The organism is Xanthomonas prunicola, from assembly GCF_002846205.1.
Lineage (GTDB): Bacteria > Pseudomonadota > Gammaproteobacteria > Xanthomonadales > Xanthomonadaceae > Xanthomonas > Xanthomonas prunicola.
On sequence record NZ_PHKV01000006.1, the window covers coordinates 57,672 to 161,146 of the forward strand.

At 64.2% G+C, this 103,475-nt stretch carries 89 protein-coding genes, 1 other RNA gene and 3 pseudogenes (1 of these 93 only partly in view); 44 read left to right on the plus strand and 49 right to left on the minus strand.

Going from position 1 to position 103,475, the window contains the following annotated elements; genetic code table 11:
* Nucleotides 1-1,004, plus strand: partial view of an ROK family protein gene (locus XpruCFBP8353_RS17125; protein WP_101364280.1) — the 3' portion only. 154 nt of this gene lie to the left of the window's left edge; 1,004 of the gene's 1,158 nt are visible here — the last part of the coding sequence; the start codon falls outside the window, past its left edge; the stop codon is at nt 1,002-1,004.
* Between the two features lie 135 nt (nt 1,005-1,139).
* Nucleotides 1,140-3,332, plus strand: a complete 2,193-nt coding sequence (gene avrBs2, locus XpruCFBP8353_RS17130; RefSeq protein ID WP_101364351.1) for a type III secretion system effector avirulence protein AvrBs2 — start codon at nt 1,140-1,142, stop codon at nt 3,330-3,332.
* 327 nt (nt 3,333-3,659) lie between these two features.
* Here avrBs2 and XpruCFBP8353_RS17135 read toward each other — a convergent pair whose 3' ends face one another.
* Together XpruCFBP8353_RS17135 and XpruCFBP8353_RS17140 are read right to left on the minus strand one after the other, a co-directional pair.
* Nucleotides 3,660-5,177, minus strand: a complete 1,518-nt coding sequence (locus tag XpruCFBP8353_RS17135) for a ribonuclease H-like domain-containing protein (protein WP_101364281.1) — start codon at nt 5,175-5,177, stop codon at nt 3,660-3,662.
* Nucleotides 5,174-7,669, minus strand: a complete 2,496-nt coding sequence (locus XpruCFBP8353_RS17140) for a DEAD/DEAH box helicase (RefSeq protein ID WP_162301097.1) — start codon at nt 7,667-7,669, stop codon at nt 5,174-5,176. The genes XpruCFBP8353_RS17135 and XpruCFBP8353_RS17140 overlap by 4 nt, the downstream gene beginning before the upstream one ends.
* 176 nt (nt 7,670-7,845) lie before the next feature.
* Between XpruCFBP8353_RS17140 and trhA the strand changes: the two genes are divergently transcribed.
* The 4 genes from trhA to XpruCFBP8353_RS17160 all read left to right on the plus strand — a co-directional run bounded on the left by trhA (nt 7,846) and on the right by XpruCFBP8353_RS17160 (nt 9,255).
* Entirely contained in the window at nt 7,846-8,508 is a 663-nt protein-coding gene (trhA, locus tag XpruCFBP8353_RS17145; protein WP_101364282.1) for a PAQR family membrane homeostasis protein TrhA, read from the plus strand.
* Nucleotides 8,509-8,574: 66 nt separating this feature from the next.
* Nucleotides 8,575-8,832: a type II toxin-antitoxin system Phd/YefM family antitoxin gene (locus XpruCFBP8353_RS17150; protein ID WP_101364283.1), complete on the plus strand. Its 258-nt coding sequence runs from the start codon at nt 8,575-8,577 to the stop codon at nt 8,830-8,832.
* Nucleotides 8,820-9,113 carry a type II toxin-antitoxin system RelE/ParE family toxin gene (locus XpruCFBP8353_RS17155; RefSeq protein ID WP_101364284.1) on the plus strand — a complete coding sequence of 98 codons (294 nt, stop codon included), beginning with the start codon at nt 8,820-8,822 and terminating at the stop codon, nt 9,111-9,113. Before XpruCFBP8353_RS17150 ends, XpruCFBP8353_RS17155 begins: the two co-directional genes overlap by 13 nt.
* 65 nt (nt 9,114-9,178) lie before the next feature.
* A non-coding RNA gene (locus XpruCFBP8353_RS17160) (sX9 sRNA) lies at nt 9,179-9,255 on the plus strand.
* A 42-nt stretch (nt 9,256-9,297) separates the two neighbouring features.
* Here XpruCFBP8353_RS17160 and XpruCFBP8353_RS17165 read toward each other — a convergent pair.
* Nucleotides 9,298-10,197: an SDR family NAD(P)-dependent oxidoreductase gene (locus XpruCFBP8353_RS17165; protein WP_101364285.1), complete on the minus strand. Its 900-nt coding sequence runs from the start codon at nt 10,195-10,197 to the stop codon at nt 9,298-9,300.
* A 59-nt stretch (nt 10,198-10,256) separates the two neighbouring features.
* Nucleotides 10,257-10,994 (minus strand): SDR family oxidoreductase, encoded by a 738-nt coding sequence (locus XpruCFBP8353_RS17170; protein WP_101364286.1) that lies wholly within the window; start codon nt 10,992-10,994, stop codon nt 10,257-10,259.
* Between the two features lie 125 nt (nt 10,995-11,119).
* On the opposite strand from XpruCFBP8353_RS17170, the gene XpruCFBP8353_RS17175 reads away from it, so the two are divergent.
* Nucleotides 11,120-12,031 (plus strand): LysR family transcriptional regulator, encoded by a 912-nt coding sequence (locus tag XpruCFBP8353_RS17175; RefSeq protein WP_101364287.1) that lies wholly within the window; start codon nt 11,120-11,122, stop codon nt 12,029-12,031.
* A 44-nt stretch (nt 12,032-12,075) separates the two neighbouring features.
* Here XpruCFBP8353_RS17175 and XpruCFBP8353_RS17180 read toward each other — a convergent pair whose 3' ends face one another.
* From XpruCFBP8353_RS17180 to XpruCFBP8353_RS17200, 5 genes are all read right to left on the minus strand, one after another.
* Entirely contained in the window at nt 12,076-13,473 is a 1,398-nt protein-coding gene (locus tag XpruCFBP8353_RS17180; RefSeq protein WP_101364288.1) for an alginate export family protein, read from the minus strand.
* A 5-nt stretch (nt 13,474-13,478) separates the two neighbouring features.
* Nucleotides 13,479-14,357, minus strand: coding sequence for a glyoxalase (locus XpruCFBP8353_RS17185; RefSeq protein ID WP_101364289.1), 879 nt, complete (start codon nt 14,355-14,357; stop codon nt 13,479-13,481).
* A gap of 203 nt (nt 14,358-14,560) precedes the next feature.
* Nucleotides 14,561-14,860, minus strand: coding sequence for a XapX domain-containing protein (locus tag XpruCFBP8353_RS17190; protein WP_101364353.1), 300 nt, complete (start codon nt 14,858-14,860; stop codon nt 14,561-14,563).
* Between the two features lie 497 nt (nt 14,861-15,357).
* Nucleotides 15,358-15,867, minus strand: a complete 510-nt coding sequence (locus XpruCFBP8353_RS17195) for a hypothetical protein (RefSeq protein WP_244298176.1) — start codon at nt 15,865-15,867, stop codon at nt 15,358-15,360.
* A 346-nt stretch (nt 15,868-16,213) separates the two neighbouring features.
* Complete coding sequence (locus tag XpruCFBP8353_RS17200; RefSeq protein WP_101364355.1) at nt 16,214-17,293, minus strand: ATP-grasp fold amidoligase family protein; 1,080 nt, start codon at nt 17,291-17,293, stop codon at nt 16,214-16,216.
* 372 nt (nt 17,294-17,665) lie between these two features.
* Between XpruCFBP8353_RS17200 and XpruCFBP8353_RS17205 the strand changes: the two are divergent.
* Both XpruCFBP8353_RS17205 and XpruCFBP8353_RS17210 read left to right on the plus strand, forming a co-directional pair.
* Nucleotides 17,666-18,317 (plus strand): annotated as a pseudogene (locus XpruCFBP8353_RS17205) (glutathione S-transferase family protein).
* 130 nt (nt 18,318-18,447) lie between these two features.
* On the plus strand, nt 18,448-19,167 hold the full coding sequence (locus tag XpruCFBP8353_RS17210) for a hypothetical protein (RefSeq protein ID WP_243391151.1): 720 nt from the start codon (nt 18,448-18,450) through the stop codon (nt 19,165-19,167).
* 75 nt (nt 19,168-19,242) lie between these two features.
* Here XpruCFBP8353_RS17210 and XpruCFBP8353_RS17215 read toward each other — a convergent pair whose 3' ends face one another.
* From XpruCFBP8353_RS17215 to XpruCFBP8353_RS24665, 3 genes are all read right to left on the minus strand, one after another.
* On the minus strand, nt 19,243-19,839 hold the full coding sequence (locus tag XpruCFBP8353_RS17215) for an NAD(P)H-dependent oxidoreductase (RefSeq protein WP_101364290.1): 597 nt from the start codon (nt 19,837-19,839) through the stop codon (nt 19,243-19,245).
* A gap of 116 nt (nt 19,840-19,955) precedes the next feature.
* The gene (locus XpruCFBP8353_RS24660) at nt 19,956-20,123 is read right to left on the minus strand and encodes a hypothetical protein (protein WP_407071316.1); all 168 of its coding nucleotides are present in this window, start codon (nt 20,121-20,123) and stop codon (nt 19,956-19,958) included.
* Between the two features lie 91 nt (nt 20,124-20,214).
* The gene (locus tag XpruCFBP8353_RS24665; protein WP_407071317.1) at nt 20,215-20,352 is read right to left on the minus strand and encodes a hypothetical protein; all 138 of its coding nucleotides are present in this window, start codon (nt 20,350-20,352) and stop codon (nt 20,215-20,217) included.
* Between the two features lie 328 nt (nt 20,353-20,680).
* On the opposite strand from XpruCFBP8353_RS24665, the gene XpruCFBP8353_RS17225 reads away from it, so the two are divergent.
* The gene (locus XpruCFBP8353_RS17225; RefSeq protein ID WP_101364291.1) at nt 20,681-21,307 is read left to right on the plus strand and encodes a dihydrofolate reductase family protein; all 627 of its coding nucleotides are present in this window, start codon (nt 20,681-20,683) and stop codon (nt 21,305-21,307) included.
* A gap of 61 nt (nt 21,308-21,368) precedes the next feature.
* On the opposite strand, the gene XpruCFBP8353_RS23855 is transcribed toward XpruCFBP8353_RS17225, so the two are convergent.
* The 5 genes and pseudogenes from XpruCFBP8353_RS23855 to XpruCFBP8353_RS17245 all read right to left on the minus strand — a co-directional run bounded on the left by XpruCFBP8353_RS23855 (nt 21,369) and on the right by XpruCFBP8353_RS17245 (nt 24,755).
* On the minus strand, nt 21,369-21,878 hold the full coding sequence (locus tag XpruCFBP8353_RS23855) for a formylglycine-generating enzyme family protein (RefSeq protein WP_341475818.1): 510 nt from the start codon (nt 21,876-21,878) through the stop codon (nt 21,369-21,371).
* Nucleotides 21,787-22,038 (minus strand): annotated as a pseudogene (locus tag XpruCFBP8353_RS24375) (SUMF1/EgtB/PvdO family nonheme iron enzyme); the annotation flags it as partial. The pseudogene XpruCFBP8353_RS24375 and the gene XpruCFBP8353_RS23855, both read right to left, overlap by 92 nt.
* Nucleotides 22,013-22,192, minus strand: coding sequence for a hypothetical protein (locus tag XpruCFBP8353_RS23860; protein ID WP_162301098.1), 180 nt, complete (start codon nt 22,190-22,192; stop codon nt 22,013-22,015). The gene XpruCFBP8353_RS23860 and the pseudogene XpruCFBP8353_RS24375, both read right to left, overlap by 26 nt.
* Nucleotides 22,193-22,912: 720 nt before the next feature.
* On the minus strand, nt 22,913-23,101 hold the full coding sequence (locus XpruCFBP8353_RS17240; protein WP_101364293.1) for a CsbD family protein: 189 nt from the start codon (nt 23,099-23,101) through the stop codon (nt 22,913-22,915).
* A gap of 133 nt (nt 23,102-23,234) precedes the next feature.
* Nucleotides 23,235-24,755, minus strand: coding sequence for a helix-turn-helix transcriptional regulator (locus tag XpruCFBP8353_RS17245; protein WP_101364294.1), 1,521 nt, complete (start codon nt 24,753-24,755; stop codon nt 23,235-23,237).
* Nucleotides 24,756-24,917: 162 nt separating this feature from the next.
* Between XpruCFBP8353_RS17245 and XpruCFBP8353_RS17250 the strand changes: the two genes are divergently transcribed.
* Together XpruCFBP8353_RS17250 and XpruCFBP8353_RS17255 are read left to right on the plus strand one after the other, a co-directional pair.
* Nucleotides 24,918-25,883: a hypothetical protein gene (locus XpruCFBP8353_RS17250; protein WP_101364295.1), complete on the plus strand. Its 966-nt coding sequence runs from the start codon at nt 24,918-24,920 to the stop codon at nt 25,881-25,883.
* A gap of 335 nt (nt 25,884-26,218) precedes the next feature.
* Complete coding sequence (locus XpruCFBP8353_RS17255) at nt 26,219-28,513, plus strand: PAS domain-containing protein (RefSeq protein WP_101364296.1); 2,295 nt, start codon at nt 26,219-26,221, stop codon at nt 28,511-28,513.
* Nucleotides 28,514-29,066: 553 nt separating this feature from the next.
* On the opposite strand, the gene XpruCFBP8353_RS17265 is transcribed toward XpruCFBP8353_RS17255, so the two are convergent.
* Nucleotides 29,067-30,236, minus strand: a complete 1,170-nt coding sequence (locus tag XpruCFBP8353_RS17265; RefSeq protein WP_101364298.1) for an HDOD domain-containing protein — start codon at nt 30,234-30,236, stop codon at nt 29,067-29,069.
* A gap of 299 nt (nt 30,237-30,535) precedes the next feature.
* Here XpruCFBP8353_RS17265 and XpruCFBP8353_RS17270 point away from each other — a divergent pair, with 299 nt between their 5' ends.
* Nucleotides 30,536-30,976: an SRPBCC family protein gene (locus XpruCFBP8353_RS17270; protein ID WP_101364299.1), complete on the plus strand. Its 441-nt coding sequence runs from the start codon at nt 30,536-30,538 to the stop codon at nt 30,974-30,976.
* A gap of 301 nt (nt 30,977-31,277) precedes the next feature.
* On the opposite strand, the gene XpruCFBP8353_RS17275 is transcribed toward XpruCFBP8353_RS17270, so the two are convergent.
* The 3 genes from XpruCFBP8353_RS17275 to XpruCFBP8353_RS17285 form a co-directional block, all read right to left on the minus strand.
* On the minus strand, nt 31,278-31,589 hold the full coding sequence (locus XpruCFBP8353_RS17275; RefSeq protein WP_101364300.1) for a protealysin inhibitor emfourin: 312 nt from the start codon (nt 31,587-31,589) through the stop codon (nt 31,278-31,280).
* Nucleotides 31,586-32,620, minus strand: a complete 1,035-nt coding sequence (locus XpruCFBP8353_RS17280) for a M4 family metallopeptidase (RefSeq protein ID WP_101364301.1) — start codon at nt 32,618-32,620, stop codon at nt 31,586-31,588. The genes XpruCFBP8353_RS17275 and XpruCFBP8353_RS17280 overlap by 4 nt, the downstream gene beginning before the upstream one ends.
* 109 nt (nt 32,621-32,729) lie before the next feature.
* On the minus strand, nt 32,730-33,386 hold the full coding sequence (locus XpruCFBP8353_RS17285; RefSeq protein WP_101364357.1) for an SDR family oxidoreductase: 657 nt from the start codon (nt 33,384-33,386) through the stop codon (nt 32,730-32,732).
* 232 nt (nt 33,387-33,618) lie between these two features.
* Between XpruCFBP8353_RS17285 and XpruCFBP8353_RS17290 the strand changes: the two genes are divergently transcribed.
* The 6 genes from XpruCFBP8353_RS17290 (at nt 33,619) to proP (ending at nt 41,195) form a co-directional block, all read left to right on the plus strand.
* On the plus strand, nt 33,619-34,089 hold the full coding sequence (locus XpruCFBP8353_RS17290) for an NUDIX domain-containing protein (RefSeq protein WP_101364302.1): 471 nt from the start codon (nt 33,619-33,621) through the stop codon (nt 34,087-34,089).
* Between the two features lie 283 nt (nt 34,090-34,372).
* The gene (locus XpruCFBP8353_RS17295; protein ID WP_101364358.1) at nt 34,373-38,095 is read left to right on the plus strand and encodes a M48 family metallopeptidase; all 3,723 of its coding nucleotides are present in this window, start codon (nt 34,373-34,375) and stop codon (nt 38,093-38,095) included.
* Nucleotides 38,096-38,191: 96 nt separating this feature from the next.
* A complete protein-coding gene (locus tag XpruCFBP8353_RS24480; protein ID WP_279327772.1) occupies nt 38,192-38,314 on the plus strand; it encodes a hypothetical protein in 123 nt (40 codons plus the stop codon).
* Nucleotides 38,315-38,416: 102 nt separating this feature from the next.
* Nucleotides 38,417-38,815, plus strand: a complete 399-nt coding sequence (locus XpruCFBP8353_RS17305) for a host attachment family protein (RefSeq protein ID WP_101364303.1) — start codon at nt 38,417-38,419, stop codon at nt 38,813-38,815.
* 20 nt (nt 38,816-38,835) lie between these two features.
* Nucleotides 38,836-39,165 carry a thioredoxin family protein gene (locus XpruCFBP8353_RS17310; RefSeq protein ID WP_101364304.1) on the plus strand — a complete coding sequence of 110 codons (330 nt, stop codon included), beginning with the start codon at nt 38,836-38,838 and terminating at the stop codon, nt 39,163-39,165.
* 539 nt (nt 39,166-39,704) lie between these two features.
* Entirely contained in the window at nt 39,705-41,195 is a 1,491-nt protein-coding gene (gene proP, locus XpruCFBP8353_RS17315) for a glycine betaine/L-proline transporter ProP (protein ID WP_101364305.1), read from the plus strand.
* Between the two features lie 342 nt (nt 41,196-41,537).
* On the opposite strand, the pseudogene XpruCFBP8353_RS17320 reads toward proP, so the two are convergent.
* Nucleotides 41,538-42,005, minus strand: a pseudogene (locus tag XpruCFBP8353_RS17320) (SRPBCC family protein); the annotation flags it as partial.
* Between the two features lie 169 nt (nt 42,006-42,174).
* On the opposite strand from XpruCFBP8353_RS17320, the gene XpruCFBP8353_RS17325 reads away from it, so the two are divergent.
* Nucleotides 42,175-42,969 carry an EcsC family protein gene (locus tag XpruCFBP8353_RS17325; RefSeq protein ID WP_101364306.1) on the plus strand — a complete coding sequence of 265 codons (795 nt, stop codon included), beginning with the start codon at nt 42,175-42,177 and terminating at the stop codon, nt 42,967-42,969.
* Nucleotides 42,970-43,161: 192 nt separating this feature from the next.
* Nucleotides 43,162-43,797, plus strand: a complete 636-nt coding sequence (locus XpruCFBP8353_RS17330) for a DUF938 domain-containing protein (protein ID WP_101364359.1) — start codon at nt 43,162-43,164, stop codon at nt 43,795-43,797.
* A gap of 151 nt (nt 43,798-43,948) precedes the next feature.
* Here the strand turns inward: XpruCFBP8353_RS17330 and XpruCFBP8353_RS17335 are convergent, their stop codons facing one another.
* The 10 genes from XpruCFBP8353_RS17335 to XpruCFBP8353_RS17380 form a co-directional block, all read right to left on the minus strand.
* Nucleotides 43,949-44,350 (minus strand): hypothetical protein, encoded by a 402-nt coding sequence (locus XpruCFBP8353_RS17335; protein WP_243391153.1) that lies wholly within the window; start codon nt 44,348-44,350, stop codon nt 43,949-43,951.
* A gap of 127 nt (nt 44,351-44,477) precedes the next feature.
* Nucleotides 44,478-46,262 (minus strand): hypothetical protein, encoded by a 1,785-nt coding sequence (locus tag XpruCFBP8353_RS17340; RefSeq protein WP_101364307.1) that lies wholly within the window; start codon nt 46,260-46,262, stop codon nt 44,478-44,480.
* 157 nt (nt 46,263-46,419) lie between these two features.
* Nucleotides 46,420-48,693, minus strand: a complete 2,274-nt coding sequence (locus XpruCFBP8353_RS17345; RefSeq protein WP_162301099.1) for a DUF4175 domain-containing protein — start codon at nt 48,691-48,693, stop codon at nt 46,420-46,422.
* Nucleotides 48,690-49,889 (minus strand): BatA domain-containing protein, encoded by a 1,200-nt coding sequence (locus XpruCFBP8353_RS17350; protein WP_101364361.1) that lies wholly within the window; start codon nt 49,887-49,889, stop codon nt 48,690-48,692. The genes XpruCFBP8353_RS17345 and XpruCFBP8353_RS17350 overlap by 4 nt, the downstream gene beginning before the upstream one ends.
* Nucleotides 49,890-49,932: 43 nt before the next feature.
* Complete coding sequence (locus XpruCFBP8353_RS17355; protein WP_101364363.1) at nt 49,933-50,829, minus strand: DUF58 domain-containing protein; 897 nt, start codon at nt 50,827-50,829, stop codon at nt 49,933-49,935.
* Between the two features lie 13 nt (nt 50,830-50,842).
* Nucleotides 50,843-51,835, minus strand: coding sequence for an AAA family ATPase (locus XpruCFBP8353_RS17360; protein WP_101364308.1), 993 nt, complete (start codon nt 51,833-51,835; stop codon nt 50,843-50,845).
* Between the two features lie 115 nt (nt 51,836-51,950).
* Nucleotides 51,951-52,769, minus strand: a complete 819-nt coding sequence (locus XpruCFBP8353_RS17365; RefSeq protein WP_101364309.1) for a DUF4159 domain-containing protein — start codon at nt 52,767-52,769, stop codon at nt 51,951-51,953.
* On the minus strand, nt 52,766-54,100 hold the full coding sequence (locus XpruCFBP8353_RS17370; RefSeq protein ID WP_101364310.1) for a TldD/PmbA family protein: 1,335 nt from the start codon (nt 54,098-54,100) through the stop codon (nt 52,766-52,768). The genes XpruCFBP8353_RS17365 and XpruCFBP8353_RS17370 overlap by 4 nt, the downstream gene beginning before the upstream one ends.
* 14 nt (nt 54,101-54,114) lie before the next feature.
* A complete protein-coding gene (locus XpruCFBP8353_RS17375; RefSeq protein WP_162301100.1) occupies nt 54,115-55,749 on the minus strand; it encodes a TldD/PmbA family protein in 1,635 nt (544 codons plus the stop codon).
* Nucleotides 55,750-56,174: 425 nt separating this feature from the next.
* Nucleotides 56,175-57,803, minus strand: a complete 1,629-nt coding sequence (locus XpruCFBP8353_RS17380) for a TldD/PmbA family protein (RefSeq protein ID WP_162301101.1) — start codon at nt 57,801-57,803, stop codon at nt 56,175-56,177.
* A 397-nt stretch (nt 57,804-58,200) separates the two neighbouring features.
* Here XpruCFBP8353_RS17380 and XpruCFBP8353_RS17385 point away from each other — a divergent pair, with 397 nt between their 5' ends.
* Nucleotides 58,201-59,523, plus strand: coding sequence for a right-handed parallel beta-helix repeat-containing protein (locus XpruCFBP8353_RS17385; protein WP_101364312.1), 1,323 nt, complete (start codon nt 58,201-58,203; stop codon nt 59,521-59,523).
* A gap of 164 nt (nt 59,524-59,687) precedes the next feature.
* Here the strand turns inward: XpruCFBP8353_RS17385 and XpruCFBP8353_RS17390 are convergent, their stop codons facing one another.
* The 7 genes from XpruCFBP8353_RS17390 to XpruCFBP8353_RS17420 form a co-directional block, all read right to left on the minus strand.
* A complete protein-coding gene (locus XpruCFBP8353_RS17390) occupies nt 59,688-60,077 on the minus strand; it encodes a hypothetical protein (RefSeq protein ID WP_101364313.1) in 390 nt (129 codons plus the stop codon).
* A 70-nt stretch (nt 60,078-60,147) separates the two neighbouring features.
* Nucleotides 60,148-60,402 (minus strand): DUF2164 domain-containing protein, encoded by a 255-nt coding sequence (locus XpruCFBP8353_RS17395; RefSeq protein ID WP_101364314.1) that lies wholly within the window; start codon nt 60,400-60,402, stop codon nt 60,148-60,150.
* Nucleotides 60,403-60,516: 114 nt separating this feature from the next.
* The gene (locus tag XpruCFBP8353_RS17400) at nt 60,517-60,744 is read right to left on the minus strand and encodes a hypothetical protein (protein ID WP_133125665.1); all 228 of its coding nucleotides are present in this window, start codon (nt 60,742-60,744) and stop codon (nt 60,517-60,519) included.
* 149 nt (nt 60,745-60,893) lie between these two features.
* Nucleotides 60,894-61,418, minus strand: coding sequence for a hypothetical protein (locus XpruCFBP8353_RS24380; protein ID WP_243391154.1), 525 nt, complete (start codon nt 61,416-61,418; stop codon nt 60,894-60,896).
* Nucleotides 61,419-61,542: 124 nt separating this feature from the next.
* Nucleotides 61,543-62,010: a LuxR family transcriptional regulator gene (locus XpruCFBP8353_RS17410; RefSeq protein ID WP_101364366.1), complete on the minus strand. Its 468-nt coding sequence runs from the start codon at nt 62,008-62,010 to the stop codon at nt 61,543-61,545.
* A gap of 323 nt (nt 62,011-62,333) precedes the next feature.
* Nucleotides 62,334-63,344 carry a class 1 fructose-bisphosphatase gene (locus tag XpruCFBP8353_RS17415; RefSeq protein WP_101364316.1) on the minus strand — a complete coding sequence of 337 codons (1,011 nt, stop codon included), beginning with the start codon at nt 63,342-63,344 and terminating at the stop codon, nt 62,334-62,336.
* A 521-nt stretch (nt 63,345-63,865) separates the two neighbouring features.
* A complete protein-coding gene (locus XpruCFBP8353_RS17420; RefSeq protein ID WP_101364317.1) occupies nt 63,866-65,068 on the minus strand; it encodes an amino acid aminotransferase in 1,203 nt (400 codons plus the stop codon).
* A gap of 155 nt (nt 65,069-65,223) precedes the next feature.
* Here XpruCFBP8353_RS17420 and XpruCFBP8353_RS17425 point away from each other — a divergent pair, with 155 nt between their 5' ends.
* From XpruCFBP8353_RS17425 to XpruCFBP8353_RS17440, 4 genes are all read left to right on the plus strand, one after another.
* Nucleotides 65,224-67,368 (plus strand): TonB-dependent receptor family protein, encoded by a 2,145-nt coding sequence (locus XpruCFBP8353_RS17425; RefSeq protein ID WP_162301102.1) that lies wholly within the window; start codon nt 65,224-65,226, stop codon nt 67,366-67,368.
* A 435-nt stretch (nt 67,369-67,803) separates the two neighbouring features.
* Nucleotides 67,804-69,333, plus strand: coding sequence for an aldehyde dehydrogenase (gene adh, locus XpruCFBP8353_RS17430; protein ID WP_101364367.1), 1,530 nt, complete (start codon nt 67,804-67,806; stop codon nt 69,331-69,333).
* 168 nt (nt 69,334-69,501) lie between these two features.
* Nucleotides 69,502-70,530 (plus strand): alcohol dehydrogenase AdhP, encoded by a 1,029-nt coding sequence (gene adhP / locus XpruCFBP8353_RS17435; protein WP_101364319.1) that lies wholly within the window; start codon nt 69,502-69,504, stop codon nt 70,528-70,530.
* 20 nt (nt 70,531-70,550) lie between these two features.
* Entirely contained in the window at nt 70,551-70,946 is a 396-nt protein-coding gene (locus XpruCFBP8353_RS17440) for a DUF779 domain-containing protein (RefSeq protein WP_101364320.1), read from the plus strand.
* A gap of 93 nt (nt 70,947-71,039) precedes the next feature.
* Here XpruCFBP8353_RS17440 and XpruCFBP8353_RS17445 read toward each other — a convergent pair whose 3' ends face one another.
* Nucleotides 71,040-71,219, minus strand: a complete 180-nt coding sequence (locus XpruCFBP8353_RS17445) for a hypothetical protein (RefSeq protein WP_101364321.1) — start codon at nt 71,217-71,219, stop codon at nt 71,040-71,042.
* 151 nt (nt 71,220-71,370) lie between these two features.
* Here XpruCFBP8353_RS17445 and XpruCFBP8353_RS17450 point away from each other — a divergent pair, with 151 nt between their 5' ends.
* Together XpruCFBP8353_RS17450 and ku are read left to right on the plus strand one after the other, a co-directional pair.
* Nucleotides 71,371-71,769, plus strand: a complete 399-nt coding sequence (locus tag XpruCFBP8353_RS17450; RefSeq protein WP_101364322.1) for a hypothetical protein — start codon at nt 71,371-71,373, stop codon at nt 71,767-71,769.
* The gene (gene ku, locus XpruCFBP8353_RS17455; protein ID WP_101364323.1) at nt 71,769-72,728 is read left to right on the plus strand and encodes a non-homologous end joining protein Ku; all 960 of its coding nucleotides are present in this window, start codon (nt 71,769-71,771) and stop codon (nt 72,726-72,728) included. The genes XpruCFBP8353_RS17450 and ku overlap by 1 nt, the downstream gene beginning before the upstream one ends.
* Before the next feature lie 17 nt (nt 72,729-72,745).
* Here the strand turns inward: ku and lldD are convergent, their stop codons facing one another.
* Together lldD and XpruCFBP8353_RS17465 are read right to left on the minus strand one after the other, a co-directional pair.
* Entirely contained in the window at nt 72,746-73,912 is a 1,167-nt protein-coding gene (gene lldD, locus XpruCFBP8353_RS17460) for an FMN-dependent L-lactate dehydrogenase LldD (RefSeq protein ID WP_101364324.1), read from the minus strand.
* Nucleotides 73,913-74,058: 146 nt separating this feature from the next.
* On the minus strand, nt 74,059-74,625 hold the full coding sequence (locus tag XpruCFBP8353_RS17465) for a methyltransferase family protein (protein ID WP_101364325.1): 567 nt from the start codon (nt 74,623-74,625) through the stop codon (nt 74,059-74,061).
* Nucleotides 74,626-74,685: 60 nt separating this feature from the next.
* Here XpruCFBP8353_RS17465 and XpruCFBP8353_RS17470 point away from each other — a divergent pair, with 60 nt between their 5' ends.
* The 4 genes from XpruCFBP8353_RS17470 to XpruCFBP8353_RS17485 all read left to right on the plus strand — a co-directional run bounded on the left by XpruCFBP8353_RS17470 (nt 74,686) and on the right by XpruCFBP8353_RS17485 (nt 78,062).
* Nucleotides 74,686-75,885, plus strand: coding sequence for a sensor histidine kinase (locus XpruCFBP8353_RS17470; RefSeq protein WP_101364326.1), 1,200 nt, complete (start codon nt 74,686-74,688; stop codon nt 75,883-75,885).
* Nucleotides 75,882-76,514, plus strand: a complete 633-nt coding sequence (locus tag XpruCFBP8353_RS17475) for a response regulator transcription factor (protein ID WP_101364327.1) — start codon at nt 75,882-75,884, stop codon at nt 76,512-76,514. Before XpruCFBP8353_RS17470 ends, XpruCFBP8353_RS17475 begins: the two co-directional genes overlap by 4 nt.
* 321 nt (nt 76,515-76,835) lie before the next feature.
* Nucleotides 76,836-77,228, plus strand: coding sequence for a hypothetical protein (locus tag XpruCFBP8353_RS17480; protein WP_101364328.1), 393 nt, complete (start codon nt 76,836-76,838; stop codon nt 77,226-77,228).
* Nucleotides 77,229-77,513: 285 nt separating this feature from the next.
* Nucleotides 77,514-78,062 (plus strand): hypothetical protein, encoded by a 549-nt coding sequence (locus XpruCFBP8353_RS17485; protein ID WP_101364368.1) that lies wholly within the window; start codon nt 77,514-77,516, stop codon nt 78,060-78,062.
* Nucleotides 78,063-78,233: 171 nt separating this feature from the next.
* On the opposite strand, the gene XpruCFBP8353_RS17490 is transcribed toward XpruCFBP8353_RS17485, so the two are convergent.
* The gene (locus tag XpruCFBP8353_RS17490) at nt 78,234-78,632 is read right to left on the minus strand and encodes a hypothetical protein (RefSeq protein ID WP_101364329.1); all 399 of its coding nucleotides are present in this window, start codon (nt 78,630-78,632) and stop codon (nt 78,234-78,236) included.
* Nucleotides 78,629-81,976 (minus strand): nSTAND1 domain-containing NTPase, encoded by a 3,348-nt coding sequence (locus XpruCFBP8353_RS17495; RefSeq protein WP_101364330.1) that lies wholly within the window; start codon nt 81,974-81,976, stop codon nt 78,629-78,631. The genes XpruCFBP8353_RS17490 and XpruCFBP8353_RS17495 overlap by 4 nt, the downstream gene beginning before the upstream one ends.
* Nucleotides 81,977-82,257: 281 nt before the next feature.
* Between XpruCFBP8353_RS17495 and fabV the strand changes: the two genes are divergently transcribed.
* Together fabV and XpruCFBP8353_RS17505 are read left to right on the plus strand one after the other, a co-directional pair.
* Nucleotides 82,258-83,466: an enoyl-ACP reductase FabV gene (fabV, locus tag XpruCFBP8353_RS17500; RefSeq protein ID WP_101364331.1), complete on the plus strand. Its 1,209-nt coding sequence runs from the start codon at nt 82,258-82,260 to the stop codon at nt 83,464-83,466.
* A gap of 154 nt (nt 83,467-83,620) precedes the next feature.
* Nucleotides 83,621-83,908, plus strand: a complete 288-nt coding sequence (locus XpruCFBP8353_RS17505; RefSeq protein WP_101364332.1) for a hypothetical protein — start codon at nt 83,621-83,623, stop codon at nt 83,906-83,908.
* Between the two features lie 186 nt (nt 83,909-84,094).
* Here the strand turns inward: XpruCFBP8353_RS17505 and XpruCFBP8353_RS17510 are convergent, their stop codons facing one another.
* Entirely contained in the window at nt 84,095-85,117 is a 1,023-nt protein-coding gene (locus XpruCFBP8353_RS17510; RefSeq protein WP_101364333.1) for a sugar kinase, read from the minus strand.
* A gap of 286 nt (nt 85,118-85,403) precedes the next feature.
* On the opposite strand from XpruCFBP8353_RS17510, the gene XpruCFBP8353_RS17515 reads away from it, so the two are divergent.
* From XpruCFBP8353_RS17515 to XpruCFBP8353_RS17540, 9 genes are all read left to right on the plus strand, one after another.
* Nucleotides 85,404-88,184, plus strand: a complete 2,781-nt coding sequence (locus tag XpruCFBP8353_RS17515; RefSeq protein ID WP_101364334.1) for a TonB-dependent receptor — start codon at nt 85,404-85,406, stop codon at nt 88,182-88,184.
* Between the two features lie 360 nt (nt 88,185-88,544).
* Nucleotides 88,545-92,390: a LamG-like jellyroll fold domain-containing protein gene (locus XpruCFBP8353_RS17520; RefSeq protein ID WP_101364369.1), complete on the plus strand. Its 3,846-nt coding sequence runs from the start codon at nt 88,545-88,547 to the stop codon at nt 92,388-92,390.
* A 187-nt stretch (nt 92,391-92,577) separates the two neighbouring features.
* The gene (locus XpruCFBP8353_RS17525; protein WP_162301103.1) at nt 92,578-92,787 is read left to right on the plus strand and encodes a hypothetical protein; all 210 of its coding nucleotides are present in this window, start codon (nt 92,578-92,580) and stop codon (nt 92,785-92,787) included.
* 60 nt (nt 92,788-92,847) lie between these two features.
* Nucleotides 92,848-92,997, plus strand: coding sequence for a hypothetical protein (locus XpruCFBP8353_RS23995; protein WP_165786177.1), 150 nt, complete (start codon nt 92,848-92,850; stop codon nt 92,995-92,997).
* Between the two features lie 256 nt (nt 92,998-93,253).
* Nucleotides 93,254-94,273, plus strand: a complete 1,020-nt coding sequence (locus XpruCFBP8353_RS23485) for a hypothetical protein (protein ID WP_133125666.1) — start codon at nt 93,254-93,256, stop codon at nt 94,271-94,273.
* Between the two features lie 150 nt (nt 94,274-94,423).
* Nucleotides 94,424-95,509 carry a nucleoid-associated protein gene (locus XpruCFBP8353_RS17530; RefSeq protein ID WP_101364336.1) on the plus strand — a complete coding sequence of 362 codons (1,086 nt, stop codon included), beginning with the start codon at nt 94,424-94,426 and terminating at the stop codon, nt 95,507-95,509.
* Nucleotides 95,454-96,785 (plus strand): hypothetical protein, encoded by a 1,332-nt coding sequence (locus tag XpruCFBP8353_RS23490; protein ID WP_211287864.1) that lies wholly within the window; start codon nt 95,454-95,456, stop codon nt 96,783-96,785. The genes XpruCFBP8353_RS17530 and XpruCFBP8353_RS23490 overlap by 56 nt, the downstream gene beginning before the upstream one ends.
* Nucleotides 96,786-97,384: 599 nt before the next feature.
* On the plus strand, nt 97,385-97,738 hold the full coding sequence (locus XpruCFBP8353_RS17535; RefSeq protein ID WP_101364337.1) for a SymE family type I addiction module toxin: 354 nt from the start codon (nt 97,385-97,387) through the stop codon (nt 97,736-97,738).
* Nucleotides 97,739-97,848: 110 nt separating this feature from the next.
* A complete protein-coding gene (locus XpruCFBP8353_RS17540; RefSeq protein ID WP_101364338.1) occupies nt 97,849-98,085 on the plus strand; it encodes a hypothetical protein in 237 nt (78 codons plus the stop codon).
* 61 nt (nt 98,086-98,146) lie between these two features.
* On the opposite strand, the gene XpruCFBP8353_RS17545 is transcribed toward XpruCFBP8353_RS17540, so the two are convergent.
* From XpruCFBP8353_RS17545 to XpruCFBP8353_RS17570, 4 genes are all read right to left on the minus strand, one after another.
* On the minus strand, nt 98,147-99,124 hold the full coding sequence (locus XpruCFBP8353_RS17545) for a lytic enzyme (protein WP_101364339.1): 978 nt from the start codon (nt 99,122-99,124) through the stop codon (nt 98,147-98,149).
* Between the two features lie 3 nt (nt 99,125-99,127).
* Complete coding sequence (locus XpruCFBP8353_RS17550) at nt 99,128-99,775, minus strand: hypothetical protein (RefSeq protein WP_243391155.1); 648 nt, start codon at nt 99,773-99,775, stop codon at nt 99,128-99,130.
* Nucleotides 99,776-100,483: 708 nt separating this feature from the next.
* The gene (locus XpruCFBP8353_RS17565) at nt 100,484-101,935 is read right to left on the minus strand and encodes an XVIPCD domain-containing protein (protein WP_101364340.1); all 1,452 of its coding nucleotides are present in this window, start codon (nt 101,933-101,935) and stop codon (nt 100,484-100,486) included.
* Nucleotides 101,932-102,621 (minus strand): hypothetical protein, encoded by a 690-nt coding sequence (locus XpruCFBP8353_RS17570; RefSeq protein ID WP_101364341.1) that lies wholly within the window; start codon nt 102,619-102,621, stop codon nt 101,932-101,934. Before XpruCFBP8353_RS17570 ends, XpruCFBP8353_RS17565 begins: the two co-directional genes overlap by 4 nt.
* Before the next feature lie 518 nt (nt 102,622-103,139).
* Between XpruCFBP8353_RS17570 and XpruCFBP8353_RS17580 the strand changes: the two genes are divergently transcribed.
* On the plus strand, nt 103,140-103,475 hold a 336-nt coding region (locus tag XpruCFBP8353_RS17580), incomplete at its 3' end, for a SymE family type I addiction module toxin (RefSeq protein WP_101364371.1).

Sequence of the window (103,475 nt, forward strand, 5' to 3'; positions counted from 1 at the left end):
GCGTGCCCGGCATCAAGGGCATCGTCGACCCGCTGGTGGCGCACGGCTTGCTACAGCTGCGGCCCTCGTTGCGGCGTGGTCGCGGCCAACCGAGCGCGCAAGTGAGTCTGGTGCCGGGTTATGCATACAGCGTGGGGGTGTCGTTGATGGTCGATGGGTTTGCGGTGGTGCTGATCGACTTCGCCGGCCAGGTCCGTGGCATGCGCCAGCTCACGGCCTTCCCGTTGACGCTGGCGGTGGTGCGTGCACAACTGCCGGCCTTGGTGGAGGCTCTGCTAGGGGCGGCCGGCGTGGATCGGCAGCATGTGTTCGGCGTCGGCCTGAGCATGACCGGCCCGCGCATCGGCGATGGCACCCGGGTCAATCCGCCGTTGTCGCTTGCAGCGGAATGGATGCAGGTGGAGCTGGATCGGTTTGTCGCCGATTGCCTGCAGCTACCGGTGTGGATGGACAACGACGCCCATTGCGCCGCCCTGGCCGAGGCCGTGTACGGCATTGGCCGCCAATCGCCGGACCTGGTCTATCTGTCGATCTCCGACGGCTTTGCTGCCGGCGTGATTGCTGCCGGCAACGTGCGCCGCGGCGCGCACGGCAATGTGGGCGAACTGGGGCGCATCTCGGCCATCACCGGCATGGCGCGGCCAACGCTGGAAAGCCTGCGCCAGGCGCTGGCGGCTGATGGCCACGCGCTGCCGGACCTGCATACCATGCTGCAGCACTACGATGCGGGGTGGCCGCAGATCGACGCGTGGCTGGATGCAGTGGAGCCGACCGTGACGCTTGCGGTGGCGGCGATCATTGCGTTGATCGATCCGCGCGTGATCGTCTTCGGGGCGCGCCTGCCAACCGATCTTGCGCAACGGCTGATCGCCCGCATCGCCTTTGAACCTGCGCCTCGGCGTGGCGTTGCATTGCCGTATCCGACGCTGCAGGTCGGGCAGGTGACGGCTCATGCCACCGTGCTGGGCGCGGCCATGCTGCCGTTCAAGGAAACGCTGTTCTAGCGTGCGTCATGCGCGGCGATGTGCGCGCCAAGTGCTGTGCAACGCATCCAGACAAAGCATGCGCTGGACACCCGCACAACGCAGGCATCGTTTCGCATCCCGGCGGTACTTTTCGCCAAATTTGCGAATTGTCATATGCCACGCGGTTTACTGGCCGCCCGCCGCGTTTTCGAGGTCATCATGCGTATCGGTCCTCTGCAACCTTCTGTCGCGCACACTGCTGTGCCGGCACTACCGACGCACACCAGTGCGAACAGCCCGACGCAGGTGCCGCACATGCCGGGCGACACCCCGCCACTGCGAGAAAGGCCGCGTCGCCGCGTCGGCAGTGCACCTCCGCTCGTGCCGCTGAACGACAGCGCGATGACAGGCAAGCCGGCCTTGGTGGCGCTCGACAGCGAATTCTCCGAGCAGCGTCTGGCCGAAGTGCAGGCGCGTCAGATCACCGTGCAGACACTGCAAGGCAAGCTTGCCACGCATCTTGCGCAGGCCGGCACGGCGCTCAAATCCGACAGCATTGCGGCACGCTTCGCCGCCGGGACACTGGAGCCGGTGTATCTGGATACCGCCGCATTCACTGCCATGTCGCGCGGGCTGCCCGCACGCGCACGTGCGGCCGCAGGCCCCGTGCTGATCGATGCGCAACAAGGGCGCATCATCTTCAACCTGCAACGCGCGTTTGCGCCTGGCGACACCTTCAGCGACGCGGCGCTTGCCGCACTCGGCAAGCAGCTGGATCTTGCCGGCCACGGGCTCGCGACGCCGAACTGGCTGCAGCCTGCCGCACGTACGCCGACGCGGCGTAAACCCTTGGCGGTTCCGCAGTATCGGGGCCACCAGATCCCCGCCCAGGAAGGTGGCGCCGGGTTCTACAAGCCAGACGATCATCGTCTGCTTGAAGGCAAGACCAAGGAAATGCAGGAGCACCTCAAGACCATCGTGCACGCGAACTATCTGAGTGCCGACAGCACCAAGGCGATCGGCAAAGACGTCATGGTGCACCGTGGGTTGTACGACTTTCACCATGGCATTCCGGAAAATTCGCTTTCTGCGATCGATAACGCGTATGCGAAGGGCTACCGTACCGTGGAGCTGGATGTCGAGGTGAGCGCCGACGGCGTACCGATGCTGCTCCACGACTTCACGGTGGGGCGAACGCTGGATCAGCCCGATAATCGCCTGGTCGCCGACATGCCGTACGCCGAACTACGCGATCAACCCATCGTGATTCGTAATCCCGTGGACGGTAATTTCGTCAAGACCGATCAACGTCTGGCCAGCATCGATCAGGTGCTGCGCCATGTGAGCGGGACCAAACCTGGCATGTCGGTCGTGCTGGACTGCAAGGAGAACACGCCCGAAGACGTCGCCTTGATGCTGTTGAGTCAACCGCAGGTTCTTCCGTTCACGGCAATCAAGGTGTATTCGAGCGCCTACAAGGGCGGATTCGATCAACTGTTTGCCAATCTCTGCAAGCGTCTGCAGATCAACCCGCTGCATTCCAGCGACGAACCGCGGCGGCGCAAGCTCAGAAACGATCTCAGCAAGGTCAAGGTTGTGCCGATCCTGGACCAGTCCCACATCGAGAACCCGCAGATGCGCGCTGCCTTCCCCGGCGGCGACAGCGTCAGCGGCTTGGCCGATACCGCGACCGGCTGGATGCAAAGCTGGAACGGCATGCATCCGGTGATCGCAGAGGCCATGGTTGCTCACCCGGACAGCAACGCCGGCAAGGCCATGCAGGAAGCCCGCGCACGTCTGCGGCAGCCGGGCTCCGGCTACGAGGAGGCCGCGTTCAGTGCTGCCTACCGTTTCGAAGACTTTTCGGTGGCGAAGTCTGATGGAGGGCGGCAATACTTCACGTGGGGGATGTTCGGCGAGATCAATCCGGTGACCGAAGACGGATTCGAGCCGAAACGCGGCACCGCCGGGACATTTCGGGACCAGGGCGAGAGCGTGCTCACCGATGAGCCGAACGAAGAAGTGCTGGCATTGCGCGAAGACCGCACGTTGCCACGCGGACACACCGGCGTGGAGTTGAATGCTCCGCCCGGAACGACCATCGACACAAAGCGCGATGCGGCGATTGCAAACTTGCGTCGCCAGGAGTTCGCCGCGAGGAAGCGGACGCTGGACAAGCAGAGCGTCGATGCAGTGCGCGAGGGTGCGCGCCTGGATCGCGGTGCCGCTGCGCAGCTGACGCCGGAAGCACGCGCGGCCATCGACACGCGTGCGGAATCGCTCGGCATGCTCACCGAGCGCTATCGCGGTGCGCCCGTGAGTCATTACCTCAACGAGCATGACAAGGATGCCAAGCCGGAGGAATGATGGCGGCGCAATGATGCGTTGCTGGCACGTGCGGTCCCGTCGCTGGCTTCGCCCGGGCGGCAGACCGGATACAAAAGGCAGCCGTGGCGGCGGAGAAGGGTGCGTCACCGACAGCTGCAAGTGCGACGCTTTCTCTTGGGCGCCCGTCCAGCAACAACCGCGACATCCGCGCCGACGCGCATTGCAATGCCGATGCGCGGGAGCCGGTGGTCCAGTGGGTTGCCATCGCTTGGCAGTCCCGGCGTTGCGGTGTGCTTGGTCGTGCGCAACGACTGTGGCGTTCGTCGCGCCGCCCACTGCCCGCCTGCACCTTTGCGTCCTGTCGCGCTACGGCGCTTCTAGCAGTGGAATCACCTCCCGCTCCTGCGCGTCCGCCGCCACCAGCCGTTGCATCAGCAGCGACAAGGTCACCACGTCCTGGTGATTGTGCTCGGCCACGCGGCGCAGGTTGCGCGCGCTGCCGCCGCGCAGGTAACTCAACCAGGCGGCCGGGGCCTCGGAGCCGGGCAGGTCGTCTTCGCGCACCACGCGCAGCAGCTGCCGCTCGATGGTGGACAGCTTGCAGTTCTCCCAGGTGCCGCGATAGCGGCGGCGGGTGGGGAACAGCAGATCCACATGGTCCAGCGCGGAAATCGGGTCGCCGCGTCGGGCCAGGCGGTAGCGCGTCTTCAGCAGCGGCGCGTCGTAGCAGCGGCCGTTGTAGCTGGACAGGACGGTGCGCGGTGTCAGCCAGGTGCGGAACAGATCGAGCATCGCGCTTTCGGCCGCCATCGTCGACATCATCAATTGACGCACGCGCAGGCCGCTGCCTTGCACGGCATCGACACACCAATCGGCCACGCCGATCATGAAGGCGCGGGTACCGGTACCGCCGGCCAGGCCCGTGGTTTCGGTGTCGAAGAACAGCAGGTCCAGCGGGTCGACCGCATCCTCGCGCTTGGCGAAGGCCAGCGAGAGCGCCTGGGAGGGAATCGCTTGCGGAAGGAACGCTTCGATCAGATGCAGGCCGGGTGCGATCTCTTTGCCAGGGAGATGACGGTCGGTGGATGGCGCACGGACCGGCGTATGCGCCAACACCGCGCGCTCGCGCAGGCCGATCATCCTGCGCAGGCCGGCGATGTCGGTACCTCGCGGCGATGCCGGGTTGGACGTTGGCACAGCAGGTGTCGCGCGCACAGCCACCGCGCGCGCTGGCGCATCGGCCGCCGCACCTGCCGGCTTGTGGCGCACATCGTGGTCCACCCAGGCAAACGCCGAGCTATCGCGCGCAGGCGCTGCGGCAACCGGCGCCTGCAAGGCGCGGCGCGTCATGGCCGGTGTGGTGTGCGGGGTACGCAGCGCACTGACAGCATCTGCGCTGCCGGGCTGCGCGCTTCGCGCAACAGCCTCGCGCGGCAACGTGTGCGACGCAGACCCAGCGGGACCCGGTGCAGACTGGCGTTGCGCACGCGTCGGCATCATCGCATCGTCCTTGCGTGTCGTGGGCGTCAGCCCGCCCACCTGACGGCGTAGCAGGCGCAAACGTTCTGCGCTCACTCCAGGGTCGCTGCCAGGCACCGGTGCTGTCGGCGCACGTGCCGGTTGCGCCGTTGCAGGCATGTCACCTGTGGCACGCCGGTGCGCATCGCCTGCCGCATCAACTACACCGCCCGGACCAACTGCATCACCAGCGGTTTGCCTGACCACTGCCGCGTGCAGCTGGTGCGCATCGGCCTGTGCATTTACTGCAGCTAACCCATTCGCATCATCCACTGCACCGTCATGCGCACCCGTTGCCGGCGCACGCACATCCGCATGCCCGGCCTGCCGACGCAGTAACCGCAGCCGGTCCGCACTTACACTCATGCAAGCACGTCCAGCGCCAGGTCGTCGTCCACCTGCGTGGCATGCCGCAACGGCGCATCCGCATCGAACAATAGCGCCAGCACGGTCAACGCCAGCGACTTGGGCGACTCGCCCTTGCCTTCCTCATGCGCGGCCAGTACGGGGCCGACGCAGGCCGGGCAGCCAGCCATGCAGTCGCACCGCCGCACCAGCTCGTCCGCGCGCTGCAGCAGCTCGGCCTGCCGCAGCCACAGCGGCTCGCTCAAGCCCACGCCGCCGGGGAAGTTGTCGTACAGATACACCGTGGGCACGAAGGCCTGCTGCAGTTCCACCGCGTCGTGCTCGCCTTCTTCCACGCCGCGCAGTTGCCCACGCCCGGTCTGGTCGGCCACCGCAAACCAGGCGCCGTCGCCATTGCCTACCGCCTTCTGCAGGTCGCGCGCATCGGCCATCACCGCCACCGTGGCCACCACGTGCAGCGCGTAGGCGGCGCCTAAAAATCCATCCAGCGCATCCTGCTTGGACGCGAACGCCTTGCCCAGGGTGGCCTGCGGCAGCTGCCACCACACCGCGGTGGTGTGCAGCTCCTGGTCGGGCAGATTGACCGGGCCGTAGCCGATGTTTTCATGCGTGTAGTAGCGGATCTTCTTGTAGCCGGACACGCGCCGCACCACATGCACTTCGCCATGATGCGAGTCGCCACGGCCGGCCACGCCGCCATCGAAGCGGTCCAGCACCTTCAACTTGGTGTAGTCGATGCTGTCGGTGTAGTAGTCCACATGCGTGCGCGTCACGTAGGCCTTGCGGCCTTCCCAATCCAGCCGCTCCACCTGGTACGGCGTGCTCTGCACCATGTGGATGGCGCCCTCGTACAAGGTGAGCGCAGCGGCCGAGTAATCCACTTCGGCGATGATCTGCTGCTTGCCGTCGCTCTTGTCCACCACCACGAAGTTGCCATCGGCCACCGAGCGCAGGCTCACCGCATTGGCCGGGTAGCTGTCGGCGATCCATTCCCAGCGGTCGCCTTCCTGATGGATCACTTCGCCTTCGGCCAGCGCTTCCAGAAACACCAGCGGGTCGATCGGCCCGAACGGCTCGTCGGCGATGAACGGCAATTCGAACGCGGCGCAGCGGATGTGATCGAACAAAATCAGCGGTTGGTCCGGCGCGGTGCGCGCATGTTCGGGCGAGGCATCGGCGAAGAAGTCCGGGTGCCGCACCACGTATTGGTCCAAGGGTTGCGAGCTGGCCACCAGCACGCCCAGCGCCGGTTGCTGGCGACGCCCGGCGCGGCCGAAGCGTTGCCAAGTAGCGGCCACGCTACCTGGGTAGCCGTTGAGGATCACCACGTCCAGCGCGCCGATATCCACACCCAGTTCCAGCGCCGAGGTGGAAATGATGCCGTCGATCGTGCCCGCACGCATCGCACGCTCTACCTCACGCCGCTCGGTAGGAAGGTAGCCGCCGCGGTACGCGCGAATGCGTGGCGGCTTGCGCGGGTCGTGGTCGAAGATATCCTTCAGATACTTGGTCAGCACTTCCACCATCAGGCGCGTCTGCGCGAACACCAGCGTCTTCAAGCCGCTCTTGATCGCGATGCGCGCAATGCGGTTGCTTTGCGAACGCGCCGACGCACGCAGGCCCAGATCGGCATTGACCACCGGCGGGTTCCACAACAGCACGTGCTTGTCGCCGGTGGGTGCGCCGGATTCGGTGATCGCATGCACCTGTTCTTCGATCAAGGCCTGCGCGTGCGCGTGCGGATTGCCGATGGTGGCCGAGCACAGAATGAACTGCGGAGTGGCGCCATAGAACGCGCAGATGCGCTTGAGCCGGCGCAGCACATTGGTGACGTGGCTGCCGAACACACCGCGGTAGGTATGGATCTCGTCGATCACCACATAACGCAGGTTCTCGAAGAACTGCGCCCACTTGGTGTGATGCGGCAGGATCGCCTGGTGCAGCATGTCCGGGTTGCTCACCACGATATCGCCATGCAGGCGGATCGCCTGCCGCGCATCGCCGGGCGTGTCGCCGTCGAAGGTGAAGGCTTTCACGCCCAGCTCGCCGGCGCGGTTCAACTCCAGCAACTCGGCCACCTGATCCTGCGCCAGCGCCTTGGTCGGAAACAGGTACAGCGCCTTGGCGCCGCTGGTCATCGCCGCACTTACCACCGGCAGCGTGTAGCACAGCGATTTGCCCGACGCGGTGGGCGTCACGATCGCCACATGCTCGCCGCGCTGGGTGGCCGCCCAGGCATCGGCCTGATGGCTGTAGAGCTGGCTGATGCCGCGCGCCTGCAGCGCATCGGCCAGTGCGCTGGGCACATCCTCGGGAATCGGTGCGTAGCGGCCCTCGCGCCCGGGAATGGTGAAGCTGCCGGTGATGCGGTCGTGGTAGCGCCGTTCCAGGCGCTCGGTGAGCAGCGCGCCATCGCGGCTGGGCCGACCGTCGGTGGTGGCTAGCGCGCGTTCGGCGGTTTCGGTGCGGGGAGCGAGGACAAACGGAGGCATACGGCAAGGCTCCCAAAGAGGGAGATCAAACGAAAAGGATGTCTCAGGGTATGAGACCGGCGCCGCCGCGCCCAGCCTGCCTCACTGAGCGGATTCAGCAAGCCAGGTATCCTGTGGCCCCCACAGCGTCACGGCTGCCCTGCACGCTGTGGGATCCCCCACATCGAAGAACCGCCGTGCCCGTGTCCGCCAACGTCACTGCTCCGCATTACAAGTCTGTCTCCGCTCGCCGCGCCGATATTGCGGTGCATGCCGCCGGTCTGTTCCTGGCCATCGTTGGCGGCGCCTGGATGGTGTGGCGCGCGCACGCCAGCCAGACCATGCTGCTGGCCACCTGCATCTATGCGCTGGGGCTGCTGGTGATGTTCGCCTGTTCGGCGGCTTACAACTTCGCTCCGCCGCAGCGCCAACCGATGCTGCGCAAGTTCGACCACGCCGGCATTTTCGTCATGATCGCCGGCTCGTACACGCCGTTTTTCCTGGTTGCGCTCGATGGCACCTGGCGGTGGGTGATGATCCTCAGCGTCTGGTGCGTGGCCTTGTTCGGCGTGTTCGCCAAGTTGTGCCTACCTGGCATCGCCAAGGGCTTCTGGGTGGCGATCTACTTACTGCTGGGCTGGGCGGGCATCGTGGTGATCAACCAGATGGTCGCCGGGCTGGACAGCGCGGTGCTCTGGCTCATCGCCGCCGGCGGCGCGTTCTACACCGTGGGCGTGGCGTTCTATGTACGCAAATCGCTCATCTACAACCGCGCCATCTGGCACGCCCATGTCCTGGGCGGCGCGCTATCGCATTGGTGTGCCATCTGGCTGTGCCTGCGGCCGTTGGGCGAGGGGTGAGGGCGCAGCTTGGCGTCCTCGGGCCGGCCGCTTTCCTCGCCCTGAGTGATACTTTAATGTCACTCCATGCGCACCGAACGTGTCACCACGCTCAAGCGTCAGGCGACCGAACTTCTTGCAGCTGCAGAGCGCGACAAGGAGCCAATCCTGATCACACAGCACGGTTTACCCAGTGTCTATCTGGTGGATGTTGCCAGCGATGAGCGCATGCAGCAGCGCATGGCGCTCCTCGAAGGAATCGCCCGTGGAGAAATGGCAGTAGCGGAAGGCCGTACGCTGAGCCATGAACAGGCACAGCACCGCATGGCGCGATGGCTGAAATAATCTGGTCGGTGCCGGTATTGGCTGATGTGGACGCGATTGCCGACTACATCGCAATTGACAACGCGCCCGCCGCAGCGGCACCGGTGAAACGGGTGTTCGCGCACGTTGAGCAATTGATTGAACATCCGGACAGCGGAAGCCGGCCACAGGAACTCAAGCGCTCGCGCTATCGCCAGATTGTCGAACCACCTTGCCGCGTGTTCTACCGCGTGGATGGGCAGCGCATCGTGGTGGTGCACGGAATGCGGTGGGAGCGCGCGCTTCGCAAGAACCGTCTTTGACGCTAAGAGCGGCAACAAAACCATTGCACAGCCGCCAGGCGGGCGCGGCCGGTGCTCGGTGCGGCATGCACCACGCCGACACTCCGATTGTGAGTGCGCCGTCCCCATCCAGTTGACGACTGTTCGCCACGTCGTGTTATCCGCTCTCTAGCCGGCAGGCACTCCAAGTACCTGCCGCGTTCCATCATTGCACCACGCGCGGTGCCAACAGGTCGTCCAATCCCACGCGCTGCAGCATCTCTGAGCGCAGGCGGTCGAGCACGGCAAAGCCCACGTCGGCGCCATCGCCGGTCGGGTCGATATGCACCCGGAACGGCCGCTTGCCGAATGGTGTGTCCACCACCTGCACGATCGCCTGCGCCACCTCGGCCACGTCGGCGTCTTCGGGCACCAGGCGCGCAAACGCCTGCTGCACCTGGTCGCCAAACCCCGCATACGGGCCGGCCTCGTATGCAGCGGCGCGCGGGGCATCGTCCGGCGTGCCGGCATGCGCAAAGTGGTTGGTGCCCTTGGTGAAGGCGCCGGGCACGATGATCGAAGTTTCGACACCCCAGCGCGCCAACTCGCGTGCGTACTGCACCGCCAGTGCATCCATCGCCGCCTTGGCTGCGAAGTAGGGCGCCAGATAGGGCGGTGTGCCACCTGCCGAGCTGCTGCTGGACACCCACACCAGCAGGCCCTGCTGCTGCGCGCGCAACTGCGGCAACGCCGCGCGGTTGACCCGCTGCGTGCCCAGCACGTTGATGTCGTAGACCTGCGCCAGCTGCTCGGCGGTGAACGCTTCGGCCGGGCCGAACACCATGTGCCCGGCGTTGTGCACCACCACGTCCAGCCCACCGGCCTTCGCCACGATGGATGCCACCGCCGCGTCGGCCGAGGCCTGCGATTGCACGTCCAGCTCGACGGCGTGCAAGGCCAGTTGCCGCTTGCTTGCCAAGGCAGCCATCTCCTGCGCCACACCGGCATTGCGGCCGGCGGCATCGCGCATGGAGGCGTAGACGGTGTGGCCGGCGGCCGCCAGCGCTTCGGCGGTCAATCGGCCGAAGCCGCTGGACGCGCCAGTGACCAAGATGCGTTTGCTCATGTCATTGCTCCTCCAGGGGGAAAACCAGCAGCGTGCGCAACGCTGCGCGCCACAGCGGGTCAGACCATGCCGCCGTTGGCGCGCAGCACTTGGCCATTGATCCAGCCGCCATCGGGGCCGACCAGGAACGCCACCGCCGCCGCGATGTCTTCCGGGCAGCCAAGACGTTCCAGCGGGTTGGCCTTGGACAAGCGTTCGATCAGCTCCGGCGACTTGCCGTCCAGGAACAGCGCCGTGCCGGTCGGGCCAGGGGCTACCGCGTTGACAGTGATGGCACGTCCGCGCAGTTCTTTGGACAGGATCGCCGTCAGCGTTTCCACCGCCGCCTTGGTGGCCGCATACACACCATAGGTTTCCAGCTTCAAGCCGACCACGCTTGTGGACAGGTTGACGATGCGACCCCCATCGCGCAGCCGTCGTGCGGCCTGGCGCAGCGTGTTGAAGGTGCCTTTCAGATTGATGGCGATGTGCTTGTCGAACAAGGCATCGTCGCTGTCGGCCAACGTGGCCAGCTGCATGATGCCGGCGTTGTTGACCAGCACATCCACGCCGCCGAAAGCGGTCTCTGCTGCTGCATACAATCGCTCGACGGCGGCTGGGTCGCTGACATCGGCTTGCACGCTGATCGCGCGGCCACCGGCCGCCTCGATGGTGCGTACCAACTGATCGGCCTCATCCGCATGGCCGGCGTAATTGAGTACGACGGCAAAGCCATCGCCGGCCAATCGCTGCGCGATGGCAGCGCCAATACCGCGCGAAGCTCCGGTCACCAATGCAACTTTGTGCTGCTGAGTCATGCAGGTTCTTCCGTTATGCCGCGGGCTGCGGCGTTGCGGAAACTATCCAATGCAATGACACGGCGATAATCACACTAAACTGCACAGCACTGTTTCCAACGCCCGAACAGTGGGCAAGGAGTGCCATGGATCGGTTCGCTGCCATGCAGTTGTTCGTACGGATCGTGGAGCGGCGCAGCTTCACTGCCGCTGCCAACGATATGGAAATTCCGCGCTCAACCGCCACCAAGGTCATCGCCGAGATGGAAGCGCGTCTGGGTGTGCGCCTGTTACAGCGCACCACGCGCGTGGTACGGCCCACGCTCGATGGCGAGCTCTTCCATCAACGCTGCATGCGCATCCTCGATGACGTGGACGATGCCGAAGGCAGCTTCCGCGGTGTGGTGCCCAAGGGGCTGCTGCGGGTGGAAGTGCAGGGCACGCTGGCGCGGCACTTTTTGCTGCCGGGGTTGCCGGCGTTCTTTGCGCAGTACCCACAGATTCAACTGGTGATGAGCGAGAGCGACCGCTGGGTGGATCTGGTGGAAGAAGGCATCGACTGCGTGCTGCGCTATGGCCCGCTGCGCGACAGCGAACTGGTCGCGCGCCGTGTGGCCATGCTCGAACGCCTCACCTGCGCCACGCCGGAGTATTTGCAGCGCTTCGGCATGCCAGTGCAGCTGGATGCCCTGCACGAACACCGCATGGTGGGTTTACGGTCGATCACCACCGGCGTGGTCACACCACTGGAATTTCAGACCGCGCAAGGACTGCGCACATTCACACCGCCCAGCCTGCTCAGCGTCACCGGCACCGAGAGCTATCTGGCCGGGATCCGGCTCGGCCTGGGCATCGCGCAGGTGCCGCGCTTCCACGTGGCGCAGGACCTGCAGCAAGGCACGCTGGTGGAAATCCTGCGCGACACCCCACCGCCGTCCAACCCGGTGTCGTTGCTGTATTCCCGTGCCCGCCAACTGTCGCCACGGCTGCGCGTGTTTCTGGACTGGGCCGCTGGCGAATTTGCCAAGCACGCAGGCGTTGCCCAGCCAACGGGGTAATCCCGCCTTCGTACGTTGCGTTGCGCAACCATGGCGACGGCGAACTACCACATGAACTTCATTTCGCAGCCGACGTAATGGCTGTCGTGACCGCCGGCCGCGCGCACGCTTTCGCCGGGCTGGTACTGCACCACTTCCAACGCGGTCTGCAGATGCGTGGTGAGCTTCCAGTCGCCACGCAGCTGTAGGTAACGGCCGGTCCAGCGCGTGCCGGTGCCCGCCGTTCCGGCCAGCGGAATGTCCGGTTGCATGTACACCGCATCGGCGGTGCGCTGGCGCCACAACAACCCTACGGCCGCGGTGACGCTGAGCATTGCGGTCGGTTGCACGGTGAGCACCGGTTTGACCAGCAGCAGGTTGGCGTAGCCGGTGTAGCCGGCCAGGTTGATGTACGCCCCGTTCGGAAACAGCGGGTTGAAGGTCTCCACGCGACCGTCGCCGGGGTGACGGTCGCCGGATGCGGTATCCACCTGCAGGCCCAGGCGGGGCGTCAATGCGCTGGTCTGCCAGGTATAGCCGGTCTTGATGCCCATGGCCCAGGCACGCGCACGGCTGCTGCCGACGCGTCCACGCTGCCCCATGGCCTCCACGTCCCAATCCATCTGCCGCTGCGCACCGGCAAAGCGCGCATCCAGGATGTGGCGACGTTCATCGCCGGATGCATCCAGAAAACCGGCAGCATCCTGCCGGTAACGCGCGTAATACAGCGATAGCTCGTTGGTGCCCAATACATGGCGCTCGATGCGCACGGTGTCGAAACGAAGATGGCGGTTGGACACATCGTCGAAGTTGCGCGCGTTGGCGTACTGCACCGGCTGACTGACGAAGGCGATCACGCGCCACGGGCCGGTTTCGTAGTCGACCCACGCCGCATCGAACGCCTGACGCACGTTGGGCCCATCGCGCAGCGAGACAAAGCGCTGCAGGTCGAACGCAAATTCCTGCCGGCCCACGCGCCACTTCAATACCCCGTTGCTTACTGGCGCGGTGTAGGCGACGAACGCCATGCGCAGATCGACGCGATTGGCATCGGCCGGCCCCTGCTGGCGTTTGTCGAACGCACGCGCGTCTTCCAGTTGGGTGAACAGTTGCCAGTGCTCGCCAACGCGCAGATCAACATGCGCCTGCAGGCGCTGCAGCAGATACCTGTCGCGCTCACGGCCAATCCCCAGCGCAGGCGCATGATTGCTTTCAAAGCGCTCGCGCAGGTTGATGCCGAACGATGCGTACGCTGCGTCGCCGAGCGCCACAAACTTGAAGCGATCCAACGGCTGTGTGCGCAGCGCAGGATCGACCAGGGGCGACCAGTCTTCCTGCCAGCGATTGGATGCCATCTTCGGGCGCACTGCTGCAGCCTCGCCAGCCGGCGCCGGCGGTTGCGCGCATGCTGCGGTGTGCGCGGACAACAGCGCGATCAGCGGCAACGCCAGGCGTGCTGTCATATCGATCAGAGCGGGGTATCGGCATGCAGCTCGGCGATATAGCCGCCGGGGAACGCCACCATCGCCGAGCGGCGGTGCGCACCGGCCACCACAGGCACCAGCACGTTCGCCCCCGAGGCAGTCGCCTGCGCAAGCGTCGTTTCCAGATCCTGCACCGCGTAGCCGGTGAGCTCGCGGCCGTAGGGGTAAGGCAGGTGGCCATCGGTCACCAGCACGTGCACATCGCCGAAGCCGGAGCGGATGAGGATGCTGCGATAGGTATCGCCCGGCCGGCCGATCAGCGCAGCGTCGGCCTTGCGATCATCGTCCACCACCGTGCCGTGCGAGAACGCCAGCCAGGCAGTGGTAAAGGCATCGGCACGGTCGCGCGACACGTACACGCGATTTTCCGGAATGGTGGCCAGCGGCGCGTAATGCGGTGGGGTGTCGTGCCAATACAGCTGCATTTTCACGCCGCCCGGCCAGGCAATCACTGCATCGCGGCCGATCGGATCCTTGAACGGTTCCACCAGCACCTCTGCTCCGGCAGCGCGCGCTGCCTTGATGGCCTGGTCCATGTCGGTCACCAGATAGCCGGTGCGTTCCAACCCAAACGGGTAGGGGATCGGTGTCCGGAAGCCGAACAACGACACCGTGCCGGCTTTGGTCTGCACCAGCTGCGAGCTGGTGCTGCTCGGCGTCGGCGTCACGGTGGCAATCACCCGACGGGTGCTTTGCCCTTCGAAGGTGGCCGCAAAGCTGCGCGCGAACGCGCCGACATCGCCGGGTGCGACGTACACATGGGTGGTGTCGTATTGCGGCCCGACCGACACAGGCGGCGGCGCCTGCACGCATGCCGGCAGCAACAGGGCAGCAGGCAGGATCAGCGAGAGCATCAGGCGCATGGAACGTTCCTTGGAGAGTGGAGTGCGTAGTGGCGCAGCCGCGCGCATGCGGCGATGTCGCGACAACGTGCTGGTGCTGCTGTGGCAGTCGGTCACACCGATGCGCTTCAGCGTTGGGAATGGAGGCCTGGGCCGCGCTGGCGCGTCAGCGTGCGCGTCGCACCGCTGATCGCATTCGCAACATCGGCACGCACGCAGAGCGATCAGCCGTCGTGCCGCGCATCCTGCGTTGGCGCAGTGCCGTTTTTTGCCCGCGGCGGTGGGCGCTGTGCCTTGGGCAGATGGCCAAACATATGCGGCCTGACCTGCTGCTGGATCCACGACGTTTCCGCCTGGCTGCGTGTCAGCAGCTGACGTGCCAGCGGCGGCAGCTGTTCGCCGACCAGGATGCCGAGAAGGCCGACCAACGCAATGATCGGCGGCGCCGGTGAGCGCACGTTGAGCAAGCTGTAGATCATGCCGACCAGCAGGCCGGCGGCGAGCGAGAGCAAATAGGGCTTCATGGCGGGCTCCTGGCGTCCCTGCACGACACGCCAGCGGCGGCGCGATGCAGGCGTGCGCCACGCAGCAGAAGCGGCGCAGACAGCCGGGCACGGCCGCATGGCCGGGAAGGGACACAACCGGCCGGTGCGATGCGTTGCATGGAGTAGTCGGACCATGTCATCGACGTGATCTCTCAAAAGACGGGGAGCACCGGGCCATGGCGTGGTGCGATGGCTGCGGTGTCTTCCATGCTGGACGCGTTGTCGCCAATCCAGAACACCGGGACGGGTCACCCGCCGATGACCCGAACGGGGGAGCCGGGCAGGCGTGCTGGCGATGCGTCAGCTGCAGCCGCCATCGCACCACAGCGCCATGACCTGGCGCAGCACGGGTGCAACCTGCCATCGCCGGCCACAGCCGCGCTGCCCTGCCGAGGCATGGGCATGTTCCCTTGCAACGCCCCGCCGACTTGCTCGCAGGCGCTACAACGTCCCCGCAACGCAGGCAGCGCCCGGGCTCATAGCTTGCGCTTGAACACTGCCTCGAACGCGGCATCCGGTTCGATACGGTCAGAAATCACGATCACCGAATGCAGTGTGCCCTTGGCCTGCACGCTGTATTCGAACCCGGCCTGCTTACCGTTGCGGCTGAAAACCTCGATCTCGCTGTATTCGCCGAGGTCGCCTTCATAGCTTTCGCGCGTGAAGCCATTGTTCTTCGCAAATGTGCCGGCCGCCGAGCGTGTGCCTTCCCACACGGCATCTTCGTAGGTCACCGGCTGCAGCAGGCTCACCAACTGCGTCGCGCACGGGGTAGTGCTGGTCACGCCATAGCCATCCACCTCGCCCATCAACGGGATCTTGCTGACGTTGCGCTTGGGTGTGGCGGTCACGGTGCAGCCTAGCTGTTGCAGATCGGCCAACGTGAAGTGCTCGGCCTCCGGGCGCGGTGCGCTGGGGGTGTTGCGGTTGCAGCCGGGCAACATGCTCAGCAGTACGAGCGGCAAAAGGGTACGTAAAACATCCATCGACACTGACGACGTCCTTGCAAACGGTGAAATGGTTCGCCAGCAGCGCATGCACGACGTGCGCTGGCAAAAAGCGGCCGTGGAGTATCCACTGCTTTGCTGCGTGCGACCAGACGCGCCATGGCCGATGGATGTGCAAGGGCGATGCAAATTGCGCGTGCTCAACGCCCATCCCGCAATCACGCATCTGGTTATCGGCACGATGTGCCGCATCGACCTGGCCCCACCCGAGCAGGCGCTGCCCTGCTGCGCTCTACACGTTTCGATCCTGGCACGGCGCGCGCGGGCGGCCGTGTGGAGTGCACACGCAGCGTGTCGCGGTGCGGCCGTCGTGTCATCTCCGTCCTCACCACAGCGGCACGCCCACGCCTTGCATCGGCAAGCCCGGTTCCTCAGGTGCGCGCCGTTGCACCCACATATCGCCCATCATCCGGTCCAGCCCGCGGTCCAACCCGGTCACCAAGCCGGCGCCCGGAGTAAACGTGAGTTCGCCGAAATACACCTTGCCGTGCTGGATATACCAATCCACCCGCACGTAATCGAAGTCGCTGGCCATGACCTTGCTCAGTTCCAGCGCTTGCTCCAACAGTTCCGGCGCACACGGTGGTGCGCGCCCGTCGTCGCGGATGCGGTGGAACGGCGTGTGCAGGTTGTCGACAAAGAACGTCATCGACAGCTGCGGCGTGTCGAAGCGGCCGTAAATCACTTGCAACACGTATTTGAACGTGCCATCGGTCTGGCGGAACATGTGGAACTTGTAGTCCACCGGCACCTGCTGCGCATCGCCGATGTACTGCTCCACCAGAATGCGCGGCGGAATATCGCGGTAATGGATCTCACGCACCATGTCGGAGAAGTCGGTGCGCAGCCAGTCCTTGCAACGCGCCACGATGCGCTGCCGTTGTGCCGCATCCGGCTCATCGCGCACCACCTCCACCATGCTCGCACCGTGGTTGGCCTTGATCACCGTCTGTGCCCAGTGCGGCAGGCCCAGCAGATCGTCGGGGTTGGTGCTGTCCAGCAGCAGCGGGATCAGATGCGCAGTGCCGATCCGCGCCGCCACATACGGCCGCACCGCCACCTTGTCCGCCAGGCGCTGATACAGCGGGTAATCGCCGTACACGCATTTGCGGTACAGCACTTTTTCGTTGAAGCAGGTGGGGTGGTACAGATTGGGCAGCCGCCCGAACGTGTTCAGGAAATACAGCCGGTCCTGATGCCGCCAGGGCAGGGTGCGCACCAGGTAACGCGCACCCTTGCGCAACACGCGTTTGAGGGTAGGCCGGCGTGGTTGAGGGGCGGGCGCCTGCGGCAGGCGCACCGGCCGGATGTCGCCAAACGGTGCAGCCAGGCGGGGGAACAATGCGGCCCACCCCCGGCCCACCGCCGAACTCTGTGCTCCGATCAGTTGCGTCTGCAACCCCATCCCTTGATCGACCATGACAGTTCCCCCTTCCGGCAATAATGTGATTTAGATCACAAAAATATGTGACTCAACGCACGGTATACCTGTTGAAGGAGACGAAGATGGAAAAACGTCTCAATCGGCCTGATTGCGCAAGGGATGGGCGGGTTGCGCCTAAAAACACGCCGTCAGCCGGGCAACCGGCCGCGACCGTTGTGCGTCGCAAAAGCGATTCGGACGGGCGGCGCCGTGCCCGGTGTTGGCGGGGCGGCAGTGGTCGCCACCGCCAAGGTTGAGGTCGCCTACAACGGCCGGGCCGGTGCGCGCGGTCAGCCGCGAACTGTGCGGCGTACGCTAGACCCTCAGCTACGGGCCACGGGGAGTCTTTCGACCATGACGATCACCATCACCGCCTTCGAGCGCTCGCCCGATGGCGGCAGGGGCCTGGCCCGCGACACCCGCGTGCGCTGGGCATTGGAAGAAGCGGGCCAGCCCTACCAGGTGCGCCTGCTGCCGTTCGCCGCGCTCAAGGAACCGGCGCACCTAGCCATCCACCCGTTCGGCCAGATCCCCACCTTCGAGCAGGAGGGGTTGGCCTTGTTCGAAACCGGCGCCATCGTGCTGCACATCGCCCAGCGCCATCCCGGCTTGCTGCCGCACGACGACAACGCCCGTGCGCGTGCCATCGCCTGGATGTTCGCCGCCCTCAACACCGTCGAGCCGCCGATGCTGGAACTGGGCAACGCCCTGCTGCTGGAAGCGGACAAACCCTGGATGGCAGAGCGCTTGCCGCTGCTGCAAAAACGCATCAACCGCCGCCTGCAGCATCTGAGCGCCCATCTTGGCGACAGCCCCTGGCTGGGGCGACTTCAGCGCCGGCGACCTGCTGATGATCTCCGTGCTGATCCGCATCAAGCTCACCGGCCTGCTGGATGCCTTCCCCAACCTGCAGGCCTACGTCGCCCGTGGCGAAAGCCGGCCGGCCTATCAACGCGCGTTTGCCGCGCAATGGGCGATCAACGGCGACGGTGGTCCACCGGCCTGATCGCCTGCCGCGTGGCGGCATCGGTCTTGACCACCTCGTCGCCGCACGCCAAGGTGCGCACGCCTCGCAACGCGCAACGGCGGCGATGACGGGCCTCTGCCCTGGTCACCGCACCCACAGGGAGAGTGAAATGAAACCGACCGCCATCCTGTTCGCGGCCATCGTTGCAACGGCCTTGGCCGGCTGCGCACGCGCACAGCACCACCCCCACGCCGATGCCGATGCCGCAGCAACAGCCAGTGCGCCCGGCCGCAACGCACCCGCGGCCCACCGCACCGCCGCATCAGGCAAGCCCACGCCAGCCTCGGTTGCCCGTTCCGTTGCAACCGGCGCGGACACAGCGCACTACCGATGCCAGCGTGGCGCATACGCCTGCCCGATCAGCAGCCCGTTGGTGGCCAATTCGCAAGCAGAAGCGCAGTGGCTGCTCGCCCATGGCTACCCCTCGCACGCCGAACGCGCGCGACTGGACCGCATGGACCTGGCCCAGCTAAAGGCCGAATCGCAAGCGGGCAACAGCGTGGCAACGGTGCTCCATGGCACCAGAACGGCAGTGAGCGGTCGCTTCCATCCGGGCCTGGCGATCCTGAGCAAGGCCGCAGCCGCCGGAAACCTGTACGCCTACTACGGCCTCTCGGAGGTCTACGCCAGCGACACCGCGCACAAGAATCTGGTGGATAGCGCGGCGTACCTGCGGCTGGCTTACCTGCTGGGCGACGGCAAGGCCGCCGCGGCCATCGCCGCGAAGGGGCTGAGCAGCATCGAAAACGTCGTCGCCGACGAGCGCGCCGCAGCGCTGTACCAGACCTTCGCCAAGAACCGGCAGCCGTCGCCAAGGCCATTCGAATAACCCGCTGCGGTGGCAGATACATCGGCGATTGTCCGCGTGGCTGCAGGATCGCAGCACGCCGCTCTGCAGCGTTCGCTACACGCTCTCAGCAAACACCCGTTCACCCACCGCGCGCGCGGTGGCCAGATGCGATTGCGGGAATGCAGGGTCCGGCACTGTCAGCAACTCCGTGGTGCGCACCGGCGCGCCGCAGAAGTCGAAGATGCCGTGGTTGATCTGCGTCTTCATCGCACCGAAATAGCCATGCCGCGCATAGGTGCGCTCGTCCGCACCGCCGATCGCCACCACGTGCACACCAAGACGCCCCAGCTTCTTGGTGATCTTGCCGTTGGCGTCTTCATCGAACGCCCAGCCCAGCGTAAACACCCGGTCGATCCAGCCCTTGAGCAGCGCCGGGAACGACCACCAATAGATCGGGAACACCAGCACCAGCGCATCGGCCCGGTCCAGCCGCGCGTGTTCGGCCGCCACATCGGGCGGCGCCCCGGCCTGACCCGAAAACAGCGCCACATCGGCCAGCGTAAAGCGCGGGTCGAAGCCTTCCTGCGCAAGGTCCGCCACCTCGACTGTATGCGCCCCGCCAGAGGCCAACAGCGCCTGCCCGATCTGCGCCGCCACTGCGTGCGTATGCGAGCGCTGCTCGGGATGGGCGACAACGATAAGGGCATGCATACGCTGGCTGGCTCCAAAGAATGTAGAAATTGAGACTGCAATCAGTGCAGAAGAGGATCGCTCGCGCTGGCAACAACGCACGTGACAGCGCGCCCACCGCACTGCCGTAGCGCGCGTCACGCTGCAGCGGAGCAGTGCGCTTCCTCGCAGTGCCCTTCCTCAGCGCCAAGGTGATGCTGGCGCTCATCGTGCACCAGCGCATCGTCGCCCAGATCCGGCAGCGCGTTGATGGACTCCGACGGAGCGGGGCGCCCCTGGTTGCGCGCCTCGTGACGCAGCATCATGTTCTCGATGCCTTTGCAGTACCACCATGCCCGAATGCGGGTGCGTGCGGTATTGCTCGCAGCTAAAGGGCGTGGTGTGCGCGCCATCGAGTTATATGGTTGCCGCGTTGGCGGAATGTCCTTTGGCAGAGCGCATGCTTTGTGCATCCGCCGGCTGCACACACGCGGCGATGCACAGCGGTAACTTTGCCAGCACGATGCATCGCGCAATGGCGGTGATCCTGTCCATGGTGCTCCTCCTATATGCATTGATCCTAGCCCACGTGCAGCATCCGCGTGGTCGATCAGGCCGCTTGGCGATCGCTGCACGCAAAGCAAGCATCCGCGGCCAGAGCCGGCCGAGGGCGTGCATCTTCCTGACCGGTATCCATGCGCACGTCCGCATCAGCAACATGCGATGCTGCCTGTGCAACGAGTCCTGCGGCTAGCCTGCGAACGGCGCTGCGCTGTTGAGGCACACGTGCCGCATGCCGGGCCACCTCCTTGGTGGCGAGCGTAAATCCGAAAACTCCACGACCACCCACCCCGCATCGGGGTACTTCATAGGGGAGAGCGCAATGCGTGAGTTGAAACTGACGATGTCCGTATCGCTGGACGGGTTTGTCGCCGGCCCGGCGGGAGAGGTCGATTGGATCTTCAGCGGCGACCAGGCTGCCATCGCCTGGAAGGTAGAGAATGCCTGGAACGCCAGCCTGCACATCATGGGCAGCCGCGTGTTTCAGGGCATGGCCCGCTTCTGGCCCACGGCCACCTCACCGTTCGCACCACCCATGAACCAGATTCCCAAGGCGGTGTTCTCCGCGCAGGGCCCAGCCGTGTTGCAGGCCGCCGTCACCGCACTGGCCGCCGCACGCGCGCAGCTTGCACAGACAGCAGGCACGCAGCTGCACGCCGGCGCCGACAGCTGGGTTCAGGCCACCGTTGCCAGCGGTGCGTTGGCCGACGACATCGCCCACCTCAAAGCCCAGGACGGCAAGCCCATCATCGCTCACGGCGGCGCGGCCTTTGCGCGCAGTCTCATCGCCCACAACCTGGTCGACGAATACGTACTCGGCATCTACCCCATCGTGCTGGGCAAGGGCCTGCCCATCTTCAGCGACCTGCCCGCACCACGGCCGCTTACCCTGGTTGACAGCAAGACGTTCCCGAGTGGATGTATGGCGCAGACGTATCGGGTGGTGTGAGAGGGGCAACGGAACCCATTTGCTCTAACCCCATGCACTCCATCGCGGCCGACGCCACCACTCACCGCGTCGCCTCTCCCGCACGCCTTTCACGCGCGCCTTTCACGCGCGCGCCGCTGCGCTGCTTCCAGCGCCGCCACGAATCCGGCATCGGTGCATGGGCTTGCCGTGTAGGTGCCGATGTCTTCTGCAATGGGGAAGCCTTCGCCCAGGCTGCTGGCGTTGGTGCCGCTCGCATGGTGCGTGATGCGCTGCGTAGCACTTGGCGTGAGGCGGCGAAACTGCCGCCGCGGGTGATGAAGTCGTCGCCTTCTGTCTCGCAGCCGTCGCGCCAGGCGCTGCCATCGGTGGGTGCACCCTGGTAGTCCGGGTGCTGGCAGTCGGCCGCCCATTCGGCAACGTTGCCCATCATGTCGTGCAGCCCCGAATGCGTTAGCGGGGTACATGCCGACCATAGTGGTGTAGTCGGCGCCGTTGTCGCAGTCGGTGACCAGCATGTCCAGTGCATCGTCGCGCTGTGCAGCGGTTTTGAAGCGGCGGTCTTGCATGTTTGCGAAGGTGCGCAGCGCATCGGGCGTATCGCCCGACGCGTATGTGATGGTGGTGCCGGTCCGTGCGGCGTATTTCCATTCGGCTTCGCTCGGTAGGCGGAAGCGGCGGCTGGTGCGTTGCGCGAGCCACTGCACATGGGCAAGTGGCATCGTTTCAGGTCGCGCACAGCGCAGGGTGATCGTCCGTGGCTGCGTGCGTCGGCGCGTCCCACGCGATAGTGGTGAGCGTGATGCTCTCCTGGTGGTCGAATGTCCAGCAGCGGTCCTGCATCTTGTCGCCAGCTGCAACAACGAACTGGCGGAGCTGCGCCCCCGTGGTCTCATCGCGCGCCATGCGGAGGGCCTGCACGTGCACGCGGTGCGGCGGGCCTTCTGCAGGGGGTGGCTGCCATCGCCGATGCGTGGCTCGGTGCTGCCCATCAGGAACTCGCCTGCGGGCATCGTGCCCATCGGTGGGGTACGTGCACTTGTTCAAGGCGATGCAGGGCTGTTGCAGCGAGCCACGTCATCGCCTCGCTCAGTCGTGCGATACCGCTTGGCGATACCTGAAGCGCAGTGGCGCCACAGGGGCATAAGGCGCGGGCGGCTGACGCTGGGCGCTCTGTATGCCAACGAGGCCAACGGAAAACCACAGGTGGAGTACCGCCAGCAGCATAGGGTCAGGCAACAGCAGCTATCGTGGAGACGCAAGCCACGTACCTAATCTGACGTAGCCAGAAGAAAAACGGAAAACCACAGGTGGAGTACCGCCAGCAGCATAGGGTCAGGCAACAGCAGCTATCGCGGAGACGCAAGCCACGTACCTAATCTGACGTAGCCAGAAGAAAATGGACCGTGCATCGGGCGTGCATGCAACTTCGGTACGCATGCCAATGCGACAACCTCTGCACGCTTTACGACTGATCCATCTCCCACAAATGCCAACGCCCCGAACACGTCGGGGCGTTGGCAATCACGGCTGTTTGCGCTCCATCACCGCGTGTGATGTACGCGATGCAGGAAAATACAGCGTTTACAGCCAGGCAGGTATCCGCCTGACGGTGGCGCAATCGACTTACTTGGTCGATTTGACAGCGTCGCGCACGTTGTCGGCGACTTCACCGGCCTTGCGCTGCACCTTGCCGACATTCTTTTCGGCTACGCCTTCCAATTCCGTGCTCTTGTCGCCAGTGACGCGGCCGACGGCTTCCTTGACCGATCCCTTGACCTGCTTGGCAGCACCTTCGATCCGGTTCTTATCCATGGGATGTCTCTCGTAGTTTGGGGAACCCGGCCAGTTTGTGCGTGCCGGTGTGAGCATGATGTGCGCTTGTGTCCGGAGGCCCCAGTTGCGAATGCACTAAATGCGTTAGTGCATTCGCGCCAGCTGCATGCAATTATTTCTTGCGCGTGGACGATTTTGCGCTGCGACCGGCAACGCCGCGTTCGCGCGCCCACACGATGGCTTCGCCACGGCTGTGGACGTCGATCTTGGAATACAGCGCGGCCACGTGATTGCGCACCGTATTGGGCGATACGCCCAGTTCCTGAGCGATTTCCTTGTCGGCCAGGCCTTCGGCAATGAGCCCGAGCACGTCGCGTTCGCGGCCGGTGAGCTCGGCGATGCCGCAACCACCGATTTGATCGGGACGGTTGGCGCGGCGCACATTGGCAAGCTTTTCCAGTAGCGTCTGGCTAAACCAGGAGGCATCCTGCATCACTGCTTCGATGGCAGTGACTAGCTCCATCTCGGTGCGCTTGCGGTCGGTGATATCCATCAGCGATAGCAAATAACATTGCACGCCGTGGATGCTCACGGTCTCGGCGGAAATCAGGCAATCCAGCTGTTCGCCATCCTTGCGCGCAATGGCGTATTCCACATTGAGCATGCTGCCGCTTTCCTGCAACGCGCGATAGAACTGCTGGTATGCGTGGCGGCTGGGAAACAGGCCGATTTCATCGATGGGCTTGCCGACGATGTCTTCGGTGGCGTACTGGGTGATCTGCGACACCGCGTCGTTTATTTCCACGATCTGCAAGGTTTCGGCATTGCACATCAGCGTGGGCACCGGGGTGATACGAAACGCCTTGGCGAAGCGTTCTTCGCTCTGGCGCAGCGCCACTTCGGCGCGGCGGCGCGGTTCCAGGTCCATGAAGGTGAACAGCATGCAGGCTTCTTCGCCGATTTCGATCGGCTGGCCTGCCACCACCACCAGTTTGGTAGTGCCGTCGGGCAGGCTGAGTTCGGCCTGCATCTGCGGAATGGTGGCCCCTTCATTGAGGCGCTCCAGCGCCAGTTCACGGCGGTCGGCCATTTCCAGGACATCGACCTCGAACACGCTCTTGCCCACCACTGCTTCGCGCGTATAGCCGGTCATTTCCAGAAAGCCCTGGTTCGCCTTGATATAGCGCTTGTCGTCGAGCCGGCAGATGCAGGCCGGCGCGGGGTTGGCGTTGAAGGTGCGTTCGAAGCGCTGCTCGGCGCTGGCCCAATCGCTGGCATCGGCCACGATCAGCACCAGGCAATCGGGTTCGCCTTGGGCATCGGTCAGCACCAGGCTGCGCACGCGGTGCACCCATTGCTCATCGGTGTCGGCGCGAAACACTTCGACAACAACGTCATTGAAGACTTCGCCTGCAATGACGCGGTCGATGGGGTAGGTGCCGGCGTTCAAGCGATGGTTGTTGCGATAGCGCAGCTGGAAGCGAGCGCGGTAGTCGCTGACGGTGGCGCCCAGCTCGGAGAGTTCGCTGGCGCCATGCATGGCCAGCGCAGCCTCGTTGGCCCAGGTAATGGTCTGATCCGGCTCGATCAGAATCACGCCTTCGCTCAAGCCGGTGATGATCTGCTGCAACTGGCGGCGATTGGTGGAACTGGGCGGGCTGCTGGGAGGTGTGGCTTCACTGCCTGACGACATGGGTGACCCTCGGGCAAACAACGGCGGTAGAGACCAACAGTGGGCGCTCACGGTAGCGGCTGCCTGACGCGAATGCACTAGCTGCACTGGTGCATCCGGCTCAGGCGTCACGCCGGCGCCGCTTCCACACTGGCCGCACTTTCACTGCAATGAGGCCATTCCATGGCACAGCTTGTCCGTCCTTCCTACGCCCCCAAGATGTCGTGGGGCGCCGTACTCGCCGGCTGCACCATTGCGCTGGTGACCTATCTGACGCTGAGCGTGTTGGGCACCGCGATCGGCGCGGCCACCATCGATCCGTTGCGCGAAGCCAACCCGGTCAGCGGCCTGGGCGCCGGCGCTGGCATCTGGCTGGCATTGAGCACCTTGGTTTCGATTGCGGCGGGCGCGTTCGTCGCCGGCCGTCTGGCCACGGTGCGTGGCGGCATGCACGGCTTGCTCAGCTGGGCGGTGACGTCGTTGATCGCCACCTGGCTGGTTGCCGCCTTGGCCAGCAGCGCCGTGGGCGCAGTGTCGGGCGTGGTCGGCAAGGGCTTGTCGTTGACGGGCCAGGGCATTGCCGCCGCCGCACCGGCGCTAGGCAATGGCGTGCAGGAAGAACTGAAGCAGCAAGGCATCGCGCTGGATTGGGGTGACCTGCGTGGTCAGTTGGACACCGTGCTGCGCCAGACCGGCAAGGCCGAGCTCAATCCCGAGCGTCTGAAGAACCAGGCCGAATCCGTAAGCAACGACGGCAAGGCCACCGCCACCGGCGTGGCGCAGACCCCGCAGGCTGCGTCTGATGCGTTGGCCGCTTGGTTCGACCGCGTACGTGCCCAGGCCAAGCCGGCCATCGATGCCGCCGACCGCGATGCGTTGGTCAACCTGATCGTCGCGCGCACCGGCAAGTCGCGCGCGCAGGCCGAGCAGATTGCCGACAACTACGCGCAGAGCTACCAGAAGGCCGTGGCGCAGTACGAATCGCTCAAGCGCACGGCCGAGCAGAAGGCCCGCCAGGCCGGTGATGTGGCCGCCCGCGGCGTGTCGCGCGCGGCCTGGACCACTCTGGTGCTGCTGATCCTGGGTGCCGGCATCGCGTTTGGTGCGGGCCGTTTCGGCCGCCGCAGCGACCCGATCGTCGAGGTGTAAGCGCTTGCGTGGAAGGCACACGGTGGGGAACCGTGGCCTGCAGCTGGGCACCGTGCGCAAGCCGGCGCTGTCGACAGGGCGCAGGACCTGCGCAAGGTGCAGGGGCAACCCTTCCGGCGACGGATGCCGCGACTCGCTCGGCACCGGGCCATCCAGGGATGGCCCGGTGTTTTTCTATGTGTGGCGGTGGGGCTGGCGTGGGCACCGGCAGGCCTGGTCGGCTGCAGCCACACCGCCACCGGACTGCAGGCAATGACACTGCACGGGCACGGCACATCGCGTGCAGGAGCGCATGCCACAATGCGCCACTTCCAACCAGGCACGGCCGCCATCACGTGAGCACAGCGCACCCCGCCATCGAGCCAAACGGTCTGGAGTTCCTGTCAGGCGGCGGCGTCATGGGCGCGGCGATCCGCGCGCACGATTGGGCGGCCACGCCGCTGGGCGACCCGCAGACCTGGCCGCAATCGCTGCGCTCGGCGTTATCGATGGTGCTCAACGCCAAGTTGCTGGGTGCGGTGCTGTGGGGGCCGGACCTGCGCATGCTCTACAACGATGTGTACCTGCGCTCGTTGGGCGACCGCCATCCGCGCGCATTGGGGCAACCGGTGGCCGAGGTCTGGGGCGAAACCTATGCGCCCATCGCCGAGGACTTTGCGCAGGTGATGCGCACCGGCGTCGGCTACGGCCAGGGCGTCGTGTCGTTGCCGATGGTGCGCAACGGCGTGCGCGAGACCACCTACTGGAATGCCACCGCCTCGCCCATCCGTGGAGAGGACGGCAGCATCGTGGGGCTGTTGAACATCGCCATCGAAACGACTGCACAGGTGGCGGCCGAACGCGATCGCGAGATCCAAAACGCGATGCTGAGCAACGAGAACACGCATCTGGTGCATGAAGTGGTGAGCCGTACCAGCGAACGCGATCGCGCGCTGGAAGCGGAGACCGTCGCGCGCCGCAATGCCGAGCGCGTGCAGCTGGCGCTGGCCGCCGGCGCGATCATCGGCACCTGGATCTGGGACCTGCCAAACGATGCGTTTTCGGTGGACGAGGCCTTTGCCGAGACCTTCGGCTTCGACCCGTCCATCAGCCGCACCGGCCTGCCGTTGGAGCAGGTCATCGCCACGGTGCACCCGGACGATCGCGATGGCCTGCGCGCAGCGATCGGCACGGCGATTGCGCGTGGCGGTGCGTATGCGCACCAGTACCGGGTCAGACGCCGCGACGGCAATTACTACTGGCTGGAAGCCAACGGTCGTGTGGAACATGCGCCCGACGGCACGCCGCTGCGGTTTCCCGGCGTGCTGCTGGATATCGACGCACGCCACGCCCTGTCCGAAGAACGCGACCGTGCGTTGGCCGCGCTGCGCGACCTGAGCCAGACGCTGGAGCAGCGCGTCACCGCGCGGACGCGCGAGTTGATGGCGGCCGAAGAGGCGCTGCGCCAATCGCAGAAGATGGAAGCGGTGGGTCAGCTCACCGGCGGGCTGGCGCACGACTTCAATAATCTGCTGGCCGGTATTTCCGGCGCGCTGGAAGTGATGACGTTGCGCCTGGAGCAGCAGCGCTTTGCGGAGCTGCCGCGCTATCTGGGGATTGCGCAGAGCGCCACCACGCGCGCAGCGGCGTTGACGCACCGCTTGCTGGCGTTTGCGCGGCGGCAGACCTTGTTGCCCAAGCCGACCAACGTCAGCCAGTTGATCGCCGGTATCCTGGAGCTGGTGCAGCGTACGGTGGGCCCGGGCATCCAGGTGGACTACACCCCCAATGCCGCGCTGTGGCCCGCACTGGTGGATGCCTCGCAGCTGGAAAACGCCTTGCTCAACCTGTGCATCAACGCGCGCGATGCCATGCCCGATGGCGGGCGGCTACACATCGAGACCGGCAACCACTGGATCGACCACGACCTGGAACGGCAACTGGGCATGCGCCAGGGCCCGTACCTGTGGCTATGCGTCGGCGATACCGGCACCGGCATGCCACCGGACGTGGTGGCGCGCGCGTTCGACCCGTTCTTCACCACCAAGCCGCTGGGCGAAGGCACCGGGCTGGGGCTGTCGATGATCTATGGCTTTGCCAAGCAATCCGGCGGGCAGGTGCGGATCCAGTCGGAAGTGGGCAAGGGCACTAGTGTGTGCCTGTATCTGCCGCGCCATCTGGGCGATGCAACGCAGCCCGATGCCCATGCCGATCCGCTGCAACTCACGCCCACCGATGCCGGCGAGACGGTGTTGATCGTCGACGACGAACCGGCCATCCGTCTGCTGTTGGGCGAGGTATTGCAGGAATTGGGCTATACCGTCATCGAAGCCGGCGACAGTGTGGCCGGCCTGGGCCTGCTGCAATCGGATGCGCGCATCGATCTGCTGATCAGCGACGTGGGCCTGCCCGGCGGCATGAACGGCCGTCAGATGGCTGACGCCGGCCGCACCCACCGCCCCGGGCTCAAGGTGCTTTTCATCACCGGCTTTGCCGAGAACGCCTTGCTGGACCACCGCCATCTGGAAGCGGGTATGGCGGTGCTGACCAAGCCGTTCAGCGTGAGCGTGCTGACCGCGCGGGTGAAGGAGTTGATCTCCGCCGGCATGAGTGCGCCGGCAGGAATCGCCCGCGCGCAGACACCCGTTTAGCCTTGCACGGTATGGTGACTAACCACTTTCCCGTCTTTGTATGTGAGGTCGTATGCCTGGGTGTCTCCTGCGTATGGAGACATGCCAAGGTGGTACACATCGGTGGGTGTGCTCCCAGCGTCTTCGGAATCATCGGGCGGACCCAATAGCGTGAGCACATCTTCCTTGCGCATGCCGACATAGATGACAGCCTTTGCGGATGCCATCATCTGGATGCGAATATTTTTTCGAGATCGACGCCTCGTTGTGATTTTCAAGAGCTCGTATCCAATTGCCGATTGGCCTGCATGGCACAGGCTGTCAATGCAGTGAGAACAAAAGGAAAGCAGAGCGTGTGCCGCTCACGCATCTGGATCGCATCTTTACCCGCATGGGACAACCTCTAGTCAAGTTTCGTGGCTGAAGGTGTTCTGGATCCAGAAAAAAATCTTGTTCTTGTCTCCCAAGATCGTGTGCAGTAAATCCATGAAACATGACTGGTCGCGGCGACAGATGCATTCGTTGAGGTCCTCGAGATCGGTCAAGGATGCGTCGCGGTCGCCGTCGAAATGCATTACTCCACGCTCGCAGCCACCAGCCGTTGCCACAGTGCGGCGTTGGCCTCGCTGTCCGGCTCCAGGGTGGCCAGGATGCTGAGCGCGTGGTCTTCATGCTCGGCGCCGTGGCGGGCGAGCATGGCCAGGGCGGCGGCGAGGCGGCCGTAGCGCAGGGCCAGGCCGAGTGAGGTCGCGAGCAGGGTGGTGTCGTGTTCCGGGCGCTGTTCGTCCAGCGCGGTGCTGAGTTGCGCAGACAGGTCCCAGGCAGTGGCAATGGTCTTGGCCACTGCAGCGGTATGGCGTTCGACCAGGGCGGCGGCGACCTCCAGGTTGTAGGGCACGCCGGGGCGCTCGGCGTAGGTGTCGCGCAATACGCGCAGGATCACGATCGCGCCCAGACCCTGCAGCAAGCCGGCGAGTTGACCGGACAAGGTGTCGCCGCCGCGTTGGCGTAGATAGGCGGCTGCGGCGGTGGCGGTACGCAGTGCGTAATCCCACACGGCAGCGGGCAGGCGTGAGTAGAGGCCGCCATCCAGGCTCAACACCGGCTGCATCACGGCCGCGGCGACGATCTGGCGCACGCCTTCGGTGCCGATATGCACGACCGCACGCTCCAGGCTTTCCAGCGGGCCGCCTTGCGGGCGATACAGCGCGCTGTTGGCGATGCGCAGCAGGTTGGCCGCCAGCGCCGGGTCCTGCGCGATGATTGTGGCGATGCCACGACCGGAAGCGTCCGGGTCGTTCACCGCACGCATCAGCTGCGGCAACAGGTGCGGGCGGCGCGGCAGCAATTGCGGGCGCAGGTCGACATGTTCGAGCGCGGCGCCGACAGCGGCCAGCACCTCCGCCTGCGCAGGGTCGGTCGGCAGCGTGCCCTCGGCTAGCGAGGGCGTGGCCATCACCGCCGCATACATGCGCCGCAACAGCGGGCGCATCGGCGGTGGTTCTATCTGCAGTGGCTGTGCGGTGGGCCGCTGCGCTGGTTGCGGCGGCGGCGCGGCTGGCAGTGGTTCCGGTGCGATCGGCGAGGGCGACGCGTGTGCGGTGGGCGCGCTGACGGCAAGCGGCGGCGCGCTGTCATCGGCCTTGGCGTCACGGCGGCGCGCCAGCAACCACCAGACGCCGCCAGCGAGCACAACGGCACCTAGCAGTCCGGCGGCGAGCAACAACAAGGTCGCGAGCATCATGGAAGAAATCGTCTGAGCAGTGCTGCGACTATCCGCGAAGCCGGTCGCGGCGGCAATGTGCGCCGATGCCCGCGCGCTGCCGATGTGCTGGCGGATGCACCGGTTCGAACGTGCAGCAAGGCACCTCGCGCGTTGTCGTCCGCTGCAATGCATCGCACACGAATGCGGCCAACCGATACCTCGCCGAGCGAACGCTGCTTGGGCAGAGCGTTGATGCAGGCAGGCAATCGCCTGCCATGGTGTGCAGAGGTTCGTTCATCGCTAGCATGTACACACGTCCTCTGCCCAAGCGAGTGCCTATGTCCACCGTCACGCTCCACCGCGTTGTACGTGCCAGCCCCGAGCGGATCTATCGCGCTTTCCTCGAAGCCGATGCGGTGGTCAAGTGGCTGCCGCCGAACGGGTTCACCTGCACTGTCGAGCATTTGCAGGCACATGTCGGCGGCACCTTCCGCATGGCCTTCACCAATTTCGCCAATGGCGAGCGGCACGCGTTCGGTGGCACCTACCGCACGCTGCAACCCAATGCGTTGCTGCGCTACGACGATGCGTTCGACGACCCGTCGCTGCCCGGCACCATGGTGACCACGGTGCAGTTGCACGCGCTGCCGTGCGGTACCGATCTGCACGTGGTGCAGGAAGGCATACCCGAGCAGATTCCGCTGCATGCTTGCTACCTGGGCTGGCAAGATTCGTTGATGCTGCTGGCGCATCTGGTGGAAGCGCATCCGGAGAATTGACCGGGCGCCGCGCACCGCGTGCTTGGTGCAGTGCAGCGATGAGCGGCATGTCTTCAGACTGACCTCTGCGCTGCACGTCGCGCTAACGCGGTGGGCGCCACTATGCGTCACCAGCTGTGCAGCCCTAGAGCATCTAGGCAGCTTAAAGGGTGCAGGCATCCGCAGTTGGACCACATTCGCTTACCGACAGACACCGCGCGCTGCGCGGTGTCTGCGTTTGTGTCCGAGGTCAATACGGCACGCCTCACCCATGTTGCTGTAGAGCGAAGCCTGCAAGTCACCCTGTGGCGGTCGATCTGCGCTACAGCGTGCCCTGCTTCCATAGCCGCACGATTTCGGCTGGCGCATGTTCTTCGGGGATGCGCAGCGGCTCGCTGGCGCCATCCCAGACGATGCTGAAATAGCGACGGTCGCCACCGCCGGCCTGCGGGGCCGGCAGCGCATGCACCATGCACTGATCCAGCACGCTACGTAGGTGCAGCCGCTGCGTCTCGTCCAGCGCATCCATCACCAGCTGGCGCTCGCGGCGCATGGCCGGAAAGGCCGCCACGCCGCCCTCGCGTGCGAGTCGCAAGGTCACGCCCGGCTCTATCGGTGGCCGTTGTGGGCTCATGCGAGCACACCCATGTCGCGCCAGGCTTGCTGCACGGCGGCGGTTTCGCTGCTGGGGGCGCCGTCGTCGGCGCTGGCCACGTTGACGGTCAGCGCGGCGAAGGTGGCGAAGTCCGCACCGGCGGCCAGCTTGCCGCCGGTGAGCGCGCGATACCAGATGCGCCCGGTCTTCTCCCACGCAGCACCGCCGCTCGCGACGGCGGCACGATAGAGCGCGTGGTTAGGAATGCCGGCATTGTGGTGCATGCCGCCATCGTCCTCTTGCGTGTCGACATAACCGGCCATGGTGGCCGGCCGTGGATCGTTGCCCAGCGCCGGGTCATCGTACGCGCTGCCAGATGCCTGCATCGAGCGCAGGCCCACGCCGATGATCCAGTCGGCCTGGTCGGCGCTCTGGCGCAGCGTGTACTGCTTGATCAGTACGCCGAACGCATCCGAAACCGACTCATTCAAGGCGCCGGACTGGCCTTGATAGATCAGGTTGGCGCGGCGCTCGGTGACCCCGTGGCCGAGCGCGTGCCCGACGACCTCGATGGCGATGGTGAAGCGGTTGAACACCTCGCCGTCGCCGAATACCATCTGCTCGCCATTCCAGAACGCGTTGTCATAGCCGCGCTCGTAATGCGCCGGGCCGATCAGCGGCACTCCCTTGAAGTCGATCGAATCGCGTCCATAAACGGTCTGGAAGAAATCGCCGGTGGCGCCCAGGGAGTCGTAGGCTTCAGTCACGGCCACGTCTTGCGTAGCCGCGGCGCCTTCGTCGCGTACCAGAGTGCCGGGCAGGGTGGCGCCGTGCTGGGTATCGGAAATGCGTCGTTGCACCATCCCGGCAGCCTGTTTTGCCTCGGCTTCTGCAGCCTGCGCATCGGCGCGTGCCAGCAGCCCGAGTGCGCGCTGCTGCCGCAGCTGCGCCATGAGTTGCCGCGACAGCACCGCGCACTGACGCGCATGCGCGGGCGCCGCCTGCGCCACGTGTTCGAGCAGAGACGGCGGCAGAATCCCGGCGCGGCCCGGGCTGGCGAACGCGGACATGAGCGACCTCCACAATGGCTGCGCTCGCGACTATGCGGGCGCGGGCTTTAGGAATTCGTTAGCCGGCGCCGGTGACCGCGTGCAGTGTGGATCGCGCAGGGTGCTGCGTTCATTCCAGCTGCGACAGCGCCTGCGGGATGGGTGTCTGGCCGTCGATGAAGCCCAGCGTTTTGCCGATACTGGCCGGCGTTGCCAGTACGGCAGCGATCACCTGTGCCACGTTGCCGCGCGAGACGCCACCGTCAGTGTCGCTGCCCGGGTCGAGCGTGATGCCGCCCGACGGCGAATCCGAGGTGAGCCGGCCGGGACCCAGCACGGTCCAGTCCAGCGTGGTGCTGCGCAGGTGCGCATCGGCGGCACCCTTGGCCTGCGCATAGGCGAAGAACGCATCGTCCGGCCCGACGCCGTGTTCCAGCCCGGCACCGAGATACGAGACCATCACGTAGCGACGCACGCGCGCCTGCTCGGCCGCATGCATCGAGCGGATGGCCGCATCGCGATCCACCGCATAGGTGCGTGCCGCATCGCCGCCGCCCGCGCCGGCCGACCACACCACCGCAGCGTGCCCGGCCAGTTGTGCGGCAATGCCATCGTTCTGCGCGTGTTCGATGTCGAACACCACCGGCGTGGCGCCATCGGCAATCACGTCGTCTTCGTGTGCAGGGTTGCGGAACAGCGCAGTGACCTGATGCCCGCCACGCACCAGCAGCGGCGTGAGCAGGCGCGCCACCTTGCCGTGGCCGCCGATGACAAGAATTCGAGACATGCCCTTCTCCAACAGCAGCGCGCCAGCATGGCGCGGAAAGGCGATCATGCTGGCCAATGCGGTGCTAAGGCGGCGTTATTGCAGACCATCACTGACATAACGCCAATGCGCAGGCATCCGCCGCTGCGCGCCACGGCGATTGCTCCATGCATGGCGATCCTCAAACGACTGGGCATGTGGCGATCGAACATGCCTGCCAGCATTCCCCGTAGCCGCCACATCTAGGACACTGGTGTACCAGAGTCTGCGAGAGTCGCTGATGCCGATGTCTTCCGAGTTACGCCCGCGCGTTGGTTGTGGCGCCTTCATCCAGCGGGCCGATGGTCACTTGCTGCTGGTGCGGCGCGGGCGTGCGCCCGAGCAAGGCCATTGGGGCCTGCCAGGCGGCAAGGTGGATTGGATGGAAACCGTGGAGGCCACCGTGGTGCGCGAGGTGCTCGAAGAGACCGGTCTGCAGGTGCACCCGCAGCGCGTGCTGTGCGTGGTCAGCCACTTCGAACCGGACATGGACCCGCCGCAACACTGGGTGGCGCCGGTGTACCTGGCCAGCATCCAGGGTTCCGAACACGCGGTGCTGTGCGAGCCGCAGGTGCTGCTGGAACTCGGCTGGTTCGGACTCGATGCCTTACCCACCCCATTGACCCGCTCGGCCGTGCAGGCGGTGCGGCAGGTGCAGGCCGAGCGCGCTGCCACGCGCGAATGACCGCGTGGCAGCGGCGCTGAGGCGATCGCGCCGCGGGCGTGCCCCGCCTCGTCCGCGCCACGTGGATTTTGTCGCCGCGCTCGGCTATTTTCTGCGCTGCCGGGGCGAGGGGACAGCACGCCCGGTGGATCGAATCGCACGGCCGGGATGCCGAACGCCTGCGTGGTGCCCGGCCACTCATCAGGGGAAACGAATGGAATCGCTCTATCCGCAAGGCCCGGCCGTGGTGCCGGAACAGCTCACTGCGCCCAGCAGCAACTACCGCCGCAACGCCTGGCTGGCCATGCTCGGGCTGGGCGGCTTCATCGCGGTGTATCTGGGCTTGCTGGTGTGGTTCGGCTGGACCGCCTACCGGTTGGTGGCCGGCCTGCTGCAGGGCTCCGGTGGCGAGCAGGCGTTCTGGTTGTGGGTGGTGGCGGCAGGCGCTGCGTTTCTGACGGTGTTCATGGCCAAGGCGCTGGTGTTCAACAAGCGCGCCGAACGCGACAGCCGCGCGCTGGAACTCACGCCCGCCGAGCAGCCGGCGTTGTTCGCCTTCTTGCACCAGCTGGCCGACGATGCCGGTGCACCACGCCCGCACAAGGTCTATCTGTCGGCGCAGGTCAACGCCGGGGTGTTCTACGACCTGTCGCTGATCAATCTATTGCTGCCCTCGCGCAAGAATCTGGATATCGGGCTGGGCCTGGTCAATGTGCTCAACCTGGGCGAGTTGAAGGCGGTGCTCGCGCACGAATTCGGCCATTTCGCCCAGCGCACCATGGCGGTCGGCCGTTGGGTGTATATCGCCCAGCAGATCGCCGCGCATATCGTGGGCAAGCGCGATGCACTGGATCGCGTGCTGGCGACGCTGTCGCGCATCGATTTGCGCGTGGCGTGGATCGGCTGGGGGCTGTCGTTGATCGTGTGGTCGATCCGCTCGCTGGTCGAAATTACCTTCCGTGGCGTGGTACTGGCGCAGCGGGCACTCTCGCGCGAGATGGAATACCAGGCCGACCTGGTGGCCGCATCGCTCACCGGCAGCGATGCGCTGGTGCACGCATTGCACAAGCTGGAAGCGGCCGACGACGGCTTCCAGCGCGCGCTGCGCTTTGCCGCGCGCGAGTTCGCCCAGGACCGCCCGGTCAAGGATCTGTTCGCCATCCAGTCGCGCATCATCGAACACATGCGCGTGGTGCTGAACGACCCGGGGCACGGTGTGGTACCGGCGGTACCGACCGAGGCGGCGCCGACGCACCGGCTGTTTCATACCGAAATCGCGCAGCCCTCGCAGATGTGGGCCACGCATCCACCCAGCGCCGCGCGCGAGGAGAATCTCAAACGCCGCTACATCGCCTGCGCCATCGATGCGCGCCCGGCGATGGAACTGCTGCACGGCGCCCAGGCGCTGCGTGAGCGTGTGTCGCTGGGCATGTTCAACGGCCAGGCGCCCACCTGTGTGGACACCGCTGTTTCGCTGGAGCAGTTGGAACGCGAATTCGCCGCCTTGTCGTTGTCGCGGCGCTACCAAGGGTTGTACCTGGGGCGCTCCTGCACGCGTACCGCGCGCACTCTGGCCGAGCTGTATGCCGCGCCGCTGCCATCGGGCGACCTGCTGCAGGCGTTGGACAGCCTGTATCTGCCCGACGATGGCCAGGCGATCGAACAGCTGCGCGAGCGCGAGCGCCAACGCGCCACCTTGCAAGGCTTGATGGATGGCGGGCTGCGTGCGGCCGGCGGTGTGGTGACCTGGAAGGGCACCACGCTGTCGCGTACGCAGCTGCCGGCGGTGATCGCCGAACTGGACGACGAACTGCGGGTGCTGCGTGCGCGCGTCAGCGGCCACGATCAACGTTGCCGCAGCGTACACCTGGCGGCCGCCAACACCATCGGCGGCGACTGGCCGGCGCTGCTGCGCGGCTATCTGGCAGTGCTGCATTACACCGATCACACCATTGCCGATCTGGAAGACGCCAACCTGCTATACCTGCAGACCTTTCACAGCGTCATTGCCGATGGCCGTGTCTCGGCCAAGGAACTGCGCAAGCTGGTGGCGGCCTGCAACCAGGTGCAACGCGCGCTGCGTCATGTGTATGCGCAAGCCGGGCGGGTGCAGTTGAATGCACCGTTGGCGCAGGCCCTGGGCAAGCCGCAGTGGTCGCAGTGCCTGCCGGAATTTGGCTTGGTCGAGGCCGACGAAAACAACATCAACGCCTGGATGAAGGCGGCCGGCAGCTGGGTGCAGGTCACCCTGGACGCCCTGGGCACGCTGCGCGATGCCAGTCTGGAAGAGTTGCTGCGCGCAGAGAACGCCGTAGCCGAGCGCCTGCGGCATGACGAGGCCTCGCCGACCGACGACACGCCCCCGGCAGCGCCGGGCGACTACCCGATCCGCCTGCCGGGCGAAGTGCGGCAACGCGATCTGCGGCAGAACCTGTGGCAGCGCTTTCTGGCCGCCGACGGCGTGTTTCCGTCGGTTGCGCGGGTGGCGGTGGCCGCATCCATTGTTGCTGGCGTGTTGTGGGCCGGTGGCACCGTGGGAATGGCCGAAGTAGTCGCCTACAACGGCTTGCAGCAGACCGTGACGGTGGCCATCGATGGACAGTCCGCCACCATCCCGGCCAATGACCGCCATGTGTTTCGCTTGTCGGAACGCGCATCGCATCACGTCGAAACCCGCGCCGCCAACGGCGCGACGATCGAACGCTTCGATGCGCCCAGTGGCGGCCACGGCGGCCAGTTCGCTTACAACGTCGCCGGTGCCGCGCTGCTGCTGAACTGGCGGGCCAGCTACGGCTCGGCCAGCGAAGACACCACTCGCAGTTTGAGCACCACGCGCTGGGAACGCACCCAGGCGCAGGACATCTTCAGCGCGCCGCCGGAGACGGTCAGCGGCAAGGGCAGCCAGTACCGCGACGTGCTGACGGCCGTGTCCGGGCGTGCGCCACACGAACTGCTGGGCGAGCTGGGCCCGGAGCGCGATCTGGCGCTGATCACCGCGCATGCGCAGTGGGACGATGCGGGCTCGGCGTACCTGCAGCAGTGGATGGAGCAATTGCGCAGCACCGCGCCACAGGCCGTGCCTGGCATTGTGACCGAGCGCCTGCAGCGCAACCCGCAAGACGTGGTGGCGCTGCGCATGCAGCAGGACATCGCCACACCCGAGCAACGTGCGCAAGTGTGCAAGCAGCACACCGCCGCTGCCCAGGCGCATCCGGATGCTTCTGCGTTGCAGTACGCGGCGATCCGCTGCAGCAGCGATACCCCCGAGCGCGACCAGGCGTTTCTTGCCGCACAGGCGCGCTGGCCCAACGACCCCTGGCTGCAACGCGCAGCAGCAGCCGTGCAGGTCGGCCAGTTGCATCTGCCGCAAGCCCAGGCGCTGTACGAACAAGCAGCGCGTGCGCCGGCATTGGCTGACGAAGTGTTGCCGATGCTGGCGCGTTTGCAGCGCTACCGCGGCCTGGCGACGGACCTGCCGGGCATGGCGCAGCAGTCGCCATCACTGGCGTCGATCGTGGCACTGGAAGGCGGCGAACGCACGCAGGGCACGCCGTACCACAGCTATTACGCGCTGGCCCACGGCCAGCTGGACACGGCAGTGTCAGAGGCGGCCGCCAATGCCAACGTGCACGCACGCATCGTCCGGCTCGCCGCTGCATCCAAGGGTGCCAGCGCCGCGTTGCGGCAGCAGGCGCGTGCACTTCCCGACAGTGCCGGGCTCGACCCGATCATCGCACCGAGTACCTGGGCACTGGCCGCACGCGAAGGCTGGCCGGTGGATGCGTTGCGCGCGGCGACCCTGCAAGGCACCGGCGAAGACGGCGCACACATCGCGCGGTTCTTCGACGCGGTGCAGGCCGGCAGCAGCCAGCAGCAGGCCGAAGCGGCGCTGGGCGGCGTCAGCCTGGTCGGCCGCGGCTTGGCCTATACGATGGCGGCCGTGCTGCTGGGCGAGCGCTGCCCGGATGCGTGGCGGCGTGGCGCACAGCAGTTGCTGTTTGCCAGCGAGCGGCCCTATCTGGGCTGATCCACTGCATCGTGCCTGGTGATGCCACGCGCCTGGCTCGAACGCGGCCGAACGCAGGCTATCCTCCTCGGCCCAAAGCGCCTGGGAGGGCACTGCATGACACGGCATTGGCGAAAGGGATCGCTCGCGCTGCCGGAAAGCCAGCAGGCGCTCCGCGTGATCGTACGCTTTTTCAGCATGCACCTGGAGCTGCCGCCGCAGTTCCAAGCGCAGCACTAACGCGATGCTGACACCGACTAGGCGCAAAACTTACATCTTCTCTCCTAGGTTGGGACCGACCGGCGCTGTACTTGCAGCGTCATCATTCACCAGGAGAATCGCATGAGTCTGCAAATTCCTCAGGGGGCCTTGGTCGTGGTGGCCGATGGCGGCGAAGCCCGTTGGTTCACCAACACCGGCAACGAATCCAAGGTGGTACTGCGCCAGCATGCGCGCACCGATGTGCAGAACGTCGATGACGACGGCCCGGCCGGCAAGGCACCGCGGGACCTCACCGAGGCGGACCTGGACGAAATGACGTTCGCCAAGCAGCTCTCGCACGCCTTGAACGATGGCGCGCTGAAACACGAATACACGCATCTGGTGCTGGTGGCGGATCCGACCACGCTGGGCCGCGTGCGCCCATTGCTGCACAAGCAAACCCAGCAGCGTCTGGTGGGTGACCTTGCCAAGGATCTGACCAACCTGCCGCTGGAAGATATCCAGCGCGCCCTGTCGTAACACAGCGGAGCAGCGAGACGATGGGGTTCGTGCGCGAGTACGCCACCCAGGCACCGGAACGCAGTGCGGTGGAGGCACAGACCGGACTGCAAGTGCTGGAGTTTGGTACCGACTGGTGCGGCCACTGCATTGCCGCCCAGCCGCTGCTGCAAAAGCTGCTGGGTGTGTACGAAGCGATCGACTACCGCAAGATCGAAGATGGAAAAGGGCGGTCGCTGGGCCGCTCTTTTCGCGTCAAGTTGTGGCCCACGATCATCCTGCTGCGCGATGGCGAAGAGTTGGCGCGTGCGGTGAGGCCGCAGACGCGTGAGGATCTGCAAGACATGTTGTCGGTGCTGGATGCCGGTTGATTGCCTGCAGCAGTGCACTGCTGCGCCGCGCACTTGGGACCAGTAAAAGCGCTTAAACACATGGCGCGCAGTCGCCTGGCGCATGCAGCAGTGATTTTCAGTCGCTACAAAACGCGCGTACCCACCGCGTTAATGCAGATGCACTCGCCGCCATGATGCAGGGCCTGCGTGACGACGTGGCGGCGTACGTGCACGCACAAGACAGGGTGATCGCGTCTATGCACATCGCGCACTCGTGCATACGAATCCGCCAGACCCAAGGCCTTTTCCCGTACTGCACGCAGTCGCGCCTGCAACGATCTGCGCGCTGTAGTAACATGGCGCACTGATCAAGCCCCTGGGCATTGCCCATCCCTTGGTCGTCTGTCCCGCAGCGTCGCTGAATCCACGCGGCCGTCCGGGAATGCCTCCGGTGTCATCCAGTGCAATGCGCTGCCGTGCTTGCGTGATGTGCCGTGTCCTGTGCGTTGCCAGGGCGAGCGGGCAGCGATGGCCTGCGTCCGACGAGCAATCCGAGGCGCGACTTACGGAGACCACAGATGCACGATGCCCGCGCGATGCGTTCGCACTTTGGCTGGTTCAAACGCCGCCGCCAGCTGCAACTGGATGATGTCACCGTGGTGGACCGCGGCATGCTGCGCAAGGCCGTCGGCGCTGCGGCGCTGGGCAATGCGATGGAGTGGTTCGACTTCGGCGTGTATGGTTATCTGGCGGTGACGCTGGGCCAGGTGTTCTTCCCGGCCAGTAATCCGACCGCGCAGTTGATCGCCACCTTTGCCACCTTCACCGTGGCCTTTCTGGTGCGGCCGATTGGCGGCATGGTGTTCGGCCCACTCGGTGACCGTTACGGACGCCAGAAAGTGCTGGCGGCCACGATGATCCTGATGGCGCTGGGCACCTTCAGCATCGGCCTGATTCCTGCCTACGAGCGCATTGGCCTGTGGGCGCCTGCACTGCTGTTGCTGGCGCGTTTGCTGCAAGGGTTTTCCACCGGCGGCGAATACGGTGGCGCGGCCACCTTCATTGCCGAATACGCCACCGATCGCAATCGCGGCCTGATGGGCAGTTGGCTGGAATTTGGCACGCTTGGTGGCTACATCGCCGGTGCTGCCACCGTCACCGTGTTGCACATGAGCGTGACCCCGGCGCAGATGCTCGATTGGGGCTGGCGCGTGCCGTTCCTGATCGCCGGCCCGCTCGGTCTGCTCGGTCTGTACATGCGCATGAAGCTGGAAGAAACCCCGGCATTTCGCGCGTACACCGAACAATCCGAGCAGCGCGAACGACAGAGCGCCGCGCAAGGCGTGATGACGTTGCTGCGCCTGCATTGGCCGCAACTGCTCAAGTGCGTGGGCCTGGTGCTGGTGTTCAACGTCACCGACTACATGCTGCTGACCTACATGCCCAGCTATCTCAGCGTCACCATGGGCTACGCCGAGAGCAAGGGCCTGTTGCTGATCATCCTGGTGATGCTGGTGATGATGCCGCTCAACATCGTCGGCGGCATGTTCAGCGACAAACTGGGGCGGCGGCCGATGATCATCGGCGCCTGCATCGCACTGTTTGCATTGGCGATCCCATGCCTGTTGCTGATCGGCAGCGGTCACGACGGATTGATTTTCGCCGGGCTGATGCTGCTTGGTCTGGCGCTGGTGTGCTTCACCAGTTCGATGCCGTCCACGTTGCCGGCGCTGTTCTACACGCCGGTGCGCTACAGCGCGTTGTCGATCGGCTTCAACGTCTCGGTCTCGTTGTTCGGCGGCACCACGCCACTGGTCACCGCTTGGCTGGTCGAGCGCACCGGCGACCCGCTGGTACCGGCGTACTACCTGATGGGTGCAGCGGCAATCGGCTTGCTGACCATGCTGTTCGTGCGCGAAACCGCGGGATTACCGCTACGCGGCTCGCCGCCTGCGGTCGCCAGCGACGCCGAAGCGCGCGCACTGTTGCAGGCCGACAGCCCGGTGACGGTGGATGCGCAGTTGCCGGTCAACACAGCATCATCGATGGGCCAGCCGCGCACGGCGTGAGCGATCGGCGTTTTCCGCACGACATGCGTCTGCTGCGTCAGGCGCATGTCGTGTTACCGCAGCAGCGGGTTGCCTGGTGCGCGATACGCGGTGCGAGCGATGGCCTTGCGCATCGCCGCCATGTAGGCGGGGCGACGGCCAGAATCGTCGAGGAGGGCGGCTAGAGGGCCAACACACCCTTGCGAGCGGCTGCGTGGCAGTCTGCGGAGTCGCTTTGGGAGCTGTTCTTGTTGGTCATGATGCGATGGGCGGAAAGCTCGCTGTGTTTCAGGTCTACCTGCTGTTGCCCGTCATCGACGCAGCGCGTTGAACGCTGCCAACGCGCGCTTCTGAATCATTTGGCGCGCTGTGCGGGTGTTGCTCTAGCGATTCGGGCATGCGCATATCGGCCGACGGCGCGCCCTCGCCGGTTTCCACATAGCGTTTGAGGCTGCTGCCCAGGAAGAAACGCCAGCCGCGCGCGCAGGCCTCTCTGCACGGCGAATCGCGGTAGCCGGACTGCACGAAATCAATCTGTGTGCCCTGGCTGGTGGAGCGTAGCTCGAAGCGCATCACGGTGCCTTTCCAGGCGTCGGTATCGAGCATGTTGGAATCGTGGCAGCGCCAGCACACCAGCTGATGATTGGCCCCGGCATCAATGCTGAGCTCCACTCGCCAGCCCTGCCGGCTCCACTCCAGGCGCACCAGATCGTCGGCCAGGCTCACTTCGCGAGTCCACCAATGCGCAAGCTGGTGGGGCTCGGACAACGCAGCAGAGACCACTTCGGGTGCGGCGGCAATGACGATGCTATGGCGGATCTCGCAATTCATCTGGTGAGCAATCGCTGCTTGGACGCCGATGATCCCGGATTTTAACAGCCAATTGCGTTGCAGGCCCAGCATGGTTCGGTTCGCTTGTGCGGCGCTCACATCGCGCTGGGTAACATCGGCCAGGTCCCAACCATGATGAGCAGGCATGACAACGCTTCCGATACCGGTGATGGACGCTGCCGCGCAGCGCGATCTGGCCACGGCCCACGCATTGCTGGAAAACCCCGGCGTGGCGGCGCAACTGGCCAACGCGCTGGGTGCGCCGATCGAGAGCCTGATGACCAAGCGGCTCCCCAAGATAGTGACCCGCAGCATCGATGGCCTGACCCGCCGTGCGCTGCAGGTGGCGATGAAATCGGCGTTGCTGAGCCTGCGCGGCAAGACCGCTGCGCAGCAGCCGGCGTCCACCACGCGGCACACGCTGGCAGTGGCCGTTGCTGGTGGTGCAGGGGGCTTTTTCGGCCTGCCGGGGCTGATGGTGGAGCTGCCGATGACCACCACGGTGATGCTGCGCTCCATCGCCGATATCGCCCGTGCCGAAGGCGAATCGCTCCACGACCCAGAAACCGCGCTGGCTTGCCTGGAAGTATTGGCGCATGGCGGTCGCAGTGCCAGTGACGATGGCGCCGAATCGGGCTATTTCGCAGTACGTGCGGCGATGGCGCAGCAACTGAGCGCCGCGGCCAGTTACGTGGCCGCGCACGGCTTCGCCAGCAAGGGCGCACCGGTGCTGGTTTCGCTGGTGTCGCGGGTTGCGGCGAAGTTTTCGGTGAATGTGGGCGAAAAACTTGCCGTACAGGCAGTGCCGCTGGTCGGCGCGGTCAGTGGCGCCACGCTCAACACCGTTTTCATGCGCCACTTCCAGGCGATGGCGCGCGGACATTTCATCGTGCGCCGCCTGGAGCGCCGCTTTGGCGAAGACGCGGTACGGCGTGCGTATGAGGCATTGCCGCCGCCGCGGTGATGCGGAGCACGTCATGCGGCTCTAAAGTGCCTGCGTTGTCATCGTGCAACACGTCCTGCAGGTAAGGCCACCGCGGGTGACACGCGGTGCAGGATCACCACTGCGAGGTCGCGTGTTCTCATGCCACCTAGGCAGTGATCGCTGCAGAATTCCGCTACGCGATAATCGTCTTCACCCAGACAGATGCTGATCATGACCAAGCCCTTTTCGCCCGCCTCTGCGCGTAACCGCGACCCGATTCTGGACGTGCTGCGTGCGCACTTTGCCGATCGGCAGCATGTGCTGGAAATCGGCGCGGGCACCGGGCAGCACGCAGTGCATTTCGCTGCAGCAATGCCATGGTTGCAGTGGCAGGCCAGCGATCACGCCGATCATCTGCACGGCGTGCAGCAATGGCTGGATGAGGCTGCACTGCCGAATACGCCACCGCCTATTCCATTGCAAGCCGTGTTGACGCCCGCGCCCTGGCTTGCACCGCCGCCCCGCCTGCCCGCGCTGCGTGATGGCCACAGTGGCTTCGACGCGATCTACAGCGCCAACACCTTGCACATCATGGGCTGGCCACAGGTGCAGGCCTTGTTCGCCGGCTTGCCAACGGTGATGGCGACGGATGCAGTGTTGGCGGTCTACGGGCCATTCAACCGCAACGGGCAGTTCATCAGTGACAGCAATCGTGACTTCGACGCGATGTTGCGCGAGCGCGACCCCGCATCGGGTATTCGCGATGCCGAGGCAGTGGATGCGTTGGCAGCATCGGTGGGCTTGCAGTTGATCGACGATGTGGCATTGCCGGCGAACAATCATTGCCGGGTGTGGCGGCGGTCGTAGAAACGTTTGCCTCATGGCCCGATGAGCACATGCAGCTACAAGCAGCGTGTGTGGCGATCACGACATTAAACGCGGGCGCTTCAGACTCCCGGCTACCCGGCAGGACGATGCGATTGGCGATACCAAGCAGGTGTACAGGCGCTCGTTTCTGTTAGGGATGCCCGATCGATAGGAGCATGATCATTGGAATACCTGTCAGAAACCAGGCAATCGGAATCCACAGACGCCTGCGCGCATTCAACCAGAGCGGTTTGACGTGCTCGGGAATCGATGAGGCAGGTTGGGCGATCCATGCAAGTTCGGCGAACCCGTTATAAGCACCGGGTCCAAGCCCGGGGAACTGCGTTAGCTGCTCCCATCGCTTGCGATCTGTTGCTTCCAGCTCGCGACGGGCCCGAGCACTTCCAATCAAGCAGGGGATGCCGAGCACCAACAGGCTCCCGAAGCCATAAGCGGCTGCCAGTGCGTCGCTTGGGCCTACGATGGTAACGCGCAGGAGGACAAGCAGGCTTGCGTATGTAAGCCACGGGATGACACACCAACGCATCTTCATCCGATCTCCAGAGTGCTTCGATGATGAGATGGCGCGGTGTAGGCACTGCCGTCCATGCGCGACGGCCGTGATAGGAAGGTCTGCCGCGTTGTCAGAGACAATAGCGGCCGCAAGTCGTGTTGCGCTGTCAGCGCGCGGATGCCTGGTTTTCCCGCCGCCGCTCGAACCACCACAGCGCTGCGGCCACGCCGAGCCAAATGAGCAGCCACGGCCAACGCGCGCCCGGTTGTGTCGCAGGCATGGCGATGGGTGCGGCGGCAGTGCCGCTCGCCAGCGCAATGGTCGCTGCGCGCAGTTGCTGCGCGTACATGGCGGGTGCGTCGTTGGGCGCGCGGATGTAGAGCCAGCGTTGCGTGGTGCCGCTGTGCAGACGATGCCAGCCGGGGGTTGCTGGCCAGTAGCCGGCGCAGGGCGGCGCGTTGCCGTTGCGTTCCAGCAGCAGGGGCTGGCGGGCCTGGTTGGGGTCGGAGACAACGGCATCGACGCTCAGGTCGCACAGGGTCATGCGTTGCTGCGACCAGCCTTGCTGCACCGGGGCCGGTAGCGCGGCGCCCGGGCGGGCGACGGCGCCGGACAAGTGCGCCCAGAGCGCCGCATGCAGATCGCTGCGGCCGGCCAGCACCAGCGCGAAGCTGTCTTCGACCAGGCCGATGCCGATGCGCCCGCGGCCTTGTGCGCGCCACCACCCCAGGGCGCTGCCATCGTCGGCGCGCGCGGCGATCAGGGCGTCGCTGGCCTGTGGTTGCAGATCGCGACGTTGCAGCGGCGCAATTGCTGGGGCATCGCCCGGGCTGGTGGCCGGATCGCTGGGTTGAGCCAGCGACGACAGCCGCTGCGGTGCGGGCAACGGGCTGCTGGTGCTGCCGCCGCTGACGGAAAGGCCGAGTGCGGCCAGGGCCGCGCGGGTGCCGGCATCCAGTGGCCCGTCGCTGCGCACCAGGACGCCTAAACCGCGTTGGATTGCCGCGCGCACGGTGTGACGCTGCGCATTGCCCAGCGCGACCAGGCGGCGGGGGTCGATGATCAGCAGGTCGAGCCGGTCCAGGCTGGCCGCATCCAGCGCGGCGCCCTCGCCGAACTGCACCCCGGGGCCGACCGCGATCTGACTGCGCACTTCCAGCCCGGCATCGCTGGCCCAGCGGCGCAGATATTTCAGTTCCGGCTGCGGTGCGCCGGCCAGGAGCAGCACGCGCGTAGGCGGCATGGCGGCAATCAGTACCGGCACCTCCACGCGGCCACGTTCGGCGCCAGTGGCATCGCGCACACGCACAGCGAACAGCACCTGGCCCGGCGCCCGGGCGACGCCACGCAGGCGCACGCGGCCGGCGCGATCGGCCCCTGCGCTGTCCACCACCTGGCCGGCCGGGTCGAGCAGTTCCACGCGTGCGTTGGCAAGGCCCTGCAGCTGCGCATCCACGGCAATGGTGTCACCCGGGGCCACCGGCGGCGGTGTCGACACCGCGACCAAGCCTGGCGGCGCAGGGTTAAGCGCCAGCTGTGGCGGCATTGGCAGCCCCTCGCGGTCGCGCGCGGGCAGGCCGCTGCCGTGCACGACCAGCGCGGTGGTGCCGGGCGCGCGTCGTAGCGCGGTGGCCAGGTCCGGCACCCGCGTTACGCCGGGTAACGTGGGTGCCTCGGGCAAGGCGACCCAGCGTGCTAGGTCGCGCGTGGGGACCTGCCCGGCTGCGGTGCCGGCGGTGGCGACATGCAGTTCCCCACCGCTGCCGGCGCGCGGCGGTGGCAGCAGCACGGGATACAGCAGTGCGGCGAGCAGTGCTTGGGCGGCGAGCAGCAGCCAGAGCCGGATGCGCGGCTGCGGTTGCCGGGCGTGCGTCCGCAGCAGGCGCACGCAGCCGATGACGGCGACCAGCAGCAATGCAGCGCCGACCAGCCAAGGCAAGGAGTGCGTCATGGTTGCGGCTCCCGGCGCAATGCATCCAGAGAGCGACCGTCGTACAGCCTTGGCGATGCGGTCTGCGCGCACGCCAGCGGACCGCTTGCTGTCACGGCGACAAACAACCTCGCTCGGATCGAGCGGTGCATCGGGAGACAGCGGATCAGGTGTGCACTCACGGCTGCATCTCCTGCTGCAGCGCGTCCAGATAACGCTGGCCGCGGGCATCGGCTGCGGCGCGGCGATGCGGTGCTGCCGGTGGGGCGAGCAGGGTGCGCCAGACCTGGGCGCGTAGCTGGGCGCGGCAGCTGGCGCACTCGGGTTCGGCGCGCAGGGTTTCCACGGCGGCGGCCAGGCTCAGCGGGTCGTGCAGGCGATCCTGCCGGATTTGCAGCCACTGCGCGTAGCGGGCCAGGGTGGCGTCGGGCACCGGGGTGGCTTCGCCCAGTGCGTCCCATAGCTGCAATGCGGAGGGGTCTGGATCCGGTCGGGTGTCCAGCCCGGCGGCGCGGTCGCCCAGGCCGGCGCGGTCGCCGCTGAGACGACGGCTGGGGTCGATCGGCGGAAGTTGCGTGCCCACGCGCGCCAGATAGATGCGCTCGGCCTGCTGCACCTGCTTGATGAAGCCCAGCGCCTTGTTGGCATACGGCAGCGCGCGCTCGGGGTGGCCCTGGCGCAGCTCGCCCTCCGATTGCCACATCTGGTCCAGCGCAGCGCGCAGCAGCAAGCGGGTCTGCGGATCGAGCAGGGTGGCAGCCTCGGCGTGGTCGTGGGTATGGCCGAATTCGGCCAGCACGTTCTCCGCCTGGCCGAAGCTGCTGCGCTCAGGCCGTCCGTTGCTGCCGCCATGGTCATGATCGTGATCGTCCAGTGCGGCGGCGCCGGGCTCGGTGGCGTGGGCGTGGTGATCGTGACTGTCGTGGTCATGCCCGGCGTGGGTGTCCGACGCAGCGGCGGGCGCGCTTTGCGCATCTGCGGTGGACATGTCGGCGGTCGGTAGATCGTCGGCCGGCGCGTCGCTGGTGGGCGGCGCGTCGGCAGTCGGCGGACCTTGCGGCGCGCCTTCGCTTTCTTCGCCCAGGAACTGGCCGTAGCGCAGTCGCAGCAGGCGCTGGTCCACGCCGATGGCATCGGAGCGCTTGAGAAAGGTGGCCGCATCCAGGCGCGGTTTTTCCTTCAGCAGCGCCTCGGCATCAATGATGATCTGGCGCTGGCTGCGAAAGTAAGCCGGCAAGGTCCGCTTGACGCTGGCTTCCAGCCCGGCGGCCATGGTCTGTTCGGGCGGCGGCCAGCGCAGGATCACGCTGGCGCTGCGGCCTTCCTGCGGACCGGGCTGGCGGGTGTCGTGCACGATGAGTTGGGCGATCAGGTCATCGCCGGCGGCCATGCCCAAGGCTTGCGGCGGCAGCGTGGTGGCGAAGCTGCGTTGCCGGGCCGGGCCGCTGCCAGTGAGCGTGCGGCGCTGGGTGGTGAAGGTGATGTTTTCGCCGCTGCCCTGGGCCAGGGTCAGGCGCAGCTCGGCGCTGGCGGCGACGGCGTAGTCGTCGCTGGCTTCGAAGCGCAGGGTCCAGGGGCCGTTGGCCGGCGTCCACGACACCAGGCTCTGCTCGGGCGCGAGCACGCGCACCTGCGGCGGGCGGTCGGGCAGCACGTCCAGCCGATGCAACTGGCGGTCGGCCGGTGCGCCATCGATGAGGATGCGGTACAGGCTGGCGCGCTCGGCGACCCAGTGGCCTTGCCACGCAGCGCTGCCGCCTTGCCGGGCCAGCGCGACGGTTCGACCGTCGGTCAGCCGCAGGGCCACGCTGCGCGGCGCCGGGCTGACCTGCAGTTGCCAGTCCAGCCGGGTGCCGGCGGGCACGCGCGCATCCAGACCGGGCAGCCGCGCGGCGGGAAGGCCGGTGTAGGCCGGCGGGCTGCTGCGCAGCTGCGCCTGCCGCAGCGTGGGGGCGCCGCCGCTGGCACGCGCTGCGGCAACGCGGTCGGCCGGCGGCGCGCGTTGGGCGGCCGGTTGTGGCCACAGCAGCAGTGCGCCACAGGCGAGCACGCCGAGCACGCTCCAGGGCCAGGCCCGCTGCCACGGCCAGGCCGGCCGCAGGTCGCGTGGGATGCTGCGCAGGCGCTGCTCCAGCCGCTGCCGTTGCAGGGTCTGCAGCGGACCGAGCTGGGTGACGGGGGTGAACAGCACATCGCTGCTGTCTTCCAGATCGGGATCGCGGTCCAGCCGGCGGATCAGCCAGGTCTGATCGAGCCGCCGCGCGGCCAGCAGCGCCACGCCGCCCAGTGCCAGCAGACCCACAAGCAGCAGCGCCACGACGGCTGCCTGCGCACCGGTGCGCCATGCCAGCGCCGCCGGCACCGCTGCCAGCGGCAGCCCGAACACCAGCACGCCTGCGGCCTGTCGCCGCCGTGCCGCCCACCACGCCTGCTGCAGTGTCGGCGTGCTCATGCGGGGGTGGCCCGGCGCGGCGCGGTGGCCAGCCAGCGTTCGAGCGCGAACAGCAGCAGCACCAGGCCGACCAGCCACGGTGCCAGTGGCCACGCTGCGGTGGTCAGGCGGCTTGCGGCACCGCGCTGTGGCTGCTGGGTCTGTGCCAACGCGCGCTGGGGTGTGGGCAGCGGCTGCAGGGCGTCGTGCAGGCGGGTGGGGAAATCGGCTTCCAGCAGCGCGGGCAGTTGCTGCGGCTGTAGCGCTGCGGACCACCGCAGCAGGCGTCCGTGGCCGAGTGCTGCGGCATCGAGCAATGGGTCGCCAGATGCGGCCTGTTGTACAGGCTGCAGCGCGGCGGCGAGGTTGGGCGGGATGGTGGTCTGCGCATCCAGCAGCACCTGCCCGCCCGCTGCGACCCAGGCCATCACCGACTCCGGCGGGGCGCTGCGCGACAGCCATACCACCACCGTGCCGGGCCTCCAGCGCGCCGGCTGGGCATCGGCCGGCGTGCCGACCGGCAGGCCGCCCGGCAGCGCCCAGGCAGCATGCACGGCGCGCAGATAGCGCAGGGCCGGCGCGGCGCTGTCGTCGGCAATCGCCTGCAGTCGGAGCGGCGCGGCAGTGGCGGGCGCGGTCACCGGCGATTGGCCGGGCAGTACCTGCCAGCGCACCTGGCGCGACAACTGCAGGCGCTGCGCATCCAGCGGGCCCCACTGGGCCGGCACGATCACGCTGAGCGCGGCGCCCGGCGGCAGGCTGGCATCGAGTTCGCGCAACAGGCTGGATACCGGCTGCGTCGTGTCTGCGGGCGTGGCGGGTCCTTTCGGCGCATCGGCGTTGGCATCCGCATCCACCGGCGGAAAACCCGGCGCCAGCCACACCCACTGCGCGTCTGCGGCGTGGCCGAGCTGACGCGCGGCGACCACATCGACCCCCGGGCTAAGCGCAATGCGCGGGCGTGCATCTTCATGCGCGCGCACGGCCGGCTCGGCCAATAGCAGCGCCACGGCGGCGAGCAGCAATAAGCGCACCAACAGCAGCGGCCATTCGTCCAAACGCAGCCGATGGCGCGGGCGCGGCATCGCACGCAACCAGCGCAACGCGGCGAAGTCGGTGGGCCGGTGTTCGCTACGCCGGGCCAGATGGATCAGCAGCGGCAGCAGCAACGCGGCCAACGCGGCCAGGCCCGCAGGGAAGAGCAACAGCAGGTTCATTGCCAGACCCGCTTGGCGGCGTGGTCGCAGGCCAATGGCGAGCTCATCGCTGCGCACCTTGTCCGAACAATCGGCGCAATGCCGCGTCGGGTGCTGCGTCCAGATAATGCAGTGCATGCGCGATGCCGGCGGCTTGCCAGCGCGCCTGCCGCGCGCGCTGTGCAGCGCCGAAGCGTTGCAGATAATCGGCACGCATCGCCGTGCCATCGCCCAATACTTCTTCGCCGGTTTCCGGGTCGCGAAAACGGTGCCCGCCGCTGAAACTGAAATCGCGTTCGTCGCAGGTCAGCACCTGCAGTTGCATGACTTCGCGGCGGGCGGCTGCAAGTTTTTCCAGCGCAGCATTCAGTTCGTCGTCGAAGCCATCGCCGATCGACAGCACCAGCGCATGCGCGGCGATGCGTTCCCACAACGGGCGCACGGCATCCATGCCCGGCCAGCGCCCGCCGGCGCGCACTGCGTGCAGCGCCAGCCATAGCCGGTCGCGTTGCCTAGCCCCACCGCCGGCCGGCACTGCTACCAGCCCGCCGCCATGTACTGCGAACAGACCGACCTGATCGCCCTGCTGTAGCGCGATTTCTGCAGCGCAAGCGGCCAAGGTCGCCATCGCCTGCAGGCGCGTGTTGTCAGGGCGCGCGTGATCGGCCTGGCCAGCCGAGGCAGTGGCATCGAGCACCAACCACAGCGTAAGCGGGCTTTCGCGCTCGGCTTCGCGCACGAAGAAGCGATCTGAGCGCGCATAGATTTTCCAGTCGATCTGGCGCAGCGCATCGCCTGGTTCGTATGCGCGGTATTGCGCGAATTCCAGCCCGGCGCCTCGGCTGCGGCTGGCGTGTTGCCCGATGCCGTGCGCACCCTGCGCGTGACGCGCACGCAGTTGCAGACCACGCAGGCGGCTGCGCACGTCGCTGGGAATCAAGGCCGGCACGTCCACATGCACGCCGCGCTGCGCCTCAGGCCGGGAATGGCACGGCGCGCAGCAGTGCGGCGACCACATCGTCGGCCGTGCGTTGTTCGGCTTCGGCAGCGAACGAGAGCAACAGGCGGTGGCGCATCACCGGCGCCGCAAGCGCAACCACGTCTTCGCGGGTTGCTGCAAAGCGGCCGTGCAGCAATGCGCGTGCCTTGCACGCCAGTACCAGCGACTGACCGGCGCGCGGGCCGGCGCCCCATTTGATCCACTGCCTGACTTCATCGCTGGCCTGCGGGCCGGGCCGGCTGGCGCGTACCAGACGGTTGATCCAGGTCAGCAACTCCGCGCCCACATGCACCTGGCGCACGTACTGCTGCAGTGCCTGCACGCTGGCCGCGTCCATCACCTTGGGCACCTGCGCGCTCGCGCTGCCGGTGGTCTGGGTGAGGATGTCGCGCTCTTCCTGCTCGCTGGGGTAGTCCACCCGCACATGCAGCAGGAAGCGATCCAGCTGCGCCTCCGGCAACGGGTAGGTGCCGGCCTGTTCGATCGGGTTTTGCGTGGCCAGCACGAAGAACGGCGCCGGCAGCGCATAGGTGGTGCCGGCATAACTGACCGTGCGTTCGCTCATGGCTTCCAGCAGCGCGGCCTGGGTCTTGGGCGGAGTGCGATTGAGTTCGTCGGCCAGCAGCAGATTGGTGAAAATCGGCCCTCGCTGAAAGCGGAAATGCCGATGCCCGGTGCCATGGTCTTCTTCCAGCAACTCGGTGCCCAGGATGTCGCTGGGCATCAAGTCGGGGGTGAATTGCACGCGGCGAAATTGCAGCTCCAGCGCCCGCCCCAGCGAGCGCACCAGCAGCGTCTTGCCTAACCCGGGCGCGCCTTCCAGCAGGCAGTGTCCACCGGCGAGCAAGCCGATCAACAACTGCTCCACCACCGCAGCCTGGCCCACCACCGCCTGGGCCAGCGCCGCACGCAGCGCGCCGAGTTGGGACAGCTGCGTGCTGAGCGTCTCGTCGTTGGGGGAAGTCATGGGGCAAGTCTCGTTATAGGGTTGCTGGTGTAGGAGCGCGCTTGCGCGCGAGGCTTCACCGGTCAATCGTCACCGCGCGCGAGCGCGCTGCTACATGGCGATCGACATGTGGCGATCAATTGGTCAATGCGTACATCACGATGTTGACGCCGAACTTGGTGTTGTCTTCGGCCAGAAAGCGTTTGTTGCGCCAGTCGTAATCCCATTCGCAGCCGTAATCCTTGTTGCTGTAGAGCACTCCCAGGCGTCCATCGATGCTGATGCCCTTGAGATAGTCATGCACCAGATCGTCGCCCCAGCCATTGAGCTCGAAGCTGGTCGCCGGCGGGCCGTCCGGGAACTTGAAGAATGCGCTGTAGAGCCGATGGCTTTTGGGGAGCTTCTGCAGCGCAGTCTTGCCGAAGATCGAGGTCATCTGCGCTTGGAACGATGTAGCGAACAATCCATCGATATCGTGATTGCAATCGTCCACGAACACGAAGCCGCCATTGCGCACATAGCGCTCGAAATTGCGCCGTTCGGCCGGGTTGAACTCCACCAGCTTGTGCCCGGACAGATAACAGAACGGTGCCTGCAACATGCGCGGGTCGGCAAGATCGATCACATGCTCCTGCGGGTCCACACGTAGCTGGGTGTAGTCGATCAACGAGGTGATCAGGTTGGACGGCATGCGCGCGTCCACATCCCAATCACCGGAGTCGTAGCGCAGCCGGGTAAACCAGAAATCGTAATTGCCCGCCGCCCGCGCGCGCTGCGGCAACGCCAACGCAGCAACGCTACCGAGCAGCAATCCAAGGAAATGGCGGCGCGTCGCGGGCGCCGCCAGGGCGTGTAGACCGCGAACGGGATGTGCAGGAAAACCATCGGGCCGCGAAGAGCTTGCTCCGCTCTCCCATTCCCGATTCCCCACTCCCGATTCCCGGCTCTCAGTCACACCGCATCCGACAACGAGGTAAACGTAAAGTCGCGCAGCCGCATCGGTGGAATCATCATCACGAAGTTGGATTCATCACCGGCCACGCGCACCGGCTTGCCCAGCTCATCGATGTTGTTGAGCATGATGACCGGCGATTCGTTGAAGCGGAAGTTCTTCACCGGATATTTGATCTGGCCGTTCTCGATGTAGAAGGTGCCGTCGCGGGTCAGCCCGGTCAGCAGCACGGTCTGCGGGTCGACCATGCGGATGTACCAGGTACGCGTGACCAGGATGCCTTTCTCGGTGCCACGCACCAGTTCGGCGATGTTCTTGTCGCCACCGGCCATCAGCAGGTTGCCCGGCTCGCCCACCGCGCGCTTGCCGTTCTTCTGCGCCCAGTAGCGCGAATACTGCAGGTTGGCGATTTTGCCGTTCTCCACGATGGACATCTTTTCGCGCGGCAGGCCTTCTTCGTCCCACGGCATCACCGCGGCACGCGGGTCCCACGGGTCTGCGCTGATGTTCACGCGCGGGTCGTAGACCTGCTCACCGAGCTTGTTGCCGCCGCCCTTCTTGGACAGGAAGCTGCGGCCTTCGTCGGCGCGCCGTGCGTCGAAGAAATTCATCATGAAGGAGATCAGCCCCGCCGCGGCGGCCGGCTCCAGGATCACGGTGTACTTGCCCGGCTCCAGCGCCTTGGCTTCGGCCGAATCGCTGGCCTTGCGCATGGCGATGCGGATGTCCTGCTCGGCCTTGAAGTCGGCGGCATCTTTCAGATTGCGGCCCACCCAGCCCGAGCCACGGCCGTCTTCGGTGCGCACGGTGCAGGTGTAGTCGAAGCGCGCGCCGCGCTGATAGCCGAAGTTGCCTTTGCTGTTGGCGAATGCGGTAAAGCTCTGGCCATCTTCCAGGAAGCCGGCGGCGATCAGGCCCTTGCCCTTGCATGGGGCGATCGAATCGGCCGCCACCTGCGCGCGGAATGCCGGATCGATGGCGGCGGTGGATTCGCTGAAGGTGGGGCTGGCGGTGTAGGTCTGCTTGTCGACAGCCGGCATGAACTCAGGATTTTCCGGCGCCAGCTTTGCCAGATCTTCGGCGCGGCGCACCACGCGTTCCAGCGAGGCGTCGTCGAACTCGTTGATGGTGGCGATGCCCACGCGCTTGCCGAACGCCACCTGCACCTGCAGATCGGTGTTGTCGACGATGCCGCTGGTGGACACGTTGTTGAGCGCAAAACGGATATTGCCGTCGATCGACCCGGTGAGCGTGGCGGTGCACTCGTCGGCTTTGGACAGCTTGATGACCTTGTCCAGAATGGCCTTGGCCTGCGCTTCGGTAAGGATGCTCATGTGGGTTTCTCCTGTCAGCCGAGCGAGCGGGCGGTGCTGATGACGTTGATGCCATCGAAGCGGGCGGTGGACGAACCGTGCGAGACCGCCGAGACCTGGCTCGGCTGGCCCTTGCCGTCGAAGAACGAGCCGCCCAGGCGGTAATCGCGCTGGTCGGCCACCGCGCTGCAGGCGTTCCAGAATTCCGGCGTGCGGATCTGGTAGGCCACGTCTTCCAGCATGCGGGTGATGGCACCGTTCTTGATCTCGTAGAACAACTGGCCACCGAACTGTGCGTTGTAACGCTGCTGGTCGATGGAGAACGAGCCGTCGCCGATGATATAGATGCCGTTTTCCACGTTCTTGATCAAATCGCTCACGCTCAGCGGCGTCTTGCCGGCAGCCAGCGATACATTGGCCATGCGTTGGAACTGCACGCTCGACCACGAGTCGGCATAGCAACAGCCATCGGAGGCGGTCTTGCCCAGGATATGCGCCTGATCGCGGATGGCCTGGTAGTCCACCAGCTTGCCGTCGCGGATCAGATCCCACTGCTTGGTCTTGACGCCTTCATCGTCGTAGCCCACCGCGCCGAGGCTGCCGGGTTGGGTCTTGTCGGCGAGGATATGCACCTTGTCGCTGCCGTACTGGAAACCGGCCTTGAGCTTGTCGAGCGTGGCGAAACTGGTGCCGGCGTAGTTGGCTTCGTAGCCGAGCACGCGGTCCAGCTCCAATGGGTGACCGATCGACTCGTGGATGGTGAGCCAGGTGTGCGAGGGATCCAGCACCAGGTCGTACTTGCCCGGCTTCACCGACGGCGCCTTGAGCTTTTCCTGCGCCTGTTTGGCGGCGGCGATCGCATCTTCCTTCATGTCGTACGACAGGCCGTAATTGACCACGCCGTTGGGCGAGACGAACTTGCCCGAGGCGGCGCCATCGAGATATTCGTAGCCCAGGCCCATCGGCGCAGAGAGTCCGTCGCGGGTGCGGAACTTGCCGCTGGCCTTGTCGATCGCAGTGACGCTCATCGGCGCCCAGATGCGGTGCACGTCCTGGTCGATGTAGGAGCCGTCGGTGCTGGCGAAATACTTCTGCTCGTTGACCACGAACAGCATCGAGTTGACGAAGTTGGCGCCGGCGGCCGTGGCGGCGGCGTTGACGCCCAGCAGCAGATCCACCTTGTCCTTGATCGGCACTTCCATCGCGTTTTTCTTGATCGGCGTCTTCCAGCTCACTTCGCCCACGCCCGGCGTCGGCGCCAGTTGCACCGGCGTGCCTTGCACCTTGGCATTGGCCTTGGCGATCGCCGCCGCTTGCGCGGCTGCCTTGGCCACGCCTTGTTCGGTGAGATCGTTGGTGGCGGCAAAGCCCCAGGCGCCACCCACGATCACGCGGATGCCGGCACCGATGGACTCGGTGTTGACCACGTTTTGCACCTTGTCTTCTCGGGTGATGACGAACTGGCGCAGATAGCGGCCGATGCGCACATCGCAATAGCTTGCGCCCGCCTGGCGCGCAGCGTTCAAACCTGCATCGGCCAGACGCTTCTTGCGGCCCACATCGAAAGGCGTCAACAACTGCTCGGCGGCAATGGCCTTGCCGAAGTAGGCAGGCACGATGAGCCCACCCATGGTCAGCCCGGTGAGGGCCAGGAAATCACGTCGCTGCACGGGCAACTCCCCAATAGTCCCGCGCGGCGCGCAGGTGGTGTGGTGACACGCACGTGGTGCGCGCGGCATTCCCGATTCTTGCCGGGCGATGAATGCTGCGTCAAATGACTTTTGGCAGGGGTACCTGTGCAAACGTTGGCCCGTCTGAAGCCAGTGGCGCTACGGGCGTGCACTGATGTGTGGCGAGCGCGGCTGGCGCTGTGCGATGACTGTTGCCGCGCGTTGGATACGCAGACGGATTCCTTTCCCAACACGAGCCGAGCAACAAAGAGCGTCACCAGGCCACCGACGCACGTTCCGTTGCGGTGAGGGCACCGCACACTCGACGTGGAGACAGCGATTCCACTGCACAGGGGACATCCCAGCGCCCGACGTGATTGATCAGCGCAAACGGATGAATCGCAGCGCCGTTGATCTACCGACCATTACCCCAGCGAACGCGCAGTATTGATCACGTTGATGCCATCGAAGCGCGCGGTGGAGGAGCCATGTGACACCGCCGAGACTTGGCTGGGTTGGCCCTTGCCATCGAAGAACGAGCCACCCAGGCGGAAATCGCGTTGATCGCATACCGCGCTGCAGGCATTCCAGAATTCCGGCGTGCGGATCTGGTACGCGCCGTCCTCCACCAAGCGCGTGACCTGGCCATTTTCGATCTCGTAGAACAACTGCCCGCCGAATTGCGCGTTGTAACGTTGCTGATCGATCGAGTACGACCCGCGCCCGTGGATGTACAAGCCGCGCTCCACGTTCTTGATCATGTCGGCAACGCCAAGCGTTTGCTTGCCGGGGGTTAACGACACATTGGGCATGCGCTGGAACTGCACGCTGGACCACGAATCGGCATAACTGCAGCCGTCGGAGGCGGTCTTGCCGAGCAGGTGCGCCTGATCGCGCGTGCATTGGTAATCAACCAGGATGCCGTCCTTCACCAGCTCCCACTGTTTGCTCTTGACGCCTTCATCGTCGTACCCCACCGCACCCAGGCTGCCGGGCTGGGTCTTGTCGGCGATGAAAGTCACCGCATCGCTGCCCCAGCGGTAACCGGCATCGCGCTTGTCCAGTGTTGCGAAACTGGTGCCGGCATAGTTGGCCTCGTAACCGAGGACACGATCGAGCTCCAGCGGATGCCCCACCGATTCGTGGATGGTCAGGAACAGATTGCTCGGGTCGATCACCAGATCGTATTTGCCCGCTTTCACCGAGGGTGCGGTGAGTTTTGCGCGCGCTTGCTTGGCGGCGGCGATCGCATCTTCGCGCGCATTGTAGCTACGTCCGTAACCGATGAGCCCGCCCGGCAGCTGATGCTTCTGGCTGGCATTGCCATCCAGATATTCGTAGCCCATGCCCATCGGCGAGGACAGCCCGTCACGGGTGCGGAACTTGCCGCTGGCCTTGTCCACCGCGGTGACGGTGAACGGCAGCCACAGCCGATGCACGTCCTGATCGATATAGGAGCCATCGCTGCTGGCGAAATACTTCTGCTCGTTGATGGCAAACAGACGTGAGGCCACGAACGTAGCGCCGGCATTGAGCGCAGCGGCGTTGACGTCCATCAGCAGCGCCACCTTGTCCTGCAGCGGCACCTCCATCGCGTTCTTCTTGATCGGCGTCTTCCAACTCACATGCCCGGCCGGCGTCACCGGTGCCAGCTGCACTGGCGTTCCGCCCCGTCGTGCATTGGCCTTGGCGATCGCCACCGCCTGACGCGTGGCAGCGGCCACGCCATCGCTGGTGAGTGTGTTGGTGGCCGCAAAGCCCCAGGCGCCATCGGCCAGCACGCGCACACCCACGCCGCTGGATTCGGCCTTGACCACGTTCTCCACCTGCGCCTCGCGGGTGATCACGAACTGACGCAGATAGCGCCCCACACGCACATCGCAATAGCTGGCACCGGCCGCCTTGGCAGTGGCCAGTGCGCTATCGGCCAGGCGCCGGTTGCGCACTGCATCCGCCGGTGTGAGCAATTGTTCGGCCGCGATCAGGCGTGTGTGCGGCAACAGCAAGCCGGCAGCACCGATGCCCGACAAGGTGAGGAAGGTACGACGGTCCACGGCGGTTCTCCGTTGAAGGCGAGCGACACGACCCCCGCCGTGCCAGCCCCCGAGACTGGCCGGTGTGGGTGTTGGCGGTCAAGGGAGCAGCGCCGGCGGGCCGGTGTCCGCGTCCAGATCGCATGGCGTGCGGCGATGCGATGCCGGACACGGGGCGACCGTGGAGCCTCGCGCCGCCGTGCGGGCAGCGGCAGCGTCCGCATCGATCCAGATACCTATGTCCCATTTGAACACTTCTGCGTTGCGGCACATCGAAACGTCAACCGTCGTAGCAGAACCGAGCACGACCACTGGCGAGCGCAAACCGGCTGCCGCAGGCTGCGCGACTCGCGGTTTGCGCCACGTCGGGTCAAGGGCGGCACGCAGCCACTTTCATGCAGTACACCAGGGACATCCGATGAACCTTTCTCTTCGCACCATCGTGGCGATCGCCGTTGCCGCCTGCGTGCCGCCGTGCACGGCCGTGGCCGCCGACTGGTACGTCGCGCCCACCGGCAACGACGGCAATCCCGGCACCCGCGCCGCCCCCTTTGCCAGCTTGATGGCTGCGCAGGCCGCCGCGTCCAGTGGCGATACCGTCTACCTGCGCGGCGGCACCTATCGCCTGACCAGCGCCAATATCAGCGTGGTGCGGCAGCCCTACGCCGTGGTCAACGAGATCACCAAGCCCGGCATCGCCTACGTCAACGTCGCCAACGAGCGACCGGTATTCGACTTCTCCGCGGTGACGCCCACCGGCCTGCGCGTGGCCGCATTCCGGGTGGCCAGCAACAACTGCGTCTTTCGCGGATTCGAGGTGGTGGGTGTGCGGATCACCATTGCAGACCGCCTGACCCAGTCCGAAGCATTCCGCGTTGACCGCGGCAACGACAACCTGTTCGAGAATCTGGCGATCCACGACGGCCAGGCGATCGGCTGGTACCTGGTTTCCGGCAGCAACAACCGGGTTCACAACGTCGATGCCTATAACAACCGCGGACTCAATGCCTTCTCCGATGGAAATATCGACGGTTTCGGCGTGCACCCGACGCTTGCGGGAAGCACCGGAAACCTCATCGAAGGCAGCCGCGCATGGTTCAACAGCGACGATGGCTTCGACCTGATCAATGCCGCCGCTGCGGTCACCCTGCAACGCAACTGGTCGTTCTACAACGGCTACGACAGCGCATTCACCCCGCTGGGCAATGGCGCAGGCTTCAAGGCCGGCGGCTACGGCCGCAACGGAAGCGATTATCCCAAGCCGGTGCCGCGCCATAGCGTGCGGTTCAATCTGGCAGTGGGCAATCGATCCAACGGCCTCTACGCCAATCACCACATCGGTGGGCAGGAGTGGATCAGCAACACATCGATCAAGAACGGCCGCGCCAACTACGACATGCAGTCCACCTTGAGCGACAACCTCACCGACGTGCCGGGATACGGCCACGATCTGGCCAACAACCTGGGATTCGGGACGCGCATCGAAATGATCAACCTGGGGTCTGCGAGCGAGAACGATATCGGCCGCAATTCGTTCAATCTTCCCCTTGTGGTCAGTGCGGGCGATTTCGTCAGCCTGGACGAGCGCCAGCTCATGCGTCCGCGCCAGGCCAACGGCGACCTACCTATCATCACCTTCGCCATCCTGGCACCGGGCAGCGCGTTGATCGACGCCGGCGCCGACACCGGTGAGGCCTTCAACGGGCGTGCACCGGATCTGGGTGCATTCGAGGCGCGTTGATCCGGACGACGGCGCTGACCGCCAGCCGCCTGGCCGGCGGTCAGCGCCATGGTGCCCGGCGGCAGGGTTTGGTCGTTCTGTCGCTTAAAGCGTGGGAGCGGTCGTGCCGGTCATCGCACGTGGCCGCACGCGCAGCGGCTGGCAGGACGTATGCGCTGAGTGCATCAGTGTGCTGCCGTGCGTCGCAATCGCCGGTCCAGCAGATAGCCGAGCGCCCCGCCCACCGCAATGGGCAGCAGTGCATAGATCGGGATGAAGATCAGCGCCAGCGCCGACTGCGCGTCGGCACGCAGATCCAGCGTGGCGTGCGCCCAGGCCAGCGCACCGAAGCCAAGCGCGCAGGGAATAAGTAGCGAGACAGGGCGCCGGTATAGAAAACTGATGCCGAGTAGCGCGCCCCATGCAATCGCATTGAACGCCGCGAAGAACAGCCAGCCGCCGATAGCCGTGCCGGTGTATTGCGCAAGCCATTCCACCCCGCGCGGCAGGCGCGCCGCATAGGGCAGCAACACGCCAACCAGCACGAGAATGAAACGGGAATTACGCATGGTCATTCGCACGCCATCCCTGCTTGTAGGAACGCGGTTGCTGGCTCTCATCATCGCATCCGCGTGGTGAGGCAAGTCACTTCTTGAACTCGGTCGGGCGTTCCAGCTGGTAGATCGACTCTCCCAGATCGTCCAGCTGCTTGGCGATGATCGCCTGGGCATCGTAGACGCCGCGATTGTAAAAGTACGCTCCGACCTCCTCGGCAAAGAAATCGAGCAGGAACTCTGCATCGAAGCGTCCGATCTGCTGCTTCAGTTCTTCGCTGAAGTAAAGCTGGACCTTGCGGATGATCGCCGCCCGCTCGCCTTCGGTGAATGTGATGTCGGTCATGGAGGCTCGGCTCAACTACGGTTTCGGGACGATTTGCGTCGAGACACGGGCAGCTTGGGGCGACCCGTGCCTGTTGAACCCAATCGCTTGCCTGGCCGGTATCGAGATTGAGGCTTAGGTGGCAACCGGCCAACGGGAAGGCCGGCCTGCCCGAATGTAGGCAAGGTATATCGAGACGGCGAGAACCTTCAAGCCCGCCTTCGCCACCTGTGCCATGGCTGGCAATAGCGCCTTGCGCTGAACCGGCCCCGTCATGCCGGCCGCGTCGCAATGCAGGTCGTACTCGAAATCAACACACCAGCTCTCCAATGAGGGTGCGGTCGCCGTCATCAAGCCTGTCATGCACATCTTGCCTAGTGCACATCAGCTCACCTACATGGGCGATATGGATTCCACGCATGTAGATAACTCTCTGCATAGTGCGCTCGTCCATCAACTTGACTGAGGTCGTGGCACAGTGACGATCGGGATACTTATAGCCTGGTTCGATATCACTGCGCCACGCTGGAAATCTCGATCAAATCCTCTTTTCTGAAATGTTCCTGGCCGGGTTGAACGAGCACCAATTGCGGCCAGGTAAATGCCGTTGTCTTGCTGACGAAAACAGGGGGTTTTCCTTTCGGGCTGTATTCAATCACGAAACCGGCCAGTTCAAGTCCCAGCGATGGCATGATGACACTGTTGTGATGCCAAAAGACGGCATCTGCCGCTCGCCCGAGCGTCGAGTAGACAAGCTTCGGATCGTCGTCGAAGACAGAAACGTCCTGGAACCGGATGTCGATCGTGTCGGACTGTCCAATCGAAAGATAGGTCAATCGTCCCCGTCGAAACGAACACGACGGCGCGTCGCGATGACGGAACTGGTTGATTGCCAGGCTACCGTCGGGCAGCAATTCTTCTGTCGTTTCCTCAACGGGTCCCATGACACTTTCGAACGCGGCAACTTGCGCTTGCGTCATGCCGAATTCAAGCGGTCCCAGGCCCCTATTCGGCGTGATATTCCAGATTTCCCTCACGGGGGTCTCCTAGGCTTTTTCACTTCGTCGAGCGGAGAACGCAGCGCACCTCAGGCCAGCGGTCGAACTGCGAGGTCTCCCAAAACATCGAGTCGCGCCATGGTACGGCGCGACTCGATGTCGCTTACTTGCTCTGCCGTTGCGCGCGCTTGAAATACGCCGTGCGCATTACCGGGTTGCCGTCCTTGAAGTAGGCTTCGATCTCGGTCATCACCAGGCCGTCGGCGCTGACCGTATAGGTGCGGGTGGATGCCGGCACACCTTGGTACATCAACTGCATCACCAGTACGCCGGGCTCGGGCATTTTGGCTGCGGCGCGATCGACCAGGTAGGTGCCCGAGGCCTTGCCCGGTGTGCCGTCCAGCAAGAGCGTGGATTGTGCCTGCAGCGTCTTGTTGTCGTGGTCGACGATCTCGGCCCTGGTGGACCATTTGTTGCCGGGAACCTGTTTGAAATCCAGGACAACGCGTTTGGGTCGTGCTGCCGGTGGCATCGGCAGGCTGCTGGTGTCCAGCAGCCAGGTTCCGACCAGTGGCGATGGCGCAGTTGATGCAGAGAAGGCAGGCGTGGCCTGCAACATGACGGCAGCCACCAGTGCAACGCATGCGGTCTTCATGAGAACTCCCTTGTCGATATGTGATCCCTGCGGGCAGTCGGCTGACTGGTGCAAGGCGGTGCGATTGGAAATCGACGTCGCATAGATCAGCCCACTCCGGCTCCGGTCCGAGGGCGATACTCACTGCAGACCCGTGTGGAGTCAAATGACGACCTATGAGGGAAATATCGAGTCGTCAGTTGGCTCCCCGCCGCCTAATAGGCAACGCAATCAGCGAGCGCCATATACCAAGACACCCGCACTAGGCGGGTGTCTTGGTGGAGTCGAGCTTACGCGCCGCCTGAGCTGCAACCGCAGTCTCACGCCTTATCCGCATCCAGGTGATACCGCGTCGCCTCGTTCACTTCGTTCTTCGAACCCAGGAACACCGGTACGCGCTGATGCAGCTGCGTGGGTTGGATGTCCAGAATGCGTTCGCGCCCGGTGGTCGCCGCGCCGCCGGCTTGCTCGACCAGCATGCTCATCGGGTTGGCTTCGTACATCAGGCGCAGCTTGCCCGGCTTGGAAGGGTCCTTCTTGTCCCAGGGGTAGATAAAGATGCCGCCGCGGGTGAGGATGCGGTGTACGTCGGCGACCATGCTGGCGATCCAGCGCATGTTGAAGTCCTTGCCGCGCGCGCCGTCCTTGCCGGCCAGCAGGTCGCCCACGTAGGACTGCATCGCAGGTTCCCAGTGGCGCTGGTTGGACATGTTGATGGCGTATTCGGCGGTGTCCTCGGGCACGCGCATGTTGGCCTGGGTCAGCAGGAAACTGCCTTCCTCGCGCTCCAGGGTGAAGGCGTGGGTGCCGTGGCCCAGCGTGAGCACCAGCATCGTGCTGGGGCCGTAGATGCAGTAGCCGGCGGCCACCTGTTGCGTGCCCGGCTGCAGGAAGTGCTCGTCGCCGGGCTTCTCGGTGCCCTTGGGTGCGCGCAGCACCGAGAAGATGGTGCCCACCGACACGTTGACGTCGATGTTGGAGCTGCCATCGAGCGGGTCGAACAGCAGCAGGAAGTCGCCGCTGGGGTATTGGTCGGGCACCGGCTGGCTGTGGTCCATTTCTTCGGACGCGCACGCGGCCAGGTGACCGCCCCAGGCATTGGCTTCGAGCAGGATGTCGTTGCTGAGCACATCGAGCTTTTTTTGCGCCTCACCCTGCACGTTGCCGGTGCCGGCATCGCCGAGCACGCCGCCCAGGGCGCCCTTGCTCACGGCAATGGAAATGCGCTTGCACGCGCGCGAGACGATGGTGATCAGCTGGCGCAATTCCGCATCGATACGGCCGGCGTGTTGCTCTTCGATCAGGAAGCGGGTCAGCGAGGGACGCGACATGGGGGCGGGCAGCCTGTGTAGGAAGTGGGCCGCCATTGTCGCCATTGCGACGTTAGATTTCGATCACTTGCTGCGCGTTTTGCAGCGTGATTGATCGAACATGCGCGAATGGGGGGCAGCGATGATTGCGCTGCGCTTGCCCCCATCCGCCCTTCGGGCACCTTTCACGCAGGCGGGGGAAGGGAGCGATGCCGGTGCGTGGGTGGTAGTGGGTTGGAGATGGTTGTATTGCGCTTGCCCCCATCCGCCCTTCGGGCACCTTCCCCCGCAGGCGGGGAAAGGGAGCAATGCCGGTGCGTGGGTGATGGTGAGTTGGTGATGGTTGGGCTGCGCTTGCCCCCATCCGCCCTTCGGGCACCTTCCCCCGCGGGCGGGGGAAGGGAGCGATGCCGGTGCGTGAGTGGTGGTGGGTTGGCGAGGATTGGGGACGGAGCGGCATCTGCGGGTACAAAAAAACCGGGAGGCTGGCGCGCTCCCGGTTTGCTGGCATTGGCCGGTGTGGCCGATCGCGATGCGGTCGCTTACATCCGGCTGACGGTCGCCACGGCCTGTGCCACGTAGTCCAGGTTGCGCTGGCTCAGTGCGGCCACGCAGATGCGGCCGGTGCCCACGGCGTAGATGGCGAACTCCTCGCGCAGGCGGTCCACCTGCGTTCTGGTCAGGCCCGAGTAAGAGAACATGCCGGCCTGGCGCTGGATGAAGGCGAATTCCGGCGAGCCCAGCGTGGCCAGTTTTTCGACCAGGCCTGCACGCAGCGAATGGATGCGCTCACGCATTTCGGTCAGTTCCTGCTCCCACAGATCGCGCAATTCCGGGCTGGTCAGCACGCCGGCCACCAGCGCGGCGCCGTGCGTGGACGGGCTGGAATAGATGGTGCGGATGATGCGCTTGACCTGCGACTGCACCGCCTTGGCTTCGGCCGCAGTGGCCGAGACCACCGACAGCGCACCCACGCGCTCGCCGTACAGCGAGAACGACTTGGAATACGAGCTGGCCACCACGTAGCTGTCGATGCCTTCGGCGGCCAGCAGACGCACCGCGTAGGCATCGGCTTCGATGCCCTTGTCGAAGCCCTGGTAGGCGATGTCGACGAACGGGAACAGGTTGCGCTCTTTCAACAGGCCGGCGACCTGCTTCCACTGGTCCTTGGTCAGGTCCGCGCCGGTGGGGTTATGGCAGCAGGCGTGCAGCAGCACCACCGTGCCCGGTTCGAGCTTGGCCAGGTCGGCGAGCATGCCGTCGAAGTTCAGGCCATGGGTTGCCGCATCGAAATAGGTGTAATCCACCACCTCGAAGCCGGCCGCGCCGAACACCGCGCGATGGTTTTCCCAGCTCGGGTTGCTGATGGCGATGGTGGAGGTGGGCAGCAGCTTCTTGAGCAGGTCCGCGCCCACGCGCAGCGCGCCGCTGCCGCCGACGGTCTGCGAGGTCGCCACGCGCCCGGAGGCCACCAGCGCCGACTCGGCGCCGAACAGCAGCTCCTGGGTGGCCTTGTCGTACGCGGCCAGGCCGTCGATGGGCAGATAGCCGCGCGGTTTGGCGTCCTGCGCGAGCTGCTGCTCGATCTTGTGCACGGCGCGCAACAGCGGGATGCGCCCGTTTTCGTCGTAATAGATGCCCACGCCCAGATTGACCTTGTTGGGGCGGCTATCGGCGTTGTAGGCCTCGGTCAGGCCCAGGATGGGGTCGCCTGGAACCTGTTCCACGTTTGCAAAGAAGGACACGGCATGACTCGCTGAAGGACGAAAGAGTGAGGGACTTCCGGGGAATGGCCGCTGCGGGGCCAAACCACTTCATCGTAGCAGCCCATGGCCGGCGTAGCATGCTTCGTTCCGTACGCAACAATGCGCGCGCAGTACGGATGAGGGACACTACGCCCATGCCCAGACTCACCCTGTTGGCCGCCGCGTGCGGCCTGTTCGCTACGAGCGTCACGCCGCTCGTCCTGGCCGCCGATCCGGCGCCACCCGCCTCCACACCGATCCAGCGCTTGCCCACCGTGCAGGTGGACGCCGCGCGCGTGCGCGGGGTGGACGACTTCGACCTGCCGGCCTCCTTCACTGTCACTGTGGTGGCGGCCGACGACGACAACCGCCGCGGCGCGCAGGTCTCCGAGTTGCTGGACGGCATCCCCGGCCTGGTGGCGCGCGATCGCCAGAACTACGCGCAGGACACCCAGCTGTCGATCCGCGGCTTCGGTGCGCGCTCCACCTTCGGCGTGCGCGGCGTGCGCCTGCTGGTCGACGGCATCCCGGCCAGCATGCCGGACGGCCAGGGCCAACTGTCGCACTTCAACGTGCTGGGCGCCGAGCGGGTGGAAGTGCTGCGCGGGCCGTTTTCGGCGCTGTACGGCAATTCCTCCGGCGGCGTGCTGCAGCTGTGGAGCGCCGACGGCAAGCCGGGCGATCCGTGGCGGCTGCGCGCCACCTATGGCAGCAATGCCACCGTCAATGTGGGCGCGCAATTGCTCGGCCAGCAAGGCGCGGTGCACTACAACCTGGCCGCCAATCATTTCGAAACCGACGGCTTCCGCGCCCATAGCCGCGCCAAGCGCGAGTCGGTCAATGCCAAGCTCGGGTTCGATCTGGCCGAGGGCCGCCGGCTGGACCTGGTGCTCAATTATCTGGACGCACCAGACGCGCAGGACCCGCTCGGCCTGACCCGCGCCCAGTTCAATGCCGACCCGGCGCAGGCAACGTCGGTGGCCACCCAGTTCAACACCCGCAAATCGGTGCGCCAGTCGCAGGCCGGCGCCATCTTCACCCAGCAGTTCGACAGCCAGACGCTGCGGCTGATGGCCTACGGCGGGCAGCGCAGCGTGGAGCAGTTCCTGGCGGTGCCGGTGGCGGTGCAGCGCAACCCGCTGCATTCGGGCGGGGTCATCGATCTGGACAGCAATTACGAGGGCGCCGATGCGCGCTGGGCCTGGCAAGGCGAGGCGCTGGGCCGGCCGCTGCAGCTGACCGTCGGCACAAATGTCGATCGCCAGCGTCAGCACCGGACCGGTTATGAAAACTTTGTCGGCGACACACTGGGCGTCAAGGGCGTAGTGCGCCGCAATCAGCGCGACCAGGTCGAGAACGTGGACCAGTTCGCGCAGCTGTGGTGGCAGTGGAGCGATCGCTGGTCGGCGCTCCTGGGCGTGCGCCATAGCGAAGTGCGTTTCGAGTCGGACGACCACTACATCGTGGGCCGCAATCCCGACGACAGCGGCCGGCGCGATTATTCGGCGACCACGCCGGTGGCCGGCATCGTGTTCCGCGCCGACGAGGATCTGCGGTTTTACGCCTCGGTCGGACGCGGCTTCGAAACGCCCACCTTCAACGAACTGGGCTACCGCAACGATGGCGGCGCCGGCCTGGCGCTGGACCTGGGCGCGGCGACCAGCCGCAACTACGAAATTGGCAGCAAGTGGCGCGCGCAAAGCGGCGCGGCGGTGGAATTTGCGTTGTTCCGCGCCGACACCGACGACGAACTGGCCGTGGCCAGCAACACCAATGGCCGCAGCACCTATCGCAACATCGGCGCCACCCGCCGTCAGGGCGCGGAGCTGAGCTGGAATCAACCGGTGGGCACCACCCAGCAGCTGCAGCTGGCCTACACCTTCGTCGACGCCACCGTGCGCGATGGCTACCTCACCTGCGCCAGCAGCGGCTGCGCCACGCCCACCGCACCGGTAGCCAGCGGTGCGCGCCTGCCCGGCGTGCCGCGTCAGCAGCTGTTTGCGCGTTGGCAATGGCAGCCGGCGCAGTGGCAATTCGCCGCCGAATCGGTGGCCTCCGGTGCCACCGTGGTCAACGACCTGGCCACCGAGCGCGCGCCCGGCTACGCGTTGGTCAATCTGGAAGCCTCCCGGCGCTGGACCACCACGTTCGGTGCATTGCGCACCTTTGCACGCATCGACAATGTGCTGGACCGGCAATACGTCGGCTCGGTCATCGTCAACGATGGCAACGGGCGCTACTACGAGCCGGGCCCGGACCGCACGTATACGGTAGGTCTGCAGTGGGATTTTGGTGGTTGAGCGTGTGGCGGCGTGACGCGTGGGATAACGCGCCTGCCGCTTCGTCGCCTCTGTCTCGACGCTCATCATGCAAGCGCTTTTCGCGGTTCAAACGGCGAGCGCGATTTGCGTACATCCTGGATGTGCCTTTGGGCGCGATGAAGCGCCGTAGATCACGCGCGTGTCTTCATCAGGCGGCGATAGCCGCATGCAATGCCTCTCCATCTTTGCTACGCATGGGAACTAGCGACGGCACTAAACGAGAAGGCCTAAGGCAATGCTGCGACGCCCCGCGTTTCATTAGATCAATGACGCGCTGCAGCGTTTTTCCGCGGCATTCGCATTGCAAATCCCACTGTGGCGATGACGCAACGCAACAGCATCAACCATAACGTTGCGCTAGCAGATGGGCGGGTATACACGTTCGCATCGGATCACTCTTTCCCGGAGACCATGATGAACGCGCAACCCGCCACCAAGCCGCTCACTACCGACCCACAATCGATTTTCAAACCGCGCTACGACAACTTCATTGGTGGCACCTGGGTGGCGCCGAAGGGGGGGCAGTATTTCGACAACACCACGCCGATCAACGGCAAGGTCTTGACCTCGATCGCGCGCTCCACTGCACCAGATATCGAAGCGGCGCTGGATGCCGCACACGCCGCAAAAGAAGCCTGGGGCAAGACCTCCACAACTGAGCGTTCCAACGTACTGCTCAAGATCGCCGATCGCATTGAACAGAATCTTGAATTGCTCGCGTACGCGGAGACCTGGGACAACGGCAAGCCGGTGCGCGAAACGCTCAATGCCGACGTGCCGTTATGCGTGGACCACTTCCGTTATTTCGCCGGTGCGATACGCGCGCAGGAAGGCGGCATTTCCGAGATCGATAGCGACACCATTGCCTATCACTTCCACGAACCGTTAGGTGTGGTCGGACAGATCATTCCGTGGAATTTCCCGTTGCTGATGGCATGCTGGAAACTCGCCCCGGCCCTGGCGGCCGGCAACTGCGTGGTGATGAAGCCGGCCGAGCAGACGCCGGCGTCGATCCTGGTGCTGATGGACGTCATCGGCGACCTGCTGCCGCCCGGCGTGCTCAATGTGGTCAACGGTTTTGGGCTTGAGGCCGGCAAGCCGCTGGCCAGCAACCCACGCATCGCCAAGATCGCCTTCACCGGCGAAACCACCACCGGCCGGCTGATCATGCAATATGCCAGCCAGAACCTGATTCCGGTGACGCTGGAGCTGGGCGGCAAGTCGCCCAACATCTTCTTCGCCGATGTCATGGCCGAAGACGACGATTTTCTCGACAAGGCCGTGGAAGGCTTTGTGCTGTTCGCCTTCAATCAGGGCGAGGTATGCACCTGCCCCTCGCGCGCGCTGATCCAGGAATCGATCTACGACCGGTTCATGGAAAAGGCGCTCAAGCGCGTAGCGGCGATCAAGCAGGGAAACCCGCTCGACCCCAACACCATGGTCGGTGCGCAAGCCTCCAGTGAGCAGCTGGAAAAAATCCTCTCCTACATCGACATCGGCAAGCAGGAAGGCGCTGAAGTATTGATCGGCGGCGAGCGCAACACGCTCGATGGCGAACTGGCCGAAGGCTTCTACGTCAAGCCGACCATCTTCAAGGGCCACAACAAGATGCGCGTGTTCCAGGAAGAGATCTTCGGCCCGGTGGTGTCGGTCACCACCTTCAAGGACGAAGCCGAGGCGCTGGCCATTGCCAACGACACGCTCTATGGATTGGGTGCCGGCGTGTGGAGCCGCGATGCGTCGCGGTTGTACCGGATGGGCCGCGCGATCCAGGCCGGTCGGGTGTGGACCAACTGCTATCACGCCTATCCCGCGCACGCTGCCTTCGGCGGCTACAAGCAGTCGGGCATCGGCCGCGAGAATCACAAGATGATGCTCGACCATTACCAACAGACCAAGAACCTGCTGGTGAGCTATTCACCGAAGGCGCTAGGGTTTTTCTGATGCGTAGCCCTGCTATTGCTCGACTGCAATGCGTGATGGATCGGGCACAGGAACGCCGGGCCGCTGCACCGGCTGTTCATGAACCGCGCACGCGCGAATTGACCTCGATCAAGGCACGGCGTCCTCAAGGCGCCTAGGGTGGGCTGCACTATCAGTGCGGAGTGCAGCATGGACACGACAATGAAAGCGGCGGTGGTGCGTCAGTTCGGCGCACCACTGGTGATCGAGGAAGTGCAGATACCGCGGCCGCATGCTGGCGATCTGTTGGTCAAGATCGAAGCCTGCGGGGTCTGCCACACCGACCTGCATGCCGCGCAAGGCGACTGGCCGGTCAAGCCCAACCCACCCTTCATCCCCGGCCATGAAGGGGTGGGCCACGTGGTGGCGGTCGGTGCGGGCGTGCGTCACGTCAAGGAAGGCGACCGGGTCGGCATTCCCTGGCTGTACTCAGCCTGTGGGCATTGCGAGCACTGCCTGGGTGGCTGGGAGACCCTGTGCGAGGCGCAGCAGAACAGCGGCTATTCGGTCAATGGCGGCTTCGCGCAGTACGCGCTGGCCAACGCGGACTATGTCGGCCACCTGCCCAAGGGCATCGGCTTCGTCGAGGTCGCGCCGATCCTGTGCGCAGGCGTCACCGTCTACAAGGGCCTGAAGGTCACCGATACCAAGCCGGGTCAGTGGGTGGTGATTTCCGGCATCGGCGGGCTCGGCCACATGGCAGTGCAATATGCCAAGGCGATGGGAATGAACGTGGCCGCAGTGGATGTGGACGACGCCAAGCTGGCGCTGGCCAGGCGCCTGGGCGCAACGGTGACGCTCAATGCGCGCACCACCGATCCGGTGACGTACCTCAAGAAGGAAATCGGTGGCGCACACGGCGCGTTGGTCACCGCGGTATCGCCCAAGGCCTTCGAGCAGGCGATCGGCATGGTGCGCCGTGGCGGCACGGTATCGCTCAACGGCCTGCCACCGGGCGATTTTCCGCTGGATATCTTCGGCATGGTGCTCAATGGCGTGACCGTGCGTGGCTCGATCGTCGGTACCCGCCTGGATCTGCAGGAATCGCTGGCCTTTGCCGAGCAGGGCAAGGTTGCCGCAACGGTGGCCACCGATACGCTGGACAACATCAACGATGTCTTTGCCCGGATGCGCGCCGGCACGATCGAGGGGCGTATCGTGCTCGACATGGCGGCCTGAGCGGACACAGGAGGCGGACGATGCACGGCACGATCACCCAGAACAGTTTGCCATTGCAGGTCATGGCAACACCTGCGGCACTGCAGTTGATCGACACCTTGCGCGCACGCCACGGTGATCTGCTGTTCCATCAATCCGGTGGTTGCTGCGATGGCTCGTCGCCCATGTGCTTTGCGGTCGGCGACTTCATCGTCGGCGACCGCGACGTGCTGCTGGGCGAGATTGGCGGCGCGCCGTTCTATATCAGCGCGCCGCAATTCGAATACTGGAAGCACACCCAGCTGATCATCGATGTGGTGCCAGGGCGCGGTGGCATGTTCTCGCTCGAAAATGGCGAGGGCGTACGCTTTTTGGTGCGGTCGCGGCTGTTTGAGGATGCGGAATTTGCGCAGTTGCAGCAGGCCGGCCGGGCGTAATCGACGCAGTTTGAGATCAGCAGCAGCTGCGGCGCGACTTGATGCCAGTGGGTTTGGCACGCTTCGCGCCAGATGGATATCAAGAACTCCTACTCAGTCATCGGTCGCAGTGGATGGTGCAGTCCCCGGCTTCTTGGCCGGCGTCTCGTCATCGGCGGGAATCAAGCGCCCCGGTGCATCGCCGGCACCACGGTCTTCGTAGTGTTCGGCATCGCGCTTGCCGTGCTGTTCGCCCGGCTGGGTGGGCTGTTCGCGTAAGGGGTCGCGGGACATGGCGCCGCTCCTGGTGTCTGGATGGGCCGTCAGTTCATCGCGTGCGGGGTGAAGAGCACGCAAATCGCAAAATGCATGCGAATTTCTCACGTATGGATCACGGCAGCGGCGCTACTGATGTGGGCCTTCAAGGCTAACCGTGGAGCAGACCATGCGCCCCCAGGACCGCCGTCCCGACCGTCGCCTGTTCAGCCCGCAAGCGGACCCTGCAGCTGCCAAGCGGATCCATCGCAAGTGGTCGCCGCTGGATGCAGTGGGCGTGGCGCAGGACTTTCAGTGCTATAGCCTGGCCGATTACCAGCGGCGCCGACGACGGGGCGGGCCGAGCTGGCGCGATCTCTCCCCGGCGTATGCATTCGCCCGCCTGACCCACGCCGCAGACTGGCCGCGCGGTCACGATGCGCACTGCGAGCAGGCGCTGGCCGCGCAATGGGAAAGCATGCGCGGTGATTCGCGTCTGGACTGGCCGCACGCGCGCACGATTGTCGAGGACGCGTGGCTGGCGCTGGACCATATCCCCGAAGCGGCCATCCATGGAGCGGCACACTGATGGCACGACCGATCTGGACCGGAACCCTCTCCTTCGGCTTGCTCAACGTGCCGGTGGCGTTGATGTCGGGCGAGCGCAAGGTGGATCTGCATTTCCGCATGCTCGATTCGCGCGACAAGAAGCCGATCCGCTTCGAGCGCGTCAATGCCGACACCGGCGACGAGGTGCCGTGGAAGGAGATCGTCAAGGCGTTCGAGTACGACAAGGGCAGCTACGTCATCGTCGAAGAGCAGGACATCCGCTCCGCTTCGCCGGAAAGCCATGAAACGGTAGAAGTGGAAACCTTCGTCGATGCGGCCGACATCGACCCGCGCTACTTCGAAAAGCCCTACATCCTGGTACCGGGCAAGAAGGCCGAAAAAGGCTATGTGCTGCTACGCGAAACCTTGCGCGATACCGGCAAGGTAGGCATTGCCAAAGTGGTGATCCGCACCCGCGAATATCTGGCGGCGGTGATGCCGCAGGGCGATGCCTTGATCCTGCTGCTGCTGCGTTACCAGCAGGAAGTGGTGGACCCCCAGGACTACAAGCTCCCGGCTGGCGCAGTGGGCGACTATCGCATCACGCCCAAGGAACAGGAGATGGCCAAGCAGCTGATCGAGTCGATGTCCGGCACCTGGCAACCGGAGGATTACCACGACGAATTCCGCGGCAAGCTAGAGAAGATCCTGCGCAAGCGCATCCAGGACAAGGGCGGCACGACCACGGTGGACATGGAGCCGCCCCAGCACGAAGACGCCACCACCAACGTGGTGGATTTCATGTCGTTGCTGCAGAAGAGCCTGCAGGCCAATACGCGTACGCCAGCCAAGAAAGCCAGTACGGCCGAAAAGGCAACCGCAGCGACGAAAAAAACCACAGTTAAAAAAGCCGCCAAGAAAGCCGTCAGGAAGACCGCAAGCAAGGCCACCAAGAAGACCGCCACCAAGACGGCTGTGCCGAGGCGCAAGGCTGGGTAGGCGGGCTGTTAGCCGCGTTAAGGCGATACCGCGCCGGCCTGCTCGCGCGTCACCCGGCTCAATGCATCGGCGCTGATTTCGGCGATCGAGTGCGTGCCGGTCAGTGTCATCGCGACGCGCATTTCCTTTTCGATCAAGGCCAGCAGGTTTTCCACGCCAGCCTGCCCGCCGGCCGCCAACGCATAGACGAAGGCGCGCCCCAGCAGCACCGCATCGGCACCCAGCGCGAGCATGCGCACCACATCCAGCCCGCTGCGGATGCCAGAGTCGGCCAGGATCTTGAGCTGGCCCTTCACCGCATCGGCAATCGCCGGCAAGGCGCGCGCGCTGGACAGCACGCCGTCGAGCTGACGGCCGCCGTGGTTGGAGACCACGATGCCGTCGGCGCCGAATCGCACCGCATCGCGCGCGTCCTCCGGGTCCAGGATGCCCTTGATCACCATCGGCCCGGTCCAGAACTCGCGGATCCATTCCAGGTCTTTCCAGGCAATGGACGGATCGAAGTTGGCGCCCAGCCAGCCGATGTAATCCTGCAAGCCGGTGGGGCTGCCACGGTAAGCAGAAATATTGCCCAGATCATGCGGTTTGCCGAGCAGGCCCACATCCCACGCCCAGCGCGGATGCGTCACCGCCTGCAGCATGCGCCGCAGCGAGGCGTTGGGCCCGCTCATGCCCGAGTGCGCATCGCGGTAGCGCGCGCCCGGCGTGGGCATGTCCACGGTGAACACCAGCGTGGTCACCCCGGCCGCCTTGGCGCGCTCCAGCGCGTTGCGCATGAAGCCGCGGTCCTTGAGCACGTACAGCTGGAACCACATCGGCCGCGCGATCGCCGGCGCCACTTCTTCGATCGGGCACACCGACACCGTGGACAACGTAAACGGGATCCCGCGTGCGGCCGCCGCACGCGCCGCCTGCACTTCGCCGCGGCGTGCATACATGCCGGTCAGGCCGACCGGCGCCAACGCCACCGGCATCGCCAGGGTTTCGCCGAACAGTTCGGTGCTCAGGCGCAGGTCCGACATATTGCGCAGCACCCGCTGGCGCAGCGCGACATCGGCCAGATCCGAGACATTGCGCCGCAAGGTGTGCTCGGCATACGCGCCGCCATCGATGTAATGGAACAGGAATGGCGGCAGGCGTGCTTCGGCAGCGGCGCGGTAGTCGGAAGCGGCGGAAATGATCATCGAAGACGGGACGGCAGCGGCGGGGTGAGCCGCCGAGTGTAAGGCGATCGGTGGGGCGGGTGGTGCGCCAGGCGCAGGCTGGCAGTGGGCAGATCGCCGTCATCGGTGAGCGTGCTTGCCACTTCATCGCCACCGAGTGGCTGGCTTCACCACACCAGCGGCAGCAAGCGCCGGCTCTGCGCCGCATACGCCGGGTACGCAGTGGGGAACGCGCGCCGCAATGCGGCCTCTTCGATACGGATGCGATGCAGGAAGACCCAGGTCACCGGCACCACGATCGCCGCCACCGACAACCCATTGCCCATGCCCAGCGCCAGCCCGTAAAAGGCCAGCAGCGCACCGGTGTACGACGGGTGCCGCAGCCAGCGATACGGGCCGCTGCGCACCAGCTGGTGGTCGTGCTGGATGGTCACATCCACCGTGAACCAGCGCGCCAGCACCTGGATGGCCCACACACGCAGCGCCAGCCCGGTGCCGATCAAGGCGCAGCCGGCCCACTGCAGTGACGCACCCCAGCCCTGCGGCCAATGCGCCAGGCCGCTATAGGCCAGCACCACCGCAACGGCGACCGCCGCAGACAGGACGCGCCAAAGATGCTGCAGGGTGCCCTGATCGTGCGCGCCACCATCGTTGGCGCGGCGGCGACGGCTGAGCAGCAGTTCATAGCCACCCCAAACCAGATTGAGCGCAAGAAACAGACTGGAAGCAGACATGGCGTGACTCCGTGGCGATGGGGTGGGTTGGTGATGCCAGTGTGCGCACGTGCCGCATGCATGGCAGGAGCCGCAGGTCATCGATCCCACCTGCCAGAAGTCACCTTCTGCCCGCGCACCATTGCCGAGTGGCCGCGCGGCCGTCAGCATCGCCGCATGAACTCCTCCTTCTGCCATCTATTGCACCCCCTGCGTCTGGCCGGTGCGTTCACCATTGCCGCTGTGGCGTTGTCGTTTATGCCCGATGCGTCGGCGCACGGTGCCTGGCGTTGGGGCGTGTTGGCCGGCTTCACCGCCTTGTTCGTGGTGCATACCGTATTGCCGCAAACGCACGCGTTGCGCACTGTGGCAACACTGCTGCAAGCGATCCTGGCATTACTGCTGGTCTGGATGGAGCCGCGTACCGGCACCGCGCCGGTGTTGCTGGTGATGCTGGTGGCACAGGCGGGGATGACCTGGCCGCCGTTGCGCGTGCTGCTGTTGGCGCTGGTGTTGAACGCGGGCATGTACGCGGTCTTGGTGCAGGCCGGGTTCGAGCGGGCCCTGTTGATCGTCAGCATCTATGCTGGCTTTCAGGCCTTTGCCGCTCTCACCGCGCATTACGCGCGCAATGCCGAGCGTGCGCGCGACACCTTGGCCTACGTCAACGCCGATCTGCTGGCCACCCGTGCGCTGCTGGCCGACAGTGCGCGCGATGCCGAGCGCTTGCGGCTGGCGCGCGAGTTGCACGATGTGGCCGGGCACAAGCTCACCGCCATGCGCATCAACCTACGCCTGCTCAGCGCCGACCCGGCCCTGGCACAGCGCGACGAGGTGGCAGTGGTGGAGCAGCTGTCGGCCGAACTGCTGTCGGACATCCGCAACGTGGTGCAGTCGTTGCGCGACGATCAGGGCCTGGACCTGCAGACCGCCTTGCGCGCGCTGGCTGCCCCGTTCCCGCGCCCGACACTGCGCCTGCAGATCGATGCCGACGTGCGGGTCACCGACGCCTGCGTGGCCGAGCTGCTGCTGCGGCTGGTGCAGGAGGCGCTGACCAACGCTGTGCGGCATGCCGATGCCGAGGAAGTGGCCGTGCACCTGCATTGCGAAGGCGCGCAGTTGCACGTGGACATCTGCGACGATGGCCGCCGCGCCGAGCGCATCCGCGAAGGCAACGGCATCACCGGCATGCGCGAACGCCTGGCCGCATTGCACGGCCAGCTGGACCTCGGCCGCACACCCACTGGCGGCATGCACCTGATGGCGAGACTACCGGCATGACTTCACGTCGTATTGCCCTGGCTGACGACCAGATCCTGGTGCGCGCCGGTTTGCGTGCGTTGCTGCAGCAGCAAGGCGTGGAGGTGGTGTGCGAGGCCGACGACGGCCAGGGCCTGCTGGATGCCCTCGTCACCAACACGGTGGACGTGGTGCTCAGCGACATCCGCATGCCCGGCCTGGACGGCATCCAGGCGCTGGAGCACCTACGCGCCCGCGGCGACCGCACCCCCGTGCTGCTACTCACCACCTTCGACGACAGCGACCTGCTGCTGCGTGCCACCGAGGCCGGCGCGCAAGGCTTCCTGCTCAAGGACGCCGCCCCGGAAGACCTGCGCGAGGCGATCGAGCGGGTCGCCGCAGGCGACACCCTGCTGCAGCCGGTCAGTACCGACCCGGTGCGCGCCCGCTATCAGTTCCGCGACCAGCAGGCTCCGCGCGAGACCTTCAACGAACGCGAGGTGGCGATCCTGCGCCTGCTGGCCGGCGGCTATTCCAACAAGGAGATCGCCCGCACCCTGTTCCTGGCCGAAGGCACGGTGAAGAACTACGTCTCCACCATTCTGGAGAAGCTCGGCACCCGCGACCGCACGCGGGCGGTGCTGAAGGCGATCACGCTGCGGGTGATTTGAGGGCGGAGTGGGATCGGGATTGGGGATTGGTCAGAGCGGGGAGTTGGGGATCGGGAGTCGAAAAAGCCCCTCTCCCCCCGGGAGAGGGGGTGGGATGGGGTACGGGGCGACGCCATCCGTGGTTCGAACCGAGAACCATCGTTCGCTCACTGCGCCTGCGCTATGCGGTTGTTTCAGAAAGGATTTCAAGCGTCCGTCAGGTTCTGCCAGCAACCGTAAGGTTGCCGTCAGGTCAGGCGCGCGGGCGCGCACGAAGGTGATCCGGCGGCCAGCAAGGCCGCTCGGGGACGCGCCGCGCTCCGGTCTGCTGCGGAGTCCGTCATGCGCCTGGCCCGGTCGTGGTTCGTGTTGATCGTCGTGCTGTCCACCAGCGCCTGGGGCGCGCCGACCCAGGCCGAATTGCCGATCAGCTGGCCCCGCGCAGCGTTGCCGACCGAAGCGGTCGCCGAACGCGACATGCGGGTCGTCGTGGGATGCGCGTCGGCAGCGCAGGGGGCTGATGCCCATGCCTGCGATCGGCTGGCCATGCGCTTGGATGGGGACGGTTGCCGGCCAGGTCAGGCGAGTCGGCCACGCAAGGTCGGCCAATCCGGTGACCTTGACCGCACGGGTACCGGCATGGACGGCAGGTGGTCGGCCCGCGGCCAGATCAAGCCGGCTTTCAGCAACGGAACCGAGGGCGACGAGCGGCAGCGCAGATCGGCCGACCTCTAGCCGCGCTCACGTGGTGGCCTGGGACGCGGCACTGCCGCAGCCACCAAGGAGGAGCCACGCTGCCGGTGCGGCGCCCCATCGATGCCACGTGGAGACAGCCGCACGCCGCGATCCTGTTGGATCGGTCGACGAGCGCCGGACGCGCAGCGACACGGTCGATGCGAAAGGACGTATAAACATGCGAGGCTGCATGGATCGTCCACGTTGGTGCGCAGCGCTGAGGGAAATGACGGGATGAGCCTGTATCGGGTTGGCTGCGCCGTCCTGATGGCTGCGTGCTCGCTCCTGGCCGCCACCGGCTGTGCAAAGCAGCCCACGTTATCGTCGCGCTTGATCGTGACCGTCGACGCGCCGATGCTGGAAAAAGGCGGCGCGGTCATCGTGTTGGCGCGTCCGATCGCCGATCCCCAGTGGCGCCTGCTTGAGAGCGCCACGTCAACCAACGCCGGGTACGAGAAAGAATTTCACGTCACCGTCGCCTCGCCTGCATCGATCATCGAGTTGCATTACCCTGCGACGGGAACCTATAGCGTCAAACTTCAGCCTGCAAAACGCGCCAACACACAGCCTTTCCAATCGCGTCGGGTCCTGGTCGGCCAGGCTGAGGTGACAGATCCGCAGACAAAGCACCAAGTGCATTGGCCTTCGCTGAGTGTTGTCCATGTCAGCGGCAACACCTACCCGGAAGGATGGGCGCGCATTCTGGCGTCCACATTCGATGTACCTTTCAGAAGTGATGCGCCGGACAACTATGTGATCTCCAGTTTTCCTGCCGGCCGCGTGATTGCCCTGACGCCCCAGGCCATCGCTACCTACGTCCGGGACACCAACTGAGTGCCTGCATGAAGGCGCATCGCGCGTGCAGGAGGGCCGGTGCAGCGGGGCTCTCACCCTTCGTCACAAGCGCCAGCGCCTGGCCTGTTGCCGTTTGCGACTGCGCCATCCGTCGATCGCGCGGCGGCTCCCGTCCGGCGGCAAACCATCGGACGGGAGTGTGCCTGCCTGTCAGCGACGGCCAAATTCCTGCGGTGAAATTTCTGGATCATTGCCGACCTGGGGGTCGCAGCTGAAATGGATGCCGGTGTGTGTGTCCTTCACCACTACGCTGAAAAAGATCAAGGTCCGATCTTGATTGGCATTGACCACCTGCACACCACGACCGTCGGGGTCGATATGTTGCGGGCCGATCTGCCCCGTCGAATCCGAATTCAGCAGGCTGATGATCTTGAAGTGGTGAGGTACGGACTCGCAGAACGCATAGCGCAGGATCACGTTCTGTTCGCCTTTGCAACAGATGAGCAGGTCCGGGGAGAAACTGTAGAAGTAGGCGCCCCTTCCGGTATTGCCGCCGAACGCCACGTGCGCAACCGTCAGTTCGATAGGGATGATCTTGGAGTCCGTCATGATTTCGATGATTCCTTGAAGAGCGGGGCATAGAGGGAGACGAATCCCGGATGGCGGTAGCCCGCTTGGTACAGCCATCCGAGCTGTTGCGTAACGGCAGAGCGCTGACCCAGATGGATCTGTGCGCGAATCCATGGGTCGAGCAAGGTCTTGTCGCGACTAGTGCCGATATCGGTGCCGACCACTGCCACCGCGCGCTGCCAGGCGGCGCGTGCCCCAACGTGATCGCCGCTGGCGTCCAATTGTTCGCCATACCAAACCAGGGCGTGCGCCAGCGCCGAGACGCCGAGCAGATCGGCGGGCCTGGCCTGATGCAAGCCATCCAGTCGCGTCACGATCGCCGCCAGGCTGGACGTCTGGTTGCCGCCATGCAGCCCCTGCACGCGATTCAACCGCAGCGCGATGATGGCATCCAGCCATTGCCACTCCGGCAGCGGCTGTAGTTGCAGCAAGCCTGCCAGCGTTTGCCGCGCCTGTGCGAGTTGTCGTGTGGCCGCGTCGGCGTGCCCGTCCAGCGCGGCGACCCAACCGGCCTGCGCGTAGGCATGCGCCAGATCACGTTGCCACGTCCGGTTGTCCGGCTGCTGTGCAACTAGCGGTTTGAGTATCTGCACGCTGGCTTGCGCGTCGGCCTGCGCCTGCGCAAGGTGGCCGCGCGCCAGCGCCAGATTGGAAGTGCGTAGCAACGAGGTGGCCATGCGCCGTCGCCACGCATCGGCATCCGGATCGTTCTTTACCAAGACGCGCAGCACCGCGATCTGCTCGCGGTAGCCTTGTTCCGCTGGCGCCAGCAAGCCCTGATTTTCCTGCGCCAGGCTTAGCCAGGACAGGCTATCGACAAGTTCGTACCGCACTGCCGCGTTAGCTGGCGTGCGCGCCAAGACGTGGCGCTTGAGCGCGATGGAACGTGCAAAGAACGTGATCGCCGCAGTTGCGTGACCTTCGCTTTTGGCCAATGTGCCCAGATTGTTGAGCGCATACGACAACTCCAGCTGCCAACGCGGATCCTGCGGAGCTGCGCGTACCAGGTGCTCGCAAGCCGCCAGATACTGCGACCAGTACTTGCGCGCTAACGGCAGCTGTTTGGCTTGATACGCAAGATAGCCGAGCCAATAGGCGGCTTGGCCGGTTTCGGCGTGCGCATCCAATGCGTCAGGCGCTTGCATGCGCGCCTGTTCGGCGGTGGCGGCGGCACGCGTGAACGCGGCATGCGCCTCTTTCACCTTGCCCTGGTTCGCCAACACTTCGCCGGTGGTCCGCAGGGCGCGAGCGTGGTTGATCAGATCGCCGGTATGCATGCTGGTGCTAGGCAAATCTTCCAGATAGCGCAGCGACCGGCTGCCCACGCTGTCGAGCAATTTCAGATTGCCCACGGTCCGCAACTGCTCGGCCAGATCGCCCAGCATGTAGCCCACCAGCTGTTGTGCCTGATCGCGCCGTTGTTCGGCCACTTGTTGCGCCTGGCGTGCCTGCCAGCCGAGCAGGAGCGACGCACTGGCCAGCAGCACCAGCAATGCGGCGGCGGCGGCGTACAGGCCGCGGCGGCGGCGTTGCGAGCGTTCACAGGCGTGCAGGAAGGCATGGTCCAGTGCGTCCAGATCCTGCGGCATGCGTCGCGCCGCTTCGCGTGCTTCGCTCAGTGGGCGGCCGCTGTTGAGCAGATGATCGGTGCGCCGGCCTTCGGCGGCCCAGCGCTGTGCGGCCAGTTGCAGCCGCTTGCGCGCCTGCAGCAGGCGGCGGTTTTCATGGATCCAGTCGGCCGCGCGCGGCCACTGCCGCAACAAGGCTTCGTGCGCGACTGCAAAGCCCGGCTCGCCGGCCACCAGCTCGCTGACGAACAGGCGCGCATGCACAAACGCATCCACCAGCACACGCGCTGCGGCGGTTGCCGGCAATGCCGACCACAGCGCACGCCGTGCGGTCACGGCATCGCTGTCGGGGTGGATCACGCTCAGCAGCGCCAGCACCTCGCCCAGCGCGGCCTGCGCATCGCCAGGCAATGCGCGGAACGTGTGCTCGGCATGATGCGCCAATGCGCCTTCCAGCCCACCCAAGGCGTGATACGCCGCAAACGTCAGCAAGCCGTCGTCGCTGCGTTGCGCATGCAGGGCATGCAGAAGATGTTGCAGCAACGGCAGCGCATCGGGCTGGCGTGCGGTGGCGTCGCGCAAGACATCGTCCAGGCGGCCGGCGCCGTTGTGGTCTTCTTCGAAGCGCAGCCCAGCCATCGCCGCTGGTACGCGGATGATCTGGCCGATCTCGCCATCGCGTGGCGCCAGCAGATCCACATGTCCATCGCCGCGTTTGAGCTCGACGATGTCCGGCAAGGCATCGATCAGGCGTGGATAAAAATCGCTACGGGTGAGCATCAGCACGGCCACGTGCGCGCTTGTGCACAGCGCCTGCAACGCCGCGGCCAGCGCAGCGCGATCGGCGGCAGTGATGCCGGGTGTGGCGACCATCGCTTCGGCATGGTCGATGACCAGCAGCAGATGGCGCTGGGTGTGCGCGTTGTCGCGCGCCGGGGCGCGTTGGCGCACCGCCTCGTCGATGGCCGCATGCAGCGAGGCAGGCTGCTGCAACCACTCGGGCAGGCGTGCCATCTGCGCCGGCGAAAACACTGCACGTTCGCCCGGTGCCCAGTCGCCCAGTGCGCGCGCGAGCGTGTCCAGCACGTCGCCGCCGCGGCATTGCGCCAGGTTGCAGTACGCCACTGCGATGGCTTCCAGACCATCCAGGCCGCCGGGCTGGCACAGCAACGGCACCACGCCGGCGCGCAGCAACGAGGTCTTGCCGCAGCCGCTGGCACCGCTCACCAGCACCATCCCGCGCTGGCTGTGCAACTGCGCGCGCAACGCGCCCAGCACCTGCGCAATCGCGTGGCTGCGGCCGAAGAACACGTCCGCATGTGCCGGGTCGAATGCCTGCAGCCCCATGTACGGATTGCCATGCCCCCACGTCTGCGCGCCGATCACCGCCCCGCGGTAATCGTCCGGAAACACCACTTTGGGCAGCAGCCGATAGCCGCGCTTGCGGATGGTTTCAATAAAGCGCGGCTGGCGGCTGTCGTCGCCCAGCTTGCGGCGCAGCTGGGCGATGGTCTTATGTACCGGGTTGTCGCCGTAGAAGCTGCCGTGCCACACCTCGATCAACAACTGCTCGGCACTGACGACCTCGCCGGCACGCTCGGCCAACGCGATCAGCACTTCCATCATGCGCGGTTCCAGCGTGATGGTCTGGCCGTCGTCGATCAGCGTGAGCCGCTCCGGCTCGACCAGGAATGGCCCAAGGCGGAACCGCGGAACGGAGCCCAGCTGCGTGACGCGCTCGCTTCGAAGAGACATCGCTGAGATACCGTTCGCACAACTGGAAGGGGCCTCGACGAACGCCAACAGGCGCGAGCAGGCACGGCACGGCAGGGCGGAAAAGTAGCACAGCTCGCTGCCGCGTAAGTCGATTGTGGTCGCTGTTCGTTGCTGCGCGCGGAGGCAGGCGCTGGTCCCGTGCAGCGCCTGCGGTGGCCTTCACGCGCTTCCATACAGCGGCGTGTGTTACGCATCAGGCTGTTTCGCGCGCGCCACACGCACTAAGATGCCGCCAGCATCTTGCTGACCAGGAGTCCACGTTGATCATCCATCCCAAAGTGCGCGGCTTCATCTGCACCACCACGCATCCGCTTGGCTGCGAGCGCAATGTGCTCGAGCAGATCGCCGCAACGCGCGCACGCGGCGTGCGCAACGACGGCCCGAAGAAGGTGCTGGTGATCGGTGCGTCCAGCGGCTACGGCCTGGCCTCGCGCATCACTGCCGCCTTCGGGTTCGGTGCGGACACGCTGGGCGTGTTCTTCGAAAAGCCCGGCACCGCGACCAAGGCCGGCACCGCCGGTTGGTACAACTCGGCCGCCTTCGACAAGCACGCCAAGGCGGCGGGCCTGTACAGCAAGTCGATCAATGGCGATGCGTTTTCCGATGCCGCGCGCGAAAAGGTGATCGAACTGATCAAGACCGAAATGGGTGGCCAGGTCGACCTGGTGGTGTATTCGCTGGCCTCGCCGGTGCGCAAGCTGCCGGGCAGTGGCGAAGTGAAGCGCTCTGCGCTCAAGCCGATCGGTGAGACCTACACCGCTACTGCCATCGACACCAACAAGGACACCATCATCCAGGCCTCGATCGAGCCGGCCAGCGCGCAGGAGATCGAAGACACCATCACCGTGATGGGCGGGCAGGATTGGGAACTGTGGATCGACGCGCTGGAAGGTGCCGGGGTGCTCGCCGACGGCGCGCGCAGTGTGGCCTTCAGCTATATCGGGACCGAAATTACCTGGCCGATCTACTGGCATGGCGCACTCGGCAAGGCCAAGGTCGATCTGGACCACACCGCGCAGCGCCTGAACGCGCGCCTAGCCAAGCACGGTGGCGGCGCCAATGTGGCGGTGCTCAAGTCGGTGGTCACCCAGGCCAGCGCAGCCATTCCGGTGATGCCGCTGTACATCTCCATGGTCTACAAGATCATGAAAGAGAAGGGCCTGCACGAAGGCACCATCGAACAGTTGGATCGCCTGTACCGCGAGCGCCTGTACCGCGAAGACGGCCAGCCGGCCGAGGTCGACGACCAAAACCGTCTGCGCCTGGACGACTGGGAATTGCGCGACGACGTGCAGGATGCCTGCAAGGCACTGTGGCCGCAGGTCACCACCGAGAACCTGTTCGAGCTCACCGACTACGCCGGCTACAAGCACGAGTTCCTCAAGCTGTTCGGCTTCGAGCGCACCGATGTGGATTACGACGCCGATGTGGAGACGGATGTCACTTTCGATTGCATCGAGTTGGGCTGAGGAATCGGGAATCGGGAATCGCAAGAGCGGTGGGTTGCTGCATCGGTGATCTTCGGCGGACCTGAACGTTTTGCCGCGAGGACAACCGGCACGCGATGCTGGTTGCCCTTGCTGTCACGAATCCCGACTCCCTAAGCTCAAATCTCTGCCCTCAATGGACAAACTTATCGCCCATCTGGTCCTGGCCTTTCTGGTCAGTGGCGTCTGTGCCGTGCTGTTGCGGTTTATCCGGCTCCACGGCGCGCTTAAAGCACTGATCAATCTGCTGATCACCACGGCTGTGGTTTGCGCCGTGGTGATGCAGGACGGCTCGGCACCGCCGTGGCAGAACGCGCTATTGATTGCGGCGTTTTTCAGCGTTCCCGCATCGGTTTGCGTGGTGCTGGTGAGTACCGCGATGGCGTGGGGCATCAACAAACGCCGCGCACGCAGGCCGGCTTGAACCCCATAAGCGCTGTGAATAACACCTAGCAAAAGCATTTGCCTACCGCCCGCAGGCCACGCCTGCACGCACGCAACAGCGTGTCAGTACGAAGCGCACCGTGCTCTCTGACCAACAACGCTAGAAAAAGCGCTGAAAGCCAGCGCTCTTCCGATTCCCGATTCCCCAATCCCGATTCCTGGCGCGTCAGCGCCGCACATCGAACCGCGCATCGCCGACGCACGCCTGCACATCGGCCACCGACAGCGGATTGAAATCGCCCGGAATCGAATGCTTCAAACAGCCGGCGGCCAGGCCGAAGCGCACGGTGTCCTCCAGCGACCAACCTTCGATCAGGCCATGCAGCACGCCGGCCGCAAACGCATCGCCGCCACCAATGCGGTCGATGATGGGGGTGAGTTCTTCGCTGGGTGCACGCGCCACCGCGCCCTCGCGCGGCACCAGCATCGCGCCCAGGCTGTGGTGGTCCACGTGATGCGCCACGCGTTGCGTGCACGCCATCAACTGCAGCTGGGGGAATGCGGCAAAGGCTTGCTGCGCAGCCGCTTCCACGCGCGCTTCCAGCGTGTCCTGCGCAAACTCGCCGCCCAGCACCACGCCGATGTCGCGGTAATCGGCAAACACCACGTCCGCACAGGCAAACAGCTGGTGCAGGATGCCGCGCGCATCACCCTGCCAGCGTTGCCACAGCTTGGGCCGGTAATTGCCGTCGAACGACACCTTGACCCCGGCCGCGCGTGCGGCACGTGCCGCCGCCAACGTGGCCTGCGCCACCTCCGAACCCAACGCCGGGCTCACCCCGGACAAGTGCAGCCACTGCGCGCCCTCAAGCAGGCGCGGCCAGTCGTAGGCGTCGGCCGGTGCCAGCGCAAACGCCGAATCGGCGCGGTCGTAGATCACTTCGCTGGGGCGATGGATCGCACCGGTGGTCAAAAAATACAGGCCCATGCGGCCATCCACGCGCCGCACATGACGGGTCTCCACGTCATGCCGGCGCAGTTCGCCCAGCACCGCCGCACCCAGCGGGTTGTCCGCCACCGTGCTGACCATGGCCACGGCATGGCCGAAATGCGCCAGCGACACGCCGACGTTGGCTTCTGCACCACCACAGTGCACATCCAGCCGAGGCTGCTGCAGCAGCAGCGCATGACCAGGCGCCCCCAGGCGCAGCAATAACTCACCAAAACACAGGATACGGGCACGGCTCATGTGGCAATTACCTCGGCTGGGTGATGCGTGACGAGGTGGGGGCGCCGCCACGCATTGAGATGACCATCGGTGTCATTGTAGCCGGCGTGAAATACCGGCTGCCACGGGCATGATGAGACGTGAAGTGACGGCTTGCATCGCTTTCTCGGAAATTTGGTGGCGTTTTCTGCTGCGCTGCAAGATGTTACGTGGCGATTCAGCTGGTAACGTCGTTTTGACCAGCGGTGTCATTGCCGCTCACACCCCGCTATTTCACATTGTTCATGGACCCTTGGGAGGGGAGGACATGCAATTTCGGACCACCAGCCGGAAGACACCGGTTACCTTGCTTGCACTGTCGATCGGCCTGGCGCTGAGCGGCCACGCGGCTGCACAAGAGGCTGCCCCATCGCCAGCCGAGCCCGCCGTGGACCTGGACACTGTCACGGTGACCGGTTACCGCGCCAGCGTTGAGAAGGCCCTGGACATCAAGCGCGGCGAAGCCGGCGTGGTCGATGCCATTGTCGCCGAGGACATCGGCAAGTTCCCCGACCTCAATCTGGCCGAGTCGCTGCAGCGCATCCCCGGCGTGGTGATCACCCGCGATGCCGGCGAAGGCCGCGCCATTACGGTGCGTGGTCTGGGCCCAGAGTTCACCCGCGTGCGTATCAACGGCATGGAAGCGCTCACCACCGTGGGCGCCGGCGACCAGAGCGGCGGCACCAACCGCGGCCGTGGCTTCGACTTCAACGTGTTCGCCTCGGACCTGTTCTCGCAGCTGATCGCGCGCAAGACGGCCTCGGCCGATGTGGAAGAGGGCTCGCTGGGTGCCACGGTCGACCTGCGCACTGCGCGCCCGTTCGACTACAACGGCTTCACCTTCGCCGCCAGCAGCCAGGCGGCCTATAACGCCATGGCCGAAAAGGCCAATCCGCGTGTGGCCGCGTTGATCGCCAATACCTGGGCCGACAACACCTTTGGCGCCTTGCTGTCGGTGGCCTACACCGAGCGTCAGGTTCTGGAAGAAGGCTCCAACACCGGCCGTTGGGCCAATGGTCCGAGCAACGGTAACTTCAGTGCGGCATCGCCCTACGCGGCCGCGCGCTCGGCCGACGTGTACCACCCGCGATTCCCGCGCTATGTGCAACTGGAACACGACCAACAACGCCTTGGCGTGACCGGGTCGTTGCAGTGGAAGCCCACGGACCGCACCACCGTCTCGCTGGATGCGTTGTACTCCAAGATCGACGCCACGCGCGATGAGCACTATATCGAGGCGATCTCCTTCAGCCGCGGTCGCGACAGCGGCACGCCACGTCGTGCCGATCGCGACGGCAAGCCCGCCACCATCGTGCGCAACGGCGAAATCCGCAACAACGCGCTGGTGTACGGCGAATTCGACAACGTCGATATCCGCTCGGAAAACCGCCACGACGAGTGGAACACCGAATTCAAGCAGATCAGCCTGGATCTGGAGCACCGCTTCAGCGATGTCTTCTCCGTGTCTGGTCGTGTCGGGACCTCGCGCTCGGCGCACGAGAACCCGGTGCAGACCACCATCATCATGGATAAGTACGACGTCGACGGGTACAGCTACGACTACCGCGGCAACAGCCGCGCGCCGGTGCTGAACTACGGCATCGACCCGACCAACCCTGCCGGTTGGGAACTGGCCGAAATCCGTCTGCGCCCGCAGACCGTCGACAACGATTTCGATACGGCGCAGATTGACTTCAACTGGAACATCAGCCCTGGCTTCCGCCTCAAGGGGGGTGTGCTGGCCAAGAACTACACCTTCAGCACGGTTGAACTGCGTCGCGCCAGCGAAGTGTCGGTGCCGACCTTTGCCAATGGCAGCCGCATCGTGCCGACGGACCTGACCGAGCAAGCCGGTCTCAAGGGCATCAATGGCAGCCCGTCCAACTGGGTCGTCCCCAATCTGGATGCGGTGGCCGACCAGCTTGGCATCTACAGCAACAGCGGCACCTTCGCCGTGGCGCCGCGTGCCAACAACACCCGCAGTGTCGAAGAAAAGGACCGCGGCGTCTGGCTGATGGGCGAGTTCTCCACCGACCTGGGTTCCATCCCGCTGTCGGGTAACTTCGGCGTGCGCTATGTGCGCACCGAGCAGGAGTCCTCCGGCTATGCGTTGATCAACAACGCACCGGCACTGACCACGGTGGGCCGCAAGTACAACAACACGCTGCCCTCGTTCAATCTGGTGGCCGAGCTCGCGCCCGACCTGTTGCTGCGTTTGGGCGCGGCCAAGGTGATGTCGCGTCCCGGCCTGGGCAGCCTGACGCCCGGTGTGACCGTGGCGGTGGCCGGTGGTGCACGCACCGTGTCCGGCGGCAACCCGGATCTGGATCCGATCGAAGCCACCAATGTCGATCTTGGCCTGGAGTGGTACTTCAACGAAGGCGCGATGCTGGGTGTCGGTGTGTTCTACAAGGACATCGAAAGCTTCATCCAGACCGCACGCGAAGTGCGCCCGTATTCCAGCAGTGGCCTGCCGGCCTCGTTGCTGGATGGCACCGGCGCCAGCATCAACGACGACTTCACCTTCAGCATTCCATTGAATACACCCGGTGGCGAGTTGAAGGGCGTGGAGGCGAACTATGTCCAGCCGTTTACGTTCCTGCCGGGCAAGTGGGCCAACCTGGGCGTGCAATTGAATTACACCTGGGTCGATTCGCAGATCCAGTACCTGTCCAGCACCGGCACGCCGGTGATGAAAAACGACCTGACCGGGCTGTCGCGCTCGTCGTGGAATGCAACCTTGTTCTACGAAGGCGAGACCTTCGCCGGCCGCGTCTCGGCCACCAATCGCGACGACTACCTGACCCAGGCCCCCGGCACGGAATCGGGATTCAACGTGGACGGCGTGCACGGCATGACCGGCACCACCATGATCGACGCCTCGCTGCGCTACAAGATCAGCAAGCAACTGGAGCTGAGCCTGGAGGGCATCAACCTCACCAACGAAGCGTCCGACGAATGGGTGTGGTCGCCGCAGACCGGTGAGTTGCCGCTGCAGTACACCGAAACCGGCCGCCAGTTTTTGCTGGGCCTGCGCTACAAGTTCTAAGCGGTGTCTGCCCGCGACGCCTACCGCGTCGCGGGCGTGATCCCAACCGTCCAACGCATCGGCACGGTGCGTTGCCGGCCGCATGGCGCTGCACGCAATGCCGTGACGTGCATTGCAGCCGGCCCGCACCGCGCACCGCCCTGATCACCAGCATGCAGACGTTGGCGATCACTGCGCGATGCAGGCGCAGGCCGGCACCGCGTAGTCTATGCAGACCATCGCTTCCGCCGGGCAAGACAGGTGGCAAGCCCCTGCCGGCGTGGGGCTGCCAACGCCATGCAATATCGAATATTCGCCGCGCGGTGACCCCGTGCGGCGATGCGTTTTGAGGAGTAGGCAGTGAGCGTGTTGAAGGGTTGGATGGGTGTGCTGTTGTTGATGGCGCTGCCCGTAAGTGCGGCCGCTGCCGATTCACCGGAGTTGTTGTTCCGGGTCTCGGCCGACCGCAGCCTGGAGGCCGATGTCGCCCGTGGTGACGGTGTGCCCAACTTCCGCGACAAGATCACCCTGGTGCCCACCGGCAAACGCGGCAACGCCATCGAATGGGCCGATGACGGCGTGTTGTCGTGGAATGCGCCCGGTAATCTCTATACCCAACGCGGCACGCTGAGCTTCTTCTGGCGTTCGCGCTACCCGGTGGGCGAAGCGCCATTCGTGATCTTCCGCGTCGGCTATGCCGACCACACCAGTTGGGACATGGCCTGGCTGCGCATCGACTGGAACGGCCACGGCTTCGATGCCTTCGTCACCGACGCCAATCTCGCGCGCACCCGCGTCTCCTTCAAGCTCGACAAGGCTCCGTCCGCCAACGACTGGACCCATATCGCGTTTGCCTGGGACGAAACCCGTGGCGTGCGCCTGTATGTCGATGGCAAGGAAGCCGCACGCGTGGACTGCGGTGCGCCCTGTACCAACGGCGGCGCGCTCGACTTCGACGCCGCACTCGACCAGTTCGGCCTGGCCGGCCGCGTGATGTCGCCGCACCAGGTGCAGAGCCGCTACAACTTTTTGCGCGGCAGCGACTTCGACGAGATCCGCATCTACGACCGCATGCTCGACGCCAGCGGCGCCGCCGCGCTCGCACGCCTGCAGGAGCCCGCCAGCGCCGAGCCGGCCACATCTGCATCGCAACACGCCGCCTTCCTGCACCGCTTTGGTTGGGACAACGGCCACGCACCGCCACTGCTGGATGCACCGGTCACCCGCATCCGCAAGGTGGAGTTCGCCGACGCGCGCGACCTCAAGCAATGGATGTGGAAGGCCACCGACGGCATTGCCGAAACCACCTGGCCCGGCGTCTACAACCGCTCGCGTCTGCCGGGGCGCGACGACTACTTCCAGCTGCCGGACTGGAACACCTATGTCGAAGGCGGCAAGGCGCTGGACCTCACCCTGCCGGACGAGCCGGTCAACCGCATCGAACTGCGCGGCGCCGCCTACGGCCAGGCCACTTATGCCGCGCCCAACGCACAGGCGCAGCCACTGTTCGCACGCAGCCAGGGCGTCGTACGCAGCGTGGACCAGTTCCCCGAGCGCCGCGGCGGCACGCTGCGCTTTGCCAACACCGCGCAGGAAACCCCCATCCAGGAAATCTGGGCCTACAACGTGCAGCCGGGCGAGGTGCCCAAGGGCAGCGCGCAACTCAGCTACACCGTGCGCAGCGACATCCAGCCCGACTACGACAACCTCGCACCGCTGCGCGATGTCATCGCCGGCCGCTACCCGCCAGGCGAGCGCCAGACCGTCATCGCGCTGCCCACCAAGGCACCGGCGCGCAAGCGCCCCAGCGACAAGGCGGCGGCAAGCGCGCAGCAACCCATCGTGCACATCCTGGTGCCCTCCAGCCTGGGCAACCCGCCGCCGGACCAGGCGCTGATGCGCAGCTGGTCCTACGGCTGGGAGAACATGCACGACGGCCTGGACGGCATCGCCATCACCCTGCCGGCACTCAACCTGCCGGCCACCCACAACGGCAGCATCCCGCTCAATATCCGCATCAAGGACCCCATCTGGCCCGCACGCGACATGATTGATGTCTCGGTCGCGGTCGCCCCCGGCCAGGCCCGCACGCTGTGGCTGGACCTGCGCGACCGCATCTTGAGCAACGACAGCCTGATGCTCAGCATCGCCGCCGCCGCACCCGGCTTTGATGCCAACGCACTCGACGGCACCCAGCTGCAGCTGGTGTTCAAGCCGCGCGCCGAGGCCATCACCGAGCACGTCGCCGACCGCTTCAACCAGGTCAAGGACAACTGGGGCTTTCTGGTGGAAGAACACACCACCTCCAAGCGCCAGCTGCTCTACAAGCGCCTGGACGCGGACATCACCGACCTGCTGCGCGTCGACCCGGACCACGCCCTCGGCCGCCAGTACTGGAACGACATCAGCTACGCCAACCAGGGCGCGTTGCCTGTCGAACTGCCCACCGTACCCAAGGGCGTGCCCGCCTGGGCGTTCTGGCAGCTGCAGGACCTCAGCGCCACCCGCCGCTATATCCGCTGGTGGATCGAGCAGCGCCAGGTGGCCTACGGCGATTTCGGCGGCGGCATCTCCGACGATTCGGACCTGGTGCAGCAATGGCCCGGCGTCGCGCTGATGGGCGTGGACCCGGACATGCTCAATGCCTCCATGCTGGCGCTGTCCGATGCCAACTACCGCAACGGCATGTTCACCAACGGCCTGTCCACCATCGAAACCGACGAGCTGCATTCCTACGAGGAGGGCATCAACCTCAACAGCGCCCTGCTATATCTCAACTGGGGCGACCCGCGCACCGTCGAGCGCCTGATGCAGACGGTCAAGGCCTTCGACACCATCATCCAGCTCAACCCGCAAGGCCACCTGCTGTTTGCCAGCAATTGGTTCGGCGGCCGCAAGGTCTACCGCGAGCCCAACTGGCAATGGCAAAAACCGTACTCCTTCCCCATCGTGCACCCGGCCATCCTGCTGGGCGGCTATAACGCCGACCCCAACAGCCGCCGCATCGTTACAGGGTTAGCAGACGGCTATCTCGCCTACGCCTACACCAACGCCAAGGGCAACTGGGCGCTGCCCAACGAGATCAACTGGCAAACCGGCAAAACCCGCGGCGGCGAACTGTTCGAAGGCAGCGGCGGCGCCGACACCTTGCACACCTTCTGGGCCGCCTACCGCTTCACCGGCGAGCAGCGCTACCTCAAGCCCATCGACTACCGCGTCGCCAACAGCGGCCCCAACGGCCTCTCCCTGCTCAACGAAAACTTCCTCGATGTCATGGGCAAGCGCAGCGACTGGAGCGGCAAGCTCATCGATGCCGCAGACAAGGACGACGGCAGCGCCCCGGACTTCCCGCACCATGTGGCCTGGGAGCAGACCGGCAACCTCGAGTATCTCGCCGCCATTTACCGCAGCGAGGCAAGAGAGAAACTGCAGAATTTCTACATGAACACCGAAGGCCACTGGTGGAGCGACCGCGTCGAATCCCCCACCGTCAACCTGCAGCGCGCACGCCTTGGCGGCGTGGCCCTCAAACGCAACCAGACCTACCCCGGCCACACCGTGAGCTGGCGCTTCGCCGATCCAGAGGCCGCCACCCAGGTTGCCATCGCCATCCCCGCACCCCAGCAAGACCGCTTCACCGTCATCGCCTACAACACGTCCAACAAGGCCCAGCGTGCCAGCATGACCGGCTGGAACGTCGCCCCGGGCCAATGGCGCATCACCCAGGGCGTGAGCAAGGCCAATGACGGCAAGCTCGACAGCAACGCCAAGACGCAAGAGGTCGCTTTCGAAAAAAGCGCGGCCATCGACATCGACTTCCCCGCAGGCCGCACCACCGTCCTGCAGCTCGAACGCATCGCCGCCGCCACCCCGGTCGAACTGCGCCCAGACCTGGGTATTGGTCATGGCGATGTGCGCGTAACTGCCGATGCCATCGAAGTGACTGTGCATAGCCTCGGTCACGCCGATGCACCGGCCGGGTTTGTGGTGCTGGAGGATGGGCGTGGCAAGGAGCTGGCAAGAGCCGCGTTCCCGGCACTCGCGGCACCACGCAATCTGCAGCCGATCACCACGCAGGTACGCCTGCCGCTAACCAACGCCGCAAGCGCAAAAGCCGCGCAACTACGCGTCATCACCGATGGCAACACCGCAGAGATTACCGACCTCAACAATAAACTTCCGCTGCCAACCCCAACCACCGCGCTAACGACAAAAAACAGCCCATAACCAAACGCACCACTCCCTTCTCCCGCACGCGGGAGAAGGTGCCCGAAGGGCGGATGAGGGCAAAGCCGATAAAGCCAACGATCACTCGCGCAACCGCATTGACGCAACCCAAAAACTCGGCGAGGATCAGGTCACGCAGTATGTAACGCAGCCGCAAAGCCACACATTTCTTCAGGGGGAAGAAACAATGTTGAGCAGGGCATGGAGCATCGTGGCAGTTAGTGTGGCCGCACTGGGATTTTTCACCGCATCCGCGCAAGCGCGCGTCAGAGCCGCCGGCACGCACCACACCACCAGTCACGGCGGTCACTACAGCGCAGGCCACGGCACCTCGCACAAGGGTGGCAGCTACCGCAGTACCAGTACCAACAACCATTATCGGCGTCACAAGTCCTAGCAGGCCTCAAGCGAACGCCATTCGGACGTCCGGCGTAATGCCAGAACTAGGACGCAAAGAATGCGCTATCAAAAACTCCTGAAGCTGCTGGCTGGCCTCGCTGGTGACATGCTTGCTGCGGCAGGCGCATTGCTGATGGCGCTGTTTGCAGCAGGCCAGATACGTGCAGTTCCTATTGGCTACCATCTTGCTAGATTGAGGGCGCATTAAATGATTTACTTGATTGGATCGGCCTCAACGTCGTGCAAGCCGCCGTGCGTTTCAGTAGTGTCTGGTTTCCAGGTAGGCTGATGAATGACATCTGGTTAGGACGTTTAGATTAATTCAGTGCGAAAACTAGCAAGAGAGCAAGGGCTAGAGGATTAATTACCTGCTTCCCTATTCGCTGTGTCGCTTAAGTGCTAATGCTTGCACGAAATTTTGAAGGCATACAGAAACACCTTCTGGAGAATCAAAGGATTTTTTCATGGCTCCTCATGTAAATGCAATGATTGCGTCAGTGGATCTAATATGCCCTCCCATCGCTAATAGTAGCGTCTCGCAAATATCAAAGAATAAAAATGTAGTAAAAATCCTTAGGTTGAGCGACTTCTACATGATCGGTGGGCGGGCAAAAGCTATTTTTTCTGATGTACATGCGGATGATGAGGGCAGAGTCCACTTTGAAATACAAGTTCAAGGCGGTGCAAGCGATAAAGGATTTATTGATACTGGTTTGCTTCCCCCAGTCGCGAATATTAATGAAGAAGTAGAGGTCACGATAGGGGTCTCAGATATTTCGATCATTTTCTGCAAAAAAGAAAAGTCCGGAACTAGAACCGTCGTTGCAAGCTTCCATCCGGAGGATTTACTTTGGCGTCGGGGCCGCGCAGAAGAATTCATTGGCGGGTTAGAAAAATATCTTGAATTAGCCAGTTATGACCTTTTATATGTAGGAAAGGCAACCGGAACGGATAGCTTCGATAGGTTATTAAAAAAAGGACACGACGCAAGGCAGAAGATTGTTTCCGACGAGCCCCAGCGTTATCCAGGCGCGCACGTCAGTGATGAAATTTACCTTTTCTTATTTAAGGTAGAGCCCCTAATAATAAAAAGTTGGCGGCCCGAAGACGTGATTGAGGACAAGGATGTAATGATGTCCTATAGCAATTCGCGGCTGGTGTCTGACGCTGAGAAAGCTTTTGTCAGCCTCCTTAAGCCGAAGTACAACAATGAGCTCTATAGAAATTATCCAAAGGGGAAAGACGGGATTTACAATGAAGGCTATACCGGTTATTCGTATTCATTATCTGATGGCTTGGTATTTCGGACTAATTTTGGTTCAATGAAGGGAGCCCGCGAGCGCGGAACCACAATGTCAAATGACGCTGACTTTATTTCAATAAAAGGAGAGTCGGTGAAATTGCATATCGCAGGCGTTGATTATGAATTGGACGCATCATGCGCAGAGGATGGCACTCCGGTATCCGGCCCGCTCGACGCATAGATCCTGAATTCGTAATGGCAACGTCTCCTATATAAGTAAGTTTTTGGCGATGTTTCATGAGCTATCATGAAATGGCTGGATATTAACTGAATTTGCTAATAAAAAACTTATTTGTGTATCCTTATAAAAATTATTTTTCTTGGGGGATTAATGGGTTTTTTTACCGAAGATGAGCTCGCCTCACTAGCCATCGTTAAGATGAACTTCCAAGTTGTAGGCGATGAAGATTTTACTTCACGAGATCGTATGCCTGAGGTTGAGCACGCTGAATTCTTTCTTGCGAGAATTTTGGCTGTTGATATAGCTCCAGTTTTCACGTTCGAAGATGAAAGTACGACAAAGGCAACGCTTGAAGAGATGGCTTCACGATCCAAGCAATTTGCAACAGGCGCAACAGCGCTAGCGAAAGATTTTCATCGTCTTCATCGAGGCGGACAAACAGGCAAGGGCGCCTTTTTCTGCTTTGAGCTAGCCAGTGGGCGTGCTTCAACAAAGCTTTACGCAATGCTCAAGTATGACTACAGCGAGGTCTTGGCGCCTTCGGTGAGGCGGGCTGGTTCTCAAGATACGAGACAGCTGCGCCGTATTGTGGAGGCATTCGTTAAAGACAAGCGAGCGCTTCAAAAGTCAGCAATTTTCAGAGTCGTTAATGATCAGGCGGAAGTTTTAGTTGCTGCTAAAGATCGCGCTGCGAGATCACCTAACATAACAGGATTTTATTCCAATTTTCTTGGTGTCAAGCGTGAGCGTGATGATGTAGAGCTAAACAAAGCCGTATCCGATGCTGTTCTGGATCTTCTGAAGGCAGCTCCGGATAACACTTGGCCAGAAGGACGGGCAGTTGCGAGATCGACGGTTGTGGAAATACTTAGGCGCTCGGTTGAAATCAACGATGATACGATTATCAATGCAGTGTTCGTTGCTGCAGGGCGGCCTGACGATGAAGAGATTGCTGAAGATCTGAAGAACCTAACCATGGGGGTGCTGCGTAAGAAGAAGATTGCCGGCCTCGAATTTCCGCCTAATTTAGAGGTATTGAAAGCAGCAGCAAAGCGTAAGATTCGTACTAAAGAAAAGATTAGCATCGAGTATCCGGAATCGTTGCAGGACGTACGTGTTACGACTGTCCGCAGGAGCGATGGTTCCGCAACCATAACTATCATTACTGATAAAATTGAGAGTGAAGAAGTTGTCCCCGAGACCATTAGCGCACTTCGTCGATCAACTGACGGTTAGGCCAGGAATTAGCTTGTCAGAAAGTACCGAAGCGTCCGTTACGATTAATGGAGCAAGCGCTGCCGATGCGGTAACGCTTGCTGCTTTGCTTACATCGCTGAATTGGGACGTAAAAGTTGTAGATGATGCGGAATACGATGTGCCATTACATGCACTTCATGCCGGTTTAGAGCCGTATGCGATCACCTTTCAGAAGCCTTTATTTAATGATGGTATAGGCTTCGTAACTACGAAGGCATTCCACGATTGGCTTTTGATAAACCCAAAGGCTGAAGGCGTAGTGCGTGTCGCTAGTTCAACCGTATGTTTTTGTACGATGGGTTTTGTCGTATGTTCTTGGGATGAAGTAGGCTCAAGTAAAGTGAGAGAGGGAGTCAAGTCACCTAGAGATTTAGTAAGGTCAATTGGTACTGTTAATCCACTGCCACAAGATATACGTCCTTTTCTGTTAACCGACAGCAAAAATTTGCCCTGGGGAGACTTGGCTTTTGATGCTTGGATGTTGGCGGCTTGTCGAGCTACGTCTTACTCGGTGGCAGCAGAGGTCGAAGTTTCTAAAGTTACTTTTACTGGCCCGCCAAGACTAGATCTAGATCTAAATGAAGGTCGATTTCTAGATGATCTTGGAAGCGTTGGTTTTCTTGCTCTACAGGCTGCAGCGCTTTGGATCTACGAGCTTGATCGAGAGTCAGAAGTCCGGCATAGAATTTTTACGCACGAATTTGCTAGGATAGCTGAACGAGGACGTGGCCTAGGCAAAGCACTAGCAGAATCATGTGCTCTTGCTTTAGATGGAGCAAAAATTACATACCAATATGGACTTCACGAGCAAAGCAAAGACGCCATAAAGGGTCTTGGGGAGCTCCGTAAATCGGTTGTAGAGGATACTGCTAAAACGACCGAGGCCGCTCGCCAGCTTGCATTAAGCGCAGCTGGAGCTCTATTTTATAGTTTAGGCCTCATAGCTGGAAAAATAACAACATCTATTTCACCATTGCTTCTCGATGCAATGGGAATTCTCGGAATCCTATATTTGGGTTCAATTATCGGAATAAATTTTCGATTTTTATCGCAGCAAAGGGTGCTCAGAGATACCTGGCGTAGAAAGCTATATCGATATCTAACCGAGTCTGAATATAATGATTTAGTTGGTGTTCCGGTAAGGTCTGCAGAGTTATCTTTATGCGTCGCGCTTTTTGCTTCATCATTTCTTGGGCTGGTGATGTTTATTTGCGTAATTCTTAACAATCATTATAACTTTTTTTTCAAACAATGAGGCCGGATGGGCTGCCACTGATTTAATAGAAATATTGGTTGGGAAGCACACATCATCATCTCAAACTCGGCTCGCAAGTTGTTAGCCCGGAAAAATGTTCAGGCGCTGCCGATCGTAGAACAGTTCGATATATCTAATACCTTCCAGAGCGCGTGGTCGAGTATCGACGAAGCACTTGGAGTGAGTAATCTCTAGCGAAAAAGAGGATCGGGAAACGGCGTCAGTTTCAATTCTTGATACCGGCCTGCCAAATAAAGGCTCAGAAGCATCTTCCGCGCGTCGAATCGAGATGGCGGCACTCTAAGGTCATTATTAGCGCTCTGTCACACCAAACAGTTGACATCCCAACAAACCCGCAGCAATCTCTACCACAAGGAGCGTAGAAACTCCTCAGAGAGCGGTACCCACCTCCGTCAAACCGGTGGGTTTTTTGTGCCTGCAGCATCCTGCGGGCACAACCGACGCGATGCCTGCGTCGGGAGGGCGGCTAATACAACACCCTTCGGGGAAATACGCCCGCCGGCTCTCTGCGGTTTCTAACCTCCCGACATCCCGTCGCCACCCGGCGGCGGGGCCTGTTCGTCAAGGAGGGCTTTGCCATGCGTCGACCCACGTCCAGTCCCAAGCCAGCGCGCAAGTGCGCCACGGTGCCACCGCCCACCGAGATCGGCTGGCACTCGCTCGACCCAACGATTACGCCGCGGCGCTACCTCGAGCGCACTCCCATCCCCGAGCCCCGCCCCGATCCCAACAAGCCGCGCCGCCCAGGCCACCCGCGTGCCCCGCAACACTGCACCGTCGGCTACGGCTACTACCCCGACAGCCACCAACGCATCCCCACCCTGCGCCTACGCGGCCGCTGGCTGGAACAACTCGGCTTCACCATCGGCAGCAAACTCCACATCCGCCTGCGCAACGGCGAGCTGGTCGTCACCGTGGCACCTACGGACTAACCAGGTGCGCAGCGCACGCACAGCACGCACCCGCATGCCCCGCGCCGAGCGCAACGCGCCAATCGCCACACCGTGCGCGCTCCCCGCTCACCGCGCAGAGGAGGACACAGATGGAGCACCCCGCCGTCGTCTTGCATCTCACGCTGGACCAACGCGACCAGCTCGACCGCCTGCTACGCACCCTCATCGCTCATGGCGACGTCATCGCCATGAGCAAACCGGAGTGCCTGGAGGCGCAGACCCTGCCAACGTTGGGACAAGCCGTCTTCGATGCAGCCTATGCCGTACGCGAGATGCTTGAGCAGCGGGTGGAGCAGACGCACCAAGCTGGTGGTGAGCGTAGCTAGGGAAGATTGAAAGGGGGCAGGAGCTGGTCTGAGCCCGGTTTTCCGGCTACATCCCAGACCACTAGCCCATCTGTGGGCCGCCGGCAGTCTGCGTGGCTGCTTCGCGCTGCTGCGTTTCCTGCCGGGTTTGTTCTGCCACCCGCGCGTCGATCTGCTGGCTGCGGGCCAGCCCTTCTTCGATGCTTTGCTGTGGCTGGTTGAGATCTATCATCGCCCGGAAGCCGGGGGTCGTTCCCATTACGAAGATTTTCTCTTCATGCAGAACCACGTCACGCACCTGCTGCAGTTGGTGAATGCCGCTTTCTCGTGCGGCGACCATCGCTGACATCACCTGACCGTCGGTGACATTGGCAGGAAGATCCGATCGCATGCGATCAAACAATTGCTGCGATTCGCGCGACAGCGCAGAAGCCTGACCACGTCCTGGCTCGCCCTCGACCTCAGTCAGCAACTTCTGCAGTGGGCCTTGGTTCTTCGGAAGCGGGTTTTCGTGTGACGAGTTGAGCTTGCTGTCGGGAAATGGTTTGGGAATGCTCTTAAGCGCATCGATATTAGGAAGAACTTTGATCGTACCGTCAAAGCTGGGATCTGGCTTTTCGAGCTTCGGCCGCAGACCCGCATCCCGAAGTCCGCCCCAGACGTAGTCGATGCAACTGTTGGAGAACCCGTTGTAATAGAGGCCGAATCGACTATCGTCGCCACGCACACCAGCCTCACCGTACTCCTTCAGCTTCTCGTGCTGTTCCTTAGTAATCTCGAGCGTGTACGAATAGCTCGGATTCTGGTAAGTCTTGTACTCATCTCTGACGACGTGCCCGGCGCCTATAACGCCCGTTTTGATCGGCGAGAATCCGTATCCGTTCTTGTGCTCGCCGTCAGAGATCATGAAGTACGCATGGCCTGCGGAGGAAGAGTGGCCATGGCCCTTTTCATCGCGCACGGGCGTACCGGGTGCAGCGAGATAGACGGTAACGGTGTAGGGGCCGGGCTCTTTCCTGCCAGGTTGGGCCTGAGCACTGCTATGGGATTGACTGTCCATGTTTTATTTCACGTTGTAGTTGGCGACAAGAAGCTCAAAGCTGAGGTGAGCGATCTGCGGGTTGTCCTGAAGATTGGTAACCTTCAACCGGTATTTCCCGGGAGTCAGGTCCTTGGACTCGGCACTGGCAACCTCATATTCCATATAGGCCATCGACATGTCGTATTTGCCGGCCTTCAACAGACTGTTGGAATCCGCGCCAACAGCGCTTCTGTAGGGGAAGACGTCACTCTTTGCCTTTTGGTAGCGCGTGCCTTGCCACACTGCCGGCAAATCACGATTCAGCTCGTGAAGCACCACGGGCGTCTCTTTGCCACCATTCTGCTTCCAAAGCTGGACCCTCAAGGGAAGCTTCGCTTCCTCAAGGAAGTCCGCATCCCCTGGCTTCAGATCGGGGCGTTTACGTGGCCCACCAGAACGGAATCCGATCAGAAACGTGCTGGGTCCCGGATCGCCTGTCTCCTGCAGAGGCAGTTCGAAGCGCGCTTCGACCGTCGCGCCGGAGTGGACTAGATCAATCGGCTTGACGACCGGAAAGCCGTCGCCATAAGCCGGAGGTACCTTTCCCCCGCATCCACCAATCAACATTGGGAGTATGACCATCCATGGCTTCAGTAAATTTCGCATCTCTTCCTCGTGTTGGTAAAGCATGTCGTCGATAGCACCGACGACATCCAGAATTAGCCCGTTTATACACTGTAATAGGCGGCGGGTTCTGAATTGGCTTCACACAAGCGGGGACTTCGGCGCTTGCCCGCGAACGACGCTGCCATTGGCCAGATGAGCACTGCTGTTGCAGTTGGGATGGTGCCTGACCAGGACATCGAAGTTCTCCATAACCTCGTTGTGATAGCCCTTCTCCGCATCTCCACTCAAGTTGAATGACGCGATAAGGGACCTGCTGTGTCGCATCCTGAGGCCATGTGCCTACTCCTTGTTAGTCCCTAAGGTTGATCGCACGAGACAGGTACCAACAGCCCTGGCTCCGTCTGAACACGTAGGTATCTACTTCGTACTCCATGCCGAAGTCCACACTGCGGCCATCACCGGCCATCGTTTGGATAGAGACCGGGTATCCAACTTTACTTCGACGCTCCGGCTTCATCTCTCCCGGAACGACTCGATCAAAGACCTTTGCATCCTTGAAGTAACGATAGGGGAAGAGCTCCAGGCGGGAGAGGCCTGTTCGCTTGGAGAGATGCGTAGCGGGTGACGCGTCAGTTTCTTTTTCGACCGTGTGAGTCGGCACCTCATACTCCCGAAGAACGGGGTCAGATTCACTTAGCCATCAGCTCTCGTTTTTTGTCGATCAATAGCTGCTAGCCGTTTGATGATGAAAGGTGCGGGTACGTCATCGCCTCAAAGCGACGGAACGGGGCCCCGCTGTTGTTGCTCCTGCGAGCGCTGCTGTTCCACTGCCAGCTCTTGTGTGCGCTCCTGCGCTAGTCGCTGGTTCACAGATTCCAGTTGGGTATAGCTCTCTTGAACAGGCCGAGCCGCAGCGTCGGCCGTCGGCATATGGGCGCGCAACATGGCTGGATCCTTTGGATCGCCTTGCACTACAAACAGGGTCTGCGCAGTGGGCGAGTCTTTGGTCCTTTCGCTGAGTAGCACGTGGTCCACCCGGGTTAGTCCGTTTTCTTTTGCTAACGTCAGTAGACTCGCTGTCATCCGTTCACTGGTAGCGTCGAACGTGCGGCCGTTGGCTGCATCTAACTGCTCAATTTTGCTTCGGATCTGCTGATGCATGTCATGGTCCGGGTGCCCCGCTTCTGCAGGGGTCAATGCGCGGCTCGGTTCATTCGGTGCCGCAAGGTTAGGGGCGCTGATGCCACGTGCGCCGGTGTCTTTGAGCTGGACCATGCCATAGCCGTCTTTACCTAGGTCCAAGACGTTGAACGTCTTGTCACGCCCTAGGTCCAGTCCGTTGCGCTCCAGCTGTCTTGGATCAAGGCCCAAGGATTTGAGATCGATGCGAACTTCCGGCGGCTGGCGGTCATGCGCAAGATGCGCGTAATTTTGTGCAATATGGCTGATCGGATTCACGCCATAGTAGTTCCGGTAGTCGGAATCGCCATGTGGGCCCAGCGTGCCACTGCTGTCGTAAAAACATTGCTCAACCGACTTGGTCAGCGCATCGTTGCGGGTAAAGGGGTGCTTGGTGAGTGCATCGTAGGTCAGCCCAGCTGCGAACTGCGGTGTGCCATCCGGTTGCCTCACGACACACCGGTTGCTTGACCGGTCGAGCAATTCCCGCTCAGCCATGCTGTCAGGCATCTGCGGGTTCAGATGTTTGATTCGATCATGCAGGGCACGCATTCCCGAGATTTCCGACAGTGCTTCGTCTGCGCGAGTCGAATCCAGGTAAACACGGGTAGGGCCAGTCAGGTCGACCTGATGCTCCCGATTGTCGTAGGCTTCCTGCATCCGGTTACTCATACTCTTGCCGAACTCGGCAAGGGCGTCGGCACGATGCTGGGCCAATACGCCGTGCATCGTTTCATGGCCCATGACCTCGGTCAGATAGTCGATGCGCTCTGATCCTGTGAAATCTTTGAACGCTGCTTCACTGATATTGAGTGTGCCCGCCTTGCCGTCCTTACCATCCTGGAAGTGGCCGCCGTTGTTCTGTCCATGCGAAACAGCAATCGCGCCAATTCGACCTTTCTCAATGGCATCACCTAGCAGGTTCGACAGATAAGGTGATTCGGCGATCGTCTGGCGAATGCTGTCCTCTGCACCAGCCGGAAGTGCAGGGTCTTTGGCCATCTGGGCAAGTAGAGGCTCGATACGTGGGTCAACCCGGGTCATGGCTTGCCTCCATCGATCTTGACGCTATAAGCGCACTCTTGTGGCCTGCCTTGTTCGTTGGTTCGATAGAGAAGCAAGGAGACCGAAAAAATCTGACTTCCGCCGTTGATCGCGCGCCAATGCTGGCGTAGCCATCCACCCTGAAACGGCCGCTGCCCGCCGCGCGTGTATCCCATCCCTTCGAGCGCTTTGGAGAGTGCTTCTGCTTGCCAGATGCAGGTCGACGTAGGCACGCGCGTGGGGTTGCTATGGTCAGGTAGAGTCACTGCAACCTCTATCCGCGAGAATCCATCTTTCGTTGGGCGATGCGTCGCATAGAGCTCATAGCCATCGGCCAGAGAAACTTCCTTTATTTCACGCCACGGGTATGCCGGATCAGACGGTGGTCCAAGTTTGATGCCAAGTGCTGACTCCATCTGGGGATAGTCCAGATCCGCTGGCACTGTCAGTCCATCAATGAAGCGCAGCAGCCGGCGCTGCAATTCTTGCAGAGTGGTGTTCGCAGAGACGAGGACGGCGCCGTTGTCGGTACCTCTGCTCTTCTCTTGAGGGGGCGGTGTCGCTGTCGCAGCAGATGACGTACCTGCATCCCGCTTTGCTTCATGGGGTGTGCGAGCACATGCACTTGGCAGCGCTAGTGAAAGCAGCAGCAAGGGAAACAGGTTTCGGAAGCTAACTTTTATCATTGGGATCCTGCGACTCACGCGGCATCGCGCTGCTGGTCAATTGTCACCCGTGCCGTCTGTGTCATGCACTACCGCGCCCGAATCTGAGTGGCGCGATAGTGATGGATAGCGAGGGAACGTAAAGCTATTTGCGGGATGGTGGGGATGCGCTTGGAGTAGCAATCTCTATAGGTTCAATCCAACTCTGACCCTGCTGCTCAAACGTTGACGCAAGGATCTTCCATCAACGCTTTCCAGATTGCCAGCATCAGCCAGTTGACATGTCACGCAGCGCGTAGCAGTCTTTTGGTCACGGAGCGTAGAAACTCCTAAGACAGCGGTACCCACCTCCGAAATCCCGGTGGGTTTTTTGTGCCTGCAGCTTCCTGCTGGCGCAGCCGACGCGTTGCCTGCGTCGGGAGGGCGGCTAATACAACACCCTTCGGGGAAATACGCCCGCCGTCTGTCTTCGGTTTCTAACCTCCCGACATCCCGTCGCCACCCGGCGGCGGGGCCTGTTCGTCAAGGAGGGCTTTGCCATGCGTCGATCCCCATCCAGTCCCAAGCCAGCGCGCAAGCGTGTCACCGTGCCGCCGCCCACTGAGATCGGCTGGCACTCGCTCGACCCCTCGATCCCGCCGCGGCCCTACCTCGAGCGCACCCCCATCCCCGAGCCCCGCCCCGATCCCAACAAGCCGCGTCGCCCAGGCCACCCGCGTGCCCCGCAACACTGCACCGTCGGCTACGGCTACTACCCCGACAGCCACCAACGCATCCCCACGCTGCGCCTGCGCGGCCGCTGGCTGGAACAACTCGGCTTCGCCATCGGCAGCAAACTCCACATTCGCCTGCGCAACGGCGAGCTGGTCGTCACC

Excerpts from the sequence above, each read along its gene's own strand:
- avrBs2 (WP_101364351.1), top strand. The coding sequence starts at position 1,140 with ATGCCACGCGGTTTACTGGCCGCCCGCCGCGTTTTCGAGGTCATCATG.
- XpruCFBP8353_RS17135 (WP_101364281.1), bottom strand. The coding sequence starts at position 5,177 with ATGAGTGTAAGTGCGGACCGGCTGCGGTTACTGCGTCGGCAGGCCGGG.
- XpruCFBP8353_RS17140 (WP_162301097.1), bottom strand. The coding sequence starts at position 7,669 with ATGCCTCCGTTTGTCCTCGCTCCCCGCACCGAAACCGCCGAACGCGCG.
- XpruCFBP8353_RS17150 (WP_101364283.1), top strand. The coding sequence starts at position 8,575 with ATGCGCACCGAACGTGTCACCACGCTCAAGCGTCAGGCGACCGAACTT.
- XpruCFBP8353_RS17155 (WP_101364284.1), top strand. The coding sequence starts at position 8,820 with ATGGCTGAAATAATCTGGTCGGTGCCGGTATTGGCTGATGTGGACGCG.
- XpruCFBP8353_RS17165 (WP_101364285.1), bottom strand. The coding sequence starts at position 10,197 with ATGAGCAAACGCATCTTGGTCACTGGCGCGTCCAGCGGCTTCGGCCGA.
- XpruCFBP8353_RS17170 (WP_101364286.1), bottom strand. The coding sequence starts at position 10,994 with ATGACTCAGCAGCACAAAGTTGCATTGGTGACCGGAGCTTCGCGCGGT.
- XpruCFBP8353_RS17175 (WP_101364287.1), top strand. The coding sequence starts at position 11,120 with ATGGATCGGTTCGCTGCCATGCAGTTGTTCGTACGGATCGTGGAGCGG.
- XpruCFBP8353_RS17180 (WP_101364288.1), bottom strand. The coding sequence starts at position 13,473 with ATGACAGCACGCCTGGCGTTGCCGCTGATCGCGCTGTTGTCCGCGCAC.
- XpruCFBP8353_RS17185 (WP_101364289.1), bottom strand. The coding sequence starts at position 14,357 with ATGCGCCTGATGCTCTCGCTGATCCTGCCTGCTGCCCTGTTGCTGCCG.
- XpruCFBP8353_RS17190 (WP_101364353.1), bottom strand. The coding sequence starts at position 14,860 with ATGAAGCCCTATTTGCTCTCGCTCGCCGCCGGCCTGCTGGTCGGCATG.
- XpruCFBP8353_RS17195 (WP_244298176.1), bottom strand. The coding sequence starts at position 15,867 with ATGGATGTTTTACGTACCCTTTTGCCGCTCGTACTGCTGAGCATGTTG.
- XpruCFBP8353_RS17200 (WP_101364355.1), bottom strand. The coding sequence starts at position 17,293 with ATGGGGTTGCAGACGCAACTGATCGGAGCACAGAGTTCGGCGGTGGGC.
- XpruCFBP8353_RS17210 (WP_243391151.1), top strand. The coding sequence starts at position 18,448 with ATGAAACCGACCGCCATCCTGTTCGCGGCCATCGTTGCAACGGCCTTG.
- XpruCFBP8353_RS17215 (WP_101364290.1), bottom strand. The coding sequence starts at position 19,839 with ATGCATGCCCTTATCGTTGTCGCCCATCCCGAGCAGCGCTCGCATACG.
- XpruCFBP8353_RS24660 (WP_407071316.1), bottom strand. The coding sequence starts at position 20,123 with ATGATGCTGCGTCACGAGGCGCGCAACCAGGGGCGCCCCGCTCCGTCG.
- XpruCFBP8353_RS24665 (WP_407071317.1), bottom strand. The coding sequence starts at position 20,352 with ATGGACAGGATCACCGCCATTGCGCGATGCATCGTGCTGGCAAAGTTA.
- XpruCFBP8353_RS17225 (WP_101364291.1), top strand. The coding sequence starts at position 20,681 with ATGCGTGAGTTGAAACTGACGATGTCCGTATCGCTGGACGGGTTTGTC.
- XpruCFBP8353_RS23855 (WP_341475818.1), bottom strand. The coding sequence starts at position 21,878 with ATGCGCTGCGCACCTTCGCAAACATGCAAGACCGCCGCTTCAAAACCG.
- XpruCFBP8353_RS23860 (WP_162301098.1), bottom strand. The coding sequence starts at position 22,192 with ATGGCGCGCGATGAGACCACGGGGGCGCAGCTCCGCCAGTTCGTTGTT.
- XpruCFBP8353_RS17240 (WP_101364293.1), bottom strand. The coding sequence starts at position 23,101 with ATGGATAAGAACCGGATCGAAGGTGCTGCCAAGCAGGTCAAGGGATCG.
- XpruCFBP8353_RS17245 (WP_101364294.1), bottom strand. The coding sequence starts at position 24,755 with ATGTCGTCAGGCAGTGAAGCCACACCTCCCAGCAGCCCGCCCAGTTCC.
- XpruCFBP8353_RS17250 (WP_101364295.1), top strand. The coding sequence starts at position 24,918 with ATGGCACAGCTTGTCCGTCCTTCCTACGCCCCCAAGATGTCGTGGGGC.
- XpruCFBP8353_RS17265 (WP_101364298.1), bottom strand. The coding sequence starts at position 30,236 with ATGATGCTCGCGACCTTGTTGTTGCTCGCCGCCGGACTGCTAGGTGCC.
- XpruCFBP8353_RS17270 (WP_101364299.1), top strand. The coding sequence starts at position 30,536 with ATGTCCACCGTCACGCTCCACCGCGTTGTACGTGCCAGCCCCGAGCGG.
- XpruCFBP8353_RS17275 (WP_101364300.1), bottom strand. The coding sequence starts at position 31,589 with ATGAGCCCACAACGGCCACCGATAGAGCCGGGCGTGACCTTGCGACTC.
- XpruCFBP8353_RS17280 (WP_101364301.1), bottom strand. The coding sequence starts at position 32,620 with ATGTCCGCGTTCGCCAGCCCGGGCCGCGCCGGGATTCTGCCGCCGTCT.
- XpruCFBP8353_RS17285 (WP_101364357.1), bottom strand. The coding sequence starts at position 33,386 with ATGTCTCGAATTCTTGTCATCGGCGGCCACGGCAAGGTGGCGCGCCTG.
- XpruCFBP8353_RS17295 (WP_101364358.1), top strand. The coding sequence starts at position 34,373 with ATGCTCGGGCTGGGCGGCTTCATCGCGGTGTATCTGGGCTTGCTGGTG.
- XpruCFBP8353_RS24480 (WP_279327772.1), top strand. The coding sequence starts at position 38,192 with ATGACACGGCATTGGCGAAAGGGATCGCTCGCGCTGCCGGAAAGCCAG.
- XpruCFBP8353_RS17305 (WP_101364303.1), top strand. The coding sequence starts at position 38,417 with ATGAGTCTGCAAATTCCTCAGGGGGCCTTGGTCGTGGTGGCCGATGGC.
- XpruCFBP8353_RS17310 (WP_101364304.1), top strand. The coding sequence starts at position 38,836 with ATGGGGTTCGTGCGCGAGTACGCCACCCAGGCACCGGAACGCAGTGCG.
- proP (WP_101364305.1), top strand. The coding sequence starts at position 39,705 with ATGCACGATGCCCGCGCGATGCGTTCGCACTTTGGCTGGTTCAAACGC.
- XpruCFBP8353_RS17325 (WP_101364306.1), top strand. The coding sequence starts at position 42,175 with ATGGACGCTGCCGCGCAGCGCGATCTGGCCACGGCCCACGCATTGCTG.
- XpruCFBP8353_RS17330 (WP_101364359.1), top strand. The coding sequence starts at position 43,162 with ATGACCAAGCCCTTTTCGCCCGCCTCTGCGCGTAACCGCGACCCGATT.
- XpruCFBP8353_RS17335 (WP_243391153.1), bottom strand. The coding sequence starts at position 44,350 with ATGAAGATGCGTTGGTGTGTCATCCCGTGGCTTACATACGCAAGCCTG.
- XpruCFBP8353_RS17340 (WP_101364307.1), bottom strand. The coding sequence starts at position 46,262 with ATGACGCACTCCTTGCCTTGGCTGGTCGGCGCTGCATTGCTGCTGGTC.
- XpruCFBP8353_RS17345 (WP_162301099.1), bottom strand. The coding sequence starts at position 48,693 with ATGAGCACGCCGACACTGCAGCAGGCGTGGTGGGCGGCACGGCGGCGA.
- XpruCFBP8353_RS17350 (WP_101364361.1), bottom strand. The coding sequence starts at position 49,889 with ATGAACCTGCTGTTGCTCTTCCCTGCGGGCCTGGCCGCGTTGGCCGCG.
- XpruCFBP8353_RS17360 (WP_101364308.1), bottom strand. The coding sequence starts at position 51,835 with ATGACTTCCCCCAACGACGAGACGCTCAGCACGCAGCTGTCCCAACTC.
- XpruCFBP8353_RS17370 (WP_101364310.1), bottom strand. The coding sequence starts at position 54,100 with ATGAGCATCCTTACCGAAGCGCAGGCCAAGGCCATTCTGGACAAGGTC.
- XpruCFBP8353_RS17385 (WP_101364312.1), top strand. The coding sequence starts at position 58,201 with ATGAACCTTTCTCTTCGCACCATCGTGGCGATCGCCGTTGCCGCCTGC.
- XpruCFBP8353_RS17390 (WP_101364313.1), bottom strand. The coding sequence starts at position 60,077 with ATGACCATGCGTAATTCCCGTTTCATTCTCGTGCTGGTTGGCGTGTTG.
- XpruCFBP8353_RS17395 (WP_101364314.1), bottom strand. The coding sequence starts at position 60,402 with ATGACCGACATCACATTCACCGAAGGCGAGCGGGCGGCGATCATCCGC.
- XpruCFBP8353_RS17400 (WP_133125665.1), bottom strand. The coding sequence starts at position 60,744 with ATGACAGGCTTGATGACGGCGACCGCACCCTCATTGGAGAGCTGGTGT.
- XpruCFBP8353_RS17415 (WP_101364316.1), bottom strand. The coding sequence starts at position 63,344 with ATGTCGCGTCCCTCGCTGACCCGCTTCCTGATCGAAGAGCAACACGCC.
- XpruCFBP8353_RS17425 (WP_162301102.1), top strand. The coding sequence starts at position 65,224 with ATGCCCAGACTCACCCTGTTGGCCGCCGCGTGCGGCCTGTTCGCTACG.
- adh (WP_101364367.1), top strand. The coding sequence starts at position 67,804 with ATGAACGCGCAACCCGCCACCAAGCCGCTCACTACCGACCCACAATCG.
- adhP (WP_101364319.1), top strand. The coding sequence starts at position 69,502 with ATGGACACGACAATGAAAGCGGCGGTGGTGCGTCAGTTCGGCGCACCA.
- XpruCFBP8353_RS17440 (WP_101364320.1), top strand. The coding sequence starts at position 70,551 with ATGCACGGCACGATCACCCAGAACAGTTTGCCATTGCAGGTCATGGCA.
- XpruCFBP8353_RS17445 (WP_101364321.1), bottom strand. The coding sequence starts at position 71,219 with ATGTCCCGCGACCCCTTACGCGAACAGCCCACCCAGCCGGGCGAACAG.
- XpruCFBP8353_RS17450 (WP_101364322.1), top strand. The coding sequence starts at position 71,371 with ATGCGCCCCCAGGACCGCCGTCCCGACCGTCGCCTGTTCAGCCCGCAA.
- ku (WP_101364323.1), top strand. The coding sequence starts at position 71,769 with ATGGCACGACCGATCTGGACCGGAACCCTCTCCTTCGGCTTGCTCAAC.
- lldD (WP_101364324.1), bottom strand. The coding sequence starts at position 73,912 with ATGATCATTTCCGCCGCTTCCGACTACCGCGCCGCTGCCGAAGCACGC.
- XpruCFBP8353_RS17465 (WP_101364325.1), bottom strand. The coding sequence starts at position 74,625 with ATGTCTGCTTCCAGTCTGTTTCTTGCGCTCAATCTGGTTTGGGGTGGC.
- XpruCFBP8353_RS17470 (WP_101364326.1), top strand. The coding sequence starts at position 74,686 with ATGGCAGGAGCCGCAGGTCATCGATCCCACCTGCCAGAAGTCACCTTC.
- XpruCFBP8353_RS17475 (WP_101364327.1), top strand. The coding sequence starts at position 75,882 with ATGACTTCACGTCGTATTGCCCTGGCTGACGACCAGATCCTGGTGCGC.
- XpruCFBP8353_RS17480 (WP_101364328.1), top strand. The coding sequence starts at position 76,836 with ATGCGCCTGGCCCGGTCGTGGTTCGTGTTGATCGTCGTGCTGTCCACC.
- XpruCFBP8353_RS17490 (WP_101364329.1), bottom strand. The coding sequence starts at position 78,632 with ATGACGGACTCCAAGATCATCCCTATCGAACTGACGGTTGCGCACGTG.
- XpruCFBP8353_RS17495 (WP_101364330.1), bottom strand. The coding sequence starts at position 81,976 with ATGTCTCTTCGAAGCGAGCGCGTCACGCAGCTGGGCTCCGTTCCGCGG.
- XpruCFBP8353_RS17505 (WP_101364332.1), top strand. The coding sequence starts at position 83,621 with ATGGACAAACTTATCGCCCATCTGGTCCTGGCCTTTCTGGTCAGTGGC.
- XpruCFBP8353_RS17510 (WP_101364333.1), bottom strand. The coding sequence starts at position 85,117 with ATGAGCCGTGCCCGTATCCTGTGTTTTGGTGAGTTATTGCTGCGCCTG.
- XpruCFBP8353_RS17515 (WP_101364334.1), top strand. The coding sequence starts at position 85,404 with ATGCAATTTCGGACCACCAGCCGGAAGACACCGGTTACCTTGCTTGCA.
- XpruCFBP8353_RS17520 (WP_101364369.1), top strand. The coding sequence starts at position 88,545 with ATGGGTGTGCTGTTGTTGATGGCGCTGCCCGTAAGTGCGGCCGCTGCC.
- XpruCFBP8353_RS17525 (WP_162301103.1), top strand. The coding sequence starts at position 92,578 with ATGTTGAGCAGGGCATGGAGCATCGTGGCAGTTAGTGTGGCCGCACTG.
- XpruCFBP8353_RS23995 (WP_165786177.1), top strand. The coding sequence starts at position 92,848 with ATGCGCTATCAAAAACTCCTGAAGCTGCTGGCTGGCCTCGCTGGTGAC.
- XpruCFBP8353_RS23485 (WP_133125666.1), top strand. The coding sequence starts at position 93,254 with ATGGCTCCTCATGTAAATGCAATGATTGCGTCAGTGGATCTAATATGC.
- XpruCFBP8353_RS17530 (WP_101364336.1), top strand. The coding sequence starts at position 94,424 with ATGGGTTTTTTTACCGAAGATGAGCTCGCCTCACTAGCCATCGTTAAG.
- XpruCFBP8353_RS17535 (WP_101364337.1), top strand. The coding sequence starts at position 97,385 with ATGCGTCGACCCACGTCCAGTCCCAAGCCAGCGCGCAAGTGCGCCACG.
- XpruCFBP8353_RS17540 (WP_101364338.1), top strand. The coding sequence starts at position 97,849 with ATGGAGCACCCCGCCGTCGTCTTGCATCTCACGCTGGACCAACGCGAC.
- XpruCFBP8353_RS17545 (WP_101364339.1), bottom strand. The coding sequence starts at position 99,124 with ATGGACAGTCAATCCCATAGCAGTGCTCAGGCCCAACCTGGCAGGAAA.
- XpruCFBP8353_RS17550 (WP_243391155.1), bottom strand. The coding sequence starts at position 99,775 with ATGCTTTACCAACACGAGGAAGAGATGCGAAATTTACTGAAGCCATGG.
- XpruCFBP8353_RS17565 (WP_101364340.1), bottom strand. The coding sequence starts at position 101,935 with ATGACCCGGGTTGACCCACGTATCGAGCCTCTACTTGCCCAGATGGCC.
- XpruCFBP8353_RS17570 (WP_101364341.1), bottom strand. The coding sequence starts at position 102,621 with ATGATAAAAGTTAGCTTCCGAAACCTGTTTCCCTTGCTGCTGCTTTCA.